This window comes from Paenibacillus sp. FSL K6-0276 (assembly GCF_037977235.1).
Lineage (GTDB): Bacteria > Bacillota > Bacilli > Paenibacillales > Paenibacillaceae > Paenibacillus_AQ.
This window is the reverse complement of record NZ_CP150276.1, coordinates 5,818,281-5,933,623: the sequence shown is the minus strand read 5'-3', so window position 1 is coordinate 5,933,623 and position 115,343 is coordinate 5,818,281. Positions and strand designations below refer to the sequence as shown.

Below are 115,343 nucleotides of genomic sequence, written 5' to 3'. Positions count from 1 at the left end.
AACATTGGCAAAGATCCAATCTAGATCGTATGAGTCTAACTGAGCGGGAAGAGGAGCTGGCGCAGCTCATTATCCGGGGAATGAACAACCGCGAAATCGCTGATACACTACATATCGCGGAGGGTACGGCCCGCAACTATATTAGCAATCTCTACAGCAAATTAGAGGTGGTTGACCGGGCTCAGGCCATCGTTCGACTTCAAACCATTATGTAACCATACAATTTTTACAGTTTCAGGACAATTTTCATATGTAGTGGAATCCTTACTGAATATGAAATATACTTTTAAAGTCCAGCCGCAAGACAGCTAGAATTTGAACTATGATTGGAGAAAATGAAAAGATGTCTAATTTACCAAACTGCCCGAAATGTAATTCTGAGTACACTTATGAAGATGGAAGTTTATTGGTTTGCCCGGAATGTGCACACGAGTGGACATTAGAATCAGAATCTGAGAATAGTGAAGATCAGAAGGTTATCAAAGATGCCAACGGCAATGTATTAAACGACGGCGACTCAGTAACTGTAATCAAAGATCTCAAAGTAAAAGGAAGCTCATCCGTTCTGAAGATAGGTACCAAAGTTAAAAACATCCGTTTAGTGGACGGAGATCATGATATTGACTGCAAAATTGATGGGTTTGGAGCTATGAAATTAAAATCCGAATTTGTTAAAAAGATATAAAAAGAAAGAATCAGCTTAACTTCGACAGAAGTAGGGCTGATTCTTTTTTCGAAAAATAATATTAGAAGGCGCGTCATCTTATGATCTCAACAATCTGGTTTCGTCCTGCATTTTTGGCTTGATATAAGGCTTTGTCCACAGATTCGAATAAATCACTTAGTTGATTTGTCGGACTTTCTGTATACTGCTCTGCAAAATTATTAATGGACAGTAGTCCCATGCTTACAGTGATGGATACAGAATGAGCAATATCATCCACATGTACTTTATTGGCCTCTATCATGAATTTGATATGTTCTGCCCAGCGGTTTGCTTGTGTATGGTTCGTATTTGGTAAATAGACGATAAACTCTTCTCCGCCATAGCGTGCCAGAATATCCGTCTCCCGTAGCGATTGCTTAATAACCTCTACCGTGCTACAAATCACGACATCCCCGACTAAATGGCCGTAATTGTCATTCACCGTTTTGAAAAAGTCGATATCCAGTAGAATGATGGCAAAAGGTTGCTTGAATTTCATATTTTCTATGATCTCATGCTCTAAGTGCTGCGTTAAGTAATGACGATTATAACAACCTGTTAAGCTGTCGGTTATGGCCATCCGCTTGAGTTTTTGGTTGGTTTGAGAAAGCTCATTCTGGATTTCAATTAATGCTAAATTCCGCTCTTGCAGGATCTCGTTCTGGTGATTGGTCTCAGCTATGAGGCGATGCAGCTCGCTTCTATCCTGAAAAGTGAGAATTCGTCCAACCATGATCTCACCTACGACAATCGGGGCCGCAGTAATGTTGATGTATGCATGGAGCGAGGTGTAGAATACTTCAACTTCGGTTCTCTCCATGGGCTGGTTAAGGTATGTATGAAGGAACAAACGGAAAGCACTCACGGTCTGTTCCATGGGTGTGAGAGTCGACACGTCGAAGTGGTCACCGATCTGTAGATTGATTTTTGGACTCAGCGATCGATTGATTTCTACTACAGTCTCGTTATCATCCAGTACAAGAATTCCTTGTGTGATGGTGTCAATGATATCCTGATGGGCGATGGTTACGAGATCAAATATTTTATCACGATGGATGGCAATTACGAAAAAGATTGCAGAGATTAATATCCCCAGAGAGGTCATCCCCGGAATCACCGGCTGAGATTTAAACAGCACCACATTAAGAAAGACATCGAGTAATACAAATGCAGCCAGCACCAGCACCCCTTTGAGCACATGAGCAACCTGTTTTTTGATCCGCTGCGTGGTGTTTGATACTAGAGCTGAGTAGATAATATGAAGAGAAATAGCAACGACGCTGGTTAAGTAGATGATGAGCAGCCAAAAAATCGGACCATAAGTTCTTTCGATATATCCACCGTGCATAGGGAGGACAAAGCTTTCATTTGGATTGACGATCACCCCTAGTATGATCAATGCTGCGAGAGTGTATAGGATCAGTGCATTCTTTTTTCGGAGGTGGTGTGATGTGCTAGTGAGTAATATCGTAAAAAGAAGCCATCCAATCGCTAACAAAACCGAGTCGATAAATGCGAGCTTCACATAAAACAATTGAACCCCGGGATCATCCGTCATTTTGATAGCGAATTGACAGAAGGGCCATAACATCATAGTAAAATGAAAAATCAAGTACGCCTTATGTAGGCTAGTGATTCTTACAGAAGCAAATATGTAGATGAATAGAACGAACAAAACGAAGAATAATAATAAGTCAATCCATGTCATGACATTCACTTCGGTAACACCTTCTTATATAAAAAAATAGGTTCATCTTTATTCATTTAAGCTCGAAACCTTCTCCCACTCGGTTAACAGCTCTTGTACGCTCTGTGCAGACTGCGGCTTACTGAACAAGTAACCTTGAATTTTATCGCAGCCTTGCTCCTGCAGATAATCGAGTTGCACAGTCTGCTCCACACCTTCTGCAATAACACACATATTCATTCGTTTACCAATCATAATAATTTGTTCTACGAGAACAGCTTGATGTGTCCCTGTTCGAATGGAATCAATAAAGGACTTGTCTATTTTCAAAGTTGAGATCGGCATATGAGTAAGATAACTTAAGGAGGAATAACCGGTACCAAAGTCGTCCAGTGCAATTTTAATGTTGTAAGCTCTGAGTTCAGTTAGTTTACTGCTCACATATTCATAAGATTCAACCAGAACACTCTCTGTGATCTCTAGCTCTAAGTATTCAGGGTCTAGCCCGGAGGCTTGCAAGGTGTCTAGAACTAATTCATTGAAGTCGCTTTGCAGTAGCTGCAGCATTGAAATATTAACAGACATCGTAAGATGTGATAATCCTTGCTCATGAAGACTTTTCAAAAAGGCACAGGCCGTTCTGAGCACCCACGCTCCAAGAGGAATGATGAGATGGGAGTCTTCTGCTATTTTGATAAACTTATCCGGAGGGACCATTCCTAGTATAGGGTTGTTCCAGCGCATAAGAGCCTCTAGTCCCGTCACCCTATTCTGAGTCAGATCAATCTGGGGTTGATAGAATACTTCCAGCTCATTTTTCTCTAAAGCATTATATAACTGCTTCTCAATGTTCATTCGCTCAGTAAAGGTATCATTCAACGGTTGATCAAAGACGATAATTTGGCCCTTGCCGGCGTCTTTGGCTTTATACATAGCGATGTCTGCACATTTAAGGAGTTCCATAATATTACTTCCATGTTCGGGGTGAGTACTGATTCCGATGCTTAGGCTAACGTGCAGCAGACTGTCATCCATCTCAATGGCGTCTTTAAAACCGGCAATAATGTGGGAGGCTACGCTAGTTATGCACTGACTGTTCTCGATAGAATATAAAAGAACGATGAATTCATCCCCAGCGAAACGATACACTTCTCCACTACTCCCAACTAGGGAGACCAATCTCTCACTAACCTTAACAATTAGCCGGTCACCAAATTCATGGCCCATCGTATCATTTACGTATTTGAAGTAATCAATGTCGATGAACATTAAGGCTGCAATGTTGTTCAGTTCCAAAATGCGAAGCCCATTCTCATAAAAAGCTAATTTGTTGGGCAAGCCGGTTAATAGATCATGATAAGCCAGATAATGCATCCTTTCTTCATTCAAAGCTAGCTTCTCTTGATTCTCAATGAGCTGATCATATTGCTGTCTGAGTTCTTCTTCAGTAGCTGTGATTTCCTCATAGGCGGCCTCTAGATTTTCGTGTGCGCTTACCCTTTCCCTATAGGCAAGATCCAGTTTCTTTTCGATCCTTTTAATCCGTTTGAGAGTACCTAGAATTAGTGCAAAGATAAGCCAAGCCGTTATGAGAATAAAGAACCAGCCTTTAATTATATTAATAAGTCTTATCCACTCCGGATCTCGCGTAAAAGTGGAAACGGCCTTATCTGTTATGGGGATCCATAAGCACCCTACAATAAAATATATTACGGCGATTTTTAAGGAACCCCGAACAGGATTGAAGGTTTGTTTGGATATGGAATTTTTGTGTTTGTTTCTTTGAAGCATATGTCCCTCCTATATCAAGCATGAGAGCTACTTGCTTTAGATGATTTCAACATATTTCATCAAAATCCTCTATTTGTCAGCGATGTTCTGCAAATTTAAAGGATGAGTTTCTCGACAAGCTGGAGCTAGGCATTAATGCCTAGCTTTTTTGAAATATAAGAAAGTATAAGTTTCACGCTATACATTATTCTTATATTTCTCGCTTAAACGCTTATCGTCCTAATAAGGACGCCAAAGGCGTTTATGCTTGACCGTAACTTGTGTTATAATCAAACAACTCGAAGAAAAAATTATAGTTAAGGGGGATTTGTAAGTGGAAATAGGCATCAGTACTTTCGTAGAAACAACACCGGATGTTCAAACCGGTGAGTTAATAAGCCATGCGCAGCGATTGCGCGAGGTAGTAGAGGAGATTGTTCTTGCTGACCAGGTAGGATTAGATATATTTGGTGTGGGTGAGCATCATCGAAAAGATTATGCGGCGTCTTCTCCAGCAGTCTTGCTGGCTGCGGCTGCATCACAGACGACAAGGATTCGGCTGACCAGTGCGGTAACCGTGCTGTCCTCTGCAGATCCAGTACGTGTATTTCAGGATTTTGCAACACTAGATGGAATCTCGAATGGACGCGCAGAAATTATGGCGGGCCGGGGTTCTTTTATCGAATCTTTCCCACTCTTCGGCTATGATCTAAATGACTACGATGAGTTGTTCGATGAGAAGCTGGACTTGTTGTTAAAATTAACGGCATCGGAAAAAGTAACCTGGAGTGGAAATCACCGTCCTGCCATCAATAATCTGGGGATTTATCCGCGCCCTGTTCAGAATCCTTTGCCCGTATGGATTGGCAGTGGAGGCAATACGGAATCTGTGATCCGTGCGGGACTGCTCGGGCTACCACTTGTGCTCGCGATCATTGGGGGCAGTCCGCTGCAGTTTGCGCCGCTCGTGAAGCTCTATAAGAAGGCTGCCGCTCAAGCGGGTCATGATGTATCGAAGCTTCCGGTTGCCTCACACTCGCACGGCTTTATTGCAGAAGATAATCAGCTTGCTGCCGATATGTTCTTTCCTTCTACACAGGCTAGCATGAATGTGATTGGCCGGGAGCGCGGATGGGGTCATTACAGTCGGGCAAGCTATGATGCAGCACGTAGATTTGAAGGCGCCTTGTATGTAGGAGATCCAGATACTGTTGCTGAGAAGATTATTCACCTACGCAAACACGTAGGCATTACACGCTTTATGCTGCATGTACCGCTAGGGACGATGCCTCATAAGGATGTAATGAGAGCCATTGAGCTATTGGGTACAGAAGTAGCGCCAATCGTTCGAGCTGAGATCGCGAGATGGGAAGCAGAGGTCGAAGCGAAATAATAAACGGGCATCTCTTGTAAATAAATTGAGTGTTGAAACTGTTGTGAATGGAGGGGAGACTGAAGTGACGGATCGAACCATAGCGAACAGACTTGAAGAATTAGGTATTGTCCTACCTAGAGCTAGTGAGCCAGCGGCTAAATACGCTAACTGCGTAATGGTTAATGGATTATGTTTTGTATCAGGAAAAGGACCGGCTGGGCATCCCAAAGGAAAGCTGGGGCAAGACTTTACCACCGAAGAAGGCTACCATTTTGCACGTCAGACTGGAATCGAGATCCTTGCCGTCCTTGAGTCAGCTTTAGGCTCCTTGGATAAAGTGAAGAGAGTGGTCAAAATCCAAGGATTTGTGAATGCAGATCCCTTATTCGAAGAACATCATAAAGTGCTCAATGGCTGTTCGGATTTAATGCTGGAGGTGTTCGGAGATAAGGGTAGTCATGCTCGTTCTGTATTGGGAGCTGTTTCTGTAAGAGATAATCTTCCGATTATCATTGATTCTATTTTTGAAGTGGATTAAAAAGAGGGCTGTGGCACCGAAAGGTGGCTACAGTCCTCTTTTTAAAAGACGGATTGTCAAGCTAAGTGCGACACTTCGGACATGAAAGATTCGTGAGCAGACTTCCACCCCAGACATTTCCGGGGGCGGTGGTTGATGAGATCTAGGGCGTGGGCAAGCTCCTCATCTGAAACTTGTGCAAAATCATGGCCTTTGGGAAAGAACTCTCGAAGGAGTCCGTTGCCATTCTCGTTAGACCCTCGTTGCCAGGACGAGTAGGGATCAGCAAAGTAGACATCCAGTCCATGAAAGGCTTCCAGAGCGCTATAGCAGGCGAATTCCTTTCCTCGATCCGCAGTAGCCGTTCGGAAAGTTTCTTGCGGATACTGGCTAGCCACAACACCAAAGGCGATCTCCATCGAATGAGCGGTACGGTCGGGCATCTTTACGGCCAGATACATCCGTGTCTTGCGCTCGATAAAGGTCGCGGCACAAGCACGGCTTTTTCCTCGGCTGGAAACCACCGTATCTAGTTCCCAGTGCCCGAAGGAATCTCTCTTTCGTACTCCCTTTGGCCGTTGACTAATGGTTTTCCCCACGAGGAATCGACCACGTGTCTCCAGTGGTTTACGTCGTTTACCCTTATGCCGTAGCACCTTTACTTCGCCTGCAACCAGACGACCTGCATATAGCCAACGGTAGATCGTCTTGAAGCATACGAAGGGTTGACCACTGGCTCTACGCTGTTCAGCAATCTGCTCGGGCGACCAGGTAAGTCGGAGTTTCTCATTGATCTCTCCGGCCAGTTCCGCGGTGAAACGACCTGTCGACTTACTCCCTTGTCGACGTTCGCTATACGCGATCTGAGCGGTCTCAGCAAGATAGGTATTTCCCTTGCCTCCTCGCTTCCGTTCTCTGGCAATGACGGAGTGATGACGTCCAAGTTCTGCCCCAATCGCTCGACTAGACCATCCCAATCCGTATAGTACTTCTAGTTTGCTTCGCTCCGTTATGCTAAGATGAGTGTAACCCATGGTGTGATTCTCCTTGTGTGAATGGTGTGTGGTAACTTCATTCTACACGAATCCCCATGGGCTTTCTCTGTTTAGCTGTCGCACTTCATATTACAATCCGTCAAAAATATAAGAAAGTATAAGTTTAGCACTATACTTTATGTTTTATATTTCTCGCGTAAACGCTTACCGTCCTTATAAGGACGCCGAAGGCGTTTATGCTTGGTAGCTTTGGGCTGTAGTTAGGCGTCGCTCCCAATAATTGTAACAAAACTAATTACCCTCTTTTTAGTAATAATATATGAACGTATCAATCAACTAGGGGATGACATCATGAAGATTCAAAAGAAAGCGATACTACTTCTACTACTTACATCTATACTCTATACAGCTCCAGCTCATGCGGCGGCGACGCCTCAGAATCAGGTTACGGGCATTTATCTGGATGATCGGCAGCTTGAACTAGAGGTTCAGCCCTTGCTTATAAACGGTACAACGCTTGTTCCCATGCGCAAGCTGTTTGAAGAACAGGGAGCAAAGATGTCATGGAATAACGATACCAAAACAGTTAAAGCCACCAAAGGGGATCTCGTGCTGACCTATCAGATAGGAGATTCGACCGCGAACAAAAATGGACAATCCTTAAACTTAACTGTTCCGGGCCAAATTGCGGGCGGTTATACGATGATGCCGCTGCGTTTTGTCAGCGAGGCTTTGGGAAGCTCCGTGAAGTGGGATGTTAATACTCGGACCGTCCGCATCTACTCAGCGATTAATTACGATACGACGATTCTTTATGGAGTTAACCTGCGAAGTTCGCCAAACTCATCGGGCCAGTCAGCAGTTCAGCAAATGTTGTCTGTAGGAGATAAGGTCCATGTCGTTAGAGAAGTGGATGCTTTCTGGTTAGAAGTGCGAACGCAAGATAACAAGACGGGATACATATCTGCTAAACCCCAATATAGCAATTATACTAGTGAGTCGCTCGCGGAGAAGCAGGGAAGCGCGCTGCTTGCTTACGGAGAGAAGTATCTGGGAACCCCTTATGAATTTGGTGCAGCAACGAACCAGACGTCAACTTTTGACTGTTCTTCTTTCGTAGGGCATTTATTTGAGAATGTGTTGTCGGTGGATCTGCCACGCGCCTCTTATAATCAAGCCAAAGAGGGGAAGCAAGTTGGGATCAGCGAACTGCGTAAAGGGGACTTGTTGTTCTTTAGTGCACGTGGTCTCGACATTGGTCATGTTGCCATGTATGCGGGAAATAATCAGATATTACACACGTATTCAAAAGAGCTTGGCGTGCATTATGAAGCCTTTAGTGATAAGTGGAAGAAGCGTTTTGTGACGGCGCGTAGGATGTTTTAGATTAGGTATTAATTAGGCTATAATGATCACGATGAAGAAGCATCCGAATACATTTGGGGGATGAAGCATAGTGGCTAAAACAATAGTAGAAAAGCTGAGCTTGCAAAAATACAACCAAGTAGCGATATTGAATAAACCAGAGGGATCAGATTATTTAGCGGAATTGACGGACTACGATACTTCGCTCGAAGGGGCGTATGATCTTATATTTGCTTTTGTACTAGATATGGGGTCCTTACAGGAATTAATGAACCGTGTGATTGAGCATCAGCATCTCCATAAGAATGGCTATCTCTTTGTGGCATACCCTAAAAAGGGGAACAAAGTGTATCCGACCTTTATTCATCGTGATGACTTATTAGAAGGTCTAGGTAGTGATGAGAATGGATACATCGGGGCAAGCAATATTAAATTTGCACGTATGGTAGGGTTGGATGATGTCTTTACAGTTGTGGGACTAAAAGAGGACGCTAAGGGTAAAGGTCAGCTTTCCACTACACCCAGTCAGTGCGTGGATGATTATATCTCCTTCATTCCAAATGTGGAACAAGATCTGAAGGATACACCAGAGCTGCTTATGATCTATCAATCGCTTACCCCTGGATATCGCAAAGATTGGGCTCGATATGTCTATAGTGCCAAACAAGAGGCAACAAGAGCTAAGCGTAAAGAGGAAATGAAGATGATTCTACGGGCTGGTTATAAGAGTCGTGAGCTGTATCGGCAAGCCAGTAGTACAGAAACCTAATCGACCTCTCTTCATTAAAAAGATTTTTGCAGGCATAAAGACGGTTTTTGAACTCCTTTTCCGTCTATGTTATGAGTTCGATTTGAAGGAGGAGAAGAGTGATTTGTACGGATGCAGAACTGGTAAATAAGGTGTGTAATGGTGATATGGATGCATTCAGTGTACTTATCAGCAAATATTCCAATGCAGTATACGGGGTAGCCTATGGTAAATTGGGTGATTTCCACATCGCACAAGACATTGCACAAGAGGTTTTTGTTAAAACCTATCGTAAATTACCCAACTTAAATGAGCCTGAGAAACTCGCCAGTTGGTTATATGCAGTTACCACACGGGAATGCATGGATTGGTTTAGGTCGAATAAAAAGAAAACGGCATATGAACTGATGGAGAAAATGGAGGTTTCTGAGCTAGAAAGTACCGAAGATAAGCTCCTCCGAAAGGAACTCCAGCAAGATGTGTGGAATGCATTAAACACCTTATCTGAAGCTAACCGTATAGTCACCATTCTATTCTATATCGACAACTACAAGGTTAGGGAAATCGCTGATTTCCTTGATTTATCTATTGAAGCTGTTGAGAGTAGACTCCGCAGATCAAGAACGATCTTAAAAAGGGAGATGTTGAGTACAGTGAATAACAATCTAAATGAAAACAAATTGCAAGACGAATTCAAGAAAAGAGTCTTTCAGGATGAAAGAATGCCTGAAACAAACTTTCGTCGTGTGGCCATGGGCCAAAGTGAATTTGATGATATTGATATGCATAAGACGAACTTCATCAATGTAAATATGGCGGGTACCAAGTTTGACAATATTAATATGAGCAGTACTACTTTTAACGATATTAATATGCATCTTGTTAAGTTTAATGAAGTGGGACTGTGGGAAATCGAGGTCAGCAATAGTGAATTAGGAGAAGCTTATTTCCATGATATTCACTTGTATGGCAAAGGCAATAAGTTTGAACGATGCCAGCTGAATGGCACATCCTTTGTAGAGTGTGATCTTTCGAATGTAGATATAAGGGAATGCAATCTTTCAGGCTTCACAGTTAATGGCATTTCATTAGAGGCCCTACTAGAGAGCTATAATAAAAATAAATAATTTTATAGCAGTTCTATTTATTCATTATAGATTTCATCGAAACCACTTCTTCCTAGGAGTGGTTTTTAAGTTTAGGGTATAATGGATGAAGATTACATAGCACAAACCTACAGGGGTGAAATATAGATGAAGCGCATCACGATTTTAATTGCGGATGACGAGGCAGAGATTGCGGATTTGGTGGCCTTGCATTTGCAAAAAGAGGGGTATCATATCATTAAAGTATCCGATGGGCGGGCAGCGGTACAAGCTATTGAGTCCCAAACGGTAGATTTGGCGATTCTGGATATTATGATGCCAGGGCTGGATGGTTATGAGGTAACCCGCCACATTCGGGAGCAGCATCATCTGCCGATTATCTTTTTAAGTGCGAAGACTTCTGATCTCGATAAGATCACGGGACTTGTCATGGGCGCAGATGATTATATGACCAAACCGTTCAATCCAATGGAATTAGTCGCCCGTGTTAATTCTCAACTTCGACGTTCTATACAATTCAGTCAGCCCGTAGCCGTTCTTAAATCGATTCTTGAAGTGGGTGGATTGACGATTTCGCCAGATGAGCACACCGTAAATCTTTATGGGGAGGTTATAGACTTAACTCCGAAAGAGTTTGATATTCTGCATTTATTGGCCAGTCATCCTAAGCAGGTATTTAGCGCAGAGAGTATTTTCCAACAGGTATGGGGAGAGGCTTATTATGAGAGTGGCAACACGGTCATGGTACATATCCGCACCTTGCGCAAAAAGCTTGGCGAAGATATGAATAAAAATAAATTCATTAAGACGATCTGGGGCGTAGGGTATACTTTTAATGGTTAAAACCAGTGAAACTTAGAGTTTAAGAAAAACTTTATAATTGCCCCGCTTTTTCTTTAAAGTGTTTTCGTTATTCTATTCCTATCAAGGAAATGGGAGGACATTACTGATGAAGAAGTGGGGCTTTTTGGTGATCGTTATGTTGTTGCTTGGTTATGCAGCAGCTCGTTATTTACCGGATACGGGTAATCTAGATAATGATGATAAGATCCGGAAAGGATCGGTTAGAAATAGCGATAGTTTAAAGGTGGTTACGCAAGATCAGGTATATCAAGGGGATTTGTTGCTGGTTAACAGAAAATATCCGGTACATGAGGACAGTGTGAAGACTGATGTTGTAACTTTAAATGATCAGAGAGATCTGGTTCAGGGCTATGGACTACTGGATACCTCTATTCGTCTGTCTGAAAGTATAGCGCATAAATTCAATAAGATGATCAAAGCTGCTGAGAAGGATGGCGTGAATCATTTTTTAATCAGCAGTGGGTACAGGGACTTTGATGAGCAAGAGGAATTATATCAGGAAAAAGGCTCGGACTATGCTTTACCAGCGCAATATAGCGAACATAATTTAGGGTTATCTCTGGACATAGGATCGTCTCAATCTGAAATGAGCAAAGCGCCTGAAGGAAAATGGCTGCAAAAAAACGCTTGGAAATATGGCTTTATTCTACGTTATCCGAAAGACAAAACCGAGATTACGGGGATAAAATATGAACCTTGGCATTTCCGTTATGTCGGGTTGCCTCACAGTGCGATCATCCATGAGAAGGAGATTGTGCTGGAACAATATTTGGATCTCTTGAAGGAGAGCAAAGAAATTTCAACGATTGTAGACGATAAAACATATACAGTAAGCTATTATCCGGTATCCGGATATACAAGTATTAAGATTCCGAAGGAAGGGCAATATAAGACGTCTGGGGATAATATGGATGGCGTAATTGTGACTACATTTCGATGAGTACAGAGCTTAAAAGTAAGTCTACTATGGAATTTTTGCTGGCAGCCTTATTCATCGTCTATATGTATTTCTTGATCCGCATCATTTTGTTTAAAGGCGCACCGATCAATCTGCAATCGCTGTGGGAACAAGCGGGGCGTATGCTCGAGCATCCTGACAGAATTTTTAATCGACCGGGTAACTATATACCCTTTAAGGAGATCTCGCAAGAGATGGAGAGACTGTCACTTTCAGATCCTTTTTCATCGCTTAATTTGGTGGGCAACCTTCTGGCATTTATTCCGTTTGGTATCTTAGTACCTATGCTGTTTTCTCAAAAAGTTAGGTTATTTCAAAGAGTCTTCATCCTCTCGCTAGCACTGAGCTTCTGTTTTGAATTCACTCAATTAGTATTGTATATCGGTACCTTTGATGTGGATGATCTTATATTAAACACTTGCGGTGGGATAGTCGGTTACTGCATATATAGACTGTTGTTTTCTACTGGTTTGTTTACAACTATATCAAAGCGGTGTTAGTATTTGTGGATGTAGATATAGATATAGGGTAGAAGGGGCATTGTATGAAAAAGCGTATATCGGATATTGTTTCCATCATTGTAGGGGCATTGCTGTTCTCCTTGGCCGTTAATTTGTTTGTTATTCCGAACGAGTTCGGTGAAGGCGGGGTAACGGGACTGACTATGATTACTTACTATCTGTATCAGTGGTCTCCCGGTATTGTTAGTTTGATTCTCAATTCTTTATTATTGATTGTGGGTTACAAATTTCTGGACAAAACGACGACGGTATACACGATTATTGCGGTGTTGTTCAATTCGATCTTTCTGATTCTTACGAAGAACTGGCATATTGCCAGCGATGAGTTGATCATCAATGCGATATTTGGAGGTATCTTGTCAGGTGTGGGTATTGGACTGATCATAAGAGTGGGTGGGACGACCGCAGGGTCAACCATTATCGCCAGAATCCTGCATAAATTTTTGGACTGGAATGTCAGCTATGCTCTACTGCTCGTCGATTTAGTTGTGGTGTTCGCTTCTTATTTCATTATTGGTGTTCAAAGTCTGATGCTTACGATTGTGATGCTCTATATAGCGACTAAGGTGATGGACTTCATTATTGAGGGAGTCAATTCAAAGAAGGCAGTTACGATTGTATCCAAGGAGCAGGACAAAATTGCTGAACAAGTCAATGGAATTATGGATAGAGGCGTCACAGTAATTTATGGCCGAGGGTATTATAGTAAGGCACCCAAAGAGCTGCTCTATATTGTCATTAGCAAACAGGAAGTAACCATGCTCAAGAAAATCGTAAGATCGATTGATAAAGAGGCATTTATCACCATCCACGATGTAAGAGATGTATTCGGAGAAGGTTTTGTGGAGCTGTCAAAATAAGAACTAAAGTGCTGTCCGGTAGCTATAGAGCTGCTTGGACAGCTTTTTTTTGAAATAGACATTCGATTGTGATGGATATCATTGCGTTTTCTGTTTGTTCACGTTTTATTAAATTCTCAAGTGATTCAGCGCACACTCGCTCATTCGCAGCTTCTATATGCTTTTTATAAGGTAATTATTTCACTGTAGAAGAGAGGTTATTTATATGTTAGATCAGCAGACGATTGATATCATAAAATAAACGGTTCCTGTATTACAGGTTCATGGAACAACCATTACTACTGTCTTCTATGGCATGTTATTTGAAAACCATCCAGAGCTATTAAATATATTTAATCATGCCAACCAGCGGCAAGGTAAACAGCAGACGGCGCTTGCTAACGCAGTCATTGCAGCGGCCATAAATATTGATCAGCTAGGAAATATCTTGCCTGTGGTAAAACAGATTGCAGAGAAGCATCGTGCACTGGGTGTATTGCCTGAGCATTATCCTATCGTGGGCGAGACCCTGTTAGCTGCGATTGGGCAAGTGCTTGGCGATTCGGCAACGCCGGAAATTATAGGTGCATGGGCCAAGGCTTATGGTGTGATCGCAGATGCTTTTATTGGTGTCGAAGCAGAGAAGTATCGTGAAGCTGCCGAGGCTCCGGGGGTTGGAGTGGATTTAGAAATTTTGTCGTGACTAAGAAGGTTAAAGAAAGCGAGCTTATTACTTCCTTCTACCTCTCTCCAGAGGATGGAAGGGAAATAGCTTCATACTTACCGGGTCAGTACATCACGGTTCGTGTTCAGCCCGATGGTGAGGAATATACCCATATTCGCCACTACAGTTTGTCCAGTGCTCCGGGACAGTCGTACTACCGTATCACTGTCAAACGAGAAGGCGAAGGAATAGATAAACCGGCAGGCGTCGTATCCACTTATCTGCATGATGTCATTCAAGTGGGATCTATATTAGAAGTGGGCTCTCCAGCGGGCGATTTCGTACTGGATCAGAGTAGTGATACTCCGGTGGTTCTAATTAGTGGGGGTGTGGGATTAACCCCAATGGTAAGTATGCTGGAGACGCTAATTGCTGCACAGCCAGAACGCGAGGTAACGTATATTCATGCAGCCATCAATGGAAGCTTGCACGCTATGAAAGATAGGGTGGCGGATTTAGCGCAATCTCATCCTGCTTTACGCTCCTATGTATGTTATGAATCTCCAGTTGAAGGAGACATGTTCAATAAATCCGGTTACATTGATTTATCTTGGCTGCAAGAGGTGGCAGACGTAAACTCTGAATTCTATTTCTGTGGACCTACCCCTTTTATGAAGGCGATCTATAAGGCTCTAAAGGAATGGAAGGTACCTGATGAGAGAATTCATTTTGAATTCTTCGGACCAGCCGGCAGTTTAGAAGCATAATATTTAGATCAAAAAGAGCGTCCCAGTCTTAATGACTGAGACGCTCTTTTTAAGAGTTAAGGCTTATTTGAAGGCAGCAAAAGGGTTAGTACCCTTAGGTAGTATTGAACTAAAATTAAAGGTGTACGTAGGAATTCCAGCTGCATAAGGAGCAATTTCATATTGTTGGTAGAAGATTACAATACCGCTCTCGGAAACGAAGAAGTTTGGTTTTTCTGTTAGTCCACCAGGTGCATCCGGAAAAGCTAGCTCCTTGGTGCTTTCCTTCAACATTTTATCTAGTTTTTGTTTGTAGTTTGGTTCTGCCTTTAGCAGGTCTTTCAGTTCTATTTGCTTACCATCCTTCAGCGAGAAGGTATGTCCCTCGCGCATGGTGCCGCCGTGTGCTCCACCGGTATACTCGTATTGATCCGTTACAATACTAAGCACGCCTTCGCGGTTAAAGGAGACAACATAAGATTGAGAGAAGTCATATTTATTCCCTACAGTGCCATCTCTACGGCTAGCCTGCTCTTCGCTATTTGAGACGAATTGTTCAGCCTGTTTCTTGAAGGTAGCATTAATCTTAGTTTGCACTTCCTCCGCTAGACCGCTGATTTTTGGATACTGTACTTTAATACTAGCATTTTTGTTGCTCTTGTCTAAGGTTTCAGAGGTGATTTTGATGTCATTCATCACTCTTTTACTTAGATCAAGCGATTTATGTGTAGGATTATATACGCCTTGCACTCCTAAATAATCAGATAACAGTTTAAACGGAACATACAAGCGGTTGTTAATCATCTTCGATTCATGATTTCCGGTCATACTATAAATGTAATATCCGTTCAAATCTGTGCTGACACCATAGTCAGAGACCTCCATGTTCAGTTTCATCGAGTCGCTGCCCACACTGTAAGTCTTTGTGGTTGAATTATAATTAATGGGAAGACCGAAGGCGTCTCGCAATACGGTTAAAGGAATCATGGTGTTCCCGTCAACTATTTTTGCTTGCTGCGTTAAGGTTTGACCCTTATATTTAAGCACCACAGAGGGTTGTTGTACGGCTTGTTTGACCGTTTTCGCTCCGGTAGTTGCGGCTTGAACAGAATTTCCTCCGAGGAGGCCCGAACCTCCAAGTAATACTCCAGTAGCTAGTATGGCAGATGTCCATTTCATAGTTTTGTTCATGGTTATATTTCTCCTCCCCAATAATGGGCTCATATGTAGTTTGATGTGATGTTGTTGTCCTCTATCACTCTTACGATTATACCTTGGCCCCAAATAGATTTGATTACAAACGCGGTTACAGTGTTGTTGCAAAGACGTGTAAAAGGTATATACTTTTTAACCATTTTTTAATTTTATGACACAATCAATAGGACTTTAAAGTAATTACGGTAAGCTCGGGACGACAATTAAAACGTATAGGCATACGAGTCACTCCAATCCCACGTGTGGTATAGACTTGGAGTCGGCTATTCGGGAGCTGATATAATCCGCTTGAATATTTACTGCCGTGAGGTGGGGTATACAAAGCGCCTACAAGTGGCAGTCGAATTTGCCCTCCATGACTATGGCCAGACAATTGCAGATCTATGGGAAGCTCACGATATTCATCGGCAAAATCAGGCTCGTGTGCAAGGAGTATGGTACATGCCTCTTCAGGGATATGAAGCAGCGCTTGATTAATATCTGCTTTGCCGACCCATGGATCATCTACTCCAGATAGATAAAGCTCCTCCGCCTCTTTTTTTAAGACAACATGCTCATTATGAAGTACGTGAAAGCCAGATTGTGCTAACCCTTTCGTTACAGCCTTTCGAGTGCCAAAAGCATCATGGTTACCTAACACAGCATATTGTCCAAAGGGTGCCCGCAACTGTGTACACAAGGCTATAGCCTCAGAAATATAATCGGCAGAATGATCTAATAGATCCCCGGTGAAGCAAATCAGATCTGGATTAACATGTTGAATTTGCTGCACTAACTCCGCCAAGGCTTCAGACCTCGAATACACTCCTAAATGTAAATCACTGAAATGAACGATACGAAATCTATCGAATGTCGGAGGGAGTAGAGGCAGCGTTATATCTATATATTTAATTTCAAGCCAGTAGGGCTCAACCCAGTGTGAATAGATGCCGGAAGCACTAGCTGCTCCAAGCAGCCCCAGCGTCACTTGAGCACTTTTCTTCAGAAATTGGCGTCTGCTAATAGGTTTAGTATTCATGAACCAATCTTACGGTAGGATTGTTACTTTAATATGACAATATTCATTATGTAACCCTTTGTGTCGATAAACCTACATATACATTTACTTAATGGGAGATGAACAGATGAGTATTATCGATGCCTTAGTCCTCGCAGCGCCTTACTTCAAAAAGATCAATCGCAAGATATTATGATCGGTATAACGGACAGGGAAATCTTCCAGTATTGTTCTCCAAGTGATGACATTGATTTTGGACTGGTCAAAGGAAGTCCTATTCCACCTGAAGACCCCACGCTTTCAAATGGATTAAAAGGTGAGGTTAGTTTTAACCGGATTCCAGCAGAAATTTATGGATTTCCTGTGATTTCAACATGTGTGCCTATATATGGAACAGACAACGAAGTGATAGGGGTATTTGCAATTGCCTATACACCCGAGAATGAAAATAAGCTTGAGGTCTTCACAGACGAGATTAATGGGATAAGCAGTAACTTAATGGACATGGTTCAGAGTGTGGCTGCACAATCTGAAGAATTATCAGCCACCTCTCAGCAAATATTAGATAATACACGTAGAGCGGTAGCAGAGTCTCAAGAAGTGAATAAGGTTACGGGCTTCATTCGTGAGATTTCTGAGCAGACAAACCTGCTTGGACTAAATGCGGCCATCGAAGCTGCGCGTGTAGGTGAGCAGGGGGCGGGTTTTGGCGTTGTGGCTAAAGAAGTGCGTAAACTCTCCGTCAACACCAAAGAAGCGACCCATCATATTGAAAAATCGCTGAGCGATGTTCAAAAGTCCATTAAACAGATGGAGCTAGAAATTGAAGCGATCTCCGCTTCTTCACACGCACAAGCAGAACTGGTCACCGAATTCAGCGGGGTGATTGAACGCTTGAATAAAGCCAACAAAGAAATGACTACTTTTATGCAATCCATCATTCAGTAGGATGTAATGCATAAAGTTACTTAACCTAAACCATGCTAGAAGGGAACAGGCGCATTTCAGAAGGGAGCGAATTTCATTTATGAAACAGTCCGATTCCAGTCTGCAAGCGAATGACAATGTAACTCAAGCCAAAAATTCTTTGGGTAAGCTTCATTTCTCTGTCTCACAGGCACTTAGTCATCCAACAGAACAGACTTTGGCACAGGCTGAGAACCGTCTGGCGCATACCGAACAGGCGATTCTGCAAGCTAAGGCTTCGCTAGGCCCCCAAGGTGTGGAATTGGCTGAAGAACTGCTGGCTGAGGACAAGAGTAGACTTGCCTCATTGAATCAGCAAGGGAAACGTTCAGAACGCTAAATGTTCCTGCTACAACCCGTGAAGCGCTAAGTTTCACGGGTTGTTCTCGTTTGCTATTCCCTAAAGGATGTAGCATTGGAGTGTGGATGGTATACTGGATTGAAAGTTCTAGCAAGAGCTTGGATAGGGGATAAACGATATGAATGGTAAACACATCGAAGAATTAACCCGGCAGGCGGACGCTTTTATTCGACAATGTTACGCTGAACTAGATAAGTCCGAAGCCGACACGGATCATCGCATCCTAGCCGTACAAGAAGAAATCAATCAATCAGGCAGTTACACACATACAACGGAGGAATTGATGCATGGGGCAAGAATGGCTTGGCGTCATAATAGCCGCTGCATTGGCCGCCTCTTCTGGCATTCTATAGATCTGATTGATGAACGTCAGGCTGAGACCGAGGAGCAAGTAGCAGAGGCTCTGCTACGACATCTGGAAAAGGCGAACAATGGAGGTCGTATTCGTCCGCTCATCACGGTCTTCCGCAGCGGGGAAGATCCGGCTCAGCGGATTCGGATTTGGAATCATCAATTGATTCGCTACGCTGGGTACCCTGGCGATGAAGAACACGAACGCGCTGGCGATCCGGCATCGGATGAATTCACAAGCTTGTGCCAGCAATTAGGCTGGCAAGGGACAGGTGGTGACTATGATGTGTTGCCGCTAGTGATCAGTATTGGCAACGGGCATCCACACGTGTTCCCTATTCCCGATCAACTCATTCAGGAGGTACCGTTGACTCATCCCGAAATTGAACGTTTTGCAGAGCTTCAGCTCCGTTGGTATTCGGTGCCGATCATTTCGGACATGCAGTTGGAAATCGGCGGGATTATGTACACGGCTGCTCCTTTTAACGGTTGGTATATGGAGACTGAAATCGGCTCGCGCAATTTAGGGGATACCGGACGCTACAACACCCTGCCTGCCCTAGCTGATTTAATGGGTCTCGATCGTTCCAGCAACACAACCCTATGGAAAGATCGGGCACTTCTTGAGCTGAACCGTGCAGTGCTGCATTCCTTTAAGCAAGCAGGGGTCAGCATTGTAGATCATCATACGGCAGCCGATCAATTTGTTCGATTCCAGGAGCAAGAACAGGGACATGAACGTCAAGTTTCGGGGCGCTGGTCATGGCTGATACCCCCTATGTCACCGTCGTCTACACCTATCTGGCATGATGGTACTTTGAAAGAATATGATTTTAGCCCTCGTTTCCTTTATCAACGATCACCTGCGGCCACCTGTCCTTTTCATTAACAATCGAATGTGAGATCAAAAAAGCGCCAGGTTCCCCTCATAAGGAAACTGGCGCTTTTTAGGCTTTTAAATGATCCAGAAAGATCTGTTTAAGAAGGGCAAGCTGCTTGTCGGAGTCTAAATCCGATTCTAGCAGGAGGATGTTCTTCTTCATCGTTAGTTTTCTGGAAAAGAGAGCAAAGCTGTTCATGAGCGTAATTAGGGTCTCTTTCACGGGAAGACCGGCACGAATAGAACCGTCTTCTACCCCGTTTTGGATGATCCTGGAGTACTCATGCCAAATCTTGCGGTTTAATGCATTGAAATCCAGAACATCCTCTACAGGCTCATTCAAGTGAGCGGCGTAGCTTTCAAAATTCACCATAAAGATAATACTTAGATGATTTTGATCCTGAATAAAGAAATCGAATAACATCTCGATCTTTTCAAGACAGGTTAATGGCAAGTCAGCCACGTACATAAAATAATCCAGCATAGGCTCTAGCATTCGGGTTGAAGATGTGATTAGCAAATTCGGAAAAATCGACATCCTGGTAAATAATGCAGGTATCTCGTTCCCAGTTCAATTGCTCGAATCCACTGTAGATCAATGGAACAAAGTAATGAACATCAACGTGAGCAGCGTATTCCTTGGCATGAAGCATGTTGTTCCTCAAATGAAGAACAATAAAGGTGGTTCCATCGTCAATATTTCCTCCATCGCAGGTTTGACTGGCAGCAGCGGTGCTGGTGCTTATACAGCTTCTAAAGGTGCAGTTCGTATGCTAAGTAAAGCAGCAGCTGTAGACTTTGGTAAAGATGACATTGTGAACTCTGTTCACCCAGGATTTATCGAAACCCCAATGAGTGCTGAATTTGTAAATAACGAAAAAATGCATAGCTTCTTTATGTCTCAGACCGCATTGCCACGTGTTGGACGTGCTTCTGAAGTAGCTGAAGCTGTATTGTTCTTGGCTTCCGATGAATCTTCTTACATTACAGGTGTTGAGCTGCCAGTTGATGGCGGAGTTGTAGTTAAATAATAAATTTCTAAATAGGCAACACTAAGAAAGCTGTCTCATGTGTAGATTCTATCTACGCGTGGGGCGGCTTTTTTTGCGTACTATGCATCTCGTTAAGCACTCAAGCAGCGCTTGATATACAAAATTAATAGTAATAGATACACTGAAATCATCATAAATGAGGAGGAGATTTCAATGTTCGATATGTTAAAGGTAGGCAAGAATATCGCTGATTTAAGAAAGCAGACAGGGATGACTCAGATGGGGCTTGCCGATCAACTAGGCATTAGTTATCAGGCGGTTAGTAATTGGGAACGAGGAGAGTCAATGCCGGATGTTTCTAAGCTTCCCCAGCTGGCCGAAATCTTTAATGTGAGCATTGATGCAATCCTTGAAAAGAGCAAATCGACACAGATAGTAGTAAATGTACTCGAAAATACCACAGAACAATTTTTAAATCAAAATGAACTCTCAGTAGCCGAAATTTCCGAAGTTGCGCCCATTCTTCTTACAGAACATGTGGACGGGGTATTCGAACATGTGAAGCATCCAGTATCGATACAAGATCTGCTATCCATCGCTCCATTTATCAGTGAAGAAGTACTAGATGAGTGCGCAAAAATCGCCTTTGAGCGAGAAGGAATTAACGCGTTGTTGTCTATTGCTCCGTTTATAAGCGATGAGATGCTGGACGATTGTGCAAGAAGCACCTTTGAACGAGAAGGAATTAACGCGTTGTTGTCTATCGCTCCGTTTATAAGTGATGAGATGCTGGACGATTGTGCAAGAAGCACCTTTGAACGAGAAGGAATTAACGCGTTGTTGTCTATCGCTCCGTTTATAAGTGACGAAGTACTAGATGAGTGTGCTAGAAGAGCTTTTGAACAAGAAGGGTTAAAAGCCCTCGTGTCTATCGCACCATTTATAAGCGACGAGGTGATGGATACATTAGCAAAAGCGTCTCTTTCTATATAAATCATAAATATTTTAGCGCCCATTTCTACCGAACATTAGCCTACACCCCTGCATAACATATAGCACTTGTAAGCAGGAGAAGGGTGTGGTTCAGAGATGGGCATCCAATTAACAGCGCTCCATTATGTATATCTGGCATTCATCGTGTTCATTATGGCACTTCTGATTAAGCGGCGGGATACAACGATGATCTGTATTGCAGGCATCTTTGTACTAGGCTGGCTCGCGACAGAAACGATTAGTGGTTCGGTCACAGGCGTATTCAACTCTTTTGTATATGCAACCAAGGAGCTAATGGGTACGATTATGATTATTTCGATCATTGTAGCCATGAGCCGAGTATTAACCCGTACCGGAATAAATGAGACGATGGTTGCCCCGCTTACCCGTTTTTTACGTACACCATTTATAGCCTTTTGGGGTATTGGCTTCATTATGATGGTGACATCATGGTTCTTCTGGCCTTCGCCCGCAGTGGCTTTGATCGGGGTTGTGCTGTTACCTGTTGCTATTCGCGTAGGATTGCCAGCTCTTGGAGCGGCGATGGCAATGAACCTGTTCGGTCACGGAATTGCGCTCTCAGGTGATTATATTATTCAAGGTGCACCCAAATTAACGGCAGATGCGGCAGGACTTCCGGTAAGCAGTGTCATGGAAGCGAGTATTCCGCTTGTTATAGTGATGGGCGTAGTCACTACAGTAACAGCTTATTGGATGATGCGACGAGATCAGAAAAACGGTACTTGGCGAGACGGACTTATTTCCGGGAAAAATGCCGCGAGTGCGCTAGCTGCAGAGAGTGATGCGGTAGAAGGTCAAGCGGTGATTCCTCCCACACTGAAGAAATGGCTGGCGATCGCTATCCCACTCCTGTTTCTAGCTGATGTGGCAGGCATGTTTTTGCTGGATTTACAGGGTGGAGACGCAACTGCCTTAGTTGGTGGGACTGCTGTATTTATCTTGGTTGTAGTAACATTGCTCGCACATCGTAATAAAGGACTGGAGCAAGTCACCTCATATTTGATCGATGGACTTACATTTGGCTTTAAAGTATTCGGTCCAGTGATTCCGATTGCTGCATTCTTCTATCTAGGTGATTCGGCCTTTGCTGAATTGTTTGGCAAAGTCTTACCTGCTGCATCGCAGGGTATAGTAAATGATCTGGGGGTTGCCCTAGCTCATAATGTGCCTCTGAATGGTGCTGTAGGTGCTGTGACTGCAACCATAACAGGAGCTATTACGGGCCTTGATGGTTCAGGGTTCTCGGGAATCTCACTTGCGGGGTCCATCGGAAAATTGTTCGCTGTTGCCACACATTCCGATGCAGCTACTTTAACTGCGCTCGGTCAGGTATCAGCCATTTGGGTTGGCGGGGGCACGTTGATCCCGTGGGCATTGATTCCAGCAGCAGCCATCTGCGGCGTAAGCCCGTTTGAGCTCGCTAGACGTAATGTTAAACCGGTATTGATTGGGCTGATAGTCACAACGATTGTCGCTATGTTTCTGGTGTAGGCCTAGCTTAGAATATAAACTCAAAAAAAAGGCTGCTGAGAGAATCTCAGCAGCCTTATATGTTTAACGTATACCCTTCATGAAATTCTGAATCTTAGAAGAGAAAAGGAAGAGAATTACCGCGAGCACAATGGCAACTCCACCGATGACTCCGAAGTACAGCATTTCGGTATCTGGGGTATAGAACTTCACAATCTGAGCATTAATAGCTTGCGCAGCAGCATTGGACAAGAACCACATGCTCATCATCTGAGCAGTAAAAGCGGCTGGCGCCAGTTTGGTCGTTGCCGAGAGGCCAACAGGTGACAAGCATAGTTCCCCAATCACGACGATAAAATAGCTAAGAACCAGCCATAATGGGTTCACAAGTGAATTGGCACCACCGAAGTAAGCCGGCACCAGGATTACTAGGAAGGACAGACCGGCAAATAATAAACCAAGCGAGAATTTTTGAGGAATCGTTGGTTGACGGTTACCGAGCTTTAACCAAATCCAAGCAAATATAGGTGCAAGGGCGATAATAAACAGCGGGTTAAGCGACTGGAACCAAGCAGGAGAAATGTGTAAGCCTGCAAAATCCAATTGGGTGCGCTTATCAGCAAAGCTAGCTAAAACCGTTGAAGTTTGTTCCTGAATCGCCCAGAACATAATCGACGCGATAAATAAAGGGATGTACGCGAGAATTCGGGATCGCTCGACAGCTGTTGTTTGGGGGCTACGGTACATCACAATAAAGTACATCGTAGGAATAAGTAGCCCTAACACTCCGACTATCTTAATGAATGTTTCAAAGGTGAGCACTCCAGTAAGAATGCCGACCGTAATTAATACCGCAAGCACAACTAGTCCAATGCCAATCCTAGTAAATAATTTCTTCTTCTGTTCGGCTGGAATCGGATTGCGTACAATCGTACCTGCCAGACCCAGGTTTTTGGTGCGAGTCACTACGTAAACAACTAATCCAATAAACATTCCGATTGCGGCAATCGAGAAGCCAAGATGGAAATCATTCATACCTACAGCGCCTACAATCAGTGGAGAGAGGAATCCGCCGAGGTTAATACCCATATAAAAAATGCTGAAAGCAGCGTCGCGGCGGTTATCTTGTTCGCTATAGATTTCGCCTACAATACTTGATACATTGGGCTTAAGAAGTCCGGTTCCAAGCACGATCATAATCATCGAAGCAAAGAATAGCGTGGCATTTCCCGGTATCGCCAGTAAAATATGCCCGAACATAATTAAAACGCCACCGTAAAAGACAGCCTTCGAAGTCCCGAAAATCCGATCCGCAAGCCATCCACCTATAATTCCAGACATATATACGAGTGATCCGTAGATAGACATAATCGAAAGGGCCATATCTTCTGGTAATCCGAGACCCCCTTTGCTTACTTCATAATACATGTAGTAAACTAGGATCGCTCTCATGCCATAATAGGAAAACCGCTCCCAAAATTCTGTGAAGAAGAGTGTGAATAGTCCTTTGGGATGTCCGAAAAATCCTGTTTGTGGAACACTATCTACAATTTTTTGCCTATCTGTTGCTGACATGAATCAAATCCTCCTAGATGCTAATTGCGCCAATCATGAAACTAACACTACCTTAATATTTATAATACCCTCATGAGGAAAATCACAACCCTTTGGCGAGAAGGTTCTGAATAATGTCATATTTTTTAGTAATATTTCCAGTTGGCATTATTAATTAACTTTTATTGTGTTTTCCACGCGAATGGATGTTGCTAGAATATTATTATTTGTTTTGAGTTGCATTATTTTAGGAGATGAGCATATACTCTTTTCAAAGAAAGTGATTGATCAATAACCTAATGAATTTGGTTACGTAAGGAGATTATCATGATAACAGAATCTAGTTCCGGTCGCAAGAAATCAGACGAATCGGTCTCGGTAAACCGCCGAGAGCAGATCTTGGAGGCAGCGGTTGTTGTGTTCGCCGAGAATGGCTACTACCGAGCTACAACAGCACAGGTTGCAGAAAAGGTAGGTATTTCTCAGCCTTATGTGTTTAAAGTGTTTAAGAACAAAGAAGAATTGTTTGTCGCCTCCTTGGAGCGTGCTTTTGAACGGATTGTTCGTACGTTTAAGGGAGTTGAGGCGTCAGCAGATCAAATGCTAAAGGAATCAATTAAGGTATACGAGTTGTTGATGGAAACGCACCCGAATGAGATGATTCTGCAAGTTCAGGGGTTAGGTATTCGCGATGAAGTCATTCGTCAAACGATGCAAAAGGGAATACGTGATATTACCAATCTTGTGCATGAGAAATTTGTAGCCGCTGGGATCGAGCAGCCTGAAGTAGAGGTAAGTACCTTTATGGCTAATGGTATGCTCTGCAATATTTCTATGGCACTTGGAATGCCAGAGTTGAAGCCGAAACATTGGAAAGAGTAGTAGAAATAAAGAGACGTTGTAACAACTAGGAGCCTCGGCTCTTAGATTTATGGACATTAGTTAGTGATTGATCAATAACAATAATAGGAGGAATGCTTTATGTTAAAAAGCGCTTGTGCTTGGTGCAACCGGGGGGACGGGGACTGTAATTATCACTGAATTGTTAAACCTGCAATATTCATCGGAAATATGACCGTTATGTGGGGCCAATTCCCACTACTACTTTTGAGCAAGGGATAACTGAGACTGTTCATGCTCTAATGAGCCGTCAGGCCAAGGCAGAATAAAGAACAAGGTTCATTGCGAAAGATAGAATAAAAGGCTAACTTATGATAATATTTACTCCTATATAGAAAGAGGACGTGAGCTAAAATGATCAACATAACCATTCCCAATGTGGATGTTAGTATTACTAAACAAGTTAACCCGCAGTTAAGCAATATTTATGGATTCACTGATTTTCACCTGATCCCAAGAGATTACGGCGGTATTTTTATGTTCTACAATGACCAAGATGAGTTGCTGTTCGTAGGTAAAGCGAGAAAGCTAAGACCAAGAATCAAGAAACATTTTGAAGACACCGTATCTGATATCAGAGAACATCGGGACGAGGTCACCAGAATTGATGTTTGCTTAATCGAAAGCCCTGTTCACAGAGAGATTTATGAAACGTATATCATCAATGAATTAAAATCTAAATACAATGTAGACAAAGTGATGTTTAGATAAACTTACAGAAGAGGCGCCGTCCAATGACGGTGCTTTTTTTGTGTTTTAAAAGAGGTCATGAATGAAATAAAAGCATCGGTACACACTATACAAGATGTTTAATAGATGCTTAAAAGGAGATAGGTCATAATGAAGCCTAAGTTTTTGATTGCGAAGCTAACTTTGTTGTTTATGTTTCTTGTTGTTAGTGTAATGCCCGTAACTGCTGATGCTGCATCCAAAGAGAAAAAGAGTTCACATAAGCAATGCTTAACTCCCTCCGTGATAGAGCTTAAAGATAACCTCAGAAAACTATGGAGCGACCATGTGATATGGACGAAAAACTACATAGTTAGCGCCTTTGCCAATTCCGAGGACAAAGAGAAAGTACTGGCAAGGTTGCTACAGAATCAGCAAGACATAGGGAATGTTTTTAAACCGTATTACGGTGAGGCAGTTGGAGATAAGCTAGCTCAATTATTGCGGGAGCATATTGTTATTGCCGGAAAAGTCGTTGCGGCTGTGCTTTCTAACAATCAAGCGGATTTGGAAAAATACAATAAAGAGTGGTATGCCAACGCTGACGACATTGCTAAGTTCCTTAGTGCACAGAATCCCAAATATTCGTATGAACAATTGAAAGAGATGCTTCATGAACATTTGGAGCTAATTACGGATGATGTGACAGCAAGGGTTAAAAAGGATTGGGATGCTGAAATCGTCGCTTTTGATAAAGGGCTGGAGCATATGATTATGTTTGGAGATATACTAACTGAGGGTATTGTTAAACAATTCCCTGATAAATTCAATTGAAACCAGAGCACCCGCAAGGGTGCTTTTTTCTTGTTATTGGCGAGAACTAGGTCTTTTGATCCAATTCAAAAAGTTAGATATAAAGGCTCACTTACAGACAAGACAAGTAAACTATAATAGACTCGTGGGCACTCGACATTTTTTGACATTTTTTTATAATTGAGGTGATAAGATCAATGATTTCTCCCTTTTTTAAAAAGAAAGATTCAGTGGATAAGCAGTCCAAACCGGGTATGGTTCAAAAGGTGCAATTATCAGAAGAGCAGGGCGAGGAAGTAGAGGACCAGATCGCTGGCGAGACTTTAGCAGGAGTGGTTACTACGGGTAAAGCTCAGCTTGATAAAAAATCACTCGATTTGATCTTCTCCGTGGAGCAGATCATTCAGGCCAGACAGCATGCGGAGACGAATATGAATGAACTTCAGGATCGGTTGACCCATTCCAGCAGTCATGTTGAACGTCTGAACCGGGACATGAAGAACCTCAATAAGGTTATTGAGGAAAGAGAGAAGAGCGTCCGAGAGCTCGAGCATAAATTGATTGAGAAGAATTTGAAAGTCGATCAAGTGCTGGAGGATTATCGGGAGCTTCAGACCACCCTCTCTTCAGAGATTGAAGAATTAAAAAGTACGATTGATCTAGAGCATCAAAAGTATGTAAGTCTGATCCAAAAGCATAACGAAGCTCATGCGGAAAAGCTCAAGAAGATGAATGATCTGGAAGAGAAGCTCGGGCGGATTGAAATTGAAAACGCTCATTTAAGACAGAAGTACGATACGATCCGCCAAGAAAAGGCATACCTCTCTGGTATGATCAGCGATTTTACCAATCGTATGACCGTCCCTTTTGGGAATGGCAACACGCTGACGGGACGAAATGATGGAAACGGAGATACATAGGATTCATGGCATCAATTGAATCGAGTACCATTCTAATGATTGAGTTACTGTCGCTTGAGCATAAGCAGGCCGATTATCAGATTGAGGTAGGGCTAACTCGTAATGTCGGGTATGAAAGATGCATGCTTACCATTGATGAATTTACATATGAACAACTAAATGCCCTGGGTCCCTTTTCCGGGGAAAGAATGAGATTGTCATTATATCCGAAATGGGATCCTTTTCGTAACAGTTATTACAGTACGCTGATCATAATGAACAAAGCCTTCAGCGAAACGCTGTATTTTGCCTGCTCTGAATATTATGTATCGCAACTCCTTCAATTAAAGCAACAGGACTATCCCCATGCTGAAGAGGAGAGGGTAGTTCAAACGATGCTTCCCTCAATAGAGCCAGTACGTAGGCAAAGCAGAAAGAAGAGCAACCGGATCGGAAAGGCTACACTGCAGTGTATCATGTTCACTTGTTTGGTACTTGTATTATCTCTTCGAATGGATGGACAACTCATGGACAGTGCAGAAGCGTTGAAAGATCCCGTACGTGGAAGTAGTTCTGAGCAAATTGAGCCAATCCTCTCTCTGCCGCTTGTCCCCGATGCTCAGACGGTGTTAATCAATAACCAGCAAGATGAACCTACGCCAGAACCCTCGGAGCCTCCTCAGGAACAGATAAAGACGTATGAAGAAATTGAATTAACCGAGAATAAATACGAATATAGCTTGCCGAAGGGTTACGTGGCTTTGTCATTTGATGATGGTCCGTCGAAGTATACGAAAGAAATCGTAGATATTCTAGTAGAACATGAGGTGGCAGCCACCTTTTTATTTGTTGGGAATAAGGTAGCTCATAATGTGGAAGCGGTTAAGTACGCGAGTGAGCATCGGATGTCGATTGGAAGTCATTCGTGGGATCATAGCAAGATGACCGACAATGGGGATGAGCAGAACCGAAATAATTTGGCGAAGGCAAATCAGGCGTTGGAACAAATCATTCAATCGCCAATAACTGTTTTTCGGCCTCCTTATGGTGCGATTAATAAAAAGTTAGCCGCCAAGGTGACGGAACAGCAGATGAAGGTTCTGTTATGGAATCGTGATTCTGAGGATTGGAAAGTTAAGAGCCCAGAAGATATCCTTCAATATGTTCATCATACTGATCCGTCCGGCGGAGTGTATCTCTTTCACGAAAAGAAGATTACCGTAGAGGCGTTGCCCGCTATCATTAAGTATTTTCAAGAGAAAGACATGAAATTCGTCATTTTTAAGTAGCATCAATGATCCAAGACTGGATCTTATTTGAGAATAAGAGTGGCTGTTACAGGGTTATGATCGCTGTGTTCAAAAGATAAGTCATGGCCCTGTAGTCCACTTATTGTGATATTTGGTGACACAAGAAAACCATCAATTACAGCCCGGAAATTCACACCTTCTGAATAGGCTACATCGAGTGTCCGGACGGACGGTACTTTAGCATCGACAGCCCACTGAAAGCCCTCAGGTTTAAAATCTTCAGGGAACTGCTGTAGCCATTCCGGCCAAGTTTGGGTGGTCTCGAAGGCTTCAGGGGTTGTACCCGGTAGGGAATGGTTCCAGTCTCCCCCTAAAATGAGGTAATTGCCTTTATCGTTCTCTTTTTGAATATAAGTCGATAGGTACTCTAATTGCTGCTTGCGAATCGTTCCACCTTGGTCAAAAGCTGATAAATGAAGATTGATCAGAATCAGTTCTTTTCCGCTATCGACGGGGAACCTGCTCTCCATAAAGGCACGGTCGAGATCAAGCTGTTGGCGAGGCCAGGCTTCTTTTCCCGGGAGATCATATCTAACATTACTTGTGCTGCCAAATTGGGATAAGGTTAATAAACCGCTGTACACCGAGCCCATCGGATCAAGTACAGGAATCGGTACCCAAGGTACCTTGTAGTTCGTCGCGAATACGTTGCTGTAATCAGAGAACTTATTCAATAAGTAGGAGACTTCATTTATACGGTTGCTACGGGAGGAGTCAACATCTACCTCTTGCAACATGAATAGGTTCGAGCCTGTAGATGTCATTAGGGAAGCTATGGCCTCAAGATTTGTCTTCGTTTGTCCCTCGCTGCTTGAGCGTGACTTCGTTCCACCATCCATAAAGAAATCCTGATCCTTATCCAGCCCGGCGTAACCAATATTAAAGGTGGTTATCGAAAAAGGCTCTCCCTGCTTCATCATTTGTTCCTGATTATGGTTTACCGTTAGCGGAGTTATCTCCTTTGGCTTATAATCGGTAATGGTAATATACAGTAAAAAACCACCAAGGATTAGAACGGCAGCTAGTAGGGTAAAGCCGATGATTTTTATTGTTGTTGAGCTCATTTGCTTCGATCTCTCCTCAGATGTAATTTCATAGAACTGACTTCTAATGGTGTAAACTTCGACGCAACGCTACAACTCCCCTTGTTTAAATAAAAAAAATTTGAGACAATGAGTAGTGATGGACTGAACTTTAATGTTTTGAAAAGAGGATAACGAATGAATATGGAATCCATTTATGGATTAACTTTTGATCAACTGGCGGCATGGCTGTTGGAACGAGGACATAAAAAATTTCGAGCAACGCAGGTCTGGGATTGGCTTTATCGGAAGCGGATTACAGAATTCTCAGAAATGCTCGATGTAAATAAAGATTGTGTAGAATTACTGGAGCAGCACTATGTGATCCATACGTTGGAAGAACATGTGAAGCAGGAGTCTGCGGATGGGACGATTAAGTTCCTATTCCGTTTGAAGGATGGCAACCTGATCGAGACGGTGCTTATGAGACAGAAATACGGTTTGTCCGTATGTGTCACTACTCAGGTTGGATGTAATATCGGCTGTAGCTTTTGCGCCAGCGGACTGTTAGCGAAGAGTCGTGATCTTTCCTGCGGTGAGATTGTGGAGCAGATTATGAAGGTCCAACAGCATCTGGATGCGGCAAACCTTGAACAAAAGGTTAGTCACGTTGTAGTCATGGGTATTGGCGAACCGTTCGACAACTTCAAGAACTTGCTCGATTTCTTATCGATTATTAAGGACCATAAGGGACTAGCGATCGCGGGTAGAGGGATTACTGTATCGACGAGTGGACTTGCTAACAAGATCGTTGAATTTGCCGATGCGAATACACAAGTGAACTTGGCAGTATCTCTTCACGCACCTAATAATGAGCTGCGGACGAAGATTATGAAGATTAACAAGGCGATTCCGATCGAGAAATTAATGGAGTCCATAGATTATTATTTGAAAAAAACAAATCGGAGAATTACGTTAGAATACATTCTGATGAAGGATGTTAATGACGGCAAGGAGCATGCGCTTGAGCTAACCGAGCTAATCGGTGATCGGCGTCAACTCGTCAATGTGAACTTGATTCCTTATAATCCAGTCGATGAGCACAGCCAATATCAAAGAACTGATCGGGAGACCGTGCGGGCCTTTTTTGATACCTTGAAGAAGCAGGGTGTTAGTGTAAGTACCCGTCTGGAGCATGGTGTGGATATTGATGCTGCATGTGGACAGTTGCGAAGCAAACAGATCAAGAAGTCTAAAGCTATGGCTTGATGGACGAGTCGACTCCTTCATGCAGCTTTTTGTGATACAATGACGTGGCAGGTATTAGGAAAAGAGGTTGATTGAGCAATGTTGACATTTACGAGCTACAACGTGGAGAATGTAAAGGATCCTTTTGGTATACTAACCGGTAAGCGGTATGAATTCGTGGTTCAACTGGACGTTCCAGAAGATGATGAATTGTATGTAGAGAACGGAGTATCCGCTAGAGCGATTATTAAAGTGGATGAAGATCAGGTCAGCATCGTGAGTTATGATCTGCAGGAGACCACAACAGGTCAGTTGCTTGATTTTGATATGGAAGAGGATGAGGAAGCAGCGCTGCTCCTTTTCTGTAAAGAGCATTTGCCAGAATAATGATGCAGCATTGACATCCTTGCCCAATGTTCAATTGTGGCAGGGATTTTTCTTTTCGCATGATTATGAAATATAGGTTAAAATACAATAAAGCATCCAAAATAGGAGTTGTAAACATGTCTAATGAAGAAGTGTTCTTGACCAAAGAAGGGTTGGCTAAATTAGAAGAAGAGCTGAAGGAACTGAAAGGCGTAGGGCGCAAGGAATTGGCAGCCCGGCTTAAATTGGCGATCAGCTATGGAGACTTGAAGGAAAATAGTGAGTACCATTCGGCCAAGGATGATCAATCGTTCATGGAGACTCGTATTATGATTCTGGAGAAAATGTTGACCAAAGCCCGGATCGTGGATGAGAGTAAGATGGATTTGTCGAAGGTTAGTATGGGCTGTATTGTAATCCTGAATGACATAGAGTACTCCGAGAAGATTGAATATAGAATTGTAGGGGCTGCTGAAGCTGATGTGCTAGATAATAAGATCTCCTATGAAAGCCCGTTAGGCAAGGAATTGCTGGGTAAAAAAGTCGGCGATATCGTTAGTGTAAATGCACCAATGGGTATCATCAAATATGAATTGCTTGAAATTAAAATGATGTAATGCCGCATTATAAAGAAGATCCCAACCCTATGATTGATAAGGGATGGGATCTTTTTACGTCAAAATATAAGAATTTATATGTTCCACGCCATTTACTATCCTTCTATTTCCCGCAGAAACGGATTCCGTTCCTAAAAGGACGGCAATGCCGTTTCTTCTTGTCATAGGTCATTGCTGTTACGTTGTTCCTTAGAAGTCGAAATTGTCTGGGTCTGGACCAACCCGTTGATCTTGATTCAGGGCGTTAATTAGAGTCATATCCTCTTCTGTTAACTGAAAATCAAACACAGCTACGTTTTCGATGATTCGGTGCTCTTTAGTGGACTTTGGAATGGTAATAATCCCACGTTGTAGGTCCCAACGGACAATCACTTGAGCTACGGATTTGCCGTATTTAGCTGCAATTTGTTTCAGTACAGGCTGACCCAACAATTGCCCTTGCATTAACGGAGACCAAGCTTCCAATTGGATTCCATGTTCTTTGCAGAAGCTAAGCAACTCTTGCTGACTCAAATAAGGATGGAGCTCAACTTGGTTAACCATCGGCTTAATTTCCGCATCCTTCATCACATCTTCAAGATGATGGATCTGGAAATTGCTGACCCCGATCGCTTTTACGCGCCCCTCTTTATACAATGTTTCAAGCGCTCTCCAAGTCTCTTTATATTTTCCTTTTACCGGCCAGTGGATAAGATATAGATCAAGGTATTCAAGTCCAAGCTTAGCTAGGCTAGTCTCATAGGCGGCAATGGTTTCTTCATAGCCCATATCTGCAGTCCAGACCTTTGAAGTTACGAAGAGATCTTCTCTGGACAGGTTGTTCTCCTGCAAAGCTTCTTTGATCGCTTGACCTACGCCAGTCTCATTCTCATAAATCGCTGCTGTGTCGATGCTGCGGTAGCCATGTGCAATTGCGGATTTAATCGCTTGTACCAGCTCTGCGCCTTCTTCGACTTTAAATACTCCGAGTCCGAGCCAAGGCATGTTTACCCCGTTGTGCAATGTAGTTGTATCCTGTAGATGTTGAGCCATAATAAAATTAACCTCCTAAGATATTTAAAAGTTTATTTGGGTTGTTATTGGAAAGCTTATTAAGCAGCTTCAGACTGGAGAAGGGTCTCATCTTTCTTCTCCAGCGCACGACTCCAGGCTGTTAGGAATACCGCGGATAGAACCATTATTGCACCCACCCAAGTGGTATGAATTAGTCCCATATGATCCGTCACGATACCGCCAAGATAGGCCCCGATGGCAATACCAGCGTTAAAAGCAGCAATATTCAGCGCAGATGCTACGTCTCTCGCACTTGGAGCATATCGATCAGCAAGTGTAACTACATGTACTTGCAGTCCGGGTACGTTCATGAAGGCTAACAGACCCATAAAGAAGATCGTGAGTAGTGCAGCCACTTTATAGGGAGCGGTAAAGGTTAAGACGAACAGTACAACAGCTTGTACAGCAAACATGTAGAATAGGGCATTCATAGGTTTACGGTTGGCTGCTTTACCTCCAATGACGTTGCCGATAGCAATCGCTATGCCATAAACAAGAAGGATGACCGCAACGGTGTTCTCTTTGAAACCGCTGATTTCATGAAGAAGCGGCGATAAATAAGTAAAGACTACAAATGTGCCTCCATATCCTAAAGCAGTGATTGCGAAGGCCAGCAGCAATCGTCCGTTCGTCACGAGTTTAACTTGCTCACGAAGCGACGTTCGGGTTCCTTTCCGCAGCCCTGTGGCAGGGACCAAGAACAGATTACCGATGAGCGCTATAAGCCCGATGGCAATAATGGCGATGAATGCAGCTCGCCAGCCTAGCTGTTGTCCTAGAAAAGTACCCAGTGGGACGCCAGTAACAGTAGCTACGGTTAGCCCTGTGAACATGATCGCAATAGCACTGGCCTTACGATCCTCGTGTACGAGGTCGGCGGCAATGGTCGAGGCAATCGACATGAACAGGCCATGCGATAGGGCGGATATTACTCTAGCTATTAGCAGAACTATAATTCCGTCCGCAGCCGCGGCAAGACTATTGCCGAGGATAAAAACAATCATAATGATTAGCAATAATGTTTTACGCGATATCGCCGTGGTCAGGGACGTTAAGATCGGGGCGCCAAAAGTTACCCCTAAAGCGTATAAAGTAACTGTTAATCCTGCGGTGGTCAGCGGTATATGCAGGTCATCAGCGATTAAAGGCAGCAGCCCTACACTGATAAACTCGGTGGTTCCGATCGCAAAGGCGCTAATGGCTAAAGCCAAGAGTGCCAGGGTGCTTCTTTTTTGATCTAGCAACATGTCTTTCACTCCTACACTCTGTTAATCACCGGCCGGTAAGTGCAATTATGAAGGCATGTGTCACTTAAGTATAGTACGTACTTTAAAGTGCTATAGGTACTAAAAAGTACCTATGAGATATCGCCTAAGGATATTGTCATCCGTTTCAAAAATATTATCCGCGACAAAAAAAGCGTTGGGCCTCCTTGGTTTCAAGGGGCTGCCAACGCTTTAGATGATGCTCGATCTATAGTTTTCAGTTTATGATTCGAAGCTGCGTCCGATCTTACCTTCATCAATGATTTGCCGCAGCTTTTTGTGCAAGGGTATATGGTAGATGGTCATAGCTTCGGCGACGATTAGGTCTTTACGTTTGGCAAGCTCGGCGATTTCCTGAAGTTCTGCAAGCTTTCTATGATGTATTCATAGTGATTGCTATGTGGTGTGGAGATGTAGACCAATTTCTTTCAGAGCAGCAGCGAATTCGGCAGCTATTTTTCCTGGGCCTATGATTGCCCACTTTAGATTGTTCATATTTAGCACCTCGCCTGTTAGTTTGTTTGCTATATATTGCACAGGAATATTGGACCGAACGTTGAGCATTGAGACGGCGCAGAAGATATTGGAGCAGTAACTACTAAATGTAAACAATTGTATTTCATGAATATAGCCTGAAAATGGTATGAAAAATGATTAAAATTTTGCTTGTAAGCACCAGACAGAGCGTGTAAGATATACAAGGTATTCATACCGAACATTTATAAAAATATAAGAAAGTATAAGTTTCACATTATACATTATCCTTATATTTCTCGCATAAACGCTTACCGTCCTTATAAGGACGCCGAAGGCATTTATGCTTGTCAACTCATATAATCTTGGGGATATGGCCCATAAGTTTCTACCGGATAACCATCGTAATTATCCGACTATGAGTGAAATAGCGCATCTAGGGTTCCGCTTCCTGACTATGGAGGGAAGGCCTGGACCGAGCGATGCGGACACTACACAGTGTTACACCACTAAGGGACAAAAGCCCAGAAGGACAGATTCACTTGAGAGAAACGACTCAAGGGATTTGTCCTTTTTTTGTTTTTTTAATGAAGAAGGAGAGATCAGTTCACGATGAAGGTACTTCAAGAGCGCATTAGACAAGAGGGTCTTATTTTATCAGATACGGTACTGAAGGTAGATTCATTTCTGAATCATCAGGTCGATACGGAGCTTGCGCTGCAAATCGGTCAGGAGTTCAAAAAGTTGTTCGGTCATCAGCCGATCACGAAAGTGATTACTATTGAAGCTAGTGGGATTCAGTTCGCTATGGCTACTGCAATTGCATTAGGTGTACCGTTTATTTACGCGAAGAAAAAGAAAGCAGTAACCCTCTCGGAGGCGGTTTACTCAGCGCCTGTACATTCCTTTACACGCCAAGAGGATTATTTGGTCAGTGTCTCTCAGAAATATCTTGGACCAGATGACAATGTGCTCATTGTGGATGATTTCCTTGCTACTGGTGCTGCTCTTGTGGGGCTGGTTGATATCGTGAAAGAGTCGGGAGCAGAGCTCCTAGGCGTCGGTTGTGTCATTGAAAAGAGCTTCCAAGAAGGTCGGAGCCTTCTGGAGAACAGAGGCATAGAAGTACATGCCTTGGCCCGTATTGCATCTATGTCACCAGGTGAAATTCACTTCATTGATAATGAAAGCTCATTAGAGAAAATCAAGGAGAGTGCGGGATGTTAAGCAAGCAAAAGGTATTTACGTTAGGTCTTCAGCATGTACTAGCTATGTATGCAGGAGCAGTTATCGTACCGCTGATTGTTGGGGGCGCCTTGAAGTTGAATGGGACTCAAATGGCCTACCTCATCGCAGCCGATTTGTTCACTTGCGGATTGGCTACACTGCTGCAAATTATGGGCACCAAGTATTTTGGTAGCAGGCTCCCAGTTATTCTTGGATGTACCTTTACAGCGGTTGGTCCGATTATCGCGATTGCCTCGACACATAATCTGGCGACTGCGTACGGTGCGATCATTATTTCCGGTTTGTTCGTTGTTCTTGCAGCCCCACTTTATGGGAAGCTGCTGAAATTCTTCCCGACCATTGTAACGGGTTCTGTCGTGACTATTATCGGGCTATCACTTATTCCAGTAGCTATGAATAATGTTGCTGGCGGAGAAGGCAGCGCTGATTTTGGACACCCCCGCAATTTGCTGCTTGCACTGATTACACTACTTGTCATTCTAGCGGTTAACCGTTTCGCCACAGGATTTCTACGCTCCATATCTGTTCTGGTCGGCTTAGTGGTGGGTACTGCAATTGCTTATGGAATGGGTATCGTTAACTTTTCCACGGTAGGTGACGCTTCTTGGGTAAGCATCGCACAGCCGTTCTACTTCGGATGGCCTGAGTTCAGTCTTACCGCAATCTTTACTATGATTATCGTTAATATTGTTAGTATGGTGGAGTCTACTGGGGTTTATTTTGCTGTAGGTAAAGTAATTGATCAGAAAGTTGAACAGAAGCAGATCGTAAACGGACTGCGTTCCGAGGGAGTAGCGATTATGCTGGGCGGAATTTTTAATGCCTTCCCATACACTGCTTTTTCTCAAAATGTGGGTTTGATTTCGCTGTCTCGCATTAAGACTCGTAATGTTATTTTTGCCGCTGGCGGGATCATGATTGTACTAGGACTACTGCCAAAGCTGGCTGCCTTGTCGACGATTGTACCGAATGCCGTACTTGGTGGAGCCATGATTGTCATGTTCGGATCGGTTGCCGTTTCCGGAATCTCCATTCTATCCGATGTAGATCTGCGTAAGGATGGTAATCTACTGATTGCTGCATGCAGTATCGCTGTGGGCTTAGGTTCAGCAACACTTCCTGCAATGTTCGCAGAGCTGCCTGAATTTGCTCGGATGCTGCTACAGAACGGTATCGTATCCGGTTCGCTTACAGCGATTGTGCTGAACATTTTCCTCTCCAAGACAAAGGATGATGTGCAGGTAGAGGATAACACCGTACCTGTTCTTGCTAAGGAATCTCAAGTCTCCTAAACTTATTTGATTCATGATAAAAGACCAAGCCTGGGTGAAGTATAAACCTAGGTTACCTGCAAAAACGAAATAAAAGATCTGACTCTGCTTCATGGCACGGGTCAGATCTTTTTTTAAAATATAATGATTTATATGTTCCACGCTTTAAATTATCCTTATATTTCCCGCATAACCGCTTACCGTCCTTATAAGGACCCCGAAGGCGTTTTTGCTTGTAATTAACGTTTACTATATTTGATTAATGTACCTACATTGCGCGCGGTGCGCTCCATGTTGAAGGAAGCATTATTGAGCGCTTTATCTAGCGTACATACCCCAGGCACGATGGAGAAGAACATATCGATACCATGCTCGTACACGGCTTCTACGCCATTACCGAGGGAGCCTGCCAAGGCAATAACAGGTACACCAGCGGCTTGTGCTACTTTGGCAACACCAATCGGTGTCTTGCCATAGACGGTTTGGCTATCCATACCACCTTCGCCTGTGATGACATAATCCGCATCTTTCACTTTATCCGCAAGATTCATGGCATCGACGACGATGTTTACGCCTCGCTTCAACTTGGCTCCTAGGAAGGCCATCACGCCAGCACCTAGTCCACCTGCTGCACCCGCACCTGCTGTATCATTCACTTCTTTACCGAGATCGCGCTCAATGATGTTTGCGAAATGTGTAAGATTTGCATCCAATTGCTTCACCATGTCGGGTGTTGCACCCTTTTGCGGGCCAAAGATGGCGGATGCTCCACGCTCCCCAGTTAACGGATTGTCCACGTCACATGCGGCTACCACTTGGAGACCTTGAAGTCTCGGATCTACATGAGCACTATCAATACGAGTAACTTCACTAAGCGATCCTCCACCGTATCCAATCTCCGTTCCATCTTCTCGTAAGAAGCGGAATCCAAGCGCTTGCGCCATGCCTACACCGCCATCGTTCGTCGCACTGCCACCCAGACCCATAATAATGGAACGTACGCCTGCATTCAGCGCATGAACGATGAGCTCTCCTGTACCTTTTGTCGTGGTGATCAACGGATTACGCTCTTCCTTCGGTACAAGTCCAAGTCCAGAAGCAGCTGCCATTTCGATAATCGCGGTCTTTCCATCTCCCATAATGCCATAAAATGCATTCACAGGGTGACCGAGCGGCCCTGTTACGTCACATTGTACAATTCGTCCTCCTGTCGCATCGACGAGCGATTGAACCGTACCTTCGCCGCCATCTGCCATCGGAACTTTAATATATTCTGCATCGGGAAAAGAGGAACGAAGTCCTCGTTCTATGGCCTCACAGGCTTCCATTGCTGTCATACTTTCTTTAAATGAATCTGGCGCCAATACAAACTTCATGCTCTCCACTTCCTTTTGTGTTGTTCGTGCTTCGATATTCGTTATACGAACCATTGGAATACACCAAATACTAATGTCGAAACGATCGCTAGTGTTAGACCAACCACAGTTTCATAAGGAATCAATTTCAGACGTTCTTTCATCTGCATGTTCACACTACCACCTGTTGCGTGGAAGAAGCTACCGTGAGGCATGTGGTCTAATACAGTCGCACCAGAGTGAATCATTGCCCCCGCTCCTAGCGAAGCTACGCCAAGTCCCATAATGGTGGAGCCGAACACAGAGCTCGCTACGGCTGTACCTGCTGTTGTCGATGCTGTTGCAAGAGACATTAACGCACCACTGATTGGAGCAAGCAAGTATGCCGGTAGGCCAGATGCCGTAAGGCCATCGATAATAACATCCTTCAATTGCGAATTTGCAATGATACCAGCTAGTGTACCTGTCCCGATTAACATGACGGCTACACCAGTCATTTTACCAAGACCAAATACAGCGAACTCATTTAACTTCTTAAATCTTCCCATTGCAATGGCACCTATGATACCTCCAACTGGAAGTGCGATAACTGGATCGACTACGATGCCTGCAATTGGACGAAGGGATAACAAGATAATTGCTACAAGTGGAGCTAGAATGGCTGCAAAGAAGCTTGGAAGCTGCTCATTCGGATTATTCGTTACCTCAGAAGCTGCTACTTTACTACCTTTATTGTTTAAACGCTTTGCGATGAAGTACGTTACGATAATCCCGAACGCAGCTGGGATTATACCTGCTGCCATCAACGAAGTTAATGGAATGTGAAATGCATCTGATGCTGCAATCGCATTCGGGTTTGGTGACATGATGTTACCGGCTTTACCGCCACCGATCATAGCGATCAGGATTGCCAATTTCGATAGATTCGCACGTTGTGCAATAGCTAATGCAATGGGTGCTACAGTAATAACAGCTACATCCACGAATACGCCGACCGCTGTAAGAACCATTGTTGCTAATGCTAATGCGAGTAATGCTCGTGTCTCGCCGACCTTCTGAACCAGCGTCTCTGCAATCTTTTTCGCAGCGCCTGATTCAATCAATACACCTGCTAACACACCTGCTGCCAAGATACGAAGCACGGCAGGAATCATCCCTTTGGCACCATCCATCATCAGTGTAATGGTATCAACCATACTCACGCCGCCGATTAAACCACCTACTAACGCACCAATCATCATGCCGTAGGCTGGCGGTACTTTTTTCAATATTAGAACGATTGCCACAACCAATGCCGCTAAAGCACCTAAAACGCTTACACTCACTGTCATGAGTTATTCCTCCCCAGTTTTACATAGAATCGTATATGTCGAATATGTGGTTTGAGCTTATACATATACTTTAGCGATATTTTGGAAGCGTTTCATTAGGCAAAGAAATAAACATTTCGCACCGATTGATGTCTTTTTTTGTGCATATGAACATAATCGTCCTATTTATCACGACACGTGCCAGAATGTTCCAACAAATATAACCAACGCGCACTCATGAGTAGGAACAGCTCCTGATAATTTCTTGGATCTTTCCCTGTGAGCTCGGTTATACGCTGGAGTCGGTAACGTAACGTATTCCGATGAATACGCAGTCGTTCAGCTATATGCTGTTGCTCCCCATTTTCGATGTAAAATAGTTCTAATGTCTGCTGAAGCTCGCCACTACGATCCTCCTCCATAAAATGCGCCCATAGCTGCAGCAACTCCTCTGACATCCAATTATGCACACTCGGAACGGCCATCGTCTCCAGTTGCAGATCCGTTGCATAATAAACCGGCTCATCCGGATATATTGCATAGCCTGCACGCATCGTATCCTCTGCGGATTGAATGGACTTCATCATCCCTTGAATCCCTGTAAAAGGTTTGCCTACCGCGATACGTAGTGGAGAAATCTCCTTTACATCTAACCAACGTCTTATCTGGTGAATTCCTTCACATATATCCGTATGTGGCTTCCGCTCGTGGAGATGCTCCTTGATCAGAACAACTTGTCTGGCATTACGAATGGTAATCAATTGAACAGCCGGGCGTCCTTCCAATACATCAGCTACCCGCTTCATTGTCGTCATTAGCTCATCTTCATTACGATCAATTAATTCAATGATGCATGCGATATGAGGCTTATCCACCTGAAAATGAATCTGCTGTGCTTGATGTCGCAATGTCTGCACATTCCCCTCATCGCCATTCATCACCGCGAGTAGGAAATTCTCTTTCATTCGCTTGTCCCATTGGGCCTGCTCTAACAGCTTCATATGCTCAAGATACATCTCCGCCGTCATCTTCACCAATTCACCATACTTCGTCACTTCCTTAGGATCACCTGTAATCCCAATAACACCAACAATCTCATCCTCAAACTCAATAACAAGGTTCGTCCCAGGCAATACCCCCTGCAATCTAGCGGCGCTCTCCTGATCAATCTCGAATCTACCACGACGCTCGATCGCGAGTAATGCACCCTCATGTGATTGCCCTAATCGCTTACCATCTCCAGATCCAATAATTCGTCCTCGCTTGTCCATAACATTGACGTTGTACCCAATCACATGCATCGTACGTCGAACAATTTCCATCGCAATTTCTTTTGTCAAACCCCTCATGGCTACTACCTCCTATTTAAAAAGTCACTATGCGAACCCTTGTAAACACTCTTTCCCTAGTTCATGCGCGTTATAATATATCTTTACTTTCCCATGTACAAGTCAATCAATTCCCCCTAAGACCTTATCATTAGCACAAGACGGGTCTGATTGGAAACACTGCAAGTATTTATTGCGGAGAATGGAGATCATAATCGAACGTTACAAAAGTTGAATATTCACCGAAACACACTGAATTATCGGCTTAATCGCATTCATACGTTGACGGGTAAAAATCCACGCAACTATATGGAGCTGTTCGAACTGGTGTGTGGGTTGATGTGGCGCAAATAATCCTCCTATTCTAATTGCCAACCTCTTTTTATAGGCATAAAATTAGTTGAGCATGTATAGATAAATTAGGACAGGGATGGAGTAGCAATGAATGAGAAAGTAGTAATGAATGATAAAATAGTCATGTCATTATGGACGGTGTGCCTCTTTATTGTAGTGATGAACACAACGATGTTTAATGTATCGCTGCCAACCATTATTCAGGATCTCCAAATTTCTGCTGACCTAGGCTATAGGTGATTTCCAGCTATTCGATTGGATATGCATTATCGACGGTTATTTATAGCCGGTTATCCGACTTAGTGCCGATTCGCAAGCTTTTGACCATTGGCTTAATTACACTTGGGACAGCATCAGTGTTTGGATTGTTCGCACATGACTTTAATATGCTATTGCTCACGAGAATTGTGCAATCTGCGGGTGCTGGATCTATGGCTGGATTGGGGCTTGTACTCGCCAGTCGCTATGTTCCGATTGAAAGACGCGGCGCGCTATTGCAATGATCTCGGCGGGTAGTGCAATGGCCTTTGGTTTGGGTCCTATTTGTCGGAGGCGTCATCAGCCAGTACTTTGGCTGGAACGGATTGTTCGGAATTACTTGCCTGGTGCTTATCGTGCTGCCGGTAGCCGTAACTACCCAGTCGCTTGTATGGCTAGCGGTGGGGATAGTGTCTATTATCGTGCATGCCTTACATCTAAAGACGGCCAAGGAATCATTCATTAATCCGCAGCTGCTTACCATGCCGGGTTACCTGAAACTGGTTGCCGTAGGCTTTTGTATTCTGGTGCTGAACTTAGGGAACTTGTTCCTGATGCCGCTTGCGCTCGCTAATCTGTTCGATAAATCAGCGCTGATGATTGGTTTGTATATCGCACCGGGAGCACTATTATCTGCATTTCTGACCCGTTATGTGGGACGTTTTATTGATTGGACATTGTATACTTGCAGCCGTTATGGCTATGTTTGCTCTGAATCTTTCTGTATCACCTCGTTAGCTTGTGCTCGTTAGGAATTCTGCTCTTATATAGACGTTCTCATTCCAAGAGTAATACTAGGCAATCTATTCCTGCCTAGAACTGAAACGAAAAGGTGATAAAGACGTATCAGATGCTATAGCAGAACTAAGGAAGGAATGGTAATAATGGACAATGGGATGAAAGTAATCTTATTTGAAAAAATGCCGGAAGGCGGGCTGCGAGTCATTGAGGAACGCACGTGGAGCATGAATATGATCGCAGCGCTAGAGAATGTCAATTATATTGTGGTTGGCAGTGTTGAATATGAAACGGTTGAAGGACGGCTGAATGTAGATGAAGGCAAGCTGGAGCTTCTGCTTGTTCCGATGCACAACGAATGATTGAGATAAGGGAAGGAGAACCTTACGATGTCTAAAGATGAAAAGGATAAGGAATTAGCTGTATCCAAATTATTCACCTCTGATGGAAAGCCCATTCGAGTATTATCTACTTCGCTAGGTATAGCTTTGTTAGCGAATGCTATGTTTATTCCTGGCGGCGCAGGGGCTAGCGCAAATACTTCTGGAGACGAACCGCAGCTGGTATCCTGGTCTACCGAAGAGGTTAAAGCCTATTTTGACAAAAATGTGGATTGGAATATTCCATATCCGGAAGGTGCGCAAGAGGTAGAACAAGGAGGCCAAGGTGTTGTAACCAATAATGGAACGACTGTAGTGAATAACTATGGTGGATACCATTCAGGCTTTGGTTGGGATGATTTGCTTCTGTATCACATGTTGTTTAACAGTGGTGGCAATTACTCTTCTAGAGGATGGTCCAAGGAGCGTCCAACTTATTATGGAGGCACGAGAACAACTTATAAACCGCCTACTTATAACAGCGAGAAGTTCCAGAATAAGAAGGTCCCCGGTTCAGTAGTGAAACCTAAAACTTCGACGTCCTCCACCGGTTCCATCACGAGAAGAGGTTCTTCTTCAAAGACTGGAATCGGTGGCACTTCCAGCGGCTTAAATTCTTCGAAGAACTCTAAATCTGGCTCAGGTTCGAAGTCCTCTTCGAGATCAGGCTCAAGCAAGAGTGGTTTTGGCGGATGAGTGATCAGCAGAGTGTATTTGAAATTCTAGATCAGTCTGAGCTTGAAAGAGGTCCGCGGGTTAAAGCGTTGTATGAGCTTGGGTTCACTTGGGCGGATCTTGAGGATGAAGAGTATTGGTTGGATGCAATTGCTGTAATGCGCAGGGACACTTATAAGGAGCTTGAAGAAGCCTCATCAAAGCTCTGGGCCATCCTCGATAAAGCGGTTCGCTATGTACATCTAAAGCGCGATTTGTATGAACTGCTTGGAATTCCCCCTGTACTTTGGGAGATGCTTGATGGGTGCCCTATGCCAGAAGAAGGATTCATTAGTCGGTATGCCAGATTCGACTTTGCCATAGCCCATGATGGGACGATTAAGCTGCTCGAACTGAATGCGGACACCCCAACAGGTTATGTGGAAGCTTCGATAGCTACACCGTGGATCTGTGAGCAAGCTGGTGTGCAGAGTCCAAATCAAGGGATGAAGGAACAAGTTGCGGCAGCTTGGCAGGTAGAACGTCCGGATACCGCAGCTTGTGTCGCTTATGGATCTCATCTTGAAGATTCAGGTACGATTGAAGCATTAGTGAAGCACAGTGGTCTCGATATCCAGTGTGTGGATTGTCTTGATCTGTGGGTCGACAACGGAATTCTCAAGGATGGGGAGGACCGTGTGATTGAGCGGATGTTCGCCTTATATCCTAAAGAGTGGATGGCTGTTGATGAAGGCGGCGATGCCCTCGCCTATGCGGTAGAGCAAGGAAATCTTCAGCTCTTTAACGGCCCTCACAGTATATTGCTCCAGTCCAAGGGACTGGTCGCAGCAGTGTGGGGAATGTATGAGCTGGGCCTGCTATTCGATAAGGAAGAGAGAGAGACGATCTCGCGCTATATTTTGCCTACTTATAATAAGCCTGTATTCTCAGGGAACTTTGTGTCCAAATCTGTTTTTGGTCGTGAAGGGGGTTCGGTGCGCATGTTTGATGATAGTGGTGCGTTAGAGCTTGAAGATGAAGACGGTTATGACAGTAGTCAGCTCTTCCCCTCTGTGTATCAAAAAAGAGCCGATTTAGCACGGATAACGACTTCAGAGGGTGAATTTCATTTACTGACAGGTATGTTCGTGATTAACGGGAAGCCTTGTGGTATGCTCGGCCGAGCGGGCGGATTGATTACAGGCAATGCCAGTCATTTTATTGCGTTGGGAGTGAGATAATTGGATAAGAGCAAGAAAGCCCGAATCGGAGCCTTATGTATGATGCTTCTGACGGTACTGTTGCTTAGCGCATGTTCCAGTAATCAGGGCAGTGTATTTGATACAGGAACAGCTGAAACATCAGATAGTGTAGCACGGGTACCGTGGGACTACCGGGTGGTAGAGAGTACCGTAGGGGATTTAATTGGGAGTGACATGACGGTTTTGCCGGACAATGAACTGCTACCGAATGATGGGAATTATGCTACTGGCGATAAAATTTGGACGCTTCAGTTCATGGACGCCGAGCTAATTACGGATGCCGATCAGAAGAACGAAGTTCGTCTGTCTTCATGGAGCACTATTAAGTCTTATGCAGATGAAAAAACAGCGGCAGAGGATCTTACCAATCTTAAAGTGTCGGTAACCACTGATGTTGATCTTGTTGGGGTATATAAGACTAAATATAAGGATAAGACAAGAAACTTTGCGGTGCTTGAGCTCCCTTCAGGTAATCGGATTAAGCAGCCGATTGATGATGAACGCTATACAGCGCTAGAGAAACAGAAAACCGCTTCCGTAGTCCTTGAGGAAGTACATGATTTTGCCGACTATGATTCGGCGTATGCGAAATTTCGGGGGTGGGCGAAGTGATGATTGTGGTTAATTTGGTTGTGAGTGTATTTGTGATTATTCTTTTGCAAGTATTAGGCATGGTAATCTTTGGCTTGATGACTCCGTTTAAAGATATGGAGGAGCTGAAGAAGGGCAATGTGGCTGTAGCTTTGGCGTTAGGCGGTAAGTTTCTGGCAACGGCTATTATTATTGGGGTAGCAGCGTATACGAATACTTCAATTTTGCACATGATCATTTGGTTTGCGGTGGGTTATGTGTGCCTGATAGCAGCTTACTGGATTTTTGAATTGGTGACCCCAACCTTTAAGATTTCAGAGCATCTGGAGAAGGGGAATGTAGCTGTAGGTACTATGCTTTGCTTGGTATTTATTGGAACCGCATTTGCGATTAGCAGTCTGATTGTTTAGTACGAATTTGCAATAGGACAACACAAAGGTTGCCCCGATCCATCCATCGAGCGGCAGCCTTATTGAAAATATAAGAAAGTATAAGTTTTACGTTATACATTATCCTTATATTTCTCGCATAAACGCTTACCGTCCTTAAAGGACGCCGAAGGCGTTTTAGCTTGATGTGAAGAAGGGGTGGGCAGATGCATCTGTTGCTGAGAATTTCCACCAAGATGATGCGGTTACGCAAACGATCGATAGGGCTAATTATTCTAATCTTTATAGTTCTTAGTGCGTCGATTGCTTACCTGATTGAGCCGGGTACATTTCATAGCTGGTTTAATGCTTTTTACTGGGTTATGACAACGATGGCGACAGTAGGGTATGGAGATTACTTTGCAGAGACCGTAGTTGGAAAACTGTTTACCATGTTTCTATACATCTTTGGTATCGGTCTCCTCAGCTTGGTCATTGGTAAGGTCATCGACTCCATTGCGGAGGTGCAGAGAAGGAGAGGAGCGGGGACGTTGAGCTTTCGGGGGAAGGATCATGTACTTTTAATAAATTGGAGTAAGAAAGCACAAGCTGCCGTAGATGAGGTTCTATGCTATTCGCCGAAATGCCACATTGTCATTATTGATGAGACAGGAAGTCATCCTTTGGAACATATGGATCAAGTTCACTTCATAAGTGGCGATGCCTCCAGTGATGAGATTCTACTCAAGGCTAACATCCATGAAGCAAGAGCAGCCATTGTGTTCGGCGACACACGGATTGATGAAGCGTCGCTAGTCGACGGTAAATCCTTATTAATTGCCTCCAGTATCGAGCGAATTGCGCCACAAGTACATACGACCGTAGAAATAATGCAAGAGAAGAATATTCAGAATTTCAGGCATGTCCGAGTAAACGAGTTCGTTCTCTCGCATGATGCCATCTCCAGACTGGCTGTTCGATCCGCTCTGCAAGAGGGGAATTCTGAAGTAATAACGCAGCTGCTGAGCCGTAAATATGGTGATGATATTTATGAGATTCCAGTGAATACCGCATGGAAGACATATGGAGATGCGTTTCAGAACTTGCTTCTGCAAGGCGCGACCTTGTTGTCGGATCGTAGTGATCTTAGCATCAATCGAAAGCTGGATCAGGCTATTCCTAAGGATGCTAGATTGTATGTTGTTTCCGATGTAGAGACGTATCGTAAGATTAAGGGTTAGGCCAGAAATAGATGGAATAGGCGGATTTTCGGGAGCTGAGGTTTCGATCATTTAGCGACGATGTTAAGTAAGAAGCGACAAATAGAAAAAAGTAAAGTTTTTCAAAAAAAGCCTTATCTGTTGCCGAATGGGGTGCCAGATAAGGCCTTTTGCATATGAAGGGGTATAGAAGGTTTGAGTATATGATGTATATTACCGTTATAGATAATACTAGGTAGCATAAGGAAATGCTAAGGGAAGTGATCATTTGAGAAAAATAATCGCTGCTGCACTGTCGGTTCTAGTAGGTGTCACGGGTCTAACGGCTTGCGAAAATACGGCAGCACCAATATCAACACCAACATCGACTCCACCTGCTACTATTCATACGGAGTTACCCGATCGCGAAGATTCAGATCATAATACTACGGTAACCCAGACGCAGGAATTAGATGACTTAGAGCAATTCATTACCTCGAAACTCACAGGTGAGTACGGTGTATATACTAATTTACTTGAAACGGATCAATCGGCGGAAGCAGCGAGTGGACATGAGGTTCTAAGTGAATCGGCATCTCTCAGTATGCTGGCAGCTGTACGTAGCGGCCAACAAGAACGATTTGCAGAAGAATGGAAACTGGCTAAGCAAACCTTTGATATGAACAGCGGTTTCAGCTACCGTTATAGTCTTAAACAGCAGAAGTTATATCCACTGAATGCTGCCGTTGATGATTTGCGTATGATTCGGGCGCTTTATGAGGCGGGGGATAAGTTTGGGGATGAACGGTATACAGCTGAAGCAGATAAATATGGCGAAAGATTTTATAAATACAATGTAAAAAATGGGAATGTGTATGATTTTTATGATGAAAATTACAAAATAACCAACTCGTTCGTCACTTTGTGTTATATTAATTTGGGCACTTTGCTAAAATTGTCGATTCCTAGCCAAATTAGTATCAATTTATCGAATCATTTGAAGAATATACTAGAAGATGGATATTTATCGGATGAATTTCCTTTTTATGAGACACGGTTTAATTATGAGACCGGCAATTATAGTTCGGAGAATATTAATACAGTAGAGTCGCTTCTATCCATTCTAGCCTTAGCAGAGGTAGATCAGCAGAAATCCACCAGCATTGATTTTATCAAGCAGCAGGTCGAAGCTGGAACGTTGTATGGGCAATATTCGAGAGAAGGTAAGCCGCTGAACGATATCCGGTCCACAGCCATTTATGCCATTACGGCTATGATTGGCGCAGAAATCGGGGATGAATCTCTCTACCATAAAAGCATCGAAAGAATGAACGAGTTCAGAGTGACAGATGTGGGTAGCCCACTGTACGGAGGGTTCGGCGATGTGGCAAGCGGCCAAGCCTATTCTTTTGACAACCTGATGGCATTACTGGCCTATGTCTATTAACTTAAACTTAACGTATTGAAGGTGAACCTGCATGATGAACAACACGGTGAAACCATCTCTAAGGCAAGGGATAACACTTGCTAACTTATCGTTGCCGTTGTCCCCAGCTTTTATCACTGCTTTTGGAGTGCTGCTTATAACCGTCATCGCCCTGTTCACAGCCCCGTATGTCGGAATGGCGGATAATGGTGACTTTTTTCGTAGCATTTATAGTAACGGACTCTATTTCAATCTGCCGGATTATGACAGTCAGTACTTTGGTTATTTTGTGAAGCAATATGGAATCTTTCAATATTTTAATGAGAATGGCGCAATGTTATTTTCCTCTCAGTCATTATTTATCAAGCTGGCTATAGGTCTTAACAAGTTGTTCTTCAGTAGTGAGGTATTCGACATCCGCTTTCAAGCGGCGATTTATACGATTCTATATGTAATCGCAATTTACTTATTAATAGAGGCTATTACATGGAGGATGTCCCGAAAACAGGGATTCATCATTGCAGGTATTGCTATTTTTATATTCGGAGATACCGGGTACACGGCTTATTTCAACTCCTTTTACGGCGAGAGCGTTGTGATGATCATGATGATTTTCATGTTCGCTTCGTGGCTGATGTTATATCGAAAAAGATACAATGACTACGCGATGCTGGCCGTATTCGTGATTAGCACGCTGATCCTGACTACTTCCAAGCAGCAGAATGCTCCAGTGGGTATGATCATTGCTGTTCTGGGATGTTCACTTCTCTGGATTCGTAGAGATAAAATTTTTCGCATCCTGACGATGGCTTCTCTTGCTCTGATGTTGTTCGCAGGTGTGTTCACGTATTTGAATATCTCAAATGAGTTTGTGAATATTAACCAGTTCCATGCCATGACCCGAGGGGTGCTGAAGGAATCACCTGATCCAGAGGCTGCTTTAAAAGCGTTAGGTATGGATGAGCAATACGCCATTCTGAAGAACAGTATCCATTATGAAAAGTACGTGACTATAGACGTAAATTCACCACTTCTCGAAGAGAATTTCTACAGTCGTTATGGATTTGTATCCATACTTAAATATTATTTAACGAATCCAGACCAGCTTAACTCGATTCTTAATGTAGCTGCTCAAAGTGCATTCTCGATCAAACCAGCGGCTATGGGGAATTACGAGCAATCCGTTGGTAAGGAATTCCGAGCACAGAGTCACTTTTTCACCGGATATAGTCAACTGAAACTAACGCTGGCACCGCGAACATTTGGTTTCATCTTCCTCTGGATGGTGCTTGTTATCGGTCTCTATATGCCCTCCTTTGTGAATTCGATCAAGTTACGAGATTTCAGGGGTATGCAACGAATGGTATTGATTGTCGCTTCGATAGGCATCGGTCTTTCAGGTATTTTTGTATCGATTATCGGTGCAGGCGATGCCGACATTTCCAAGCATGAGTTCTTATTTACATTATCCTTTGATTTGGTGACCTTTCTGACCCTATCCAGTGTGATTGGGCGTAGAGTTTCTAAAAACAGTAATCAGGTTAAGCAGGTTAGCAAGAGCACCCTATCTAGACCTTATACAAAGCCTCAAAAGGATGTGAGTGTTTGAGCATCAGAGGAGTCTTAAACGGTATATTGCTGCTGACGTTGACCCTAACAGCCCTTCTGTTTCACGTCACGCCTGTTCAATCTGCAGCTTCGCCACAGCAGGTTCTACTGCTCTATGACAGCCTCGCTAAGGGGACAGCGAAGGAAGGCAACGTGACTGAACTCCAGCGACTGTTGGCGGCCTATTCCATGAAGGTCACACTTAGGAGTCTGGATCAATATGAGCAAGGGATGCTGAATAATTACTCTAAAGTGATTATGGTCCGTAACGCAGCGGATATTTTGATTACTAATAAATTCTATGTAGAGGATTGGGAGCATTATCAGGGACAGTATTTGCATATTGGATACAGCCCTCCAGCCTCGCTGAAAAAGAAACTACAGTTAACCACCGATGTGATATATGACGGGAATGCAGATCTCCAGATCGGGCAGTTCTCGGAAATTCCACTTCAGGTACAGGATATGCTCTATATTTCAGGAAGTCAGGGGACAGAGTCCCTTGGAAAGCTGACCTTCCAGGAATATGGTCTGCAAGCACCCTATTCTGTGAGTAAAGGTAATGTTGCATATGTTCCATATTTTGAACAAGGGAATGTCAGTGCACTGACGATGGCGTATGTTCTGAAGGACTGGCTTCATATCAATGCAACGCCGAAAGTGTATCTTGCGATCAAAGAGATTTATCCCTTCTCTGATCTGGGACTGCTGGTAGATACTGCGGAGCGGCTGTATCAAGTGGGGATTCCTTTTCTCGCAAGTGTACGGCCGGTGTTCAGCAATACCGATTATCCGGCAATGCAACGTTATTTGGTAGCCCTCAAAAAGGTGCAATCGAATAATGGCAGCATTCTGGTCAATGCCCCTATTGCAATGCATTCAACGAGTACTAGTAATATGGATCATTCACTCCAGCGGAAGATGAACGATTTCATTAATCTACTGGTGCATAACAAGATTGGGCCGCTTGGAATCGGGGCACAAATGCACTGGACGTATGACAAGGAATACTCGGAGGCGGGGATGGGCTTTTTCGATTCCGTGATACTGTATCCGGATGAAAAGGTTGATTATATGGAGCAGAGCGACACCTCCAAGTCCTTTCCATCCTCTTTATATAGTGTTCCGATTGATTTTTTGCAGGATCTGCATACATCCAATAATGTGATGCCAGAACTGACGATGGATACGGTAATCACTGTTGATATGCCTAAGGATAAGGAAGAGCTTGAGGAAATGCTGAAGACGTTGGAACAATGCTGGGTTTCTTTTGCGGATTATAAACAAGAAAGGCATCAGGTTGTTACAGACGTCAATACGATCACTTCATCAGAAGGGGTGATTTCTATGAATGGGCAACCCCTGAGTCTGAACTATACGCCAGAAACAGTGAATAGCGATTATCGATATACAGAAGAGCAGAAGAAGAGCTTTACGACGCTTTTTAATATACAGAATCAATTCTTTATTGTTGCCATTATAATCTCTCTACTGCTATTTGGCGGATTAATGATTATCGGATACCGACTATATAGAAAAAAGTATTTGAAATGAGACAACTAATCGTGATCTGGAGGATCCTATGACGATTTCAGACATACTGATGGTAATTGCAGTGATCTGTATCTGGTCTCTGCTGCTGGTGAATGTGACCCTCATTATCGCAGGCTATATATATTACATTAAATCTGAAAATGAGGAGATACCAGAGGTAGAGGGCGAATATCCTTTGGTTTCAATTATGGTTCCTGCTCACAATGAGGGGGTAGTAATCTGTAAGACGGTGGAGTCTCTGCTAGCACTTGATTATCCAGAAGATCGATATGAGATTATTGTGATTAATGATAATTCCTCTGATAACAGTGCTGAACTGCTGGCCGGTATCCAAACCCGAAATCCGGGGCGCCAACTGATCGTCATTAATACGGATTCGATTACTGGTGGCAAAGGGAAATCAAATGCGCTCAACATAGGCTTCACCCACTGTAAAGGGGAGCTAATTGCGATTTATGATGCGGACAACACTCCGGAAAAAACGGCTTTGCGTTATCTGGTCGCTGAGATCATGAATGATTCTAGCCTCGGAGCGGTAATCGGTAAGTTTAGAACCCGTAACCGTAACGCAAGCCTACTTACCCGGTTTATTAATATTGAGACGTTATCTTTTCAATGGATGGCGCAAGCGGGACGCTGGAAGTTGTTCAAGTTATGCACCATACCCGGCACTAATTTTATTATGCGCAGGTCTATCGTAGAAAGTATCGGCGGCTGGGATGTTAAAGCGATAGCCGAAGATACAGAAATCAGCTTTAGAATTTATATGATGGGTTATCGGATCAAGTTCCAGCCGAAATCGGTCACATGGGAGCAGGAGCCACAAACCTTAAAAGTCTGGTTCAAGCAGCGAACGCGCTGGGCTAAGGGCAACATTTATGTCATTGTAAAAAATATTCCACTGCTTTTCGATAAATCCGCCGCAAAAGTCCGATTCGATATTCTTTATTTTCTAGCCATTTACTTCTTATTGCTGATGTCGTTAATCACCTCGGATGTACTGCTCATCCTGCATGCTTTGGGCTATGTACATACTACCATTGCTGGGCTTAGCAATTTTCTCTGGCTGCTCGCCATCATTCTGTTCGTTGTAGGTACTTTCATAACGTTGACGACAGAGAAGGGCGAGATGAGCTTGTCCAATTTATGGATCGTAATGTTGATGTACGTCTCTTATTGTCAGCTGTGGATGGTTGTCGCCGCTTACGGATTATATCTTTATGCCAAAGATCTCATCTTCAAAAGAGAAGCAAAGTGGTATAAGACTGAGCGCTATTAATAACGAACAAAGAAGCAATGTGAGAAATATGTGATCACAGGAGAAACAGAACATGATGAAAAAACAAATGGTTATACTGTTAACCTGCCTCTCTCTTTTTCTAATTCAATTGAATGTTGCAGCCGCCGAGGCTCCGCCTCAGGATACTAGATTAACATACACAACCTCTTTCATAGGAACAGATACTGCGTTAAAGGGTTCGAGTGCTCAGCAGCAATATTTTGAGGTCATGGATTATTGGAATGTGGATGAGCTCAGAATTAAACTGCACTTTCAAATTTCGCAAATTACCAAGGAGCAGATTTCTAGCGTTACCTTAACGCTAAATGGTAGCCCGTTCTATACGTTTAGACCCTCACTAAAAGACAATGGCGAACAACAGCTGGTTCTTAAAGCACCTAAAGGGTTTCTAAAAAAAGGAACCAATACGCTTGGGATTCAGGGCTATTTGCAGTCGAACTATCCAGATGATCAATCTTGTTCTGTCGATTATGATTTTGATAATTGGCTGCATCTGTTTAATACATCCAGTATAAGCGTGATGTATACGCCGAAGCCCTTGACTGGAGGGATTAGTGACTTTAGCGAGCGATTCTCTGGCATTGATACCTTAACGAAGAATCATAGTATTCTGACCGTACCGGACAAAAGCACAGGGGCAGAAATGGAGTCGGCTACTTATGCGCTCTCTGGGCTTGTGAAGGGTAATACATTGGACAATAGAACGATTCCAATGCTTCCCTACCGGTCAGACGCGGTGAAGAATAAAGCTGCGGTTGTACTGGTAGCCATGTATGACCGAGTACCAAGTGAGCTAAAGGCTCAGCTAAGTTCCTCTGAGGATTTAAGTACACATGCACTACTGCAGCTAGTGAATAAGGATACTCAGCCCACTCTGGTCGTAACCTCGAAAGATGAGAACTTACTGATCAAAGCAGGCCGTTTTGTAGCGAATGAAGAGCTAATGGGTCAAATCACAAGTGATCTAAAGGTGGTGGATGATACTACGGAAGTGTCTGCACCCCCCCTTTCGATTAGCTCCAATATTACGTTTACAGAAACGGGTGATAAACTCATAGGGGCACATCATCAGGAGCAAACATACTTTGTTTCGCTGCCCTCTAACCGCTCGATTGCGGATTCAGGTAGAATCAGATTGGATTTCCGTTATGCACAGAATTTAGATTTCGACCGTTCATTAGTCACCGTCAGCATCAACAACACACCAATTGGCAGCAAGAAGCTGACCAAAGAGTTGGCGAATGGCGATAAGCTGGATCTTCCAGTTCCTCAAAGCTTGAATATCTCCGGTAATTTCACGGTAACTGTAGCTTTTGATTTGGAGCTGAAGGGAGCCGAATGTACTCTAGATAAGGAACAAATGCCGTGGGCGTATATCAGTAAAGATTCTGTAATGCGTCTTAATACTAAAGATCGTACGGATCTCTTGTTTAATAACTATCCGTATCCGTTCATACGTGACGGGCTTTACAATCAAGTAGCAGTCGTTCTGCCACAAGAAATGGATGATTACGCATATTTGAGTTTAGCTAATGTGTTTAATCTACTGGGAAAATACGCTGGCGGAAATATAGGCAACATTCAGTTCTATACAGATAGCATTAGCGCTGATCATTTGAAGAATAATAATGTCATCGCCATAGGCACGTATAAGAATAATAAGATCATCCGTGATCATAATGATAAGCTCTATTTCCAATATAACGGGAACGGAACAGCAATTCGCTCCAATGAGAAGATGAGTATTGAAGAACATTACGGAGCTCAAATTGGAACACTGCAGCTGATTGAATCGCCATTTGAGGTGGGACGGGGGTTGCTTGCTGTTACGGGAGTTGGATCTGAAGAGTACTATTTGGCGTCGAAGTTGATCGCAACGGAGCGGGACAAATGGAAGGTGTTTGGCGATGGGGTAATCGTTGATAAGGACGGTAATGTCAATGCGCACCGTTTCAAGATCATTACTGGAGCAGCAGAGGATTCCGTGGTAAAAAAAATAGCGGAACGAACAGACGTGTTAAGTTTCATTATCGTAATTGTGCTGGTGCTGACACTGGTGATTCTATCGCTGATCCTGCTGCTTCGTAAACATATGAAGAAACGTGGTGATAAGCGTGAGACGTAATCGCAGCGGTTTAGTTTCAGATATCGCTCTCTTATCGTTCATGGTGCTTCTTTATATTTGTATTGTCTTCATTTCAGGGGCACCTGACGATTATATCCAGAATATTATCATTTTAAATGTGGCTTTTATTCTGGCGATTGTTACGTATTTTACAACGGTGACTGCAGGGTTGGTCTTGAACCTGGTGTTTATATTTGCTTACGGCTTCTACACGATGTATCAGACGATATCTTTAGGAGAGACGATTGGACCGAATACTTACTTCTGGCTAATTATGACCCCATTGTTAACAGTGGTTCTATGGATATTTACATTAAGCAACCGTGAGCTGCAGGCTGAGAATCAACGTTTGGAGAAAAAAACTGCCAATATGGCCATCGTCGACGAGAACACAGATCTGCGAAACAGCATTTCTTTTCAGAAGGATGCCGCCTTATTCACAGGCATTTCGACTCGATATCAGATTCCACTCACACTGCTTGTAGTGAAAGTGAAATATTGGAATGAGATTAGACGTATCATACCTGAAGGACAGTTGGCTGAGGCTATACACGATGTATCTCAGCTCAGTCAGGCCAGCATTCGTACCAATGATGCACTGTATTTGCTGGACAAAGATGACGCAACATGGGGCCTGCTGCTGTTCACCGACAGCGATGGAGCAAAAATCGTGATCGAGCGGATTAAATTGAAGCTTCAAGAACTTAATGACACTGAATTTGTCAAAAAGTATAAAGTCAGCCTCGGCCTCAAAATCGGTGCCGTAGAATATCAATCTGGCACAATTGAGAATCCATTAGATTTTATTGTTCAGGCTAAAAAACAGCTGGAGTATGATGTATAAGTCAGTTGAACGTAAGGGAATATAAGGAATATCGGATATTAGTTGACTTTACATGTCGATTTCACGTATGATGGAGTGGTGGTCTAAATCGTAAGATTTACGAATTTTCCTACGTTTATTAGGTTATACTTATAGATAAACCTACAGATCATTTGGTTAATTTACCATAAAGGCTCCACTAATTTGTTCAGAAGGAGGACGATCAGAATGAGAGAAGGCATACATCCAAAGTTCAACAAGGTTATTTTCATGGATGCAAGCGTAGGCTTCAAATTTTTGAGTGCATCTACAAAATCATCCAATGAAACAATGGAATGGGAAGATGGTAACACTTATCCTGTTATCCGCGTGGACGCAAGTTCCGCATCCCACCCATTTTACACTGGTAAACAAAGAGATACAGAACAAGGCGGCCGTGTTGACAAGTTCAAACAACGTCTTGCACAAAAGAAATAAGAATCCTTACGGACAAGCAAAAACGCCTTCGGCGTCCCTAAAGGACAGTAAGCGTTTTGCGAGAAATATAAGGATAATGTATAGCTTATATTTTTAAAAAGGGACAACCCATTTAGAAGCGATCGCTTCAGGGATGTCCCTTTTTTGTGTTCAGGCATGATAGAATGAAGTGGAATTGATAAAATAGGATAGTGCCAGGGGAGCGATCAGTTATGGAGAATGAAATAAAAGTAGATACGGTCCTTAAGAGTGAGGACGTTCAGGAGTTTAACCTATGGTTCAGCTTGAATAGCCGAATCATACTTAACTCTTTCAGTGTGGTTGCTTATTTTGTGATTTTGCTGTTAATTACTAAGGATTATAGTACTAAAAGCATTTCAATCCTTGCTGTGACCGCTGTAATTCTTGCCGCTGTCTTATGGTATATGACCAAATCAAGCTTGGTCAAAAAATCAAAAAAAGCCTTCGCAACAGATAGCTTATCTCAGCAGCCTCAGAGCTATTCCATATCAGATGAGGGCATAAAGTACGTATCCGAGGCAGGTTCCGGGCAAGTGAAATGGGAAGAGATACATAAAATTGGTGAAACGATGAGCTTGTTTGTGTTTTTTGTGTCTTCTAATAGAGCGCTGATTATCCCTAAGCGATACTTTCAGTCGGAACAAGATAAAACGGCGTTTAAAGACTTGGCCAGAAAGTATATGTTCTCCCATCGAGTGAAGTTCAAATCGTAAGATGTACAGATGTACTGTTATTTATCGATTCATTTGTAAGAATGATTAGGATATAATGATAGGAGCGACTTGAAAAATAGGAGAAATATGGCATGCCGTGGATTCAAGGATATCCGTATTACTTATTAATGGGCAGTGTTCTAAGCTTTTACATGGGCGTCAGCTCCTATCGACATCGGAAGTCTGCAGGAAGACGCTATTTGTGGATCTTAATGTTGCTGGTCAGCCTCATATTTATTGCAACGGCGGGAGAGATTATGTCATCCTCTTTTCAGGCTAAGTTGTGGTGGAAGAATATGCAGCAGGCTCCGCTTTTTTTAAGTGCGCTATTTACTTATGCCGTGGTTAAAGAATACGTGTCTCCTTCCGCGGAACGCCTGACTGTAAAGCTTGCTATTTTCTCGATTCCAATTGCTTTGGATGTACTGCTTATTTTTACGGATACCTATCATCATCTAATGCGTAGTGAAGTGGGCATAGCCACTGTTGCGGGTATTAGTGGAATTACTGTAAAGCCTACGCTTCTTAGCATGGCTTTTATTGCTTATGATCAGCTATTTGGTCTATATGCGATCTGCTTGCTAGCTGTTTCCTTAATTAATAGACCGAGAGCTTTTTTGCGACGGACTTTCTTACTGTTTGCTGGGCTGCTTGTTCCGGTCATTTCTGTTTTTTTACTTCCCTTGTTAAAGATCACGCTTACAGGCTTTACGGCCTTCACTTATCTACCCGCAATTATAGCGGCTTATTTGTGTTTATTCATTGATCCCAAATCCACCATCTATCCTTTAACTAAAATTAAAATCCTAGAGCATATGAAAGACGGCGTAGTTCTGACAGACCAGAATGATAATATCATTGGTATTAATGAAGCTGCGACCTTCATTTTATTAGAGATTACCGGGATATCGAACGAGACCTGGATGGGGAAGAACATTGATCTTTTTATGAGACACCACATGGACATTAGTGCTCATTATAGTCAAAGGACCGAAGGACAGTTTGAGATTGTATGTACTGGAATGAGAGAGATTTGTTATGGAGTTTCTTTGATTGCGACCGAACATCGGGCAACAGAGAACAAGGGGATGCTAATCGCTTTTAGTGACCATAGTGAAAAGAAGCGGTATGAACGTGAATTGGTTTATCAAGCAACGGTAGATGATTTGACTGGACTTTATAATCGCAGGCATTTTATGCAAATGGTGCAAAATCAAACGATTCCGGACGGACTAGGACTGGCACTGCTGTTATTTGATATCGATGATTTTAAGTTAATTAATGATACCTATGGTCATTTAGCAGGAGATCAGGCATTGGTTGATTTCTCGAATAAAATATTACAGGTGTACCAAAATAAAGGCATTGCTGGAAGAGTCGGGGGCGAGGAGTTTGCTGTATGTTTTTTTGCTGAGGACAAACATGCAGCCTTAATGGAGGCAGAGAATTTTCGCACTACGATGAGTGATTACATGATAATTTTGAACGAACACGATAGTGCTCAGCTTACCGCAAGCATCGGAATTTCTTTTACAGAGCGCAGAGAGGTGACTTTCGAAGATTTATATCGGGAAGCAGATGAAGCGTTATATCGTTCCAAGAATTCGGGCAAGAATAGAGTGACACTAGGTCGCGAACCCATCTTAAGAGAAGCAATGAAGGGATAAGGAACATGCGGAAGCTAGATCTTGCGTTTAGAGCATCGAAGATAAAGGAGTGTCCTAATGAATCTGACTATTAATGAAGTGATGAGTAAGCTTGAGGAGATGGGTACAGAGCAGACGAAGCGTACCTTCGTACGTCATGGTGCTAAGGAACCTTTATTCGGAGTAAGGATAGGGGACATGAAGAAGTTGGTGAAGGATATCAAGAAAGATCAGAGTCTAGTACGAGCCTTGTATCAGACGGGTAATTATGATGCGATGTATTTGGCAGGACTTACGGTTGATCCCAAGAGTCTTACGAAGGAAGAGCTTCAAGGCTGGGTATCGGCGGCGTATTGCTGTGCATTAGCGGAATATACGGTAGCTTCTGTCGCTGCAGAGAGTCCATACGCATTGGAGCTTGCTAGAGAGTGGATTCGTTCCTCAGATGAAATGGTGGCCACCTGTGGCTGGAGTACGTATGGAAACTACATCTCAGTTACACCGGATGATCTGCTCGATATCGCTGAGATTAGAGAGCTACTACAGCAAATTCAAACTACCATTCATCAGGAACGGAATCGAGTTCGTTACACGATGAATATGTTTGTAATTATTGCCGGCAGCAGCATAACAGAGCTGCATGATGAGGCGGAGCAGATTGCTACAAGTATTGGTAAGGTCCAGGTAAATGTGGGACAAACCGCATGTAAAGTACCGTTGGCTGTAGATTATATTGCCAAGGTGGAGCAAGCTGGAAAGCTTGGTGTGAAGAAGAAGACCTGTATTTGTTAAAATATAAGAAAGTATAAGTTTCACACCATACTTTATGTCTTATATTATAAACGCTTATCGTCCTTATAAGGACGATAAGCGTTTATACTTGATAGAGTTTCTCAAGCTACAAATAATCAAACAAAAGGCCAGTTCCCGTAATCCAGGAACTGGCCTTTTTTACATAATCTTATTGTTGATTAACGTTCAATACGACTTTAACAGCTGTGCCGATTGGCGGCAGGCTCTTAGTCAGCATAGGGCTATAGAATCCAATAACTTTTGCGCCTTTTACAAGTTCGCTGCTGTTTACAGTTTTGCCGTCACTGTTCATTAGCACGGTATCTTTACTAATACGCAGTACTACTTCTTGTTGCGACTGTTCGCTCAGGCCGCTGCCTTTAACGGTAATGCTGATGTTTCCTTCATCGTCTTTTTGAACTTCTTCAATGGTACCTGCAGTGCCCAGAAGATCATTTTGTTTCTGCTCATCTAGAACAGTGATCTTGTAAGTTGGGGTTTGCGGTGGCAGGCTCATGGTCATGATCATGGAATGCTCTGCTTTTACGGTCATGCCGATGTGAAGATCTTTCAGTGCAAGCTTAGTACCGTCTGCCATTTCGATAGTGGTATCTTCACCTACATTCAGTACGACTCCATCTGTGCCTACACCCTGGATCTGAACGGATTGGAATTTGCCCTCATTGTTGACAGCTGTAATCACGCCAGTCTTGGTCATGTGCTCTTGTTGGTTAGCATCAGTGATCACGATGGAATCTCCCTTCACTGTCATGTTGTGATGGATGATTTCACTTACAAAGGAGGCTGGAACATACAAAATGGAGTCAACCAATTGTGGTGCAGTCCCAAGTGTAGTATTCATTTTGTTGATGCTATAACGATCTTCTCCTGCTTTCACTGTAGTGAACACAGCGCCATTGATAAGATCAACGGATTTAGTTTGTCCATTCCAAGTTAATTCGAAGCCAAGTGCTTCAGTAACCGGACGAAGTGGCACCATAGGCTCTTTGCCATTTGTAGTTTGGAAGCCTGTTTCTTTCAGAGCGGACCCGTTGATTTCAATCGTAAACGTTTTTTGATTAACGCTAACGGAGGTTTGAGTAGCATCATTTTTTGCAGAAGTTGTGGTTGGTGCAGCGTAAGCTGCTCCTGTTGAAAGTGCTAGGGACAAAGTTAAAAGAACTGTACTTGTTTTCAAAATGTTGTTCATAGTTGTGAGCTCCTTTTTAAAGTCATTTGTTAGTGTTGTTATTATTCAGACGGGACATCCCTCCAATATGTTGCATTTTTTTTCAAGTTGCTCGTAATCTTCATCTAGCGCATTCGTAAAAAAAGAGTAAGAGACCCTTCCATTTGTAGTAAAATGTAAATATTGATAATCGCTCACATTAGGAGGCGCTATGGAGTCATTCAGAGATCGACTTGGATTCATGAAGGTCCAGCAGGACGGGCTTATTAAGGAATATGAAGCTCTGATCGCGGAATATGAAAGTCACGATCTGGTCAACGAGAATGAACACTTGAAGAAGCAATATGAGAAACATAAGCTTGCTTTAGTTGAGTTAAAGACTCAGGTTGGGAAGCTTCAAGAAGAGAATACGGAGCTAAAAGTTACGCTAACGGAACAAATCTTAGATGAGAAACTCGGCATTCTTAAAGTGTCGAGACAGAAGCTGCAGACTTATTTTGCCTCTAAAAGCCTTGCCCATACGGATCGGCTGACAGCTTTTGAGTTGGAGACGAAGCGTCGTATTCAGCAGCTGTACCAAACAGCCGCGAGGCAACTCGGTGAGGATAAGGTGGAGTTATCCAGTCGACTTGGAGCGTTGTCAGCGGAAATAAATGAGCGTGTTCTAGCGCAGCGACAAAGAATGAGGGAAGCTGAGAGTGGCCTGAACTCCAGAATGGATAACGGATTACAAGATTTTGCCTTGGAAGAGATCAGCGAAGAGGTGATTGAGCGCCGGAGAAAACAAAATCAGATCGAAATGAAGATTGGACTTGGCTGGATTAACAAGCTTGGGATTCTGCTGCTGATTTTGGCCGTGGGAGCGGCATTCAGGTATTCCTATTCCAATTGGTTCACCGGTTATATGAAGGGAGGCGCCTTTTTTCTACTGGGATTACTGATGTTAGGGGGCGGGGAGTGGCTATATCGCAAAGGAAAAGGGACGTTCGCTTTAGGGCTACTTGGCGGCGGGATTTCAGTGCTGTACGGCTCTATTTTCTATAGCTATTTTTTATTGGATATTATCAGTATTTATGTAGGGCTGTCCTTATCCGTGCTCGTCACTTTGACTGCTGTGCTCCTGTCTTTAAGGTATGAATCACGAAGTATTTGTGCTTTGGGCTTAATCGGGGGGTACCTGCCACTATACTCTTATCTTGGGGCTTTCGGTCTTTCGGGAAACGCAGTTTATGTGGCAATGGGTTACTTGTTTCTTCTGAATTTATTCATTCTATTAATCTCCTTCCGCAAACGCTGGAACGTGGTCAATTACATCAGCTACTTATTTAATACACCATCCATGCTGATATTAATAGCGTTATCGGATAGCAACGGAATTAATATGTGTTATGCGGTGCTGACTTTTGCCATGTATTTGGGCATTACGCTATGGTACCCGTTCAAGTATCGCTCCAAGTTGTCTTGGTGGGATTTCTCTCTATTAGGATGTAACACGTTTATTAGTTGCCTCACCTTGTATATTCTATTCCTGGATGCAGGATTGAAGGATTACAATGGTGCGTTGGCGCTGGTCTTCTGTCTGCTGTATTTGGCTCTTGGACGAGGGCTTGAAAAGCTGATGCCACAGGAAAAAGAAAGCATGCTACTATTCTACGCCACTTCGTTGACCTTCAGTATCCTGATGATCCCGTTCCAATTCGGAGCGGCTTGGTGGTCCATTGGCTGGTTGGTTGAAGGCGTCGTTCTTACCTTGTTCGGTAATCTAAATCGGTTTAAGGGGATGGAAAGGGCAGGCTGGGGCATTTTGACGCTTTGCCTTGTGGTGTTCTTCGGTCTAAATGTACCGATGCAGCTCGATATAGCCAATGAGTGGATGAATTCCACAGACGCCTATTTTCCGCTAAAATATGTCTTTATTACTGTAGGTATGCTTATTATCGCCGTATGGTATGCCGTTCAGCATAACCGAAAAGACGTCCTCCTTCACAGTGAGCCTTACGAAATCACATTAGCCCTGTGGTTTAAATATACGGCGTTATTGAATTTCTGGATCTATGGATTGTATGAAACCAGAAGATTGTATCGTCTGGTTGTACCGGAGGATTTCTCGCATAGAACCTTCTACAATTTGCTGATGTCCGCTCTGTTAACTATTGTTCTGGCCTATGTATTGCCTAAGGTGAAGGTGCTGTATGACACGATCGTTAAGCATTTTGTGAGATTTCTTTTTGGGATCGGATACGCCATTTGTTTGACGATTACAGTAGGCTTTCCAACTCTGCAGAATGATCTTACACGTAATACCACGGCCGATTATATCGCACTAGGTATACTCATTATCTTCAATATTTTCGTATGGTTTAGCGGACGTGATCTACTTATCAACTTGCTTAAACGTGAGTATAAAAGTATGGAGATATATCCTGTCTTTATGGGGGTGTATCTGCTCGGAATCATTACTGCTTTTTTAGGGGTACAGCTGCAATTAAATGACGCGGGATTAATATTTAGTCTCATTTATCTGTTGTTGGCGGTCTTGTTCATCATGTACGGCTTCCGCAAAAGATATGTGTACATCCGGCGCTTCGGCCTTGGATTAACGCTATTGGCAACAGGTAAGCTGCTGCTGTACGATCTGGGACTACTGAATACTGGGAGCAAAATCATCGCTTATGCCAGCTTTGGTATTTGCCTGCTCGGGATCTCCTATCTCTATCAAAAGGTTTCGAGCAAAATGAAGGAGGGGCAGGCAGTGACGGAGAATGTGACTAAGGGGTAGATTACAATATGAACCATAGGAAGGAAGACGGGGATGTATCAGACTTATATTTTTGATCTGTACGGTACACTAATTGATATTAAGACAGATGCGGAGCATTCTGAGGTATGGGAACGGTTAGCTCTCCACTTCGGATATCAGGGGCTGTCTATATCAGGGGGAGAACTGCAGGAACGGTTTCTACGGGAGAGGGATCTTCAACTAGGTGAAGCCGCACGGACCTGTGAGTATCCGGATTTCGTAATGGAGGAAGTGTTTCGGTCTGTGGCTCGTCAATTGGGCGGAGAACCGGATCAAGCGTGGTTATATGAAACCGTGAGGTGGCTGCGGACGTTATCGATGGTCCATATCTCTCTATATGACGGTGTGGCTGAAATTCTACAAACGTTAAGAGAACGTGGCAAAAAAGTATTCTTGCTCTCCAACGGGCAAAAGACCTTTATTGAAGCTGAATTAACTATGCTCGGAATTATACATCTATTTGACGGTATTGCGATCTCTTCGGAAGCAGGGGTGAGCAAGCCTGATCCGCTATTTTATCGCTATTTAGTCGAAAATTATGGAGCGGACTTGAGTTCAGCCATCATGATTGGAAATGATCCTCGTACGGATATTGAGAGTGCACTGAAGGTAGGAATAGATTCCTGTTACATTCGTACAGCCTCCTCGCCATCCGATATGGCTGTGAAGAGTACGCAGTCTATATGGGATGGGGATTTACGGCAAATCCCAGGTTGGAACTCGTAGCTGCTCAAAAAAAAATCCCCGTCCCCGGCTTCTTACTCACCGGTTACGGGGACTTCTTATGTCGGACGGTTATAATTACAACGCCGTTAGTTTATTTAGATTACACCTTCAGCCAGCATAGCGTCGGCTACTTTTTTGAATCCAGCGATGTTTGCTCCTGCAACGAGGTTGCCGGACTGGCCATACTGCTCGGATGCATCTACAGATTGCTCATAGATGGAAACCATGATCTCATGCAGCTTCGTATCTACTTCTTCAAAGCTCCAGGACATACGCATGCTGTTTTGTGCCATTTCAAGAGCAGATACAGCTACGCCGCCAGCATTAGCAGCTTTGGCAGGTGCGAATAGCACGCCAGCTTGTTGGAACTGCTGAATAGCTTCAAGGGTGGATGGCATGTTGGCACCTTCGCCTACTGCTTTAACACCATTCTCAATCAGTTTCAATGCCATGGCTTCATCAATCTCATTCTGAGTAGCACTCGGAAGGGCGATATCACAAGGAATAGTCCAAATTTGCGTGGAATCTTCGGTATATACAGCGTTAGGATGTTCATTCACATATTCACTAATCCGTTTTCTTTCGACTTCTTTCAGGCGGCGGACAGTTTCGAGGTTAATGCCGTTTTCGTCATAGATATATCCAGCGGAGTCACTACAAGCTACGACTGTTGCACCTAGCTGTACAGCTTTTTCAATTGCATAGATGGCTACATTACCGGAACCGGAAACAACAACACGACTTCCTTCAAAGGAAAGACCTTTTGCTTTCAGCATCTCGTTTACGAAATACACCGTTCCGTAACCAGTTGCTTCTGTGCGAGCCTGACTTCCGCCGTAAATAATGCCTTTACCGGTCAATACGCCAGCCGGATATCCTCCGCGGATCCGCTTGTATTGTCCATACATGTAACCAATCTCACGAGCGCCTACGCCGATATCTCCGGCAGGTACGTCTTGGTCTGGACCAATATAATTTTGCAATTCAGTCATGAAGCTTTGAGCAAACCGCATAATCTCGCCTTCGGATTTTCCTTTAGGATCAAAGTCGGATCCGCCTTTACCTCCGCCGATGTGTTGGCCGGTAAGAGCGTTCTTGAAAATTTGTTCGAAGCCGAGGAATTTGATGATACTAGCATTAACGGATGGGTGAAAACGAAGTCCGCCCTTGTAAGGTCCGATTGCACTACTGAACTGCACACGATATCCACGGTTCACTCTGACCTTGCCTTGATCGTCAGTCCAAGGTACACGGAACATAATCAAACGTTCTGGTTCGACCAATCTTTCCAGAATGGCATTTTCCTGATACTTAGGTTCAGCAGCGAGGATCGGAAGCAAAGATTCGAGGATTTCCTTTACAGCCTGATGGAATTCGGGCTCGAAAGGATTGCGTGCAACAACCTGTGCGTATACGTCTTCGATATAACGATGTGCCTTGTTGCTGTTTGTGTCTAATTGCTGGGTAGATACTGAGCTCATGAATTCAACCGCCTTTTCTAGTATTCAATTTGGTCCAACACTTTTTTTATATTTTGGCACAAGTCAATGTTCCTCACAACTGTTTTTATTAAATAACTTACTTGAAGTGATGCGTTTTTGAAACTATAGTGATAAGGGAAATGTTAAAAAAGTGCGGTATACTTCGTGTAATGACGCGTTAAAGCGCGAAATATGCTAAAATGATCGTGTATTAATTGTAGGGAGATGAATTTGAAAATGAGTGACAAAGTAAATGAGCAGGAGTTATTAACGGTACTATCTGCCAAAACTAAAGTGGACCCTAAAGTAATCCAATTAGTGTTGAAGCATGAACAGACCTTTATCAATAAGGCGAAGGCCAATGCCAAAGGCGAGGTAGACATCGACAATGATGATCTGGTTGACTATGTAGTTGCGCAGCGCGATGTGAAGCTGGACGAAATCACAGTTGAGACGATTCTTGATGCGGAGATGGATTACTTAATGGATAAAGGGTTGGCAGGATACATCGATTAACCTTGCATTATTTCCGGCTCAAAAGCCTTTTGTTCAAGAGGGCATAGAGCCGGAATGAAAAATAAATAGGCATTGTCATTGCATTCATTAATTTAGTGTGGTACAATGAAATTAATCATAAATTTAACCCTTAATTCACATATTGTAAAAGGTTATCATTTGTGCGTATGAGTCCTTTTCCAATGTGTGAATTTTTATTTGTTCGTACACTACGTAGGAATAAAAGGACATGTGTTAAATAAAATATTGGAGGTAATATTATGCAAACAGGTACAGTGAAATGGTTTAACGCAGACAAAGGATTTGGTTTTATCGAGGTTGAAGGTGGAAGCGACGTATTCGTACACTTCTCCGCAATCACAGGCGACGGATTTAAATCTTTGGACGAAGGCCAACGCGTTGAGTTCAACGTAACTCAAGGCGCTCGTGGACCACAAGCCGAAAACGTTGTAAAACTGTAATTCGAAAATTAGGCTGCCCTTAACACAAGTTGAGGGCAGCTTTTTTATTTTTCATCTTATGATTCTGCCCCTAATAGGGTGGCGAAATCGTCTCGATTCGATCCAAGGAGGGGTACTTATGTATTTTCGTAAAAAAGCACTGGAGGATCTTCCACAAGAAGACACAGCCATTTGGTCCTGTACCAAGGAAGATTGCACCGGTTGGATGCGTGATAATTTTGCGTTTCAATATGTACCAACCTGCTGGCAATGTAACTCTCCCATGACTAAAAGTATGAAGATACTGCCAATGCTTGTGAACACGAATTCAGACATGAAGGCTATGAAGAAGGGCACTTCAATTAAATAAGAGCCCTTACTAAGACCATTCTTGAAATGGTTAAATAGAAGCAGCTAACATACTCAAACAGCTGGACCCTTGATTCTGGGCAGCTGTTTTTTTGTTTTAATATTTTACTTGAGGTGTAGTAATTTCTCCCACTCTGTTAAGGTGATATTCTCTGAGATATGCTTCAAATGTTCAGGAACTTCTACGTGGCACATAAATTCTAAGCTGTTGCCGTCAGGATCGTTGAAGTACACAGAGGCATTCCCTTGATATGCGCGGATAAAAGGCTCGATAGAAGTTCGATTGCGGAACGGAACAGCCTCCACCCCAATGGATTGCAGCCATTGCATCGGCTGCTTATTGTCCCGTTGCAGCGCTAGGGGCAAACCTCGATTTGCGGCGCATTCATACTCCATATTCTCTTCACTCAGGAAGATCCAGCCTGCCGTATTTCCGGTTAGATCTAACAACTTGCCCATAACTGTATCGAGCATCGGTTTGAGCTCATTGGGACTGTTTAAGGTCTCCGCAATTGTCTTGAGCGTCAATAACTCGTGGATTCCGGTTTCTTCCGGCATGAGGTTCTCCCCTATAGATTAATTAAAATATAAGAAAGTATAAGTTTCACACCACACTTTATGTCTTATATTTCTCGAATAAACGCTTACCGTCCTTATAGAGACGCCGAAGGCGTTTATGCTTGATAATGTTCTATCTATTGTAACGTAGAATGCTTCATCCATTCTCTAATTTTATGTAATCATGATGCAATAAAAAAGGTGCCCCCGTAAGATCTAGTATGATCTTAAAGAACCACCTAAGTATATACGTTAATTTACAGCTGCAGGGGTAGTGTAAGGTGTTCCGTGTTCTACATCATCGTGCTGAATAAGTCCGTGTTTCTCCCAAGCCCGACTCTTCCAGCGGAAATACATAATGACAGCTCTTACCCACTCATCGGCCGCAGTGGCAATCCACACACCGGCTAACCCTAGATGAAGTTGGAACACTAGGAAATAGCCAAGGGGTAAGCTCATGCAGACCATGGAGATCAGTCCCATATATACAGGAAACTTCGCATCGCCCGAGGCGCGTAGTGAGTTAATAATGACCAAATTGGTTGTGCGTCCGGTTTCCAGGAAGAAACTAAGCAGAATAACCTGAGCCCCCATCAGAATGATGTTCTCATTGTCTGTGAAGAGGCCGAATAATGGCACCCGGAAGAAAATCACCAGAGCATCTATTATTACTGTAACCAGCAACGCCCACTTCACACTAGAGAATACACGTTTATAGGCCTCATCAGGGCGTCTAGCTCCCGCCAGATGTCCTACGACGATGGAGGTTCCCATAGAGACAGCTACACTGAATAAATAAATATAATTGGAAATGTTGAGTGCGTATTGGCGAGTAGCCATAGCTTCAGCGCCCAAATAGGTGATATACAGTGTGAATACAAGCTGACAAGATTGATAGATAATCGATTCAAAAGCGGACGGGATGCCGATTTTGAGAATTTGCAGCACATATTTTTTGGAAAGATGAATGTAATAGGTTAACTTCACCCGTACCTCCATCACTCTGTAGAGCAGTAAGAAGAAAATAATAAGGCAGATAAAACGACTGATTACCGTCGAGATAGCTGCACCTTCCACACCTAACGCTGGAAGTCCAAAATGACCATAGATGAGTAGGTAGTTACCCACCACGTGAATGATGTTCATGAGCAAGGATACGACCATCGTCTGTTTGGTGAAGCCGTGCGTACGGATAGTGGTCGCCAGAGCATTGATTAATGCTTGAAGAAAAATACCGCCCCCGACAATATGCATATAGGATTTGGCATAAACGAGAAGATCTCCTTTTACATTCAGGGCAGTCAGTAGGGTCCCGCCGAATATCAGCAAAAACGCACTTAGGATAATGCCTACTATCAGGTTTAGGGTAATAGCATTGCCGGTCACTTGAGCGGCTTCCAGAGGTTTTTTGGAACCGAGGTATTGGGAGACCACGATAGCCGCGCCGTTACCAATTACACTGAGGACTAGAATTGCTATAGCAATGATCTGATTCGCTGCACCGACACCCGATACGGCATCGTCCGACACGGAGCTAATCATAAAAGTATCCACACTACCCATGAGCATGAATAGGAACAGTTCCAGGAATATCGGCCAAGTCAATTTTACCAGATTGAACTCCTGGTGATTATTTTGCTTCATTGTACACCTTCTTACGTAATGATTAATTTCCTGTTATTCCATAAACAAACTGTAATGTTAGCACAGCTTTCATGGAAATGCAGTATTTTTACAGAAATATATCAGGTATTTGAACATGAAAAAATCCCTGAGAGGTCTGGATAGACTTCTACAGGGATTTTGTTGTGTAAACTATGGAGTAATATAGATAACGATTTAGGCTTTCTCTTCGAACAGTTTAGCGATCTCCACGATGACGTTCACAGATTTTACCATGTTGTCTGCAGAGGCGTATTCGAATTTTCCATGAAAATTTTCGCCACCAGTGAAAATATTAGGCGTCGGCATGCCCATATAGGAAAGCTGCGAACCGTCTGTTCCTCCGCGAATCGGGCGGATGATCGGTGTGATATTAAGGTTCTCCATCGCCTCATGGGCAATATCGACGATATGACGCACGGGTTCGATTTTTTCGCGCATGTTGTAATATTGGTCTTTCATTTCAAGTACGATGTTCTCTTCACCGTGGATGCTCTTGAATTCATCTACGATGGCAGAAAGATAGGCTTTACGTGCCTCAAATTTCTCGCGGTCGAAGTCACGGATAATATATTGGAGCTTACTGAACTCCGGGGTACCTTCTATGGAGCTTAGGTGGTAGAAGCCTTCATAACCGTCTGTGAATTCTGGAGCTTCCTCAGAAGGGAGTCTAAGATGTAGTGCCATGGCGATTTTTGCGGAATGAATCATTTTTCCCTTGGCAGTACCAGGGTGTACATTAACGCCGTAGACTGAGATTTTGGCAGATGCGGCATTGAAGCTTTCATATTCTAGTTCACCAAGAGGGCCTCCGTCCACAGTGTAAGCATAGGAAGCATTAAAAGCAGTTACGTCAAATTTATGAGGACCGCGGCCGATTTCTTCATCCGGTGTGAAGGCGACTCTAATCTTGCCACGCTTGATTTCAGGATGCTGAAGGAGATAATTCATGGCTGTCATAATCTCGGCAATACCGGCTTTATTGTCTGCTCCAAGCAGGGTGGTGCCATCGGTTGTAATTAATGTATGGCCTTTATATTCCGGAAGCTCCGGAAAGCTCGCTGTGGATAATACAACATTCAACTCTTTGTTCAAAATGATATCTTTGCCATCGTAGTTATCCACAATCTGCGGCTTTACATTCGTTCCTGTGAAATCAGTCGCCGTATCCAGATGTGCCAAAAAACCAATAGTCGGAACATCTTTCTCAGTATTCGCTGGGAGAGTGGCCATGACATAACCATACTCGTCCACCTGCACTTCATCCATGCCGATTTCCTTGAGTTCTTCGACCAGCTTGTGGGCCAGCACCATCTGCCCCGGAGTGGATGGACAAGTCTCATTATCCTCGTTGGATTGGGTATCCATTTGAGCATATGAAATAAACCGTTCTATAACCTCTTTTTTCATTGTGGGTCATCTCCTCTTTACTATTGTATCTATATAGTATCACTTTCCATATCCGGTCTCATCCCTGAGGAAGAAGATTGAGAGTTAGGATTAGCTTTAATGAGGCAATGACTCTTGCTTCACTAGCTTCGCTGAAAGTAAATACCGGTCTGGGGCTGACCCAACGTATGAAAAAGGATAACAGGTGATCAAAGTAAGAATGGCCTTTTCGCTTGGTTTTATTGCGCCGCGTTCATTCCCATCTACAATCGTGCTGCCGGTCACTTTATATGTGAATATACCATCAGTGCTTTCTAGCTCAATAAGATCTCCTGCGACAAGTTCTCCTAGATTGCGGAACACGGTATCACGGTGTCCAGCAAGCACACTATTGCCGACGGCACCGATCGCTGCGCTACCTATATAGTGTCCGGCCCCTTTTTTTAACTCGGGGCTTTCAGTGCCTTCCAGAATAGCTACCTTTTTATTTAAGGTAGGGAAGCGGATTTCCCCGATCACCTCACTCTCTGTATAGGAAGGAGGAGAAGTAAGTTGTTCTTTTGGGGAACTGATCATTCCCTTAGGAAGAGGAGTTTCTTCGTTTGGAAGGGGACGGGCGATGGCTTCCTCCCTCTTTTTTGCCCAATCATTTAGGGCCTGCTTGGCCTCAATCGGTGCTTTGATGACTTGAATGACGGAGTAAATCAGCACAACTAAAGAGAGTATGAAGATTAGCTTCACGGCTAGTAAGACACCATTACGCTTCTTCATACTCTCTCCTCCAGACTTATGGTACTAAATGTTGTTATTTTTTCGATTTCAATCTACGCATGATGATCACACTGACTACAGCGATGGCTAAGCTGGCGAGAATCATGTTATACCAAGGCTCAGCGGTATTTGGAAGCTTGTCACCTGCATCAGGCGCTCCCAAAGGTAGCTCGTCATCAGGCAAGGATACTTCATCGCTTGGCTGAGGCGTTGCACTGATAGTTTGGCTGCCAGCACCTGGTGATGCTGTAGGCTCATTATCGCTTCCGCCCAATGGGATTGGCGCTTCGGTGACGCTAATCTCATCTACTGCAGGCGGTGAAGCTAAAGCTGTAGGCGATGGTGTTGGTGGCACCGATTGACCTGGTGTTACGACAGCCGTAGGTGAACTTGTAGGTGTTGGTGAACTTGTAGGTGCCGGTGTAGTTGTTGTCGTAGGTGAATCTGTAGGTGTTGGTGAACTTGTAGGCGCCGGTGTAGCTGTCGACGTCGGCGTAGGACTAGGTTCAGCGGATGGACCAGGTTCTCCAGAAGCGGAGAATTCAAAAGCTACGGTCGTGGCCTTCCCCTGATATTCGTTGCCGGCTTCCCATGGGAAAGTTACATCCATTTGGATTGCACTTTGCTCACCTCCGGCGAGTGAACCGATGGTGACTCTACCAGCAGCCTCACTCATCACTCCCGAATAGATGATTACTCCCTCTTTTTCGAGTGTCATTTGGAGAATATTGTACAATTCTACGTCTCCAGAGATGAATTTGAAGTCTACGAAATAATCAAAGCCCTCATCACCATCGTTAATAATCGTGTACAATGAGCTCATTTCGTCACCAGGCTTCATATTGTTCATGGTGGCTGTGCTCGTGCTATGAGAATTCACAGTAAGTTTAATGGTATCCTGAGCGCTTACCCCGCCAGCCTGCCATATTACTCCTGCCAGAATAATCAGAGCATAAGTAGCTATAAAGGCCGAGCGATATTTCTTCTTCATTTTCCTCGCTCCTTTCTCCTGAGCCCATTTTAGCTGTTGGCGAACAAGATCTGCGGGCTTCCGGCAAAATCCTCCGTTTAAATCGATTATTCCATCTTACATTGTCGAAATAAGTAGTTTCGCAAGGTACTACTTCTCCTAATGCATGCCGGAATCTCTGTAAGAGCGATAGGAGAGGGCATAAATAAAATACAAATCGTTCGTTATAGCGAATACATAAAGTATAATCAAAATAATATCCAAAGAAAAATGATGTATTGCAACTAATTGGATCATATTCGGCTAAATAATAACTGAATGACCTATTTATCGCTTGATTTCTCTCTATATCTCTTTATTTTTATTGTTTATTATAGTTTTGAAGTATTTTATTAAGAACGATTTTAAAAACGAAACAAAAAAGGCAAAACGCATATCTGAAAACGGGATCATTCCCTGAATCAGATATCGTCTTGCCTTAGTTAAGATTACAATCCTACATTTCCTTCATAGCCTCGGCTACAATTTCATATGAACGAAGACGAGCATCATGATCATAAATCCCTGCGGAGATAATCAGTTCATCCGCTTGGGTCTCTTCCAGGATTTCTTGAAGACGTTCTTTAATTGCTGCCTTATCGCCAGAGAAAGAATAGCGCTGCTTGTCGAGCATGATTGCTTTTTCTTGCATCGTCCATAGCCCATCCATACTTTCAACGGGTGGCTGTAGCTTGCCTGTACGCCCGCGGATGATGTTGAGGAACTGTTGCTGCTGCGAGGTGGCTAGTCTTCTTGCCTCATCTACGGTATCAGCTGCTGAAACCCCTAGTCCGATCATAACATAAGGCTTATCTAATGCTGCTGATGGACGGAAATTGCTATGATAGATGTGCAGAGCCTGAAGTAAATACTCTGGTGCGAAATGGCTGGCAAAGGCAAAAGGCAAACCTAGCTTGGCTGCCAGCTCGGAACTAAAGCCGCTGGAGCCTAGTAGCCAAATGGGAATATTCAAGCCTTCTCCGGGAACCGCGCGCACTCCAGCCGGGCGCGATCCTGCTCCCGCAGAGTCGAAGTAAGCTCTGAGTTCACTTAGCTGCTCAGGGAATTCACTGCCATCGCTTCCGAGACCACGACGCAGGGCACGGGAAGCTGGTTGATCAGATCCGGGAGCTCTGCCCAGTCCAAGATCAATCCGTCCCGGATATAGAGATTCGAGTGTCCCGAACTGTTCGGCAATAACAAGTGGTGCGTGGTTGGATAGCATAATGCCACCAGAACCAACACGTATGCTTTGCGTGCCACCAGCAATATGACCGATAAGGAGTGAGGTAGCAGAGCTGGCAACACCGATCATATTATGATGTTCAGCGAACCAATACCGATGATAGCCCCACGTCTCAGCATGGCGGGCTAAATCTAAAGAGTTATGAAAAGAGTCTGCCGCTGTACCCCCTTCCACAATAGAAGCTAGGTCCAGTACGGAGAATCGAATGTCACGAGGTTGTTTCAATGTTATCCCTCCTATAATAAATGCTCTATGCTCCTAGAGCAGTATTTGTAGCTACGAATATCGCTACTCGGCTAGTATACCATGTAATAAAACTATATACACACTTTAAGTAAGTTGTCTGTCTTCCGAGTGAAGAAAGAGGAGGAGAAGATGAATTTTTTAAAATAATGTAAGCGCTTCAAAAATTCTATTGTTATTTCCAATCGGGCTTGCTATAATCACATCGAAAAGTTACCTAAAAAAGGAAGTTATCATTATGAAGCCAACCATAAGAGATGTTGCCAGAATGGCCGAGGTGTCGATTAGCACAGTATCACGTGTTATGAATGCACCGAATTCGGTAGTGGAGAGCAAACGGAATCGAGTGATGGAGGCTGTAGAACGATTGCGGTATCAACCTAATTCATTTGCACGAGGTCTGATTTACAAGAAGTCCTTTACACTGGGCCTGCTTATTCCGGATATTGAGAACCTGTATTTCGCGGGTGTTATTCGGGGAATGCAGGATGCATGCATCAAGCTTGGGTACAGTCTTATGATCTGCAATACGGACCGCGATAAAGAACGACTCTTGTCCTATATTGATAACTTCCATGAGAAACAGGTGGATGGAATCGTATTCGCCAGTGATGTCCTTTACCCTGAATATCATGACAAATTGGTCGGTTGTAGAATTCCATTTGTGCTAGTATCCTCGCATTCTGATGAGTTCGACATTCCAAATGTGGAGGTGGATGATGAAGCGGCTGCTTACGAAGCGGTAAAGTTTCTAATTGACTTAGGTCATAAAGACATTGGTATGATCGGTTTTAACCATGATAATTCCGTATCAGGCCCACCTCGTTATGAGGGGTTTGTAAGAGCACTAACAGAGTCGGGGCTAGAGCGGAATATTGTAAAGAGCAAATATGCTAGTCACCGGTTTGAGCATGCCTATCAAGCTGCGCATGAACTATTTACCGATTACCCCGATCTGACTGCCGTCTTCTGTGTTGCCGATGAATTCGCGATGGGGACGATTTCTTATCTGAAGGATCGTAATATTCTTGTTCCGGGTCAGGTATCTGTGATTGGGTTTGATAATCTAAGGATGTCGAGTATGTTCATCCCGAAGCTGACTACGATTGCACAGCCGATTTACGAGTTAGGGTATCGTGCAGCCGAGAAGCTGCATGAATTACTTACAACAGGAGAAGTGCAGGTATTGAATGAGAAGATGGAGCATAAGCTGATTGTGCGGGAATCTACAAGGGAGAAATAAGGGTAGTTCACTTTTGTACCACCTTCTGAAAAGCTTTTCAGAATTCCGCACTCGTCTTAATCAACATTTGAATATCTGCTTGGATAATAAAAATAATTTTTACCAAAAAATTTCAAATATGGATTGGGAACGCTTACTTTATGTGATACTATAAAAATGTAAGCGCTATTATAATACGGGAGTTGTGATTCAGTTTGTTTTTAGCATAGTTCCTTATATTCTGAAAAGCTTTGCAAGGAGGTGATCTGCTACAAGCTGCTTATACATGTCAGGGTACCGGATGATTGAGTCAGAAGCAATCTCTAAAACCATTAAAGGGGATGTACAAAAGATGAAGAAAACCTCAGGACGTAAAAAGTCTTTGGCTTTAGTACTGTGTTTATCCTTCACTATGATGCTGAGCGCATGCGGCGGGGGTAATAATAATGCAGCGCCTACAGATCCACCTGCGGCAACTGCAAGCCCAACAGCGGATAACACCGATAAAGAAACAACTGCTCCTAGCACCGAGCCTTTGGGATCTCCGCTAGAACTAGCAATGAAAGGCGACTACAAAGGAACTAAAGTAACTATGTTCGGCCCCTTCGTAGATGCTGACCAAGTGAAATTTGAGAACAGTATCAAAGAATTTGAAGAGAAGACAGGAATCGATATTCAATACGAGGGCTCTAAGGAGTTCGAAGCTACGATAAACATTCGAGTAGACGGTGGAAATGCTCCGGATATCGCTGACTTCCCGCAGCCGGGTCTGCTAGCTTCGATTGCTAAGACTGGCAAAGTTATCGATTTGACCAGCGTACTCGATCAAGATAAATTGACGGCTAATTACAATAAGAGCTGGCTTGATATGTCTAATATGGACGGAAAAGACGGTAAGATTATGGCTGGAATCTGGAACCGTAGTAATGTAAAGAGCTTGGTATGGTATCCAAAGAAGCAATTTGAAGAAGCAGGCTACAAGGTTCCTGAAACTTGGGATGAGTTAATGGCTCTTACGGAGCAAATTGCTAAAGACGGCGATCCTGCCTGGGCCATTGGCATTGAGAGCGGTGCTGCAACAGGCTGGCCGGCAACAGACTGGGTAGAAAATATAATGCTGCGCACGACTACACCTGAGAACTACGATAAATGGGTAAAAGGTGAGTTGCCATTTACCTCTCCAGAAGTGAAGAATGCAGTTGAAACCATGTCTAAAATTTGGCTAAACAAGGATTATGTCTACGGTGGTGCTAAATCCATCGTGACGACATCGTTCGGCGATGCCCCAGCACCAATGTTCAATAATCCTCCTAAAGCATGGTTTAATATGCTCGGCAACTTTATTACAAGCTTCTTCCCTGAAACTGCAAAGGTTGATGTAGATTATGATTGGTTCTACTTGCCGCCTATTGATCCTCAATATGGTAAACCAGTGCTAGTTGCTGGCGATATCTATGCTATGTTCAATGATCGTCCTGAAGTTCGTGCAGTTATGGAATTCTTCACTACAGGAGAATCCATTAAGAGTTGGGTACAGTCTGGCGGCGTAATTGCTCCAATGAACGATGCTTCCCTTGACTGGTATACCTCTGAATCCGACCGCCGGATGGCGAAATTGGTTCAAGATGCTTCCACACTCCGCTTTGATGGTTCAGACTTGATGCCGGGCAAAGTGGGCGCAGGTACCTTCTGGAAAGGCATGACTGACTACGTGAGTGGTACAGCGACACTGGATCAGGCTTTGGAGCAAATTCAGTCTGGTTGGAACAACTAACCTAATATTGAAAGCACACAGTTAAAAGAGGGGCAGCGAGATTTGAGGGTTCTCTGCCCCTCTTTTTATTTTCCAAAGCGCGAGTATAGGAGGAGCTGGAGCTAGTATGGGTGGACAATCACAACTACAGCCACAAATGAAGCCACAATCACAAGCCAAACAAACAGTCAGCCTTAGGGCGGTATTGCTGTCTCTTGTAGTATTAATAGCCAATGTTGTTGTTAATGGCTCAATCTTTTTGTTTTTTCGGGATTCGACGTTAAACCCGCTACTAACGGCAGTTCTGGCTGTCCTATGGGGGGTTCTGGGTGTTTATCTGATCTATTACACACTTACCTGGGCAGTTGAGCAATATCCTGATTGTGTACGCCGAAAGGTGTTGCCCTATATTTTTATTGGTCCGGCAGTGATTATATTGGGTTGGCTACTGGTGCTGCCTGCGCTGCGGACACTGTATTTAAGTTTTTTCAATGCTTCTTCAGAGGAATTTGTGGGTCTCAGCAACTATGCGGCGATCTTTAGCGATCATCTGATGGCGACGGCGCTTCGAAACAATCTACTATGGGTATTCGTAGGCACTTTAGCGTGTGTAGCCTTTGGACTCTTAATTGCGATTCTTGCCGATCGAAGCAGCTATGAGAAGCTAGCCAAATCGATCATCTTTATGCCGATGGCTATTTCTTTTGTAGCCGCAGGTGTTATTTGGAAGTTTGTATATTACTATCAACCCGGCGATGAACAAATTGGACTTTTGAACGCAATCGTTACTTATTTCGGGGGAGAACCACAGGCATGGACGAGTATGCTTCAGCCTTGGAACAACTTTTTCCTCATCATCATTCTGATTTGGATGCAGACAGGATTTGCGATGGTGATATTCTCGGCAGCCATTAAGGGAGTTCCTGATGACATTATGGAAGCTGCGCGGGTAGATGGTGCAAATGAGGTGAAGATTTTCTTTGGAATCATGATCCCGTACATTTCAGCAACCATTCTGACGGTGACAACGACCATTATCGTCTTTACGTTGAAAATATTTGACGTCGTCATGGTGATGACGGGGGGTCAATACGATACAGAAGTAGTAGCGACACAGTTCTATCGGCAATTCTTTATGTACCGCAATTTCGGTTATGGCTCCACGCTGGCTATTGTTCTTCTGATCGCAGTGTTGCCTGTGATCATAATTAATCTACGTCAGTTCCGCAAGCAGGGGGGATTCTAATGGCCGGCAAAAAGAAGAGAAAAGGCGGTAAGACGATTGTTAATATTGTACTGGGCGTGATTTGTTTCATTTGGCTGCTTCCGACTCTTGGGTTGTTCATCTCCTCCTTCAGGCCGGCTGCTGATATTCTGCAGACTGGATGGTGGAAAGCATTTCCTCATCAGGAGTGGAAGGCTGGAGAGACGATTCAGCTATCCAAAGATGTGGACCTCCGGGAGCCGATCGAGGTGCACGGCACAGCCTACACAGATGATCAGTTGAAGGCTGGAGTGAAGGCTGATGGCAGCCGACTCATGTGGGAGAATCGTAGAGCACGCACCATAAATCAACAGGAACAAGGCTGGAAGATGACACCGGATCTTACGCTGGATAACTATAATAATGTGCTCTCAGGTAAGGAATATAAACTCAAGCAAGCTGATGGCAGTGAAACGGTGCAAAAGGGTTCCGGATTGTCGCAGGCCTTCTGGAATACGCTAACGATTGCTGTTCCTGCGACGGTTATTCCGGTATTGATCGCATCTTTTGCCGCATATGCCTTTGCTTGGCTGCGTTTTCCTGGGCGCAAAATCCTTTTTGTCATCATTATCGCTATGCTCGTTATTCCAATACAGGTAGCACTTATTCCAGTGCTTAAAGATTATACAGCTCTTGGACTGAACGGAAGCTATTTGGGCATTTGGCTGGCGCATACGGCTTTTGGGTTACCACTAGTTACGTACTTCATGTATAACTTTATCAGTCAGCTACCTAAGGATTTGTTCGAATCTGCCTTTATGGATGGGGCCAGCCACTTCACGATCTTTAGTAAGTTGATTCTGCCGTTATCTGTGCCTGCACTGGCTTCTATCGGAATCTTTCAATTCTTATGGGTGTGGAATGACTATTTAGTCTCGCTGATTTTTATCGGCAATCAGCCATCCGTGCAGGTCATGTCGATGAAGATCGCCGACCTAGTGGGCTCACGCGGCAACGACTGGCATTTGCTTACCTCGGCTGCATTTATCTCCATGCTGATGCCACTCGCTATTTTTTTCCTGCTGCAAAAGTATTTCGTCAGAGGGCTTATGGGTGGGTCGGTAAAAGGCTGATTTCAACATTGTAGGAACGAATCAAATCTGTGACAGGGGGGCTGAGAGATGAAGATGAAACCATACGTACATCCGGCGGCAGTATATCCTTACCGGGAGTGGAGTCTAGATGAGGAAGCTTATGATGAAGAGAATAATCAAAGAAGCGAGAGTGTGTTTGCTCTTGGTAATGGATATATTGGCATGCGCGGTAATTTCGAGGAAGGTTACCATGGCAACTCGGGCTCAACTGTAACAGGGAACTATTTAAATGGATTTTTCGATTCCGAGCCCATTGTGTACCCAGAGGGAGCTTATGGGTATCCTTCCCGCAATCAAGCTATGCTGAATGTGACGGATGCCAAGATTATTGAGCTCAGCATTGAAGGTCATACCTTTCAGTTAAACAGTGGGCAAGTGCACCGTTATGAACGGAAGCTGGATATGCGAAATGGGATTTTGCATCGGCAGGTAGAATGGGAATCTCCTGCCGGTCACCGGGTACAGATAAATATTCGGCGGATGGTGGCTTTGCAGCACAAACATTTGGCGGTGATAGACTATGAGGTCAAGGCGCTGAATTTTGACGGAACCCTTACATTCACTTCATCCATCGATGGTGAGATTCAAAGGCCGGAGGTTACAGATGACCCCCGGCTGGGCACGGGGAGTAAGGAACCCAGTTTGCTGCTGGAGGATACAGGTCATGAGCTCGAACAGTCTTTCTTATGGATGAAGCAGCGGACACGGCATACCCGGTTTGCTCTATTAACAGGGATAAGCCATAGTCTGGATTGTAGCTCTAGGTATGAAAGGCTCGTGCAGCTGGAGGATCAGCGGTTATCCATGCAATTGGTTGTTCCAGTGGTGATGGGGGAAAGTATCTCGCTGACCAAGTATATTTCGTATCACACCTCTAAGGATTACATAGAAGATGAGCTGTTAAGCAGGTGCTTAGAAGTGCTGCGCTTAGCGGAAAATAGTGGGTTTGAAGCTCTTGTTCATGAACAGCGGGCTTATCTGGATCATTTCTGGGCGCATACCGATGTGGAGATTCAGGGGGATCTTGCGCTTCAACAGGGTATTCGCTTTAATGCTTTTCAACTACTGCAATCCGTAGGACGTGACGGGGCTACGAACATCGGGGCCAAGGGTTTGACGGGCGAAGGATACGAAGGTCACTATTTCTGGGATACCGAGATGTATATGCTACCCTTCTTTACGTTTACACAGCCGGAGATTAGCCGGAAGCTGCTCGAATTTCGTTATGCCACGTTAGATAAGGCACGGGAGCGAGCGACGGTGATGTCGCAGAAGGGAGCGCTATATCCTTGGCGTACTATAGATGGTGCAGAGAACTCTTCCTATTTTCCGGCAGGAACGGCGCAAATGCATATTAATGCGGATATTGCATATGCCATCAAGCAGTACGTGCTGGCTACCGGCGATTATGATTTTTTGATTTTGAAGGGAGCAGAGATTTTATTCGAAACCTCCCGCTTTTGGGTGGACCTGGGGCATTTTAATCCGGCTAGGGGTGGTTCCTTCTGCATTGATGCGGTAACGGGTCCTGATGAGTATACAGCTATCGTTAATAATAATGCCTACACCAACCTTATGGTACAGGATCAGCTCTATTTTGCACATGAAATGGCCGGATTGTTATGCAAGCAGTATCCAGAGCATTTTGAACGCCTGAAGCGAAAGATTGGTCTGACTGAAAAAGAGTCTAGCGATTGGCTGGAAGCTGCGGAGAAGATGTTTATCCCTTTTGATGAGGGCCTAGGCATCTATGCTCAGGATGATACGTTTTTGACAAAGAAAAAATGGGATTTTGAACATACGCCAGCGGATAAATATCCGTTATTACTCCATTACCACCCGCTGGTGATTTACCGCCATCAGGTGCTCAAACAGGCGGATCTGGTGATGGCCATGTTTCTGCTGGGTGATCAGTTCAGCTTGGCGGACAAGATCCGCAATTACAATTACTATGAGCCGCTGACGACGCATGATTCTTCTTTGTCACCGTGCATTCACAGTATTATTTCTGCTGAGATTGGTGATTTGAAGGGAGCGTATTCCTATTTTGACCGCACGGTACGGATGGACTTAGATGATATTAACCGCAACGTGAAGGACGGGCTGCACACTGCTGCTATGGCAGGATCTTGGCTGTCGATTGTGAATGGGTTTGGTGGGATGCGCTTATGTGGCGGTATGCTATCCTTTAATCCAACCTTGCCAGCACAATGGGACAGCTATCGGTTTAAATTAACAAGCGGTGGGCACTTATTGGATATTTATGTTGATGATAAGGTAGTAATCTATACACTACTGGCAGGTGAAGTGATTGAGATTCTACATAAGGGGAGCCTTGTACAGCTAACTGCAAAGAAGCCGGTGTTCCTTTCAAATGTGAAGCAGCTTGAGGCCGTCATTTTCGAGCTGGACGGGATCATTACCGATTCTGGAGAGCATCATTATCTAGCATGGAAAGCACTGGCAGATGAGCTTGCGATTTCTTTTGATAGAGAGAAGCATGAACGTCTGAAGGGCCTTAGTCGAATGGAATCTTTAGAGGTCATACTGGAGGGAAGTGGCCTGAATTTGCCACAACCGGTAAAAGGAATGCTCTGCAACAAAAAGAACGAGAAGTATAAGCAGCTGATTCAGCAAATGACGCCAGATGATTTGTATCCGGGTATCCAAAGTCTACTGTCCGATTTGCAGGAAAGGCGGATCCCTGTCGGCCTGGCTTCAGTCAATGAGAATGCGATGTTGATTCTCGAACGTTTGAAGATAGGGAGTTGGTTTCAGGCTGTTGCCGACCCAATAAACGTCCGTATGGGCAAGCCAGATCCGGAAATCTATTTACAGGTTGCAGAGATGCTAGGCATATCCCCTGATCGTTGCGTAGGTATCGAAGATTCAGAGAATGGTATAGCAGCCATCAAGGCTGCTGGTATGAGGTCCGTTGGAGCCGGAATTGCATCCATGAGAGATAGTGCTGATCTATGGTTTCCTTCTACTGCGGAGTTAAATATGGAGAATTTATTAGGGCTGTTTGAGTAGTGAAAAGTAGTGCTCCTGATAAGCAGCAAGCCTCCCGATCATGGGAGGCTTGCTGTTTTGTCTATTTCATTACTTTCCGCACCAACTTCACTTTATTACCATAAGGGGGATACACGATCCCAAGGTCTATTCGTGTGCCTCTCTTGACGATGCTTTTGCGATGGGAAAAGGCCTCAAAGCTGTGCTTCCCGTGATAACCACCGATTCCTGAGTTGCCTACTCCACCAAATGGCAAGTTAGTATTCGCCACATGCGAGATCGTATCATTGATGCAGCCTCCTCCGAACGAGACTCGGGATAGCACCTCTTGTTCAATGTTTTTATCCTCTGTGAACAGGTAAAGCGCCAGTGGCTTTGGATGCTCATTAATACTCCGGATAGCGTCATCCAATTGATGATATTCCAATATTGGTAGAATCGGACCGAAGATCTCATCTTCCATAGAAGCGTCAGACCAAGCCGCAGGATAGATTAGTGTAGGTTCAATATAACGTTCTTTTGAAATAACGGTTCCGCCTATAACCACCTTTTCCCGATCCCGTTCAATGACGTCGGCAAGTCTTTGCAGCTGGCGCTCATTTACGATCCGGCCATAATCTGTATTCGGCTGCGCATTCTGACCGTAGAATTCAGTGATCTGATGTTTGATTTTGGCGATCAATTCATTAGCAATGTCCTTTTGTACGAGCAAATAATCAGGCGCAATACAGGTTTGACCGGCATTTAATAATTTGCCCCATACGATTCGCTTCGCTGCAATATCAAGATCGGCTGATTTGTCGACAATGACCGGACTCTTCCCGCCAAGCTCCAAGGTTACAGGCACTAGATTCTTCGCAGCGGCTTCCATAACAATTTTGCCGACCGGAACACTGCCTGTAAAGAAAATATAATCAAACTTGGCATGGATCAGTAGGTTCGTTGTCTCTTTCTCCCCCTGAACTACACGGATATACTGTGGCTCGAAGGTTTCCTGAATAAGCTGCTCTATAACAGCCGTGACGGCGGGTGTGCTCTCCGATGGCTTGAGGACAGCGCAGTTGCCGGCGGCAATGGCGCCGATCAGCGGCTCGATCAGCAACTGAAATGGATAATTAAATGGGCCTATAATGAGCGTGGTACCGTAAGGTTCACTTAATATATAGCTCTTCGCAGGAAATAGTTGCAGTGGTGATCTAACCTTCATGGGCTTTGCCCAACGTTTGAGATGTTTCATCATATAACCGATGCTGTCCAAGGTGAAGCCGATTTCTGTGGCATAAGCTTCAAACTCACTTTTTCCTAAATCCTGATGTAAGGCCTCGATGATGCGATTTTCGTATTGTTTAATACTGTTCTTAAGCTTGTTCAGCTGCTGGAGACGAAAAGCAACTTCTTTAGTTAAGCCTCTATTAAAAAAATCCTTATGCTCTTCAAGCATCACTTGGATGTTAGCAGATGTATGTGGTGTCATATTACTCCCCTCCTTCATTGTAATAGGTCAGACTATGGGAGCCGATAAAAGGCGAATGGCTCACCAAATCGGAAAGCATCACTGGCCTCATCCAGCTTGTTGACAGTTTTCTCATTAAGCTGAATGGAGGTACTATGCAAATTCTGTTCTAGCTGTTCCACACGTGTAGCCCCAACAATAACCGTCGAGACGGCAGGACGATTCATGAGCCAAGTTAAGGAGAGTGAAGTAGAAGAGGTTCCCAGTTCTCCAGCTATCTGCCCCACCTTGTTCCCCAGTTCGATCCGGTCATGATCCAGGAATCTTTTGAAATTAGGATCGGTATCTGCTCTGGACCCTGAAGGTGCGGAACCGCTTGTATTATATTTGCCTGTGAGAATTCCGCCCGCCAGTGGAAAATAAGGAATGATCCCAACGCCTTGATCAAGGCAGAGCGAGAGAAGCTCATTCTCCGGGGTACGGTCCGCTAAGGAATAGCTACACTGAATTGAAATATATTTGGCGAAGCTCCGTGCCTCACTGATTCCAATCGCCTTCATTAATTGCCATGCTGTATAGTTGGAAGCCCCGATATAGCGCACTTTTCCTGAAGATACCATATCGTCCAAGGTCCGTAGCGTCTCTTCAAGTGGCGTATAGGGATCGAAGGTGTGAATCTGATATAGATCGACATAGTCCGTTTTTAGGCGGCGAAGACTATCTTCTAATTCCTGCATCAAATGGCGCCTAGAGGAGCCGCTTCCGTTAGGTCCGTCATTTTTGACTAAGCCTGCTTTAGTGGCGAGGACAGCCTCGTGCCTTCTACCCTCCAAGGCCAGACCGATGATCCGTTCGGATTCGGTGCCTGCGTAAATATTAGCGGTATCGATAAAGTTAATTCCATGATCCAGCGCGGTATGTACAATTTGAATGGAGGTCTCTTGGTCAGCCCTTTTGCCAAAAGCGTTCGTCCCCAGTCCCAATGCGGATACTTGTAATCCGCTATTTCCAAGTCTTTTAAAGTTCATCCTCAGCACTCCTCATTATAAAATGACCTACTTTTGAGCAAAAAGATCCAGAGCTGTCTCAATGAACATCTTTACAGCAATTGAAGTATCGGTAAGCGAACTGACCGCGATATGTATATCTCTGTAGGCGTCGGGCTGCAATTCGCGGGTAACTACATTTGGAGGTAAAGATAACAAAGACAACTCTGACATTACACCAACAGCCAGCCCCTCCTGAACCATATTAAGAGCTGTTGCATAGTTATTCACCACATATTTAACATTCAGATGGCTGTTACTTCTGCGGAATAAATCCACTACCGGTGGTTCATATCCTGCTTTACAGATCAGCATAGGCTCATCCGCTAATTCTTTTACGCATATGACTGACCGCTTACGCAAGGGATGGTCATCTCTTATTACGGCGTACAACTTTTCTCTATATAATGGGATGGTTTGAAACTCCTCGCAGGGAGCGAGCGATAAGCCAACATCAATTTCTTTGGATTCCAGCCACTCTCTGACTTCGGCGATAGAGCCCTCCTGCAGGCTGATCGTGATATTCGGATATCGTCCAGTGATAGAACTAATAATCTTCGGCAAAAAATAGGCAGAAGCCACAGGAAAAGCCCCAATCCGAATGCTACCTTTCTCAAGTCCCCTCTCCGCGTAAATCTCCTGATTGACTTTATCAAAGCCCATTAGAATTTCACGGAAAATAACAAGGATACGCTTACCGATGTCAGTAAGTATGAGGCCGTTACGTCGATCCCGAAGTAATAGCTTTACATCTAATTCGGTTTCAAGGGACGAGATCGCTCGACTGACAGCTGGTTGGGTCATATTCAGTTCCACACCAGCTTTGGTGAAGCTACCGCTCTCGGCGATTTTGACGAATAAGCGAATTTGAGTATTGTTCATAACAAATATGATATGCCCCTTATGAGTATTATTCATTTCATTTATGTTCTTGTTTATTGTATCATTTGTGATGAATCTACACCAAGGAGTGAATACATGAATCAGCAGAAGAAAAGCATCATCCTTCTTATATTTTTGGTGATTGTATGGGGTATTAATTGGCCTATATCCAAAATCGCCTTAGACTACGCTCCGCCCTTATTATTTGCAGGTATCCGAACCGTCATAGGCGGATTCATTCTGATTCTAATTGCACTTCCAAAGGTGAAGGAGCTTCGCTTGAAGCAGTTCTGGCCGATCTATCTGACTTCGGCTGTATTAAGCATTGTGTTCTATTATGGATTTCAGACGATTGGCTTGCAGTATGTACCCGCAGGATTGTTCTCGTCCATTGTATTTCTGCAGCCAGTATTGTTAGGCATTTTTTCTTGGTTGTGGTTAGGAGAGAACATGTACGGGCTCAAAATGGCGGGTCTGTTGCTAGGGTTCCTCGGAGTAGCTTCCCTTAGTATCGGGGGACTTAATGGAAGTATCTCTATCTGGGGAATTGTGCTTGCCTTAGCTAGTGCGCTGAGCTGGGCGTTAGGAACGGTATATATGAAACGAAATGCTGTGCGTGTGGATATGTTATGGATGACGGCTATGCAAATAACGATCGGTGGAATGATTCTGCTTATCTCGGGATCTGCTACGGAGAAGTGGTCGGATATCACCTGGAGTGGAATCTTTATAGCAAATACACTATTTATCGCAATCTTTGTGATCGCGCTAGGATGGCTGATTTATTTCAAGCTGATTAACGAGGGAGAGGCAGGGAAAGTCGGTTCATTCACCTTTTTAATCCCGCTAATCTCAATAGGTACTAGCGTAGTCTTTTTAAATGAGCAGATTACTTTGAATCTTGTGATTGGTCTACTGCTTATTGTTAGTAGCATCGTTCTGGTGAATGTGAGGATAGGGCGTGCCGCGAAGCAGTCAATTTAGTTCATTTGTATCGCTGTTGTAGTAATCAGGGTTGTAAGAGGGCATATTGATGAATAGGGAAGCATAAACGCCTTCGGCGTCCTTATAAGGACGGTAAGCGTTTAAGCGAGAAATATAAGGATAAAGTATAGTGTGAAACTTATACTTTCTTATATTTGAACAAAAGGGACACTCCCGAGGCTTATAGCTTCTGGGAGAGTCCCTTTTTAATAAATCGTAAAGCGCGAGCGGCTTCAGCCGTTGAGGGCCGAGTTGCGACCACATAAGTAGCAGATTTAGCACGCTCTACTTCCTCCAGCACCCGGTTTAAGTGACTGAAGACCGCACCAAGATCACGAATGCTTGATAGCGAACAATTTCCTTGCAGTTCAGAGAAACTGGCCAATTGCAGGTCACGAGCACGCTCTATACAATCCGTAAGAGAACGCTCGCACTCGGTGTCTGATAAGGTACTGGTTCCATAAATGGCGATGCAATCTGCGGTTGCCTCCAGCACTTCTTTCATCCATTCAGAAGAGGCATGATGCGCTGGCAGAAGACGAATATCGTCTGCGATTTCTTCGACGTAGGAATGAATGTTCTTCAGATGTGAGGTAGCCTGTATGAGCCCCTTCAGTTCACCACGGCACTGATAATGTGTGATGGTATAGAACATTTCTTTCTGTTCTCGGCTGCTATTCGACAGGAGTTTACCTGCTTCCTCCAGCAAATTGTCTTTCGGAGAATCACGTCTTACGCCTACGAGATCTTTTAATGCATCCGCAAGTAGAAGACTTCCTTCGAATGCCAATGCTTTTACCTTGACGAACCTGTTCGGCGGCACGATAATCATATTGATGGCCAGGGCGATCAGCACACCAATAAATGTTTCCCCTATTCTCCAAAGCACGTAGTCATTCTGGTAAAAAGTAAGAGCTAGAACGGAAGTAACACCCACCTGTGAGACAGCTTGAATGTTCATCTTACAGGCAGTAGCGATGCCAATCCCGATGAGTAGAATGAGCAGGATAGAAAGTCCTCCTACATCAAAAAACTGGCCAACAATTAGGCTAACGATCCCGCCAAGAATAATGCCGATCAGGCGGTAGATTCCTTTTTCTAGCGATGCTTTAACACTGGCTTGGGTGATGAGGATAGCCGCAAGGGGTGCAAAGTATAAATATTGGCTACCATATATGCTGTGTACGGCGACCCATGAAAGTGAAGCAGCCAGTGTAATTCGTATCATGTAAAGTGAGAAACCATATTTTTCAAGGCGGTCTTGTAACCCCTCGTTCATTATCATTCATCTTCTTTCGGAAAAATATGAAAAAACTGTCTGGTCTTTCAGTTCGCTTTCATTATAACACCCCAAAAAAGGCTTGGAGGACTGGATATTTTACAAAGTTGTTAAGTTTACGCATTCCTTATCAATGTAAGCTATCGCATATAATGGTACAATCTAATATGCTATATCTATTGGAGTGTCGAATGAGAGGAGGAATTGTCGCTTATTAGCGCTGAGCATGCCCATTCGATTGTTCTCCGCGAGATGCGGGTAAAATAGTATTGTAATACTTTAGGCAGGGAGGTTGTTAGCTATAGCTATTCAGGAAGGCACCATTATTTCATTTGAAGAGGTTACCAAGCAATATGACGACGAAGATCCGGTGTTAAAAGGAGTCAGCTTTGAGATAGAGCGCGGCAAATTCTATACACTACTTGGTCCATCAGGCTGTGGTAAAACGACTATTCTTCGATTGATCGCTGGGTTCGCAGAGCCAACGGGCGGTTCTATCTATCTAAATGGTAAAGTGATTAACCATATTCCAGCCAATGAGCGGCAGGTCAATACGGTATTTCAGGATTACGCATTGTTTCCACACCTGAACGTATTCGAGAATGTGGCTTTCGGACTGCGCATTAAGAAGCTTAAGAAAGACGTCATCACGAAGAAGGTACAGGAAGCGCTAAGTTTCGTTAATCTTGTGGGCTACGAGCAACGTGCCATAAACGAAATGTCTGGTGGTCAACGGCAGCGTGTGGCTATTGCTCGTGCGATTGTGAATGAGCCGCAAGTTCTTTTGCTGGACGAGCCTCTATCTGCGCTCGATCTGAAGCTGCGTACAGAGATGCAGTACATACTGCGTGAAATGCAGCAACGGCTAGGCATTACCTTTATTTTTGTTACACATGACCAGGAAGAGGCACTCGCGATGTCCGACTGGATTTTTGTCATGAACAAAGGGAAAATCGAACAAAGCGGTACGCCTAACGATATCTATGATGAGCCGATTAACCGTTTCGTGGCTGATTTTATTGGCGAGTCCAACATTGTACCGGGTGTTATGATTGAAGACTATCTGGTGGAGTTTAACGGTCGGCGCTTTGAATGTTTCGATGCTGGGCTTAAACCAAACGAAGCCGTAGAGATAGTTATTCGTCCCGAGGATTTGGAAATTTCAACACTGGAGCAGGGTAAACTACGTGTGCGAGTGGATTCCCAGTTGTTCCGGGGCGTCCACTATGAAATCAGCTGTTATGATGAATCCGGACATGAATGGCTTGTGCATTCTACACGTAAGGCGACTGTAGGCAGTGAAATCGGCCTTTATTTTGATCCGGAAGCGATTCATGTTATGCGTTTCGGTGAAACGGAGGAAGAGTTCGACAAACGTCTGGAAGCTTACGGCGAGGTGGAGAGTCATGAAGAATAAGGGCAGACCGTATTATCTCATCCCTTATTACCTGTGGATCGCCTTGTTTGTCATCGCACCGGTGCTACTTGTCATCTATTATTCTCTATTTGATCTGGATGGGCATCTTACGCTAGATAACTACGTGAACTTCTTTACACCTGTGTATTTAAAAATGACGCTGACCTCATTCTGGTACGCGTTTCTGATTACAGCGTTCTCTTTACTGGTCGCCTATCCGGCGGCTTATCTGTTGACGAGAACGAAACATAAGCAGTTATGGTTATTGCTGATTATTTTACCGACATGGATTAATTTGCTGCTGAAAACTTACGCTTTTATAGGCATATTCGGTACGTTCGGACCGATCAACAATTTCTTTGATCTGCTTGGAATCGGAGAACAGCAAATTTTATTTACGGGCTTCAGCTTTGTATTTGTATCTGTATATATCTTTATCCCATTCATGATTTTACCGATCTACAGCGCTTTGGAGGATCTCAATTTATCCTTGCTGGATGCGGCACGTGATTTGGGTGCTTCGGGCTGGACAACGTTCCGGCGCGTTATTTTTCCATTGACCATTTCGGGCGTACGTTCAGGCTGTATGGCAGTATTCATACCAGCATTGTCCCTGTTTATGATTACACGTCTGATTGCGGGCAACAGGGTCATTACGCTCGGTACTGCGATTGAGCAGCATTTTCTGGTCACACAGGACTGGGGCATGGGCTCTACGGTTGCAGTATTTCTGATTGCTATTATGGCGCTGTTCATGGTTATTACCGGTGGATCGCGGAGAGGGGTGCGGAATGAGAAATAAAAACGGGTTCTCCAATCTGTACCTAGTGCTAGTGTTCGCTGTTCTGTATGCGCCAATCTTTTATTTAATGTACTATTCGTTCAACAGTGGGGGAACGATGCATAAGTTCGAAGGCTTTACGCTGGATTACTACCGTGAGGTCCTTCAGGATACACGTCTGATTATTATCATGATCAACACGCTTGTGATCGCGCTTTTGTCCTCGGCTATCGCCACTCTTATCGCTATTATTGGTGCACTGGCCATTAAAAGTGTGCAGAACCGCCGTGCTAAAAATACCTTGCTATCGCTGAACAACGTGCTAATCGTCAGTCCGGATGTCATTATCGGTGCATCGTTCTTGATCTTGTTCACCATTGCTGGCATTAAGCTTGGCTTCGTATCTGTCTTGCTCTCCCATGTCGCGTTCAGTGTACCGATTGCCGTGTTGATGATTCTGCCGCATTTACAGGATATGAGTCCTTCACTGACGGATGCAGCACGTGACCTCGGGGCGAGCCGCAAGGATGTTCTGACTAAGGTTATTCTGCCGATTATCAAACCGGGGATCTTCAGTGGGTTCTTCATGGCACTTACGTATTCACTGGATGACTTTGCAGTTACGTTCTTCGTAACAGGTAACGGTTATTCGACGCTATCAGTTGAGATTTATTCCAGAGCTCGGCAAGGGGTGTCGCTATCTATTAATGCGCTGTCGACACTGATCTTCTTGTTCACTATACTGCTCGTTGTCGGTTATTACTTCCTGACCCTTAAGAAGAACCGTCACAATACCGCGGAAGCCGTGGCGGAACCTGTAGCGGAAGCGGGGGTGCCTAGATGAAACAGCTGGTAAATGCTTTTTTGGCGATTATTATCACGGCATTTGCTCTAATGTACTTAGGCTCCTGGATGAACTCAAGAGAGGGCTATTCCGGTGGAAATACGCTGACCATCTATAACTGGGGAGATTATGTCGATCCTGATTTGCTGAAGGAATTTGAAAAGGAGACCGGATTAACGGTCATTTACCAAACCTTTGACTCTAATGAAGCCATGCTAACTAAAGTTGAGCAGGGTGGAACTACTTTTGATGTCGTAATTCCTTCCGATTATGCCATTGCTAAGATGAAAGAAGAAAATCTGCTCATACCGCTGGATCATAGCAAAATTCCGAATCTAACGAATATTGATCCACGATTTATGGACCTTTCGTTCGATCCTGGCAACAAGTACTCCGTACCTTATTTCTGGGGAACGGTCGGGATTATCTTCAATCCGGAAATGACCAAAGGGATAGATTTCACCAGCTGGGATTCCCTCTGGGACAGCAGACTGAAGAACAACATCTTCTTGGTGGATGGAGCCCGTGAAGTGATGGGCATGGCCTTGAACAGCCTGCACTATTCCGTTAATGACCGTGATGAAACTCATCTGCAAGAAGCGCTGACCAAGCTGAATAAGCTGTCTCCTAACGTAAAAGCGATTGTCGGAGATGAGATCAAGATGCTGCTTGCCAATGAAGAGGCTGCGGTCGGGATTGTGTGGTCTGGTGATGCTTCTGAGATCATGGACGAGAATGATAAACTTGATTATGTAGTGCCGGAGGAAGGCTCGAACAAGTGGTTTGATAATATGGTCATTCCACGGACTGCGGGTAATGTGGATGGAGCACATAAGTTCATTAACTTCATGCTTCGCCCAGATGTAGCAGCAAAGAATGCAGAATATGTAGGTTATTCCACGCCTAACATTCCTGCGCTGGAGCTGCTTCCAAAGGAAACTTCCGAGGATACCCGGTTCTACCCGCCTGCTGAGATTACCGATCGGCTTGAGGTGTACGATAACCTTGGGAAACGGATGCTTGCTCATTACAATGAGCTTTTCCTGAAGTTTAAGATGAATAAGAAGTAAGTCGTTTGGAGGTAAAGTCAAACGACTCCAAGAGCGTCTACATGCGGATTACCGTGTTAGACGCTCTTTTTTGAAATATAAGAAAGTATAAGTTTCACGTTATACTTAATCTTTACTTTTCTACGAGAAACGGTCGTCATCTTCTAAGGATGACAACGGCGTTCCTTCTTGGCTGGAAGTATATTGTAGTATAATGGCTAGGATGGACAAGAGGAAAAGAGGGAACGAATGCCTACTATACTGGTTGCTGATGACGACGCGAACATTCGCGAACTCGTCTGTTTATTTCTGCGTAACGACGGATTCGACACAGTCGAAGCTGCGGACGGCAAGGAAGCGCTAGCCGTTTATGCCTCAAAGCATGTTGATCTTGTTGTACTAGATATTATGATGCCGATAATGGATGGTTGGACGTTATGCAAGGAGCTCCGAAGAGCCAATCCTGATCTTCCCTTACTTATGCTAACTGCGAGAGGTGAAACATGGGAGAAGGTGAAGGGATTCGAACTGGGGACAGACGATTATTTGACGAAGCCATTCGATCCACTGGAGTTGACGGTTCGTGTTAGATCATTACTGAAGCGATACAAGATTGGCTCCACGCAGACGATCCAGTTCGGCAACGTCATCCTTGATCGGCAGACCTATAAGGTGATGAGAGGGACAGAGTCGCTCACGTTGCCACTCAAGGAGTTCGAATTGCTGTATAAGCTCGCTGGAACACCCGGACAAGTCTATACGCGCGAGCAGTTAATCGATCAGATTTGGGGGATTGATTACGCTGGAGATGATCGAACGATAGACGTACATATTAAACGGCTACGCGAACGGTTTGCAACTACACCTGATTTTCGAATCGAGACGGTGCGGGGGCTTGGCTATCGGCTTGAGGTGTACGAATGATCAAATCCTTATATACACGTGTTGTCCTGACTTTTCTGGTCTCCGTGATCGGAGGCACATTGATTTCTCTATTTGTGACAACCTGGGTATTCCAAGATAAATTAAACGAAAATCTGCGAATTCCCTTACTCCGCTTTGGACAGGACATTGCCCGGATATACGAAACCTTACCGTTACGTGAAGCAGATGCTCTTGTAAGTGGAATGAAGCAGCTTGATTCCTATCATATTCGAATTTACGATGAGGATGGTCAGTTCCAGTCTTACGGGGTGCTTAATGGAGAGAGCCCTACGACCGTGACTAGGGAGCTGCTAAAGAAAGTATTGGATGGGGAAGCTGTTCAAGTTAAACCGAATATGGTTTCTTCCAACCTATTAGGGCTACCTTTGAAAACCGAGATGGGAACGAAGGCGATGTTTGTGGAGCCACTTGAGCCTCCTACTATGTCATCTACGAGGAATCTGCTTTTTAATTTTTTGGCGTATTCGTTAATAACGGGAAGCGTGTTGATACTGGTCGCTTCCATGTTTCTAGTGAGACCGATCAAAAGGCTGACAAAGGCAACTAGGCGAATAGCAACTGGGGATTTCAACGTCGAACTGAATATTAAGCAGACGGGTGAGCTAGGTACCTTGGCTAACAGCTTTGAAGAAATGATGCATGATCTGCAGCAGCTTGAACAAATGCGCAGGGAGTTCGTAACGAATGTGTCGCATGAGGTTCAGTCTCCACTCACCTCCATATCTGGTTATGCTATTGCGCTCAAGAAAGTAGCCCTCACAGAGGATGAACGGAATCGTTATCTCGACATTATTATTGCTGAAGCGGAGAGAATGTCCAAGATGAGCGATAGTCTGTTAAAGCTGAGCCTGCTTGAATCGCAATCCCAACAACTGCGGCTTATCACGTTCAGTCTTGATGAACAAATCAGACGAGTAATCGTGGCGATACAGCCACAATGGTCGGCACGCAACATCAGTTTTGAGCTTGATTTGAAACCGGTAATCGTATGGGCTGACCATGACCTGTTAAGTCAGGTGTGGACGAATCTCCTTGGAAACAGCATCAAGTTCTCCAAGGATGACAGTGTGATTAACGTCAGTATCAAACAAGAGATGAACCACGTGATCGTCCGAATATCCGACACTGGGATTGGCATTTCTTCCGAGGACCAAGAGCGTATATTCGAACGATTCTTTAAGGCCGATCGTTCCCATAGTCGGAAGTATGGCGGTAGCGGTATGGGACTGGCAATCGTCAAACAGATCGTCTCGCTTCATCAAGGTGTCATTCGGGTGGAAAGCGAACCTGGAAGCGGAACGACTGTTATCGTTACCTTACCTATCACAACGCCGACAGCGTAATTAGATTTCAAGTGCTATTCTTCATGCTCCGGCGTCACATGCAAGCCTCCATGCATGTGATGCCGGAGTTTTTTACCTGTTCATATTCCGTTCATGTTGTCGTCATCAGGAGTACATCTTCTTTGGTTAAGATCACATTAGCGCAAACGATAAGGTGGCTTAATAAACAGATTAGGACAGGAGGAGATGAGGGTGACACAAACAGAGGTAATAAAAACGGGGAATGGAAAGAAGAAACATAAAGTACGTAACTTGTTACTAAAAATATTTGGAGCAATCGTTATTGCGATCGTACTTTTTCTAGCCGTTGTTTATACATTTAATGTGATCAGCAGCAAATCCGATCAGGGAAAAATACATCATTATGGTCAACTAGTCCCTGTAGACGGAAAAAATATGAATGTGTTGATTCAAGGAACAGGGGAAGAGACGATCGTGCTCTTACCGGGCTTTGGAACAGGTGCGCCAGCACTTGATTTTAAACCGCTGATCGATGAATTATCACCCTATTACAAAGTGGTTGCGGTTGAGCCGTTTGGGTATGGACTCAGTGATGAAACAAAAAAAGAACGAACCACAGAGAACATCGTAAGCGAAATACATGAAGCTGTACAGGGTCTTAACATTGACCAATACATTCTAATGGGTCACTCGATTGCAGGTATTTACGGATTGGAATATGCGAAGAAATATCCAAACGAAGTGAGTGCATTTGTGGGGATTGATAGTAGTGTTCCGGAGCAAGGCGGTATGGATGTTAAATTCCCAATAAAAAAATTAAAGCTGCTCAAAGATTCAGGTATCCTTAGATTGGGATTGCAATTAAGTGGTGACCCTTATGATGGACTGCCATTTGATGATGAAACCAAAAAACAAATGAAATTGATATCGCTCAAAAATATGAATAATTCCACTACCTTAAATGAAATGGAACATATATATCCTAACTTTGTCGCAGCCAGAGGATTAAAATTCGACAAGAATCTTCCCCTAATATTCTTTATACAAGCGAATAATGAAGGTGTGAAAGATTGGATCCCTCTGCATGAAGAGCAAGTCAAAGACTCTGTGCATGGAAAAGTGATGACATTCGAGGGCGGACATTATTTACATCATTCAAGGTCCAAGGAAATCGTTGAGAACCTAAGAGCATTTATGGGAGAAATTAAATAAAAATAAGAAAACGCTCCGACTTTCCCCTATAAGGGAAATCGGGGCGTTCTTTGCGCCTAAGGGCGGAGATTATTTGATGCCTATTCTCATTCGGTAGCTGATCAGAACCTCTAAAGTGCGTCCTTGAAAATGGTCTTCAACGGCGGCACTGAAATCTGCAATGTCCTGATTGAGCAAGGTAGCGTCCTGCTTCAGCACGGTTCGTACTCCGCCTTGGCTTAGAGCAAGTCCTACATAGCGCCGTGCATCGCAGGCCTCAAGATTATGAAATACGATCTCTTTAGCAAAAGAGAACGCTCCACTAGCCTGAATCCGTGACAAATGCCCTTCTTTGTCCCATTTATGTGCTCTCTCAGCATCAGGTAAGAGCGAGGCGAGCAGTTCCTCTGATTTGGTGATCAGTTGGTTGTAACGTTCTTCTACCTTCTGTTGAAGGGGGAGAGGCCAGTCGCAATCGTAGGCAGCGAAGACGCCACCTGTTCGTAAGACCCGAGAGACTTCTCGAAGTGTACTTTCAGGATCCATCCAGTGGAATGACTGAGAGCAGGTCACAATGTCTACGCTGTCTGCTGCAAGTGGAAGCTGGTTAGAAAAGCCTTGTACAAAAGTGATAGATTGCGGATCTTCTATTCGGCTTAATTTATCGATTGCTTTTCCCAGCATATCTGGATTCGGTTCAATGCCGATAACGTTGTCGGCGACATCTTTCCACAGAAAAGTAGACAAACCCGTACCGCAGCCTATATCTGCGACGAGTGAAGGTGTGGTGCCCAAGTAATCGGTTAGCAGCTTGATGATCATGGCAGGAGCTGCGGGACGGTAGCGGTCATAGTCCTCTTGAAAGCCGAGAAATCGATCGATGTTTTGCTTGCTATTGTTTTCAGGTATCATGTGATCCTCCTTCATAGAACCTATTTATAGGTCTATTGTATAGCCATCGCTTCGATATTCCAAATAATGGATCGCAGGCAATCGCAAGGACTGCTACTTAGAATAAACACAATCCCCGGAGGACACCTTATGGGTGTAATCGGGGATTGTGGGCTATCTCTGGTTTTAAAGTGCGCTAAGAACGTCTAGCAAATGCTACCGAAGTAATGCAGGGTCGATGGCAGGTACAAGTCCTTCTGCTGCAGCGCGATTTAGTAAGGCGGAGATTGCAGCGTAGCCGTCGTCGCCTAGATTCATCGAGAAGTCGTTCACATAGAGATCAATGTGAGATTTAGCCACTTCTGGAGCCAGCTCTTGAGCGTGACTAAGCACATAGTCTCTAGAATCGGTAGGATGATCCCACGCATATTGAAGAGAGCTGCGAATCCAACCAGTGATGGCATCGGCATCCAGATCGCGGCGAGCAATGATCGCGCCGAGTGGAATCGGTAGTCCGGTATCGCTCTCCCACCAGTTGCCAAGGTCAGTCAGCATATTAAGACCATAAGACGCGTAAGTAAAGCGGGCTTCGTGAATCACCAGCCCGGCGTCGATATGTCCATCGCGTACGGCAGGCATGATCTCATCGAAAGGCATGACGACGATTTCGCCAATGCCTCCAGTTACATGCTGTGCTGCCCATAATCTGAAGAGTAAATAAGCTGTAGAACGTTCGCTAGGCACTGCGATCCGGCGTCCGGCTAGTTTTTCGGGGCGTTTGATCGCAGTCGGTCCACTTGCCGTAAGAAGCAGCGGGCCACAGCCACGACCGAGTGCACCGCCACATGGCAGTAGTTTGTACCGCTCAAGTACCCAAGGTAGAGCGGCATAGGAGATTTTGAGGACTTCGGGTCCTTCTCCGTTAGCAGCAAGTGTGTTGGTAATATCAATGTCGGCATAGGTTACATTAAGTTGTGGTGCATTCGGGACAAGCCCGTGTGCCCAGGCATGGAATACAAAGGTATCGTTAGGGCAAGGGGAAAAAGCGATATTAAGCTCAGTTGTCATTACAGCACCTCCAGTAGTATAGCGGCTGCCGCCGTTAATGCTTCCATTGCATCACCGATCTTCCAAGCGGCCCGGTCGCGGGGACCGACCGGGTTCGAAATGGCGCGGAGCTCCAGTACCGGGAGCCCCAGCGCCTCAGCGGCCACGGCAACTCCGTGGCCTTCCATCGCCTCCGCGACGGCATGGGGATGCCGCGCGATCAGGGCGGCGGCCGTCTCCGCGGTGCCGGTCGCCGTCGAGACCGTAAGCACGGTCCCCGTGCTTACGGTCAGTCCGGCCGCTGCCAGCGCGGCCGAAATCGCCTGTACCGTGCCGTGGTCAGCCGGCACGGACACGCTGCCGAAGCCGAGCTCGGCAGCGCTGCGGAAGCCCTCCGGCGTCTCGGCCCCGAGGTCGGCGGCAATCATCTCGCTGGCAACGATCAGCGAGCCTAAAGGTGCCACCCCCGGGAACCCGCCGCCGATCCCGGCGCTAATTACGCAGCCGTAAGACCCGGCTGCGAGTGCAGCGGCGGTTCCCGCCGCCGCTGCTGCCGTACCTGCGCCGGCAGCAATCACATGGAACCTGTCGCTGCCTTGCAGGCCGCGTAGGACCGCATCCCGCTCTGCGGCTACTGCTGTTACGATCAGCACGCGCCGCGCTCCAGCTTGTTCCTCCACCATCAGGTTGCCTCCTTTAAGGGATGTGAAATCGCTTACTAAATAGTCATTCGTAAAGACAAGAATACGCCGTTTTAAGGGTCAGGTCAAACTGAGAGTGATTTTCATCACTCTCATAAAAAGTCGTAGAAAGAACATTAACAGATCGTTAAGCGCCTTATGTTAACTTTTTTGAGCAGTGAGGTTGACAAAGTTAGTGTGAAGAGGTATAGTTATCTTAACTTAAAGATATTTAATGTAAAGACATTTACGTTAAATTGAACAACTAGACTGTCAAAGTGGAGGTGGAAATGATGAGTAGTACCGAAGAGAACGTGCGTAATACAGAGGACACTACGGAGATGGATCAGGCGTCTTCTTTAAAGTTATTTGTTGTATTATCCAAGGCTTACAGAAGCTTGATGGATCAAGCTGTGAAGGATATGAAGAGTTATGGGCTAGCATCCGCTGAGTTCATGGTACTCGAGGTGCTGTATCACCGGACCCGTATTCCACTGCAACAGATCGGGGAGAAGATTCTCGTTACGAGTGGAAGCATTACCTATAATATCGACAAGCTGGAGAAGAAAGGCCTGCTGAAACGTGTGCCGTGTAACGAGGACAGACGCGTCACCTATGCGGAGATTACGGATGCAGGGCGTGAACTGTTCGATAAGATTTTCCCACGTCATGTAGCTTCGATTCATGATTTGATGCGAGGACTGGATAAGGAAGAGAAGGGCCAGACTATCGAATTATTGAAAAAGCTAGGCAAAGGTGTATAGGAGCGCTGGAACATCGGCATGAAGGGCGCTTCTATAAGGTCGGAAGCAGTTCGCTACTTCTTGCTGACAGAAGACAAAAAATTTTACCATATATCTTAACGTTAAGATAATTAAATCAAAGAAAATTGGAGCGTGTTAACAATGATAAGTGTAGGAATATTATTGATGAGATTAGTGATCGGGATTGCGTTTATAGGACATGGTGCACAAAAGCTATTTGGATGGTTTGGTGGTTACGGTCCAAAGGGTACAGGCGGCTGGATGGAGTCCATCGGCATTAAACCGGGGGTTACTATGGCGGTATTGGCGGGACTGATGGAGCTGGTAGGCGGATTCATGTTCGCGGCAGGCCTTCTGACTCCTGTTGCAGCGGTGTTGATTGTGGCCACTATGCTGGGGGCTATCATTAAGGTTCATGCTCCGAATGGCTTTTGGTCCACTTCAAACGGTATTGAGTTTCCACTAACGGTACTGGTGGTTGCGTTAGGCGTGGCACTTATTGGGCCAGGTTCGATTTCTCTGGATGCATTGATTTTTAACTAAGAAGGGGGTTTATAATTATGACACTTCAAACTGCAGGAATCCATCATATTACCGCTTTTGTTGGAGATGCTCAGCGCAATGTTGACTTTTACGCCGGTATTTTAGGACTACGGCTTGTGAAGAAGACGATTAATTTTGACGCTCCGGAAGTTTATCATTTATATTTTGGAAATGAAGAAGGTGCTCCGGGAACCATTATTACATTTTTTCCTTCACCTACGGGGCGTAAAGGAAGAATAGGAAGTGGGCAGGTTGGCGTAACGACTTACGCAGTACCAGTTGGCTCTCTGAAATTCTGGGAACAGCGTCTTGCCGCTTATCAAATTTCGTTTACCCTGAAAAATAGAATCTCGGAAACATATTTATCCTTTGCAGATTATGATGGTTTGTGGATTGAACTTGTGGAACGTGAGGAAGGGCTGCTTAGTGAGTGGTCTTTCGGTGGGGTTCCTACTGAGCATGCCATCAAAGGGTTCGGCGGCGCTGTACTCTACAGCAGCAATCCGTCGCAAACTGCAGAAACGCTTGTCCATACGATGGGAATGGAGCATATCGCTGATGGAGACGGATATAGTCGTTATAGAACTACTGGCGATTTGGGTAATATTATTGATCTGAAGACAACGCCGGTTCCGCAAGGAGCAGGAGGTGCAGGTACCGTTCACCATATCGCTTGGCGTGCACAAGATGACGCTGAGCAGCTGGAATGGGGGCGTCATGTACAAAGTCATGGACATCATCCGACACCGGTTCAAGACCGTAAGTACTTTAATGCGATCTATTTCCGCGAAAGAGGTGGAATCCTCTTCGAGATTGCTACGGACCCTCCGGGCTTTGCCCGTGATGAAGCAGTGGATGCGCTGGGTGAGAAGCTGATGTTACCATCTTGGTATGAACCGCATCGTACGGCTATTGAAGAAAATTTAAGTCCTATACAAATAAGAGAAATTGAGGTGAAGCAGGGATGATTCATGTATTCCATAAAGGTAAAGATGTAACGAAACCCACGCTTGTATTATTTCACGGTACTGGAGGCAATGAGCAGGACTTGCTGCCGCTTGCCGGGTTGTTATCTCCTGATTCATCGGTGCTAGGTGTCCGGGGCAACGTACTGGAAAATGGCATGCCTCGCTTCTTCCGTCGGCTGGCTGAAGGGGTTTTCGATGAAGCGGATCTAATCTTCCGCACTCACGAAATCAAACAGTTTTTGGATGACGCCGCTGAACAGTACGGATTTGATCCAGACAATCTGGTTGCCGTGGGTTACTCTAACGGTGCGAATATTGCGGGTAGCCTGCTGTTCCATTATAAGGATGTTTTCCGCGCCGCAATTCTACTGCACCCGATGGTACCGCTCCGGAATATTACGCTTCCTTCACAAGAAGGGGTGTCTATCTTCATTGGAGCAGGCACGAATGATCCACTCATCGCTTCTTCGGAGACTGAGGATCTGGAGACTATTTTGCAGAAAGCAGGCGCAGAGGTTACAACACACTGGGGCAATCAAGGCCATCGTCTGAGTGTTGCTGAGGCTGAAGCCGCTAGAGATTGGTTGCAGATGCACAGCACATCCACAAATGCATAAAACAATCAGAATAACCGCAGGATGGCGGTTATTTTTGTTATACAGGACCCCTGTAGCCCTCCATAAAAGGATTGATCAATTCACTTCCTTTACGTTAGTATGAAGAATACAAAAAAAAGGCCCAAGGGTTGCTTTAGAAAGGTTGAAGTAAGGATCATGATAGGAATTCAAAATGGTAATAAGCTTGCTGCAGATGGCCCCTCACGGAAGCAGAGATTACAGCTCGCTGTGATTCTTGGCTCCATTACAACCATCGGCCCATTGTCGATTGATATGTATTTGCCGGCGCTGCCCACACTTGTCGCAGACTTCGGTACGACGGCTGCTTTAGTGCAGCTTAGTCTGACCTTCTTTTTGCTGGGACTAGCTTCAGGTCAGCTGGTAGCTGGACCATTGAGTGATGTATATGGCCGCCGCCGTCCGCTGCTTATAGGCATGTTAATCTATGCTGTTTCCTCATTGCTATGTGCCTTTAGTCCTTCGATAGGGCTGCTGGTTGCTTTGAGGTTTATTCAGGGGCTTGCTGGTTCAGTGGGTGTCGTTGTCTCTAGAGCGGCTGTTCGTGATTTATACAGTGGCTCTGATCTCACGAAGTTCTTCTCTCTATTGATGATTGTTAATGGTCTCGGACCGATATTAGCTCCGGTTATTGGGGGTCAACTGCTAAGAGTGACCACATGGCAGGGGATATTCCTCGTATTATTTGCTGCCGGAATTATTTTTTGCCTAACCATTTTATTGCGATTGCCGGAGACACTGCCGAAGGAGCGACGCTCTAAGAGTGGGCTCAAGGGTACGCTGCTTACCTTCAGGGTATTGCTTGGCAACCGTAAGTTTATGGGTTATGCCTTGTCTCAAGGTTTTGTTACGGCATCTATGTTCGCTTATATCTCCGGCTCTTCTTTTGTATTGCAAAATATTTTTGCAGTTACTCCGCAGGTATATAGTCTGATCTTTGCTGTGAATGGGGTCGGGATTATTATTACTGGCCAAATTGCTGGCAGACTTGCTGGTAAGGTAAGTGAGACTAAGCTGTTACTTAGTGGGCTATTGCTCTGTACGATGGGGGGCATCTTGTTGCTGCTGACAATTCTAATAGGGGGAGGACTAATCCCTATTCTGATATGCCTATTCGCTGTTGTTTCCAGTGTGGGGATTGTCGGAGCGACCAGCTTCTCACTTGCGATGCAAGATCAAGGTGAAACTGCAGGCAGTGCCTCGGCGTTAATTGGGTTATTACCCCTGTTGCTAGGTAGCTGTGTAGCGCCACTTGTGGGTCTTGGGGGAGTGGAATCAGCACTTCCGATGGCAATTGTGATGGCATGTACGGGAATTCTCTCGATTCTGTCTTATCTGCTGCTTGTTAGGCGAGGAAAAACTAGTTCTAGCAGTCTCTCGTTGTAAGCTAGCAAGTAGTACATTCAGCAAACTTTCAGCGGGCCTTAACGTTCCTTACCTGCAAAAGGATTATATTGGAGGTAAGGAAGGGAGGGGGGATCATGAGTATATCGGCAGTCTCAGAGTGCTTCCACCGCAGGCAGTGGTGTAGAGGCACCTGCCAAACCTGCGAACAATGCGCTTGCTGCAGCAAGTCCGCAAGAGATAGCTACCGCAACGACGGATAGCAAAGGTAGATTTGATATTCGAGTATAAAAGATGGTTAGACCCGTGCTACATAACAGAGAGGACATCCTTTGCCGTGAGGGATGTCCTTTTTGATGTGCAATTTTATGTGTAAACTACAGTTTCAATGTTCTTTAGCTACATTGAATTCCATTAACAATCTTTAACTGTTGCAGGGATTAGGGCTGTGCTGGCAGTCTAATGTAATAGGTGTTGATTATCACGGGTTTTTTATTCCAATAATTGTTATAATGGAATGGTTGTAAAAATTGTCTAGCACAACGTGTGTCGGCGGTAAAGGCAGGTGGCCTCATGCATTCAAAACAACAGACATTAGAAAGATTCAAAATTGTAAGGCTGTTCTTATCCATTTATCGGATACGGGCGGTGAGAGCTCTTTTTCCAGTGGCTATCATAGCGCTGGTGTATTGGGAAGGGCAGCATGAGCTGAAGCAGGTTCATTTAGGACTTATCATGCGTGAGTTAAGGAGAGTACCTACGTCCGCTGTTTTGCAAATGATCGGATTTGCACTTCTCGCAGTAGCTGTAATGAGTACTTACGATTATTTGATTCGGGCACATTTTCGTTTAAAAGTAGGGCTGTGGAACACCTTCCGTTATGCCTGGATTGCTAATACGTTTAATAATTTAATTGGTTTTGCAGGTCTGGCTGGAGTAGGTTTAAGGACGTTGATGTATAAAAAAAGCGGAGTGCCAACTTCCGTCCTAACTCCGGCAATAGTATTTCTTTCGCCTCTCATGATTACTGGGTTATCTCTACTTTCATGGGCGAATATCTTTGGTTTACTCCCGGCAACAGCATTGCTGGATGAGCATCATTGGTTAGTATTTGCGGTATGGGGTATGGCGCTTTATTTGCCGTTTTTTGTGTTTGTACAGCGCTCGGCGCTTTATGCGAAATGGATTAATCGGGGAAAAGGCAGAACACCATGGCTTACAGTAGTTGCCTCTGTGGGCGCTTCATTTCTGGAATGGAGTTTTGCTGGCGTAACGTTTTGGACAATCAGTAGCCACCTCTTGCACGAGGTTCATTTTCCAGTCATATTCGGCATATTTACGATTGCTGCTATCGCGGGCATCTTGAGTATGGCGCCTGGCGGTATAGGCGCTTTTGACCTTATCGCATTGCTTGGACTTACGCAACTTGGATTCAAAAGTGATCAGGCCATGGCAGTGCTTGTCGTTTTTAGATTGTTCTATTATCTCATTCCGTGGTTGATCGGATTGGTGCTGGCTGCACTGGAATTTGGTCTGCAGGGAAAAAAGGGCCAAGATCGTTCAGATCCAGGGTTCGAACCCTCTCTTAATATATGGCAGAAGATTTGGGGTTGGCCGGGTCAGTATACCTTTCTGAGCGATCTTGGTGTGTGGGCTCTGGGCAAGTTGGTCTTAGCTAGCGGGCTTGTTCTCTTACTATCAACAGCAACGCCCGGATTGTTGTACAGACTGAAGATTACTGAGGAAATATTGTCATTTTCGATCATGCAGCTCTCACATCATCTATCTGTACTCATTGGTTTTATGCTCATTTTGTTGTCGCGGGGCATTACATTGCGAATCCGTAGTGCATACATTTGGACCAGTATTCTTTTATTTACCGGATCCGTGTTTGCGGTGACTAAAGGCTTTGATTATGAAGAGGCGCTGTTTCTGCTCCTAGTAGCACTCATTCTTTGGATATCTAGATCTCGGTTTTATCGAATCAGTGTGCCAGTCAGCAGACAGAGTACGATCTGGTGGTTTGTCCTTACTTCAGTAATTGCCCTTAGCTACTATCTATTGGGTAGCCATGTACATCGTGGATTCCTGAAGCATCTACCACCCGGTGTGCATCCAGAATGGCTGCAGCAACATGGTCATGTCGCGTTTACGGCCGTGGGGGGGCTGGCTTTTTCCTGGATCCTTCTTACTTTGCTGATAACCCTCAGACCCTACCGTAAGTCGGAGGAGCTATTCGGAACCTTTGATATGGCAAGGCTGGAACGTTTTCTAGACGGAGTTCAAGGTAATCCCTTAACTCACATGCTGTTTTTGGGTGATAAGAGCTTCTTCTGGGCTCAAGACGGCAAGGTGTTGCTTGCTTTCGCCAGAGTTAGGGACAAACTCGTAGTCCTTGGTGATCCATTAGGAGAGAGAAGTCTCATCAACGAGGCTATTAGTGAATTTAGACAAGCTGCAGATAAGTACGGGCTGGTTGTCGTTTTTTATCAGGCGACACCTGATTTCTTATCGATCTATCATGAGCAGGGATACCACTTTTTCAAGCTGGGTGAAGAGGCATTGGTAACACTCGATACTTTTACACTCAGTGGCAAAAAGAACAGTGATCTGCGAAGTGTATGTAACCGTTTTGAACGGGAAGGATATGCTTTCGAAATTGTAGAAGCGCCGCATTCTGATGACTTACTGCGAGAGCTGCGATCCGTTTCGGATGAATGGTTGAATGGGCGCACCGAAAAAGGGTATTCGCTGGGCTGGTTTAACGGGGCTTATCTGCAACTGGCTCCGATCGCGCTGCTACGGAACGCCAAAGGGACGATACTGGCATTTGCTTCTATTGCACACGGGTATGATCAGGGCGTGACCTTATCCATTGATTTGATGCGCCATCGGAAAGACGTACCGAATGGGACAATGGATTATTTATTTGTTTGTCTGCTGGAGTGGGCGAAATCCAAAGGCTATCACCGATTTAATCTTGGTAATGCCCCGCTGTCCAGTGTGGGTCAGAATGCCGGGGCTCTGAAGGAGGAGAAGCTGGCTCATCTCGTATTTAAAAGAGGGGGTCATTGGTACGGTTTCTCCGGACTGCGCCGATATAAAGAAAAGTTCAGCCCAGAGTGGGAACCGCGTTACTTAGCTTATCCGGCTTCCCTGACATTGCCGATCTTGACGTTCGATCTAGTGAGGTTGGTATCCCGCCATCCAAAGGCAGAGGAATAGAAGGGACGAGTGTGTAGTCTCTGTATGCATCGGAACAACTAAAGAAGGTGTCCAAGTCGAAATGGCTCTGGACACCCTTTTTTTATAGAGGTAATGCGAACCCTTATTTTTCCTCGACTTCTACATCAGGTAGGGCCCAGACAGAAACGCTACCGCCCTTGACCGGGAAGGTCGCCCAGCCGTCTTTCTCAATCGTTATAGTCGCCTTGTGATTATGGGTGAAATCTACCCATGCTTCACCGGCGCGTTGTTCCCCTACGAACATTCTTTTCTGGCCATTCTCACCGTTACTAATCACAACCGCGCAGCCGGAGCGTTCGATGTCTTTCACGCCGAGTCGTGTCCAGCCAATCGTGTTGGGATGATCGAAATAATCCTTCTGTTCACCATAAGCCTTATGATAGCGGGTGTATAACAGTGGATCAATCGCTGCTTTTTTCCCTGCCATGGGTGTAGGTCCCTCAATTCCATAATAATCGCCATAAAAGACAACAGGGTATCCATCACGTCGCAGCAGGATAAGCGTATAAGCACTTTGCTTAAACCAATCATCTACCCACGATTCCAGGGCTTCGTGAGGCTGAGAATCATGATTGTCCACGAAAGTTACGGCATTGGTGGGATGAGTCTGTACAAGAGTGTCGTCTAGAATTTTGGTCAGATCAAAGTTTCTACCCCCCAAGGAAGCCGAATGAAGCTTGTAGTGAAGGGATACATCGAAGAGGTCGATCTGATAATCGACGGTGTTCAGAAATTGCCGGCAGGACTCCAAATCCGAATTCCAAAATTCCCCGACGATATAGAAATCTTTTTCACATTTATTAAACATCTCTACCGCGAATTCTTTAATAAACTCATGGTTGATATGCTTGATGGCATCTAGGCGAAAGCCGCTGCAGTCTAGAGTGTCAATCAGCCATTTTCCCCACTGGCTCATCTCTTTTTTGACGTCTGGATGACTGTAATCAATATTAGCGAACATTAGATAATCGTAGTTCCCGAACTCATCGTCAACATTCTGATTCCAAGACTTATTCTCTCCTACTATGCGAAATACCCCTGTTCGACCCACTTTAGCATCATAATCGGTGCCGTTAAAATGATTGTGATTCCATTTAAAAGAGGAATGCTCATCGCCGCGGCCGGGGAAGGTGAATTTAGTCCAGCCCTCGATCTCGAAAGGCTTCGAGATTTCTTTCATCCGATCATTGCGGTCGACCTCAATGACCTGAATTACTTCTTTTTCATCTGCGCCTGCCTTATGATTCATGACCAAATCAACGTAAACGGCGATGCCATTCTTTTGACATTCCGAAATCGCGTTGATGAGCGCTTGTTTGTTGCCGTACTTGGTACGTACCGTACCTTTTTGATCATATTCGCCCAGATCGTACAGATCATACACGCCATAACCCGTATCCTCGGCGGAGACGGCCTTTGTCACAGGAGGTACCCAAATAGAATCAATGCCTACGGCTTTTAGCGCGGGTGCCGTTTCTCTTAAGCGATCCCAGTGTTTTCCGTCCGCAGCAACATGCCATTCGAAAAACTGCATCATTGTATGGTTCCTCTTCATTTCATTTGCCTCCATATCCCATAAAGCGAATTTTAATCTATATACTGATACCACTCTTCAGATAACTCTTATTAAACTTAAAAACCTACAATGAAAATAAGGCCGTCTGTTGAAAGCTCTAACAGGGGATAGGGATACCATTACACGGGTGTAAAAAGGGAAATGTTCGATCTCTGGGAGAGATGGACGGCGTTACGTCCGTTTCGTTTGGCACTATACAGGGCATGGTCGGCTTCTGACAGCAGCTCTTCTAGTGTAGCTTCCGGGCGCTTAGGGTTTCTACGACACCGAAGCTGGCAGTCACGTTAATAGGCCCGATGATGGTATACAATGTACTCTGTTCAATATCCGCGCGGATGGTATCGCAGAGCCGTGCGGCTTGCTTCAGGGATGTACCCGGCAGACAGATCACAAATTCCTCACCACCATAACGGCCGAAGATGTCGCCCTCCCGCATATGTCTGTTACATACCTCGACAATGTGCTGAAGGGCTTGATCTCCATATTGATGTCCGTATCGATCGATCATTAATGTTCTTGAAGAAGTCCACATCCAGCAAAATAATCGATAATGAACTCCGATTGCTCGCGGCTTGAGAAAGAAGCGCTCTACTCAACTCCAAAAAATATGTACGGTTATAAATCCCCGTCAGGCTGTCCATCGTAGCCAATTGACGTAGCTTGTCTTGAAGTAGTATTCGTTCAGTCACGTCAATCAGCATGATCATCTGCCCTGCTAAGTGTCCCCCTTGTTTCTGTACCGGAGAGGATCGAATTTGATAGTAACAAATCTCGTCTCCTTTGTTCCAAGCAACTTCCCTTTCTTCGCGCAGTAGCGGCTGTGCATCCATAACATAGGACAAGGCATCTTTGCCTGCATTAAGAAACAGTTGCGCTAGCGGTTTGCCAATCGACGAGGAGTTAAGCCCTTCTATCATATCCGCGGCTGAGCGATTGTAATCGACTAGCATATCCGAGCGATCGGTGACAAGCACCCCGTCTCGCATGCTTTCGAACAAATTCTCACGAGCGATAGGCGCAGCTGTTAACATGCCTCTCGAAAGGATGGCCCAGATATATAGGGTGGAAGTGATACTCATGATGATCGGAACGGGATCCATGCCGTAGGGTGTCAGGCCCATCAAATATAAAAAAGAGCCTAACGTTGGAAGGCTTAGTCCAATTAGAATCGTAACGATTTATCTGCGGTATACCCGTTTCATCCGGTTCCATTGCCACAAAATGAGGCAGATGGCTGCCAGCAGACAGCCGAAGGTAAAGCTGCCGTGAACGATATACCAAGGTCCCATCACTACATCAACGAGTGGGGAGGGGGTATTACCCCGCAAATAAATGGATTTATAGAAGAGGTGGTGATAATCATTGGTCCATACCATCAGTGTTGTAATGAACGGTATCATGTATAGCGCTGTTCGCATGCCTTTTTTAATTAGACTCTCCAGCCCTACGAAATGTATCACCATCATTAGGCTTGCCGGCGCAATAAAGGGCATTCCCAGATACTCTACCTTAATCCAAAAGCTCATTTCCTCCAGTGTTTTTCCCGACAGTTCTAGTGCGAAGCCGAAGGTATAAATCGCGGAAGTGCAAAGCTTATAACAAAGGCTCTGATTCCTAAAAAATCCGTTTTTTTATAATAGGCGAAAAGGGCTAGTAAGACGCTCAGGACACCTGATATAGCCACAATAACAATATAATTCGAAATTACAGATCCCATGGGTCTATTGTCTCCTACTAAGGAAAGATATGGATAAATATTACCACATATCTACAAATATATAAAAATTACTCGCGACAAATATTCCTGAGATTCAGCTGGAAAATGTTGAAATGCGCTATCAGACAGAAGCTGCGGAATTGCTTGCGCTGCATCAGGTGAGTCTTGATATTGCAAAGGGGGAGTTCGTCTCACTACTCGGACCTTCCGGATGTGGCAAAACAACGCTTTTGAGACTAATGGCCGATTTCATAGCACCAACAGGTGGGAACATTGTAGTAGCTGGAAAATGTTGTTGAGTTCATGCTAATGGGTGCTACGGGTATTCAGGTATGTACAGCGGTTATGCATCATGGCTTCCGGATTGTGGAGGAAATGATCGATGGGCTGAATAACTATTTAGATGACAAAGGGTTGGCTTCCGTAACAGAGCTAATCGGAAAATCGGTATCTAGATACTCCAACTGGGGTGATCTGGATCTTATCTATAAGGTCGTTGCCCGCATTAATGAGGAGAACTGTATCAACTGTAATAAATGCCATATTGCTTGTGAAGATGCTTCACATCAATGTATTGATATGTTAACTAATGCAGATGGGAAAGCTATTCTACAGGTCCGCGAGGAAGATTGTGTAGGCTGTAATCTTTGTTCTATTGTCTGTCCAGCAGACGGCGCGATCGATATGGTTCCAGTGGACACTGGGGCAGCCCCTCTGACCTGGAATGAGCGTCAGAAGGTGATCAGTAGTTTGAACGGCTCCTATTCGGAAGCGGAGGTGGTGTAAGGATGAAGAAGATTATTAAAAAATGGAATTATCGTTACCGCAGCAGGCTGTAGATACATGGCATCATAAGTCGCAGGACAAAGCGGTGATTGATTACAGCTTCCACCTTATGGTCTCAGAGTTAAACGATAAGGTGCTTGGTGATGGCGGCAGGTGAGCAGGCCAGTTGTTACAGTGGAGAGGTTTAAGGTGAGGGTATTGAAAGCTGAGTAGTAAGCTTCTGGATCGGGGGCTTGATGCTCGGCTTTTCATCGTGGAATGAGATGGATGCATTGTGAGAAGAGAGCGCAGTGAAAAGAATTCGCAGTGAATATGATGGTGCTGTGAAAATGATAAAGGTGATTTATTCGTAATTGCGCGGAGTGAGGGTGATTATAGGGAAAATCTCCGTATAATTAGCCGCTTACGGCCTCGGAATAGACATTATAGGGAAAACTACCCTATAAATCACCGAGATATCGCCGATGTTGACCAAATCCGCTCAATTATTGGGAGAAATTCCCTATATTGCGGTTTTTATCACTCGAACGACAGAACTATAGGGATAATTTCCCTATATGTAATTATTTTTTAATCCTAATTTGAATTATCGGTGTATCTGAATTACAGCTGCTGCTCGCCCTCCATATATTCATGCCTCAATAAGGACATGATATGCAGAGATTCAAAGCGCTCCCCTACTTTTATGCAATCACGTAGAGTGCCTTCCAGTGTAAAGCCACAGTTTTCGTAGACATGACGAGCTCTATGGTTGTGATCCCTAACATCCAATCATAGCCGGTGCGTTTCAGTGTGGCGGAAGACTGAGGGTTTGACCAGTGTCATTCATGTAGTTCTAGCTTGCTTTCTTTATATTGGAAGAGCTGTAGGAATGATCGCAACTTCGTGTATAATTGAGACCAAGTGTTAAGAATTCCAATCGGATGAGGAGATCAGCTGGTTATGTACTTTCTTGATATTATGTCTTGGCTGACAGAGGATAATCTGCGGCATCTACTTGAACAATATCGTTCGTTTGGGCCCTTTCCGGGCATTGCGTTAACGTTTATGAAATCATTTATACCACCACTACCAACTATTGCGATCGTAGGATTAAACGGGGCTGTATATGGTTTATGGTTAGGTTTTTTGTATTCTTGGATCGGTTTGGTTGCGGGCTGTGTGACAACATTTTTGATTATTCAAAAAGTAGCCTCACATCGTTATCTACGAAAATGGGCAGAACGACCAAAGGTAGCCAAAAGTATGACATGGGTGCGGCAAAGTGGGTTCAGCTATGTATTTCTGCTTAGTATATTTCCCGTGGGACCCTTCGTTGTAATTAATATGGCTGCTGGTCTTGCTGGCATGAGGTTTCGTTCATACCTCCTTGCGCTTACTGTGGGCAAAGCGATCATGGTATTCGCAGTTTCATATATTGGAAATGATCTTGAACGATTCATCCGCCAGCCGTGGGAGATCATCTATGTCTTGGTGTTTATTGGACTGTCACTATGGGGAGTTAAAGCCATCGAGGCGCGGTTCGCAAGAACGGTCCAGAATGGAAATAAGGCTGCTTAGTTTATTACTGTGAATGAACTATTTTGATAGAACGAAGGAGGAAATGTTGATGAAATATCGTAAGCTTGGCAGTACAAGTATGAATGTATCGGTGATCGGCTTGGGTACTTGGCAGTTCGGTGGAGAGTGGGGTAAGGATTTCACTCAAGCTGAAGTCGATGCCATGCTGGATAAGGCTGGGGAGCTGGGTATTAATCTGATTGATACGGCAGAATGTTACGGAGATCACTTGTCGGAGAAGTTCATCGGGGGTTATCTGGCTCGCCGGAAACGTGAGGACTGGATTGTGGCTACGAAATTCGGACATCATTTTCAGGGACATCTACAGAGGGAACAACTATGGCGTGCTGAGGATGTGCTGAAGCAGCTAGATGATTCACTGCGTGCGCTCCAGACAGAGTATATCGACCTTTATCAATTCCACTCTGGGACCGATGAGCAATTCGATAACGACAAGCTGTGGAGTATGCTCGATAGACAGAAGCAGGCGGGTAAAATTCGTCATTTAGGCGTCTCGATCAGTGCATCAGGCTCGGGTGTGCTTCAGACCTCTGCAGCAGCAGATGTGCAGGCAGAGGCCATACAAGTGGTATATAATCGGCTGGATCGTAAACCTGAGGAAGAGATCTTTCCGCTATGCATCGAGAATCAATTAGGCGTATTGGCTCGCGTTCCGTTGGCGAGTGGTTATTTGAGCGGCAAGTATAAGCCGAATGCGGTTTTTGGACAGGGTGATGTCCGAGCGAACCATAATGAGGAAGTAAGACAGAAACAACTACGGGTTGTAGCTGAAATTGCAGCGAATGAAGTGCCATCAGGTCTGAATATGGCGCAGTGGGCTCTGGCGTGGTGCCTTCAGCATTCCGCAGTAACCAGTGTAATTCCGGGCTGTAAGAATGTAGAACAAGTTATCTCCAATGCCAGTGCTGCCGATCTGGACATGGTGAAGGATACCACGCAATAAGTTGGAAGCTACACAGAAAAAAGTTCTTTGATCTTCGCCTCGGCTGGATCCTCAGCGTAGATATGGGTCCAACTGTTCGTGGAGGCATCATAAAGATAGTCCTGTTTCCACCACTGGATATGGATCACGATATTTCGTACAGCGGATACAATTCTCTCTACTTCCTGATTAGTCATAATGGGATGTAGAGAGATGCGGATCCAACCTGGTCTAAGCGACTGGTCGCCTACAGTAATAGCCTCAGCGATCTGAGCAGATTGCGTCCACCCTACTCCAAGCAGGTAATGCCCATATGGCCCCGCACAAGAGCAACCGCCCCGGGCTTGTATACCGAAGCGATCATTCAGCAGTTGGACAGCTAGGTTATAATGAATATCGCGCAGTGTAAAAGAGACAATGCCATGACGTTCTGTATGATGTCCAGCCAGCAGCGAACATTCGGGTATGCTACGGAGCCCGCTCATTAATTCTTGGCACAGTTCGAACTCTCTAATCGCCATATAATGACCGCTTCCATTCATTTGGTCCTTCAGCTTCACACATAGTGCCGTCCGAAAAGCTTGCAGAAACCCCGGCGTTCCCCCGTCTTCCCGCATCTCTATTTCATTGGTGTAACGGCGTCCTCCCCAAGGATTGACCCAAGCCACTGTACCTCCACCCGGTTCGTCAGGAATACGTCCATTACTTAATGCTTCATCAAAAATTAGAACACCGTTTGTGCCCGGTCCACCCAGAAATTTATGCGGAGAGAAAAAGATCGCATCCAGCTTCTCCAGCGGCGAGACAGGATGCATATCGATAGGCTCATAGGGAGCACTGGCGGCAAAATCTACAAAACATAGGCCACCGTGACGGTGCATAATCGCGGCAAGCTTCTGGTAGGGGGTCTGAATTCCGGTCACATTGGAGCAAGCCGTAAATGAACCGATTTTCCAGCGGCGATGCTGATACAATTTTAACTGGGCTTCAAGCTGCTGGAGATCTATATTCCCGTCCTCTCCGGGAGGAACAGTCACAACGTCACCAACTCCCTCCTGCCAGGGAAGAATATTGGAATGATGCTCCATATGGCTGGTGAAGATCACAGGACGCTCCTCCATCGAATGGGCACTATATTCCTGGAGCCATTCAGGGAGCCTTAACCCCATGATGCGCTGCAGCTTGTTCACGGCTCCCGTTGTTCCATTTCCGCAGAAGAGTAGGACGTCCTGAGGGCCAGCATTTACATGCTTTTTAATGATTTGTCGTGCTTCATAATAAGCCAGTGTCATGGTTAATCCGGTTGTGTTGGAGTCTGTATGTGGATTGCTGACATATGGGCCGAAGGCTTCCTGCAGCTTCCGTTCGATCGGTTCATATAAGCGTCCGCTTGCGGTCCAATCAGCATACAGCAGTGGCTGTCTGCCATATGGCGTGGTGATATGATGCCGAATGCCGATGGTGTGCTCACGAAAAGTCTCGAAATGTTCTTGTAGTGAAGCGGGCGTCTCTGCAGAAGAGGCGTGGATGATGTTTAGCATGGATTTCCCTCCAGCCCGTACGCCGTCGGTTCTAAGATTATAGTGTGTTTTCGGCGTGCCAGTAGTTTCTATGGCATCAGTATATGCCTGCATGGAGGATTGGGTTAAAGCCTAGTCGAATCATTTAAATAAATAATTGGACATCGCTTTCTAGCGCATCTCTTAAATACGCCGCAGCATCGATAATCTCGACCTCTGGCAGCAGCTCCTCTGTTTTAAAGCCCATGATCTCTACAGAGAGCTTGCAGGCATAGAACTTGATGTTTTTTTTACGAGCCCCTTTTAAAAAATGAATCAGTTTCGGCGCTCCTTGCTCCTCCATCATTTCCTCTAGCATCATTCGACCCAGCCCGCTGAAGTTCAGATGGGAGAGTGGTAGCTGCCCAGGACCCTTTGGCGTAATGACATCCATCAGCTTCTCATAAATACTTTTATCCTCGAGTGTCATTTTCTCCGGATCACGCACTAGGAACAGGCCCCAAAAAGAGAAAAACATCGTAACCTCGACATCAATATCTCTCGCGGCATTCGCTAGAATTAGTCCCGCCATGGCTTTGTCGTATTCTCCGCTGAACATCAGTAGATTGATTTTTTTACTCACCTGCATAGCCCTCCTGTACTTATTTTGAATTATAAGAAAGTATAAGTTTCACGATATACTTTATCCTTATAATTCTCGCATAAACGCTTACCGTCCTTAAGAGGACGTCGAAGGCGTTTTAGCTTGCAATGTCATTAGTATGGTTATGGAGGGGAGAAGTATGCGAAAGGACCTTCTGAATAAAAAAAGCCCCCTTACGGGAGCTTAATCACCTTTATTCTGTTGCCTAGCTTCTACTAATGTACTTCTGAATCTTTAGATTCCGGATCTACGGTGCTATGGATATCATAGTAACGGGCGGAAAGCCAAATGCTTCCGGTAAATAGTACGATGAGTCCAAGGACGATAGAAAATCGCCAGTCGCCTGCTTTGAAGTTCAGCTGAAGTACCGTTAGTACAAGCGAAACCTGGGTCCAGACCAGTGTTCTTTTGCGAAAAGCCGTAATATCTCCAATCATCTTTGGGATATTCCGAATGATCAAAT

General features: G+C 44.5%; 108 protein-coding genes, 5 pseudogenes and 1 riboswitch (2 of these 114 cut by a window edge). Of the genes and pseudogenes, 77 read left to right on the top strand and 36 right to left on the bottom strand.

Translation table 11 applies throughout. The features are described 5' to 3' along the window. Positions 1 to 215, top strand: the final stretch of a protein-coding gene (locus tag MHH52_RS27985) for a response regulator transcription factor (protein ID WP_340005683.1). It extends 439 nt beyond the left edge of the window; only the last 215 of its 654 coding nucleotides appear in the window; the start codon falls outside the window, past its left edge; it ends in the stop codon at positions 213 to 215. A 128-nt stretch (positions 216 to 343) separates the two neighbouring features. After that, positions 344 to 685, top strand: coding sequence for a zinc ribbon domain-containing protein YjdM (locus MHH52_RS27980; protein ID WP_042131582.1), 342 nt, complete (start codon positions 344 to 346; stop codon positions 683 to 685). A 73-nt stretch (positions 686 to 758) separates the two neighbouring features. Here the strand turns inward: MHH52_RS27980 and MHH52_RS27975 are convergent, their stop codons facing one another. Further along, positions 759 to 2,414: a diguanylate cyclase gene (locus MHH52_RS27975; protein WP_340005680.1), complete on the bottom strand. Its 1,656-nt coding sequence runs from the start codon at positions 2,412 to 2,414 to the stop codon at positions 759 to 761. Between the two features lie 48 nt (positions 2,415 to 2,462). Beyond that, positions 2,463 to 4,184, bottom strand: coding sequence for an EAL domain-containing protein (locus MHH52_RS27970; protein WP_340005678.1), 1,722 nt, complete (start codon positions 4,182 to 4,184; stop codon positions 2,463 to 2,465). 313 nt (positions 4,185 to 4,497) lie between these two features. Here MHH52_RS27970 and MHH52_RS27965 point away from each other — a divergent pair, with 313 nt between their 5' ends. Together MHH52_RS27965 and MHH52_RS27960 are read left to right on the top strand one after the other, a co-directional pair. Next, complete coding sequence (locus MHH52_RS27965) at positions 4,498 to 5,556, top strand: LLM class flavin-dependent oxidoreductase (RefSeq protein ID WP_340005676.1); 1,059 nt, start codon at positions 4,498 to 4,500, stop codon at positions 5,554 to 5,556. 64 nt (positions 5,557 to 5,620) lie between these two features. Beyond that, complete coding sequence (locus MHH52_RS27960; RefSeq protein ID WP_340009857.1) at positions 5,621 to 6,076, top strand: RidA family protein; 456 nt, start codon at positions 5,621 to 5,623, stop codon at positions 6,074 to 6,076. A 56-nt stretch (positions 6,077 to 6,132) separates the two neighbouring features. Here MHH52_RS27960 and MHH52_RS27955 read toward each other — a convergent pair whose 3' ends face one another. Next, complete coding sequence (locus MHH52_RS27955; protein ID WP_340003901.1) at positions 6,133 to 7,089, bottom strand: IS30 family transposase; 957 nt, start codon at positions 7,087 to 7,089, stop codon at positions 6,133 to 6,135. Positions 7,090 to 7,401: 312 nt separating this feature from the next. On the opposite strand from MHH52_RS27955, the gene MHH52_RS27950 reads away from it, so the two are divergent. From MHH52_RS27950 to hmpA, 8 genes and pseudogenes are all read left to right on the top strand, one after another. Further along, on the top strand, positions 7,402 to 8,436 hold the full coding sequence (locus MHH52_RS27950) for a stalk domain-containing protein (protein ID WP_340005674.1): 1,035 nt from the start codon (positions 7,402 to 7,404) through the stop codon (positions 8,434 to 8,436). Between the two features lie 67 nt (positions 8,437 to 8,503). Further along, positions 8,504 to 9,184, top strand: a complete 681-nt coding sequence (locus tag MHH52_RS27945; RefSeq protein WP_340009855.1) for a YdeI/OmpD-associated family protein — start codon at positions 8,504 to 8,506, stop codon at positions 9,182 to 9,184. Positions 9,185 to 9,282: 98 nt separating this feature from the next. Then, entirely contained in the window at positions 9,283 to 10,290 is a 1,008-nt protein-coding gene (locus tag MHH52_RS27940; RefSeq protein ID WP_340005673.1) for a sigma-70 family RNA polymerase sigma factor, read from the top strand. Positions 10,291 to 10,416: 126 nt separating this feature from the next. Then, positions 10,417 to 11,112 (top strand): response regulator transcription factor, encoded by a 696-nt coding sequence (locus MHH52_RS27935; protein WP_313641845.1) that lies wholly within the window; start codon positions 10,417 to 10,419, stop codon positions 11,110 to 11,112. A 106-nt stretch (positions 11,113 to 11,218) separates the two neighbouring features. After that, complete coding sequence (locus MHH52_RS27930; protein WP_340005672.1) at positions 11,219 to 12,073, top strand: M15 family metallopeptidase; 855 nt, start codon at positions 11,219 to 11,221, stop codon at positions 12,071 to 12,073. Continuing rightward, positions 12,070 to 12,591 (top strand): VanZ family protein, encoded by a 522-nt coding sequence (locus MHH52_RS27925; RefSeq protein WP_340005671.1) that lies wholly within the window; start codon positions 12,070 to 12,072, stop codon positions 12,589 to 12,591. Before MHH52_RS27930 ends, MHH52_RS27925 begins: the two co-directional genes overlap by 4 nt. 44 nt (positions 12,592 to 12,635) lie before the next feature. Then, a complete protein-coding gene (locus MHH52_RS27920) occupies positions 12,636 to 13,472 on the top strand; it encodes a YitT family protein (protein WP_313641848.1) in 837 nt (278 codons plus the stop codon). A gap of 205 nt (positions 13,473 to 13,677) precedes the next feature. Further along, positions 13,678 to 14,882 (top strand): annotated as a pseudogene (hmpA, locus tag MHH52_RS27915) (NO-inducible flavohemoprotein). A gap of 63 nt (positions 14,883 to 14,945) precedes the next feature. Here the strand turns inward: hmpA and MHH52_RS27910 are convergent. Together MHH52_RS27910 and MHH52_RS27905 are read right to left on the bottom strand one after the other, a co-directional pair. Then, positions 14,946 to 16,052, bottom strand: a complete 1,107-nt coding sequence (locus tag MHH52_RS27910; protein WP_340005670.1) for a DUF4163 domain-containing protein — start codon at positions 16,050 to 16,052, stop codon at positions 14,946 to 14,948. A 184-nt stretch (positions 16,053 to 16,236) separates the two neighbouring features. Then, a complete protein-coding gene (locus MHH52_RS27905; protein WP_340005669.1) occupies positions 16,237 to 17,094 on the bottom strand; it encodes a metallophosphoesterase in 858 nt (285 codons plus the stop codon). Positions 17,095 to 17,265: 171 nt separating this feature from the next. Between MHH52_RS27905 and MHH52_RS27900 the strand changes: the two genes are divergently transcribed. The 3 genes from MHH52_RS27900 to MHH52_RS27890 all read left to right on the top strand — a co-directional run bounded on the left by MHH52_RS27900 (position 17,266) and on the right by MHH52_RS27890 (position 19,640). Next, complete coding sequence (locus tag MHH52_RS27900; RefSeq protein WP_340005668.1) at positions 17,266 to 18,021, top strand: methyl-accepting chemotaxis protein; 756 nt, start codon at positions 17,266 to 17,268, stop codon at positions 18,019 to 18,021. A gap of 79 nt (positions 18,022 to 18,100) precedes the next feature. Then, complete coding sequence (locus MHH52_RS27895) at positions 18,101 to 18,379, top strand: hypothetical protein (protein WP_313638725.1); 279 nt, start codon at positions 18,101 to 18,103, stop codon at positions 18,377 to 18,379. Between the two features lie 139 nt (positions 18,380 to 18,518). After that, positions 18,519 to 19,640, top strand: a complete 1,122-nt coding sequence (locus MHH52_RS27890) for a nitric oxide synthase oxygenase (protein ID WP_340005666.1) — start codon at positions 18,519 to 18,521, stop codon at positions 19,638 to 19,640. A 58-nt stretch (positions 19,641 to 19,698) separates the two neighbouring features. On the opposite strand, the gene MHH52_RS27885 is transcribed toward MHH52_RS27890, so the two are convergent. After that, entirely contained in the window at positions 19,699 to 20,169 is a 471-nt protein-coding gene (locus tag MHH52_RS27885) for a TetR/AcrR family transcriptional regulator (protein ID WP_340005664.1), read from the bottom strand. Between MHH52_RS27885 and MHH52_RS27880 the strand changes: the two genes are divergently transcribed. The 3 genes from MHH52_RS27880 to MHH52_RS27870 all read left to right on the top strand — a co-directional run bounded on the left by MHH52_RS27880 (position 20,141) and on the right by MHH52_RS27870 (position 23,128). Continuing rightward, positions 20,141 to 20,662, top strand: coding sequence for an SDR family oxidoreductase (locus MHH52_RS27880; RefSeq protein ID WP_340005662.1), 522 nt, complete (start codon positions 20,141 to 20,143; stop codon positions 20,660 to 20,662). The two genes, MHH52_RS27885 and MHH52_RS27880, sit on opposite strands and share 29 nt — an antisense overlap. Before the next feature lie 174 nt (positions 20,663 to 20,836). Next, a complete protein-coding gene (locus MHH52_RS27875; RefSeq protein ID WP_340005660.1) occupies positions 20,837 to 21,616 on the top strand; it encodes a helix-turn-helix domain-containing protein in 780 nt (259 codons plus the stop codon). 96 nt (positions 21,617 to 21,712) lie between these two features. After that, the gene (locus tag MHH52_RS27870) at positions 21,713 to 23,128 is read left to right on the top strand and encodes a hypothetical protein (protein ID WP_313638720.1); all 1,416 of its coding nucleotides are present in this window, start codon (positions 21,713 to 21,715) and stop codon (positions 23,126 to 23,128) included. A gap of 63 nt (positions 23,129 to 23,191) precedes the next feature. On the opposite strand, the gene MHH52_RS27865 is transcribed toward MHH52_RS27870, so the two are convergent. Next, a complete protein-coding gene (locus MHH52_RS27865; RefSeq protein ID WP_313638719.1) occupies positions 23,192 to 24,682 on the bottom strand; it encodes a peptide MFS transporter in 1,491 nt (496 codons plus the stop codon). A 306-nt stretch (positions 24,683 to 24,988) separates the two neighbouring features. On the opposite strand from MHH52_RS27865, the gene MHH52_RS27860 reads away from it, so the two are divergent. The 5 genes from MHH52_RS27860 to MHH52_RS27840 all read left to right on the top strand — a co-directional run bounded on the left by MHH52_RS27860 (position 24,989) and on the right by MHH52_RS27840 (position 29,231). Beyond that, positions 24,989 to 25,543, top strand: coding sequence for a TetR/AcrR family transcriptional regulator (locus MHH52_RS27860; protein WP_340005658.1), 555 nt, complete (start codon positions 24,989 to 24,991; stop codon positions 25,541 to 25,543). A gap of 372 nt (positions 25,544 to 25,915) precedes the next feature. Beyond that, positions 25,916 to 26,272 (top strand): nucleotide excision repair endonuclease, encoded by a 357-nt coding sequence (locus MHH52_RS27855; RefSeq protein WP_313638717.1) that lies wholly within the window; start codon positions 25,916 to 25,918, stop codon positions 26,270 to 26,272. 129 nt (positions 26,273 to 26,401) lie between these two features. Continuing rightward, positions 26,402 to 27,064, top strand: coding sequence for a glycosyltransferase (locus tag MHH52_RS27850; protein WP_340005656.1), 663 nt, complete (start codon positions 26,402 to 26,404; stop codon positions 27,062 to 27,064). A 176-nt stretch (positions 27,065 to 27,240) separates the two neighbouring features. Then, a complete protein-coding gene (locus MHH52_RS27845; protein ID WP_313638715.1) occupies positions 27,241 to 27,963 on the top strand; it encodes a hypothetical protein in 723 nt (240 codons plus the stop codon). A gap of 5 nt (positions 27,964 to 27,968) precedes the next feature. After that, entirely contained in the window at positions 27,969 to 29,231 is a 1,263-nt protein-coding gene (locus MHH52_RS27840; protein WP_340005655.1) for a polysaccharide deacetylase family protein, read from the top strand. Positions 29,232 to 29,254: 23 nt separating this feature from the next. Here MHH52_RS27840 and MHH52_RS27835 read toward each other — a convergent pair whose 3' ends face one another. Then, entirely contained in the window at positions 29,255 to 30,316 is a 1,062-nt protein-coding gene (locus tag MHH52_RS27835; RefSeq protein ID WP_340005654.1) for an endonuclease/exonuclease/phosphatase family protein, read from the bottom strand. A 156-nt stretch (positions 30,317 to 30,472) separates the two neighbouring features. Here MHH52_RS27835 and rlmN point away from each other — a divergent pair, with 156 nt between their 5' ends. The 3 genes from rlmN to greA all read left to right on the top strand — a co-directional run bounded on the left by rlmN (position 30,473) and on the right by greA (position 32,505). Continuing rightward, the gene (gene rlmN, locus MHH52_RS27830; RefSeq protein WP_313638712.1) at positions 30,473 to 31,543 is read left to right on the top strand and encodes a 23S rRNA (adenine(2503)-C(2))-methyltransferase RlmN; all 1,071 of its coding nucleotides are present in this window, start codon (positions 30,473 to 30,475) and stop codon (positions 31,541 to 31,543) included. 78 nt (positions 31,544 to 31,621) lie between these two features. Next, the gene (locus MHH52_RS27825; protein ID WP_042192802.1) at positions 31,622 to 31,909 is read left to right on the top strand and encodes a DUF6509 family protein; all 288 of its coding nucleotides are present in this window, start codon (positions 31,622 to 31,624) and stop codon (positions 31,907 to 31,909) included. Between the two features lie 116 nt (positions 31,910 to 32,025). Beyond that, complete coding sequence (greA, locus tag MHH52_RS27820; protein WP_340005652.1) at positions 32,026 to 32,505, top strand: transcription elongation factor GreA; 480 nt, start codon at positions 32,026 to 32,028, stop codon at positions 32,503 to 32,505. A gap of 189 nt (positions 32,506 to 32,694) precedes the next feature. On the opposite strand, the gene MHH52_RS27815 is transcribed toward greA, so the two are convergent. The 3 genes and pseudogenes from MHH52_RS27815 to MHH52_RS27805 form a co-directional block, all read right to left on the bottom strand. After that, positions 32,695 to 33,537, bottom strand: coding sequence for an aldo/keto reductase (locus MHH52_RS27815; RefSeq protein WP_340005650.1), 843 nt, complete (start codon positions 33,535 to 33,537; stop codon positions 32,695 to 32,697). A gap of 59 nt (positions 33,538 to 33,596) precedes the next feature. Then, the gene (locus MHH52_RS27810) at positions 33,597 to 34,805 is read right to left on the bottom strand and encodes an MFS transporter (protein WP_340005648.1); all 1,209 of its coding nucleotides are present in this window, start codon (positions 34,803 to 34,805) and stop codon (positions 33,597 to 33,599) included. A gap of 255 nt (positions 34,806 to 35,060) precedes the next feature. Continuing rightward, a pseudogene (locus tag MHH52_RS27805) lies at positions 35,061 to 35,318 on the bottom strand (gfo/Idh/MocA family oxidoreductase); the annotation flags it as partial. A gap of 314 nt (positions 35,319 to 35,632) precedes the next feature. After that, positions 35,633 to 35,736: riboswitch (purine riboswitch) on the top strand. Positions 35,737 to 35,909: 173 nt separating this feature from the next. Here MHH52_RS27805 and MHH52_RS27800 point away from each other — a divergent pair. Continuing rightward, a complete protein-coding gene (locus tag MHH52_RS27800; protein WP_340005646.1) occupies positions 35,910 to 36,524 on the top strand; it encodes a xanthine phosphoribosyltransferase in 615 nt (204 codons plus the stop codon). Next, positions 36,518 to 37,837 carry a nucleobase:cation symporter-2 family protein gene (locus tag MHH52_RS27795; protein ID WP_340005644.1) on the top strand — a complete coding sequence of 440 codons (1,320 nt, stop codon included), beginning with the start codon at positions 36,518 to 36,520 and terminating at the stop codon, positions 37,835 to 37,837. Before MHH52_RS27800 ends, MHH52_RS27795 begins: the two co-directional genes overlap by 7 nt. A gap of 218 nt (positions 37,838 to 38,055) precedes the next feature. Here the strand turns inward: MHH52_RS27795 and MHH52_RS27790 are convergent, their stop codons facing one another. The 3 genes from MHH52_RS27790 to MHH52_RS27780 all read right to left on the bottom strand — a co-directional run bounded on the left by MHH52_RS27790 (position 38,056) and on the right by MHH52_RS27780 (position 41,830). Then, on the bottom strand, positions 38,056 to 39,192 hold the full coding sequence (locus tag MHH52_RS27790) for a glycerate kinase (RefSeq protein WP_340005642.1): 1,137 nt from the start codon (positions 39,190 to 39,192) through the stop codon (positions 38,056 to 38,058). Between the two features lie 41 nt (positions 39,193 to 39,233). Further along, on the bottom strand, positions 39,234 to 40,502 hold the full coding sequence (locus tag MHH52_RS27785) for an SLC13 family permease (RefSeq protein WP_340005640.1): 1,269 nt from the start codon (positions 40,500 to 40,502) through the stop codon (positions 39,234 to 39,236). A 161-nt stretch (positions 40,503 to 40,663) separates the two neighbouring features. Further along, entirely contained in the window at positions 40,664 to 41,830 is a 1,167-nt protein-coding gene (locus tag MHH52_RS27780; protein WP_340005638.1) for a sugar diacid recognition domain-containing protein, read from the bottom strand. 150 nt (positions 41,831 to 41,980) lie between these two features. On the opposite strand from MHH52_RS27780, the pseudogene MHH52_RS27775 reads away from it, so the two are divergent. The 20 genes and pseudogenes from MHH52_RS27775 to MHH52_RS27680 form a co-directional block, all read left to right on the top strand. Continuing rightward, positions 41,981 to 42,163 (top strand): annotated as a pseudogene (locus MHH52_RS27775) (helix-turn-helix domain-containing protein); the annotation flags it as partial. 87 nt (positions 42,164 to 42,250) lie between these two features. Then, positions 42,251 to 42,403 (top strand): hypothetical protein, encoded by a 153-nt coding sequence (locus MHH52_RS27770; protein ID WP_340005636.1) that lies wholly within the window; start codon positions 42,251 to 42,253, stop codon positions 42,401 to 42,403. Then, a complete protein-coding gene (locus tag MHH52_RS27765) occupies positions 42,400 to 42,666 on the top strand; it encodes an MFS transporter (RefSeq protein WP_340005634.1) in 267 nt (88 codons plus the stop codon). Before MHH52_RS27770 ends, MHH52_RS27765 begins: the two co-directional genes overlap by 4 nt. Before the next feature lie 24 nt (positions 42,667 to 42,690). Further along, positions 42,691 to 43,173: a hypothetical protein gene (locus MHH52_RS27760; protein WP_340005632.1), complete on the top strand. Its 483-nt coding sequence runs from the start codon at positions 42,691 to 42,693 to the stop codon at positions 43,171 to 43,173. Positions 43,174 to 43,305: 132 nt separating this feature from the next. Continuing rightward, a complete protein-coding gene (locus MHH52_RS27755; protein ID WP_340009853.1) occupies positions 43,306 to 43,521 on the top strand; it encodes a hypothetical protein in 216 nt (71 codons plus the stop codon). A 27-nt stretch (positions 43,522 to 43,548) separates the two neighbouring features. After that, positions 43,549 to 44,235, top strand: a complete 687-nt coding sequence (locus MHH52_RS27750; protein ID WP_340005630.1) for a hypothetical protein — start codon at positions 43,549 to 43,551, stop codon at positions 44,233 to 44,235. Continuing rightward, positions 44,232 to 45,434, top strand: coding sequence for a glutathionylspermidine synthase family protein (locus MHH52_RS27745; protein WP_340005628.1), 1,203 nt, complete (start codon positions 44,232 to 44,234; stop codon positions 45,432 to 45,434). The genes MHH52_RS27750 and MHH52_RS27745 overlap by 4 nt, the downstream gene beginning before the upstream one ends. 39 nt (positions 45,435 to 45,473) lie before the next feature. Next, positions 45,474 to 46,067, top strand: a complete 594-nt coding sequence (locus tag MHH52_RS27740; RefSeq protein ID WP_313638729.1) for a signal peptide protein — start codon at positions 45,474 to 45,476, stop codon at positions 46,065 to 46,067. Further along, positions 46,064 to 46,456 carry a DUF350 domain-containing protein gene (locus tag MHH52_RS27735; RefSeq protein WP_340005627.1) on the top strand — a complete coding sequence of 131 codons (393 nt, stop codon included), beginning with the start codon at positions 46,064 to 46,066 and terminating at the stop codon, positions 46,454 to 46,456. Before MHH52_RS27740 ends, MHH52_RS27735 begins: the two co-directional genes overlap by 4 nt. Before the next feature lie 185 nt (positions 46,457 to 46,641). Then, positions 46,642 to 47,655 carry an ion channel gene (locus MHH52_RS27730; protein ID WP_340005625.1) on the top strand — a complete coding sequence of 338 codons (1,014 nt, stop codon included), beginning with the start codon at positions 46,642 to 46,644 and terminating at the stop codon, positions 47,653 to 47,655. A 247-nt stretch (positions 47,656 to 47,902) separates the two neighbouring features. Next, entirely contained in the window at positions 47,903 to 49,060 is a 1,158-nt protein-coding gene (locus MHH52_RS27725) for a glycosyl hydrolase family 8 (protein WP_340005623.1), read from the top strand. 31 nt (positions 49,061 to 49,091) lie between these two features. After that, positions 49,092 to 50,648: a hypothetical protein gene (locus MHH52_RS27720; RefSeq protein WP_290775218.1), complete on the top strand. Its 1,557-nt coding sequence runs from the start codon at positions 49,092 to 49,094 to the stop codon at positions 50,646 to 50,648. Next, entirely contained in the window at positions 50,645 to 52,201 is a 1,557-nt protein-coding gene (locus MHH52_RS27715; protein WP_340005619.1) for a hypothetical protein, read from the top strand. Before MHH52_RS27720 ends, MHH52_RS27715 begins: the two co-directional genes overlap by 4 nt. Positions 52,202 to 52,229: 28 nt before the next feature. Then, positions 52,230 to 53,480 carry a glycosyltransferase gene (locus MHH52_RS27710; RefSeq protein ID WP_340005617.1) on the top strand — a complete coding sequence of 417 codons (1,251 nt, stop codon included), beginning with the start codon at positions 52,230 to 52,232 and terminating at the stop codon, positions 53,478 to 53,480. Between the two features lie 52 nt (positions 53,481 to 53,532). Then, the gene (locus MHH52_RS27705) at positions 53,533 to 55,626 is read left to right on the top strand and encodes a cellulose biosynthesis cyclic di-GMP-binding regulatory protein BcsB (RefSeq protein WP_340005615.1); all 2,094 of its coding nucleotides are present in this window, start codon (positions 53,533 to 53,535) and stop codon (positions 55,624 to 55,626) included. Beyond that, entirely contained in the window at positions 55,616 to 56,470 is an 855-nt protein-coding gene (locus tag MHH52_RS27700; RefSeq protein WP_340005613.1) for a diguanylate cyclase, read from the top strand. The genes MHH52_RS27705 and MHH52_RS27700 overlap by 11 nt, the downstream gene beginning before the upstream one ends. A gap of 207 nt (positions 56,471 to 56,677) precedes the next feature. After that, positions 56,678 to 56,926 (top strand): type B 50S ribosomal protein L31, encoded by a 249-nt coding sequence (locus tag MHH52_RS27695; RefSeq protein WP_094868372.1) that lies wholly within the window; start codon positions 56,678 to 56,680, stop codon positions 56,924 to 56,926. 212 nt (positions 56,927 to 57,138) lie between these two features. Next, positions 57,139 to 57,660 (top strand): YcxB family protein, encoded by a 522-nt coding sequence (locus MHH52_RS27690; RefSeq protein ID WP_340005611.1) that lies wholly within the window; start codon positions 57,139 to 57,141, stop codon positions 57,658 to 57,660. Positions 57,661 to 57,752: 92 nt separating this feature from the next. Further along, positions 57,753 to 59,327 (top strand): diguanylate cyclase, encoded by a 1,575-nt coding sequence (locus MHH52_RS27685; protein WP_340005609.1) that lies wholly within the window; start codon positions 57,753 to 57,755, stop codon positions 59,325 to 59,327. 63 nt (positions 59,328 to 59,390) lie between these two features. After that, complete coding sequence (locus MHH52_RS27680) at positions 59,391 to 60,098, top strand: DNA alkylation repair protein (RefSeq protein WP_340009851.1); 708 nt, start codon at positions 59,391 to 59,393, stop codon at positions 60,096 to 60,098. A 169-nt stretch (positions 60,099 to 60,267) separates the two neighbouring features. Here MHH52_RS27680 and MHH52_RS27675 read toward each other — a convergent pair whose 3' ends face one another. Then, the gene (locus tag MHH52_RS27675; protein ID WP_340005607.1) at positions 60,268 to 61,308 is read right to left on the bottom strand and encodes a copper amine oxidase N-terminal domain-containing protein; all 1,041 of its coding nucleotides are present in this window, start codon (positions 61,306 to 61,308) and stop codon (positions 60,268 to 60,270) included. A 190-nt stretch (positions 61,309 to 61,498) separates the two neighbouring features. On the opposite strand from MHH52_RS27675, the gene MHH52_RS27670 reads away from it, so the two are divergent. Next, entirely contained in the window at positions 61,499 to 64,066 is a 2,568-nt protein-coding gene (locus MHH52_RS27670; RefSeq protein WP_340005605.1) for a DUF2339 domain-containing protein, read from the top strand. A 33-nt stretch (positions 64,067 to 64,099) separates the two neighbouring features. Continuing rightward, a complete protein-coding gene (locus MHH52_RS27665; protein ID WP_340005603.1) occupies positions 64,100 to 64,813 on the top strand; it encodes an HAD family hydrolase in 714 nt (237 codons plus the stop codon). Between the two features lie 95 nt (positions 64,814 to 64,908). Here MHH52_RS27665 and gdhA read toward each other — a convergent pair whose 3' ends face one another. Next, positions 64,909 to 66,294, bottom strand: a complete 1,386-nt coding sequence (gene gdhA, locus MHH52_RS27660; RefSeq protein ID WP_340005601.1) for an NADP-specific glutamate dehydrogenase — start codon at positions 66,292 to 66,294, stop codon at positions 64,909 to 64,911. Between the two features lie 237 nt (positions 66,295 to 66,531). Between gdhA and MHH52_RS27655 the strand changes: the two genes are divergently transcribed. From MHH52_RS27655 to MHH52_RS27645, 3 genes are all read left to right on the top strand, one after another. Next, complete coding sequence (locus tag MHH52_RS27655) at positions 66,532 to 66,810, top strand: hypothetical protein (protein WP_340005600.1); 279 nt, start codon at positions 66,532 to 66,534, stop codon at positions 66,808 to 66,810. 260 nt (positions 66,811 to 67,070) lie between these two features. Then, positions 67,071 to 67,271, top strand: coding sequence for a cold-shock protein (locus MHH52_RS27650; protein ID WP_019914790.1), 201 nt, complete (start codon positions 67,071 to 67,073; stop codon positions 67,269 to 67,271). A gap of 118 nt (positions 67,272 to 67,389) precedes the next feature. Next, positions 67,390 to 67,620 (top strand): cold-shock protein, encoded by a 231-nt coding sequence (locus MHH52_RS27645; protein WP_313638690.1) that lies wholly within the window; start codon positions 67,390 to 67,392, stop codon positions 67,618 to 67,620. A gap of 104 nt (positions 67,621 to 67,724) precedes the next feature. On the opposite strand, the gene MHH52_RS27640 is transcribed toward MHH52_RS27645, so the two are convergent. The 6 genes from MHH52_RS27640 to MHH52_RS27615 form a co-directional block, all read right to left on the bottom strand. Further along, positions 67,725 to 68,177, bottom strand: coding sequence for a hypothetical protein (locus tag MHH52_RS27640; protein WP_340005597.1), 453 nt, complete (start codon positions 68,175 to 68,177; stop codon positions 67,725 to 67,727). Between the two features lie 252 nt (positions 68,178 to 68,429). Beyond that, positions 68,430 to 69,821: an MATE family efflux transporter gene (locus tag MHH52_RS27635; RefSeq protein ID WP_340005595.1), complete on the bottom strand. Its 1,392-nt coding sequence runs from the start codon at positions 69,819 to 69,821 to the stop codon at positions 68,430 to 68,432. A 195-nt stretch (positions 69,822 to 70,016) separates the two neighbouring features. Further along, on the bottom strand, positions 70,017 to 71,249 hold the full coding sequence (pepT, locus tag MHH52_RS27630) for a peptidase T (RefSeq protein WP_340005593.1): 1,233 nt from the start codon (positions 71,247 to 71,249) through the stop codon (positions 70,017 to 70,019). A gap of 96 nt (positions 71,250 to 71,345) precedes the next feature. Continuing rightward, positions 71,346 to 71,999: a class D sortase gene (locus tag MHH52_RS27625; protein ID WP_340005591.1), complete on the bottom strand. Its 654-nt coding sequence runs from the start codon at positions 71,997 to 71,999 to the stop codon at positions 71,346 to 71,348. Between the two features lie 34 nt (positions 72,000 to 72,033). Further along, positions 72,034 to 72,990 carry a hypothetical protein gene (locus MHH52_RS27620; RefSeq protein ID WP_340005590.1) on the bottom strand — a complete coding sequence of 319 codons (957 nt, stop codon included), beginning with the start codon at positions 72,988 to 72,990 and terminating at the stop codon, positions 72,034 to 72,036. 475 nt (positions 72,991 to 73,465) lie between these two features. Then, complete coding sequence (locus MHH52_RS27615; protein WP_340005588.1) at positions 73,466 to 74,479, bottom strand: LLM class flavin-dependent oxidoreductase; 1,014 nt, start codon at positions 74,477 to 74,479, stop codon at positions 73,466 to 73,468. Positions 74,480 to 74,735: 256 nt separating this feature from the next. Between MHH52_RS27615 and MHH52_RS27610 the strand changes: the two genes are divergently transcribed. The 5 genes from MHH52_RS27610 (at position 74,736) to pgmB (ending at position 82,863) form a co-directional block, all read left to right on the top strand. Further along, on the top strand, positions 74,736 to 75,740 hold the full coding sequence (locus MHH52_RS27610; protein ID WP_340005586.1) for a LacI family DNA-binding transcriptional regulator: 1,005 nt from the start codon (positions 74,736 to 74,738) through the stop codon (positions 75,738 to 75,740). 331 nt (positions 75,741 to 76,071) lie between these two features. After that, positions 76,072 to 77,493: an ABC transporter substrate-binding protein gene (locus MHH52_RS27605; RefSeq protein ID WP_340005584.1), complete on the top strand. Its 1,422-nt coding sequence runs from the start codon at positions 76,072 to 76,074 to the stop codon at positions 77,491 to 77,493. 136 nt (positions 77,494 to 77,629) lie between these two features. Beyond that, complete coding sequence (locus MHH52_RS27600; protein WP_340009849.1) at positions 77,630 to 78,718, top strand: sugar ABC transporter permease; 1,089 nt, start codon at positions 77,630 to 77,632, stop codon at positions 78,716 to 78,718. Next, a complete protein-coding gene (locus MHH52_RS27595) occupies positions 78,718 to 79,809 on the top strand; it encodes a carbohydrate ABC transporter permease (protein ID WP_340005582.1) in 1,092 nt (363 codons plus the stop codon). The genes MHH52_RS27600 and MHH52_RS27595 overlap by 1 nt, the downstream gene beginning before the upstream one ends. A gap of 48 nt (positions 79,810 to 79,857) precedes the next feature. Then, positions 79,858 to 82,863, top strand: a complete 3,006-nt coding sequence (gene pgmB, locus MHH52_RS27590) for a beta-phosphoglucomutase (protein ID WP_340005580.1) — start codon at positions 79,858 to 79,860, stop codon at positions 82,861 to 82,863. A gap of 61 nt (positions 82,864 to 82,924) precedes the next feature. Here the strand turns inward: pgmB and MHH52_RS27585 are convergent, their stop codons facing one another. Genes MHH52_RS27585 through MHH52_RS27575 form a run of 3 tightly spaced genes read right to left on the bottom strand, consistent with a single transcriptional unit; the run spans position 82,925 to position 86,223 of the window. Beyond that, complete coding sequence (locus tag MHH52_RS27585) at positions 82,925 to 84,316, bottom strand: aldehyde dehydrogenase (protein WP_340005578.1); 1,392 nt, start codon at positions 84,314 to 84,316, stop codon at positions 82,925 to 82,927. Between the two features lie 32 nt (positions 84,317 to 84,348). Then, positions 84,349 to 85,323 (bottom strand): aldo/keto reductase, encoded by a 975-nt coding sequence (locus tag MHH52_RS27580; RefSeq protein WP_340005576.1) that lies wholly within the window; start codon positions 85,321 to 85,323, stop codon positions 84,349 to 84,351. 27 nt (positions 85,324 to 85,350) lie between these two features. Continuing rightward, a complete protein-coding gene (locus MHH52_RS27575; protein ID WP_340005574.1) occupies positions 85,351 to 86,223 on the bottom strand; it encodes a LysR family transcriptional regulator in 873 nt (290 codons plus the stop codon). 96 nt (positions 86,224 to 86,319) lie between these two features. Here MHH52_RS27575 and MHH52_RS27570 point away from each other — a divergent pair, with 96 nt between their 5' ends. Continuing rightward, a complete protein-coding gene (locus tag MHH52_RS27570; RefSeq protein WP_340005572.1) occupies positions 86,320 to 87,207 on the top strand; it encodes a DMT family transporter in 888 nt (295 codons plus the stop codon). Between the two features lie 181 nt (positions 87,208 to 87,388). Here the strand turns inward: MHH52_RS27570 and MHH52_RS27565 are convergent, their stop codons facing one another. Continuing rightward, a complete protein-coding gene (locus tag MHH52_RS27565) occupies positions 87,389 to 88,435 on the bottom strand; it encodes an FUSC family protein (RefSeq protein WP_340005570.1) in 1,047 nt (348 codons plus the stop codon). Between the two features lie 358 nt (positions 88,436 to 88,793). Between MHH52_RS27565 and MHH52_RS27560 the strand changes: the two genes are divergently transcribed. The 7 genes from MHH52_RS27560 (at position 88,794) to MHH52_RS27530 (ending at position 96,038) form a co-directional block, all read left to right on the top strand. Further along, positions 88,794 to 89,903: an ABC transporter ATP-binding protein gene (locus MHH52_RS27560; RefSeq protein ID WP_340009848.1), complete on the top strand. Its 1,110-nt coding sequence runs from the start codon at positions 88,794 to 88,796 to the stop codon at positions 89,901 to 89,903. Further along, positions 89,893 to 90,705, top strand: coding sequence for an ABC transporter permease (locus MHH52_RS27555; RefSeq protein ID WP_313641194.1), 813 nt, complete (start codon positions 89,893 to 89,895; stop codon positions 90,703 to 90,705). The genes MHH52_RS27560 and MHH52_RS27555 overlap by 11 nt, the downstream gene beginning before the upstream one ends. Continuing rightward, positions 90,695 to 91,528, top strand: a complete 834-nt coding sequence (locus MHH52_RS27550) for an ABC transporter permease (protein WP_313641193.1) — start codon at positions 90,695 to 90,697, stop codon at positions 91,526 to 91,528. The genes MHH52_RS27555 and MHH52_RS27550 overlap by 11 nt, the downstream gene beginning before the upstream one ends. Beyond that, positions 91,525 to 92,598: an ABC transporter substrate-binding protein gene (locus MHH52_RS27545; protein ID WP_313641192.1), complete on the top strand. Its 1,074-nt coding sequence runs from the start codon at positions 91,525 to 91,527 to the stop codon at positions 92,596 to 92,598. Before MHH52_RS27550 ends, MHH52_RS27545 begins: the two co-directional genes overlap by 4 nt. Before the next feature lie 228 nt (positions 92,599 to 92,826). Beyond that, complete coding sequence (locus MHH52_RS27540; protein ID WP_340005568.1) at positions 92,827 to 93,501, top strand: response regulator transcription factor; 675 nt, start codon at positions 92,827 to 92,829, stop codon at positions 93,499 to 93,501. Next, positions 93,498 to 94,865 (top strand): HAMP domain-containing sensor histidine kinase, encoded by a 1,368-nt coding sequence (locus MHH52_RS27535; RefSeq protein ID WP_340005566.1) that lies wholly within the window; start codon positions 93,498 to 93,500, stop codon positions 94,863 to 94,865. The genes MHH52_RS27540 and MHH52_RS27535 overlap by 4 nt, the downstream gene beginning before the upstream one ends. A gap of 192 nt (positions 94,866 to 95,057) precedes the next feature. After that, the gene (locus MHH52_RS27530; RefSeq protein WP_340005564.1) at positions 95,058 to 96,038 is read left to right on the top strand and encodes an alpha/beta hydrolase; all 981 of its coding nucleotides are present in this window, start codon (positions 95,058 to 95,060) and stop codon (positions 96,036 to 96,038) included. Between the two features lie 69 nt (positions 96,039 to 96,107). Here the strand turns inward: MHH52_RS27530 and MHH52_RS27525 are convergent, their stop codons facing one another. From MHH52_RS27525 to MHH52_RS27515, 3 genes are all read right to left on the bottom strand, one after another. Beyond that, complete coding sequence (locus tag MHH52_RS27525) at positions 96,108 to 96,929, bottom strand: class I SAM-dependent methyltransferase (protein WP_340005562.1); 822 nt, start codon at positions 96,927 to 96,929, stop codon at positions 96,108 to 96,110. 195 nt (positions 96,930 to 97,124) lie between these two features. Next, positions 97,125 to 97,976 (bottom strand): 1,4-dihydroxy-6-naphthoate synthase, encoded by an 852-nt coding sequence (locus MHH52_RS27520; protein ID WP_340005560.1) that lies wholly within the window; start codon positions 97,974 to 97,976, stop codon positions 97,125 to 97,127. Further along, complete coding sequence (locus tag MHH52_RS27515) at positions 97,976 to 98,638, bottom strand: futalosine hydrolase (RefSeq protein WP_340005558.1); 663 nt, start codon at positions 98,636 to 98,638, stop codon at positions 97,976 to 97,978. Before MHH52_RS27515 ends, MHH52_RS27520 begins: the two co-directional genes overlap by 1 nt. Before the next feature lie 287 nt (positions 98,639 to 98,925). Between MHH52_RS27515 and MHH52_RS27510 the strand changes: the two genes are divergently transcribed. From MHH52_RS27510 to mprF, 6 genes are all read left to right on the top strand, one after another. Next, on the top strand, positions 98,926 to 99,399 hold the full coding sequence (locus MHH52_RS27510; protein WP_313641185.1) for a MarR family transcriptional regulator: 474 nt from the start codon (positions 98,926 to 98,928) through the stop codon (positions 99,397 to 99,399). Positions 99,400 to 99,540: 141 nt separating this feature from the next. Continuing rightward, a complete protein-coding gene (locus tag MHH52_RS27505; protein WP_313641184.1) occupies positions 99,541 to 99,942 on the top strand; it encodes a DoxX family protein in 402 nt (133 codons plus the stop codon). Positions 99,943 to 99,959: 17 nt separating this feature from the next. Continuing rightward, complete coding sequence (locus MHH52_RS27500) at positions 99,960 to 100,910, top strand: ring-cleaving dioxygenase (RefSeq protein WP_340005556.1); 951 nt, start codon at positions 99,960 to 99,962, stop codon at positions 100,908 to 100,910. Next, positions 100,907 to 101,527, top strand: coding sequence for an alpha/beta hydrolase (locus MHH52_RS27495; RefSeq protein WP_340005554.1), 621 nt, complete (start codon positions 100,907 to 100,909; stop codon positions 101,525 to 101,527). Before MHH52_RS27500 ends, MHH52_RS27495 begins: the two co-directional genes overlap by 4 nt. Positions 101,528 to 101,683: 156 nt before the next feature. Beyond that, positions 101,684 to 102,931: a multidrug effflux MFS transporter gene (locus tag MHH52_RS27490; RefSeq protein WP_340005552.1), complete on the top strand. Its 1,248-nt coding sequence runs from the start codon at positions 101,684 to 101,686 to the stop codon at positions 102,929 to 102,931. Between the two features lie 531 nt (positions 102,932 to 103,462). Beyond that, positions 103,463 to 106,114, top strand: coding sequence for a bifunctional lysylphosphatidylglycerol flippase/synthetase MprF (gene mprF / locus MHH52_RS27485; protein WP_340005550.1), 2,652 nt, complete (start codon positions 103,463 to 103,465; stop codon positions 106,112 to 106,114). A 103-nt stretch (positions 106,115 to 106,217) separates the two neighbouring features. Here the strand turns inward: mprF and MHH52_RS27480 are convergent, their stop codons facing one another. The 4 genes and pseudogenes from MHH52_RS27480 to MHH52_RS27465 all read right to left on the bottom strand — a co-directional run. Further along, a complete protein-coding gene (locus MHH52_RS27480) occupies positions 106,218 to 107,690 on the bottom strand; it encodes an alpha-amylase (protein ID WP_313641829.1) in 1,473 nt (490 codons plus the stop codon). Positions 107,691 to 107,940: 250 nt separating this feature from the next. Beyond that, on the bottom strand, positions 107,941 to 108,219 hold the full coding sequence (locus MHH52_RS27475; protein ID WP_340005548.1) for a GGDEF domain-containing protein: 279 nt from the start codon (positions 108,217 to 108,219) through the stop codon (positions 107,941 to 107,943). Next, positions 108,155 to 108,742, bottom strand: coding sequence for a diguanylate cyclase (locus MHH52_RS27470; RefSeq protein WP_313641833.1), 588 nt, complete (start codon positions 108,740 to 108,742; stop codon positions 108,155 to 108,157). The genes MHH52_RS27475 and MHH52_RS27470 overlap by 65 nt, the downstream gene beginning before the upstream one ends. Continuing rightward, positions 108,737 to 109,309, bottom strand: a pseudogene (locus tag MHH52_RS27465) (histidine kinase N-terminal 7TM domain-containing protein); the annotation flags it as partial. The pseudogene MHH52_RS27465 and the gene MHH52_RS27470, both read right to left, overlap by 6 nt. A gap of 232 nt (positions 109,310 to 109,541) precedes the next feature. On the opposite strand from MHH52_RS27465, the gene MHH52_RS27460 reads away from it, so the two are divergent. The 5 genes and pseudogenes from MHH52_RS27460 to MHH52_RS27440 all read left to right on the top strand — a co-directional run bounded on the left by MHH52_RS27460 (position 109,542) and on the right by MHH52_RS27440 (position 112,738). Further along, positions 109,542 to 109,727 (top strand): ATP-binding cassette domain-containing protein, encoded by a 186-nt coding sequence (locus tag MHH52_RS27460; protein WP_313641831.1) that lies wholly within the window; start codon positions 109,542 to 109,544, stop codon positions 109,725 to 109,727. Next, a pseudogene (locus tag MHH52_RS27455) lies at positions 109,723 to 110,214 on the top strand (4Fe-4S dicluster-binding protein); the annotation flags it as partial. The gene MHH52_RS27460 and the pseudogene MHH52_RS27455, both read left to right, overlap by 5 nt. Positions 110,215 to 110,236: 22 nt before the next feature. Then, complete coding sequence (locus MHH52_RS27450; protein WP_313641834.1) at positions 110,237 to 110,371, top strand: hypothetical protein; 135 nt, start codon at positions 110,237 to 110,239, stop codon at positions 110,369 to 110,371. 785 nt (positions 110,372 to 111,156) lie between these two features. Continuing rightward, on the top strand, positions 111,157 to 111,774 hold the full coding sequence (locus tag MHH52_RS27445) for a TVP38/TMEM64 family protein (protein ID WP_340005545.1): 618 nt from the start codon (positions 111,157 to 111,159) through the stop codon (positions 111,772 to 111,774). Positions 111,775 to 111,823: 49 nt separating this feature from the next. Continuing rightward, positions 111,824 to 112,738: an aldo/keto reductase gene (locus tag MHH52_RS27440; protein ID WP_340005543.1), complete on the top strand. Its 915-nt coding sequence runs from the start codon at positions 111,824 to 111,826 to the stop codon at positions 112,736 to 112,738. Between the two features lie 8 nt (positions 112,739 to 112,746). Here MHH52_RS27440 and MHH52_RS27435 read toward each other — a convergent pair whose 3' ends face one another. The 3 genes from MHH52_RS27435 to MHH52_RS27425 form a co-directional block, all read right to left on the bottom strand. Then, positions 112,747 to 114,258, bottom strand: coding sequence for an aminotransferase class V-fold PLP-dependent enzyme (locus MHH52_RS27435; protein WP_313641463.1), 1,512 nt, complete (start codon positions 114,256 to 114,258; stop codon positions 112,747 to 112,749). Between the two features lie 124 nt (positions 114,259 to 114,382). Then, the gene (locus MHH52_RS27430) at positions 114,383 to 114,859 is read right to left on the bottom strand and encodes a DsrE/DsrF/DrsH-like family protein (protein ID WP_042192628.1); all 477 of its coding nucleotides are present in this window, start codon (positions 114,857 to 114,859) and stop codon (positions 114,383 to 114,385) included. A gap of 236 nt (positions 114,860 to 115,095) precedes the next feature. After that, positions 115,096 to 115,343, bottom strand: the 3' portion of a protein-coding gene (locus MHH52_RS27425; protein ID WP_313641462.1) for a hypothetical protein. The gene runs 70 nt beyond the window's last position; 248 of the gene's 318 nt are visible here — the last part of the coding sequence; the start codon falls outside the window, past its right edge — the gene reads right to left on this strand; its stop codon occupies positions 115,096 to 115,098.

Bases quoted from the DNA above. Each gene is read 5' to 3' on its own strand.
- MHH52_RS27785 (WP_340005640.1), bottom strand. From the start codon at position 40,502: ATGACAGTGAGTGTAAGCGTTTTAGGTGCTTTAGCGGCATTGGTTGTG.
- MHH52_RS27500 (WP_340005556.1), top strand. From the start codon at position 99,960: ATGACACTTCAAACTGCAGGAATCCATCATATTACCGCTTTTGTTGGA.
- MHH52_RS27745 (WP_340005628.1), top strand. From the start codon at position 44,232: ATGAGTGATCAGCAGAGTGTATTTGAAATTCTAGATCAGTCTGAGCTT.
- MHH52_RS27910 (WP_340005670.1), bottom strand. From the start codon at position 16,052: ATGAACAAAACTATGAAATGGACATCTGCCATACTAGCTACTGGAGTA.
- MHH52_RS27480 (WP_313641829.1), bottom strand. From the start codon at position 107,690: ATGAAGAGGAACCATACAATGATGCAGTTTTTCGAATGGCATGTTGCT.
- MHH52_RS27780 (WP_340005638.1), bottom strand. From the start codon at position 41,830: ATGAGGGGTTTGACAAAAGAAATTGCGATGGAAATTGTTCGACGTACG.
- MHH52_RS27565 (WP_340005570.1), bottom strand. From the start codon at position 88,435: ATGATACGAATTACACTGGCTGCTTCACTTTCATGGGTCGCCGTACAC.
- MHH52_RS27475 (WP_340005548.1), bottom strand. From the start codon at position 108,219: ATGATCGATCGATACGGACATCAATATGGAGATCAAGCCCTTCAGCAC.
- MHH52_RS27575 (WP_340005574.1), bottom strand. From the start codon at position 86,223: ATGAACAATACTCAAATTCGCTTATTCGTCAAAATCGCCGAGAGCGGT.
- greA (WP_340005652.1), top strand. From the start codon at position 32,026: ATGTCTAATGAAGAAGTGTTCTTGACCAAAGAAGGGTTGGCTAAATTA.
- MHH52_RS27610 (WP_340005586.1), top strand. From the start codon at position 74,736: ATGAAGCCAACCATAAGAGATGTTGCCAGAATGGCCGAGGTGTCGATT.
- MHH52_RS27440 (WP_340005543.1), top strand. From the start codon at position 111,824: ATGAAATATCGTAAGCTTGGCAGTACAAGTATGAATGTATCGGTGATC.
- MHH52_RS27470 (WP_313641833.1), bottom strand. From the start codon at position 108,742: ATGTTAACAGCTGCGCCTATCGCTCGTGAGAATTTGTTCGAAAGCATG.
- MHH52_RS27595 (WP_340005582.1), top strand. From the start codon at position 78,718: ATGGCCGGCAAAAAGAAGAGAAAAGGCGGTAAGACGATTGTTAATATT.
- MHH52_RS27450 (WP_313641834.1), top strand. From the start codon at position 110,237: ATGGAATTATCGTTACCGCAGCAGGCTGTAGATACATGGCATCATAAG.
- MHH52_RS27510 (WP_313641185.1), top strand. From the start codon at position 98,926: ATGATGAGTAGTACCGAAGAGAACGTGCGTAATACAGAGGACACTACG.
- MHH52_RS27895 (WP_313638725.1), top strand. From the start codon at position 18,101: ATGAAACAGTCCGATTCCAGTCTGCAAGCGAATGACAATGTAACTCAA.
- MHH52_RS27875 (WP_340005660.1), top strand. From the start codon at position 20,837: ATGTTCGATATGTTAAAGGTAGGCAAGAATATCGCTGATTTAAGAAAG.
- MHH52_RS27555 (WP_313641194.1), top strand. From the start codon at position 89,893: ATGAAGAATAAGGGCAGACCGTATTATCTCATCCCTTATTACCTGTGG.
- MHH52_RS27545 (WP_313641192.1), top strand. From the start codon at position 91,525: ATGAAACAGCTGGTAAATGCTTTTTTGGCGATTATTATCACGGCATTT.
- MHH52_RS27935 (WP_313641845.1), top strand. From the start codon at position 10,417: ATGAAGCGCATCACGATTTTAATTGCGGATGACGAGGCAGAGATTGCG.
- MHH52_RS27955 (WP_340003901.1), bottom strand. From the start codon at position 7,089: ATGGGTTACACTCATCTTAGCATAACGGAGCGAAGCAAACTAGAAGTA.
- MHH52_RS27645 (WP_313638690.1), top strand. From the start codon at position 67,390: ATGTATTTTCGTAAAAAAGCACTGGAGGATCTTCCACAAGAAGACACA.
- MHH52_RS27435 (WP_313641463.1), bottom strand. From the start codon at position 114,258: ATGCTAAACATCATCCACGCCTCTTCTGCAGAGACGCCCGCTTCACTA.
- MHH52_RS27520 (WP_340005560.1), bottom strand. From the start codon at position 97,976: ATGACAACTGAGCTTAATATCGCTTTTTCCCCTTGCCCTAACGATACC.
- MHH52_RS27460 (WP_313641831.1), top strand. From the start codon at position 109,542: ATGCGCTATCAGACAGAAGCTGCGGAATTGCTTGCGCTGCATCAGGTG.
- MHH52_RS27835 (WP_340005654.1), bottom strand. From the start codon at position 30,316: ATGAGCTCAACAACAATAAAAATCATCGGCTTTACCCTACTAGCTGCC.
- MHH52_RS27815 (WP_340005650.1), bottom strand. From the start codon at position 33,537: ATGGCTCAACATCTACAGGATACAACTACATTGCACAACGGGGTAAAC.
- MHH52_RS27810 (WP_340005648.1), bottom strand. From the start codon at position 34,805: ATGTTGCTAGATCAAAAAAGAAGCACCCTGGCACTCTTGGCTTTAGCC.
- MHH52_RS27445 (WP_340005545.1), top strand. From the start codon at position 111,157: ATGTACTTTCTTGATATTATGTCTTGGCTGACAGAGGATAATCTGCGG.
- MHH52_RS27695 (WP_094868372.1), top strand. From the start codon at position 56,678: ATGAGAGAAGGCATACATCCAAAGTTCAACAAGGTTATTTTCATGGAT.
- MHH52_RS27525 (WP_340005562.1), bottom strand. From the start codon at position 96,929: ATGATACCTGAAAACAATAGCAAGCAAAACATCGATCGATTTCTCGGC.
- MHH52_RS27665 (WP_340005603.1), top strand. From the start codon at position 64,100: ATGTATCAGACTTATATTTTTGATCTGTACGGTACACTAATTGATATT.
- MHH52_RS27975 (WP_340005680.1), bottom strand. From the start codon at position 2,414: ATGACATGGATTGACTTATTATTATTCTTCGTTTTGTTCGTTCTATTC.
- MHH52_RS27710 (WP_340005617.1), top strand. From the start codon at position 52,230: ATGACGATTTCAGACATACTGATGGTAATTGCAGTGATCTGTATCTGG.
- MHH52_RS27795 (WP_340005644.1), top strand. From the start codon at position 36,518: ATGTTAAGCAAGCAAAAGGTATTTACGTTAGGTCTTCAGCATGTACTA.
- MHH52_RS27620 (WP_340005590.1), bottom strand. From the start codon at position 72,990: ATGAAGAAGAAATATCGCTCGGCCTTTATAGCTACTTATGCTCTGATT.
- MHH52_RS27655 (WP_340005600.1), top strand. From the start codon at position 66,532: ATGAGTGACAAAGTAAATGAGCAGGAGTTATTAACGGTACTATCTGCC.
- MHH52_RS27855 (WP_313638717.1), top strand. From the start codon at position 25,916: ATGATCAACATAACCATTCCCAATGTGGATGTTAGTATTACTAAACAA.
- MHH52_RS27675 (WP_340005607.1), bottom strand. From the start codon at position 61,308: ATGAACAACATTTTGAAAACAAGTACAGTTCTTTTAACTTTGTCCCTA.
- MHH52_RS27720 (WP_290775218.1), top strand. From the start codon at position 49,092: ATGATGAACAACACGGTGAAACCATCTCTAAGGCAAGGGATAACACTT.
- MHH52_RS27905 (WP_340005669.1), bottom strand. From the start codon at position 17,094: ATGAATACTAAACCTATTAGCAGACGCCAATTTCTGAAGAAAAGTGCT.
- MHH52_RS27740 (WP_313638729.1), top strand. From the start codon at position 45,474: ATGATGCTTCTGACGGTACTGTTGCTTAGCGCATGTTCCAGTAATCAG.
- MHH52_RS27635 (WP_340005595.1), bottom strand. From the start codon at position 69,821: ATGAAGCAAAATAATCACCAGGAGTTCAATCTGGTAAAATTGACTTGG.
- MHH52_RS27550 (WP_313641193.1), top strand. From the start codon at position 90,695: ATGAGAAATAAAAACGGGTTCTCCAATCTGTACCTAGTGCTAGTGTTC.
- MHH52_RS27690 (WP_340005611.1), top strand. From the start codon at position 57,139: ATGGAGAATGAAATAAAAGTAGATACGGTCCTTAAGAGTGAGGACGTT.
- MHH52_RS27750 (WP_340005630.1), top strand. From the start codon at position 43,549: ATGTCTAAAGATGAAAAGGATAAGGAATTAGCTGTATCCAAATTATTC.
- rlmN (WP_313638712.1), top strand. From the start codon at position 30,473: ATGAATATGGAATCCATTTATGGATTAACTTTTGATCAACTGGCGGCA.
- MHH52_RS27925 (WP_340005671.1), top strand. From the start codon at position 12,070: ATGAGTACAGAGCTTAAAAGTAAGTCTACTATGGAATTTTTGCTGGCA.
- MHH52_RS27885 (WP_340005664.1), bottom strand. From the start codon at position 20,169: ATGTCGATTTTTCCGAATTTGCTAATCACATCTTCAACCCGAATGCTA.
- MHH52_RS27515 (WP_340005558.1), bottom strand. From the start codon at position 98,638: ATGGTGGAGGAACAAGCTGGAGCGCGGCGCGTGCTGATCGTAACAGCA.
- MHH52_RS27600 (WP_340009849.1), top strand. From the start codon at position 77,630: ATGAAGCCACAATCACAAGCCAAACAAACAGTCAGCCTTAGGGCGGTA.
- mprF (WP_340005550.1), top strand. From the start codon at position 103,463: ATGCATTCAAAACAACAGACATTAGAAAGATTCAAAATTGTAAGGCTG.
- MHH52_RS27755 (WP_340009853.1), top strand. From the start codon at position 43,306: ATGGACAATGGGATGAAAGTAATCTTATTTGAAAAAATGCCGGAAGGC.
- MHH52_RS27865 (WP_313638719.1), bottom strand. From the start codon at position 24,682: ATGTCAGCAACAGATAGGCAAAAAATTGTAGATAGTGTTCCACAAACA.
- MHH52_RS27840 (WP_340005655.1), top strand. From the start codon at position 27,969: ATGGCATCAATTGAATCGAGTACCATTCTAATGATTGAGTTACTGTCG.
- pepT (WP_340005593.1), bottom strand. From the start codon at position 71,249: ATGAAAAAAGAGGTTATAGAACGGTTTATTTCATATGCTCAAATGGAT.
- MHH52_RS27650 (WP_019914790.1), top strand. From the start codon at position 67,071: ATGCAAACAGGTACAGTGAAATGGTTTAACGCAGACAAAGGATTTGGT.
- MHH52_RS27790 (WP_340005642.1), bottom strand. From the start codon at position 39,192: ATGAAGTTTGTATTGGCGCCAGATTCATTTAAAGAAAGTATGACAGCA.
- MHH52_RS27800 (WP_340005646.1), top strand. From the start codon at position 35,910: ATGAAGGTACTTCAAGAGCGCATTAGACAAGAGGGTCTTATTTTATCA.
- MHH52_RS27570 (WP_340005572.1), top strand. From the start codon at position 86,320: ATGAATCAGCAGAAGAAAAGCATCATCCTTCTTATATTTTTGGTGATT.
- MHH52_RS27640 (WP_340005597.1), bottom strand. From the start codon at position 68,177: ATGCCGGAAGAAACCGGAATCCACGAGTTATTGACGCTCAAGACAATT.
- MHH52_RS27870 (WP_313638720.1), top strand. From the start codon at position 21,713: ATGGGCATCCAATTAACAGCGCTCCATTATGTATATCTGGCATTCATC.
- MHH52_RS27850 (WP_340005656.1), top strand. From the start codon at position 26,402: ATGAAGCCTAAGTTTTTGATTGCGAAGCTAACTTTGTTGTTTATGTTT.
- MHH52_RS27580 (WP_340005576.1), bottom strand. From the start codon at position 85,323: ATGAACTTTAAAAGACTTGGAAATAGCGGATTACAAGTATCCGCATTG.
- MHH52_RS27730 (WP_340005625.1), top strand. From the start codon at position 46,642: ATGCATCTGTTGCTGAGAATTTCCACCAAGATGATGCGGTTACGCAAA.
- MHH52_RS27890 (WP_340005666.1), top strand. From the start codon at position 18,519: ATGAATGGTAAACACATCGAAGAATTAACCCGGCAGGCGGACGCTTTT.
- MHH52_RS27685 (WP_340005609.1), top strand. From the start codon at position 57,753: ATGCCGTGGATTCAAGGATATCCGTATTACTTATTAATGGGCAGTGTT.
- MHH52_RS27825 (WP_042192802.1), top strand. From the start codon at position 31,622: ATGTTGACATTTACGAGCTACAACGTGGAGAATGTAAAGGATCCTTTT.
- MHH52_RS27970 (WP_340005678.1), bottom strand. From the start codon at position 4,184: ATGCTTCAAAGAAACAAACACAAAAATTCCATATCCAAACAAACCTTC.
- MHH52_RS27860 (WP_340005658.1), top strand. From the start codon at position 24,989: ATGATAACAGAATCTAGTTCCGGTCGCAAGAAATCAGACGAATCGGTC.
- MHH52_RS27535 (WP_340005566.1), top strand. From the start codon at position 93,498: ATGATCAAATCCTTATATACACGTGTTGTCCTGACTTTTCTGGTCTCC.
- gdhA (WP_340005601.1), bottom strand. From the start codon at position 66,294: ATGAGCTCAGTATCTACCCAGCAATTAGACACAAACAGCAACAAGGCA.
- MHH52_RS27585 (WP_340005578.1), bottom strand. From the start codon at position 84,316: ATGACACCACATACATCTGCTAACATCCAAGTGATGCTTGAAGAGCAT.
- MHH52_RS27920 (WP_313641848.1), top strand. From the start codon at position 12,636: ATGAAAAAGCGTATATCGGATATTGTTTCCATCATTGTAGGGGCATTG.
- MHH52_RS27670 (WP_340005605.1), top strand. From the start codon at position 61,499: ATGGAGTCATTCAGAGATCGACTTGGATTCATGAAGGTCCAGCAGGAC.
- MHH52_RS27770 (WP_340005636.1), top strand. From the start codon at position 42,251: ATGAATGAGAAAGTAGTAATGAATGATAAAATAGTCATGTCATTATGG.
- MHH52_RS27490 (WP_340005552.1), top strand. From the start codon at position 101,684: ATGATAGGAATTCAAAATGGTAATAAGCTTGCTGCAGATGGCCCCTCA.
- MHH52_RS27950 (WP_340005674.1), top strand. From the start codon at position 7,402: ATGAAGATTCAAAAGAAAGCGATACTACTTCTACTACTTACATCTATA.
- MHH52_RS27495 (WP_340005554.1), top strand. From the start codon at position 100,907: ATGATTCATGTATTCCATAAAGGTAAAGATGTAACGAAACCCACGCTT.
- MHH52_RS27980 (WP_042131582.1), top strand. From the start codon at position 344: ATGTCTAATTTACCAAACTGCCCGAAATGTAATTCTGAGTACACTTAT.
- MHH52_RS27625 (WP_340005591.1), bottom strand. From the start codon at position 71,999: ATGAAGAAGCGTAATGGTGTCTTACTAGCCGTGAAGCTAATCTTCATA.
- MHH52_RS27930 (WP_340005672.1), top strand. From the start codon at position 11,219: ATGAAGAAGTGGGGCTTTTTGGTGATCGTTATGTTGTTGCTTGGTTAT.
- MHH52_RS27505 (WP_313641184.1), top strand. From the start codon at position 99,541: ATGATAAGTGTAGGAATATTATTGATGAGATTAGTGATCGGGATTGCG.
- MHH52_RS27845 (WP_313638715.1), top strand. From the start codon at position 27,241: ATGATTTCTCCCTTTTTTAAAAAGAAAGATTCAGTGGATAAGCAGTCC.
- MHH52_RS27900 (WP_340005668.1), top strand. From the start codon at position 17,266: ATGATCGGTATAACGGACAGGGAAATCTTCCAGTATTGTTCTCCAAGT.
- MHH52_RS27705 (WP_340005615.1), top strand. From the start codon at position 53,533: ATGATGAAAAAACAAATGGTTATACTGTTAACCTGCCTCTCTCTTTTT.
- pgmB (WP_340005580.1), top strand. From the start codon at position 79,858: ATGAAGATGAAACCATACGTACATCCGGCGGCAGTATATCCTTACCGG.
- MHH52_RS27540 (WP_340005568.1), top strand. From the start codon at position 92,827: ATGCCTACTATACTGGTTGCTGATGACGACGCGAACATTCGCGAACTC.
- MHH52_RS27605 (WP_340005584.1), top strand. From the start codon at position 76,072: ATGAAGAAAACCTCAGGACGTAAAAAGTCTTTGGCTTTAGTACTGTGT.